This is a genomic window from Streptomyces roseoverticillatus (genome assembly GCF_000719265.1).
Classification (GTDB): domain Bacteria; phylum Actinomycetota; class Actinomycetes; order Streptomycetales; family Streptomycetaceae; genus Streptomyces; species Streptomyces roseoverticillatus.
The window spans coordinates 228,802-341,028 of the sequence record NZ_JOFL01000016.1 but is presented as its reverse complement, the minus strand read 5'-3'; the positions used below and the strand labels follow the sequence as shown (position 1 = coordinate 341,028).

At 72.4% G+C, this 112,227-nt stretch carries 109 protein-coding genes, 1 tRNA gene and 3 pseudogenes (2 of these 113 cut by a window edge); 70 read left to right on the top strand and 43 right to left on the bottom strand.

What is annotated here, in order from left to right; translation table 11 throughout:
- Positions 1–1,679, top strand: partial view of an NHLP bacteriocin export ABC transporter permease/ATPase subunit gene (locus IF61_RS0120640; protein ID WP_030367946.1) — the 3' portion only. The gene continues 1,195 nt to the left of window position 1, outside the view; 1,679 of the gene's 2,874 nt are visible here — the last part of the coding sequence; the start codon falls outside the window, past its left edge; it ends in the stop codon at positions 1,677–1,679.
- Here IF61_RS0120640 and IF61_RS0120635 read toward each other — a convergent pair.
- Both IF61_RS0120635 and IF61_RS0120630 read right to left on the bottom strand, forming a co-directional pair.
- Entirely contained in the window at positions 1,672–1,950 is a 279-nt protein-coding gene (locus IF61_RS0120635; RefSeq protein WP_052392870.1) for a DUF2180 family protein, read from the bottom strand. The genes IF61_RS0120640 and IF61_RS0120635 overlap by 8 nt on opposite strands.
- 83 nt (positions 1,951–2,033) lie before the next feature.
- Positions 2,034–2,999, bottom strand: coding sequence for a LysR family transcriptional regulator (locus tag IF61_RS0120630; RefSeq protein WP_169748833.1), 966 nt, complete (start codon positions 2,997–2,999; stop codon positions 2,034–2,036).
- Between the two features lie 427 nt (positions 3,000–3,426).
- Between IF61_RS0120630 and IF61_RS0120625 the strand changes: the two genes are divergently transcribed.
- The 9 genes from IF61_RS0120625 (at position 3,427) to IF61_RS0120585 (ending at position 10,867) form a co-directional block, all read left to right on the top strand.
- Entirely contained in the window at positions 3,427–4,347 is a 921-nt protein-coding gene (locus tag IF61_RS0120625; protein WP_030367943.1) for a diiron oxygenase, read from the top strand.
- Entirely contained in the window at positions 4,344–5,177 is an 834-nt protein-coding gene (locus tag IF61_RS0120620; RefSeq protein ID WP_030367942.1) for a class-II aminoacyl-tRNA synthetase family protein, read from the top strand. Before IF61_RS0120625 ends, IF61_RS0120620 begins: the two co-directional genes overlap by 4 nt.
- Complete coding sequence (locus IF61_RS0120615; protein WP_078660361.1) at positions 5,174–5,662, top strand: holo-ACP synthase; 489 nt, start codon at positions 5,174–5,176, stop codon at positions 5,660–5,662. Before IF61_RS0120620 ends, IF61_RS0120615 begins: the two co-directional genes overlap by 4 nt.
- Positions 5,634–5,873: a phosphopantetheine-binding protein gene (locus IF61_RS0120610; RefSeq protein WP_030367940.1), complete on the top strand. Its 240-nt coding sequence runs from the start codon at positions 5,634–5,636 to the stop codon at positions 5,871–5,873. The genes IF61_RS0120615 and IF61_RS0120610 overlap by 29 nt, the downstream gene beginning before the upstream one ends.
- A complete protein-coding gene (locus tag IF61_RS0120605) occupies positions 5,873–6,343 on the top strand; it encodes a MaoC family dehydratase (RefSeq protein WP_043189878.1) in 471 nt (156 codons plus the stop codon). Before IF61_RS0120610 ends, IF61_RS0120605 begins: the two co-directional genes overlap by 1 nt.
- A gap of 35 nt (positions 6,344–6,378) precedes the next feature.
- A complete protein-coding gene (locus IF61_RS0120600) occupies positions 6,379–7,197 on the top strand; it encodes a class I SAM-dependent methyltransferase (protein WP_030367938.1) in 819 nt (272 codons plus the stop codon).
- Positions 7,198–7,300: 103 nt separating this feature from the next.
- Positions 7,301–8,758, top strand: a complete 1,458-nt coding sequence (locus IF61_RS0120595; protein WP_030367937.1) for a catalase — start codon at positions 7,301–7,303, stop codon at positions 8,756–8,758.
- Between the two features lie 28 nt (positions 8,759–8,786).
- Positions 8,787–9,572 (top strand): MBL fold metallo-hydrolase, encoded by a 786-nt coding sequence (locus IF61_RS0120590; RefSeq protein WP_043189874.1) that lies wholly within the window; start codon positions 8,787–8,789, stop codon positions 9,570–9,572.
- Positions 9,573–9,613: 41 nt separating this feature from the next.
- Complete coding sequence (locus tag IF61_RS0120585) at positions 9,614–10,867, top strand: CynX/NimT family MFS transporter (protein WP_157848641.1); 1,254 nt, start codon at positions 9,614–9,616, stop codon at positions 10,865–10,867.
- Between the two features lie 36 nt (positions 10,868–10,903).
- Here IF61_RS0120585 and IF61_RS0120580 read toward each other — a convergent pair whose 3' ends face one another.
- Positions 10,904–12,082, bottom strand: coding sequence for a magnesium and cobalt transport protein CorA (locus tag IF61_RS0120580; RefSeq protein ID WP_030367934.1), 1,179 nt, complete (start codon positions 12,080–12,082; stop codon positions 10,904–10,906).
- Positions 12,083–12,197: 115 nt separating this feature from the next.
- Here IF61_RS0120580 and IF61_RS0120575 point away from each other — a divergent pair, with 115 nt between their 5' ends.
- Positions 12,198–13,310, top strand: a complete 1,113-nt coding sequence (locus IF61_RS0120575; RefSeq protein ID WP_043189872.1) for a winged helix DNA-binding domain-containing protein — start codon at positions 12,198–12,200, stop codon at positions 13,308–13,310.
- A gap of 9 nt (positions 13,311–13,319) precedes the next feature.
- On the opposite strand, the gene lysA is transcribed toward IF61_RS0120575, so the two are convergent.
- The 3 genes from lysA to IF61_RS0120560 form a co-directional block, all read right to left on the bottom strand.
- Positions 13,320–14,657 (bottom strand): diaminopimelate decarboxylase, encoded by a 1,338-nt coding sequence (lysA, locus tag IF61_RS0120570; protein WP_030367932.1) that lies wholly within the window; start codon positions 14,655–14,657, stop codon positions 13,320–13,322.
- A 659-nt stretch (positions 14,658–15,316) separates the two neighbouring features.
- Positions 15,317–15,718, bottom strand: a complete 402-nt coding sequence (locus IF61_RS32505; protein ID WP_342668007.1) for an SAV_915 family protein — start codon at positions 15,716–15,718, stop codon at positions 15,317–15,319.
- Positions 15,719–15,915: 197 nt separating this feature from the next.
- Positions 15,916–16,758 carry a helix-turn-helix transcriptional regulator gene (locus IF61_RS0120560; RefSeq protein WP_030367930.1) on the bottom strand — a complete coding sequence of 281 codons (843 nt, stop codon included), beginning with the start codon at positions 16,756–16,758 and terminating at the stop codon, positions 15,916–15,918.
- Between the two features lie 149 nt (positions 16,759–16,907).
- Between IF61_RS0120560 and IF61_RS0120555 the strand changes: the two genes are divergently transcribed.
- Positions 16,908–18,626, top strand: a complete 1,719-nt coding sequence (locus IF61_RS0120555; RefSeq protein ID WP_030367929.1) for an AMP-binding protein — start codon at positions 16,908–16,910, stop codon at positions 18,624–18,626.
- Positions 18,623–20,251: an AMP-binding protein gene (locus IF61_RS0120550; RefSeq protein WP_043189869.1), complete on the top strand. Its 1,629-nt coding sequence runs from the start codon at positions 18,623–18,625 to the stop codon at positions 20,249–20,251. The genes IF61_RS0120555 and IF61_RS0120550 overlap by 4 nt, the downstream gene beginning before the upstream one ends.
- 235 nt (positions 20,252–20,486) lie before the next feature.
- On the opposite strand, the gene IF61_RS0120545 is transcribed toward IF61_RS0120550, so the two are convergent.
- The 4 genes from IF61_RS0120545 to IF61_RS0120530 all read right to left on the bottom strand — a co-directional run bounded on the left by IF61_RS0120545 (position 20,487) and on the right by IF61_RS0120530 (position 25,068).
- The gene (locus IF61_RS0120545; protein WP_030367927.1) at positions 20,487–21,194 is read right to left on the bottom strand and encodes a hypothetical protein; all 708 of its coding nucleotides are present in this window, start codon (positions 21,192–21,194) and stop codon (positions 20,487–20,489) included.
- 153 nt (positions 21,195–21,347) lie between these two features.
- Positions 21,348–23,069, bottom strand: coding sequence for a glyoxylate carboligase (gcl, locus tag IF61_RS0120540; protein ID WP_030367926.1), 1,722 nt, complete (start codon positions 23,067–23,069; stop codon positions 21,348–21,350).
- A complete protein-coding gene (locus IF61_RS0120535; protein WP_030367925.1) occupies positions 23,066–23,986 on the bottom strand; it encodes a 2-hydroxy-3-oxopropionate reductase in 921 nt (306 codons plus the stop codon). The genes gcl and IF61_RS0120535 overlap by 4 nt, the downstream gene beginning before the upstream one ends.
- A gap of 248 nt (positions 23,987–24,234) precedes the next feature.
- Complete coding sequence (locus IF61_RS0120530; RefSeq protein WP_030367924.1) at positions 24,235–25,068, bottom strand: TIM barrel protein; 834 nt, start codon at positions 25,066–25,068, stop codon at positions 24,235–24,237.
- A gap of 97 nt (positions 25,069–25,165) precedes the next feature.
- On the opposite strand from IF61_RS0120530, the gene IF61_RS0120525 reads away from it, so the two are divergent.
- The 8 genes and pseudogenes from IF61_RS0120525 to IF61_RS0120490 all read left to right on the top strand — a co-directional run bounded on the left by IF61_RS0120525 (position 25,166) and on the right by IF61_RS0120490 (position 32,465).
- Positions 25,166–25,432, top strand: a complete 267-nt coding sequence (locus IF61_RS0120525) for a hypothetical protein (protein ID WP_078660375.1) — start codon at positions 25,166–25,168, stop codon at positions 25,430–25,432.
- Positions 25,429–25,809: a helix-turn-helix domain-containing protein gene (locus tag IF61_RS0120520; RefSeq protein ID WP_030367922.1), complete on the top strand. Its 381-nt coding sequence runs from the start codon at positions 25,429–25,431 to the stop codon at positions 25,807–25,809. Before IF61_RS0120525 ends, IF61_RS0120520 begins: the two co-directional genes overlap by 4 nt.
- Before the next feature lie 101 nt (positions 25,810–25,910).
- Positions 25,911–26,441: pseudogene (uraD, locus tag IF61_RS0120515) on the top strand (2-oxo-4-hydroxy-4-carboxy-5-ureidoimidazoline decarboxylase); the annotation flags it as partial.
- Between the two features lie 131 nt (positions 26,442–26,572).
- Positions 26,573–26,902: a hydroxyisourate hydrolase gene (uraH, locus tag IF61_RS0120510; RefSeq protein ID WP_030367920.1), complete on the top strand. Its 330-nt coding sequence runs from the start codon at positions 26,573–26,575 to the stop codon at positions 26,900–26,902.
- 8 nt (positions 26,903–26,910) lie between these two features.
- Positions 26,911–27,813 (top strand): factor-independent urate hydroxylase, encoded by a 903-nt coding sequence (gene pucL, locus IF61_RS0120505; protein ID WP_030367919.1) that lies wholly within the window; start codon positions 26,911–26,913, stop codon positions 27,811–27,813.
- Positions 27,814–27,833: 20 nt separating this feature from the next.
- Positions 27,834–29,243: an 8-oxoguanine deaminase gene (locus IF61_RS0120500; protein WP_052392868.1), complete on the top strand. Its 1,410-nt coding sequence runs from the start codon at positions 27,834–27,836 to the stop codon at positions 29,241–29,243.
- A 173-nt stretch (positions 29,244–29,416) separates the two neighbouring features.
- Complete coding sequence (locus tag IF61_RS0120495; RefSeq protein ID WP_157848640.1) at positions 29,417–30,802, top strand: nucleobase:cation symporter-2 family protein; 1,386 nt, start codon at positions 29,417–29,419, stop codon at positions 30,800–30,802.
- Positions 30,803–30,932: 130 nt separating this feature from the next.
- Entirely contained in the window at positions 30,933–32,465 is a 1,533-nt protein-coding gene (locus IF61_RS0120490) for a YfcC family protein (RefSeq protein WP_043189866.1), read from the top strand.
- A gap of 10 nt (positions 32,466–32,475) precedes the next feature.
- Here IF61_RS0120490 and aceB read toward each other — a convergent pair whose 3' ends face one another.
- Both aceB and IF61_RS0120480 read right to left on the bottom strand, forming a co-directional pair.
- Positions 32,476–34,095, bottom strand: coding sequence for a malate synthase A (gene aceB / locus IF61_RS0120485; RefSeq protein WP_030367915.1), 1,620 nt, complete (start codon positions 34,093–34,095; stop codon positions 32,476–32,478).
- A 108-nt stretch (positions 34,096–34,203) separates the two neighbouring features.
- Complete coding sequence (locus IF61_RS0120480; RefSeq protein WP_030367914.1) at positions 34,204–34,842, bottom strand: nucleotidyltransferase family protein; 639 nt, start codon at positions 34,840–34,842, stop codon at positions 34,204–34,206.
- Positions 34,843–34,996: 154 nt separating this feature from the next.
- On the opposite strand from IF61_RS0120480, the gene IF61_RS0120475 reads away from it, so the two are divergent.
- Positions 34,997–35,347, top strand: coding sequence for a DUF5955 family protein (locus IF61_RS0120475; protein WP_052392867.1), 351 nt, complete (start codon positions 34,997–34,999; stop codon positions 35,345–35,347).
- Positions 35,348–35,912: 565 nt separating this feature from the next.
- On the opposite strand, the gene IF61_RS0120470 is transcribed toward IF61_RS0120475, so the two are convergent.
- Entirely contained in the window at positions 35,913–36,704 is a 792-nt protein-coding gene (locus tag IF61_RS0120470) for an IclR family transcriptional regulator (protein WP_030367912.1), read from the bottom strand.
- A gap of 154 nt (positions 36,705–36,858) precedes the next feature.
- Between IF61_RS0120470 and allB the strand changes: the two genes are divergently transcribed.
- Positions 36,859–38,205, top strand: coding sequence for an allantoinase AllB (gene allB, locus IF61_RS0120465; protein ID WP_030367911.1), 1,347 nt, complete (start codon positions 36,859–36,861; stop codon positions 38,203–38,205).
- Positions 38,202–39,407: an allantoicase gene (alc, locus tag IF61_RS0120460; protein WP_052392866.1), complete on the top strand. Its 1,206-nt coding sequence runs from the start codon at positions 38,202–38,204 to the stop codon at positions 39,405–39,407. The genes allB and alc overlap by 4 nt, the downstream gene beginning before the upstream one ends.
- On the opposite strand, the gene IF61_RS0120455 is transcribed toward alc, so the two are convergent.
- The 4 genes from IF61_RS0120455 to IF61_RS0120440 all read right to left on the bottom strand — a co-directional run bounded on the left by IF61_RS0120455 (position 39,388) and on the right by IF61_RS0120440 (position 41,525).
- Positions 39,388–39,939 carry a GNAT family N-acetyltransferase gene (locus IF61_RS0120455; RefSeq protein ID WP_030367909.1) on the bottom strand — a complete coding sequence of 184 codons (552 nt, stop codon included), beginning with the start codon at positions 39,937–39,939 and terminating at the stop codon, positions 39,388–39,390. The genes alc and IF61_RS0120455 overlap by 20 nt on opposite strands.
- A 9-nt stretch (positions 39,940–39,948) precedes the next feature.
- Positions 39,949–40,620, bottom strand: a complete 672-nt coding sequence (locus IF61_RS0120450; RefSeq protein WP_030367908.1) for a thiaminase II/PqqC family protein — start codon at positions 40,618–40,620, stop codon at positions 39,949–39,951.
- Positions 40,621–40,728: 108 nt separating this feature from the next.
- Positions 40,729–40,902 (bottom strand): DUF6126 family protein, encoded by a 174-nt coding sequence (locus tag IF61_RS35945; protein WP_157848639.1) that lies wholly within the window; start codon positions 40,900–40,902, stop codon positions 40,729–40,731.
- Positions 40,899–41,525 carry a helix-turn-helix domain-containing protein gene (locus tag IF61_RS0120440; protein WP_030367907.1) on the bottom strand — a complete coding sequence of 209 codons (627 nt, stop codon included), beginning with the start codon at positions 41,523–41,525 and terminating at the stop codon, positions 40,899–40,901. Before IF61_RS0120440 ends, IF61_RS35945 begins: the two co-directional genes overlap by 4 nt.
- A gap of 173 nt (positions 41,526–41,698) precedes the next feature.
- On the opposite strand from IF61_RS0120440, the gene IF61_RS0120435 reads away from it, so the two are divergent.
- From IF61_RS0120435 to IF61_RS0120425, 3 genes are all read left to right on the top strand, one after another.
- Positions 41,699–42,145: a guanyl-specific ribonuclease gene (locus tag IF61_RS0120435; protein ID WP_030367906.1), complete on the top strand. Its 447-nt coding sequence runs from the start codon at positions 41,699–41,701 to the stop codon at positions 42,143–42,145.
- 116 nt (positions 42,146–42,261) lie between these two features.
- On the top strand, positions 42,262–44,058 hold the full coding sequence (locus IF61_RS0120430) for a coagulation factor 5/8 type domain-containing protein (RefSeq protein WP_078660359.1): 1,797 nt from the start codon (positions 42,262–42,264) through the stop codon (positions 44,056–44,058).
- A 194-nt stretch (positions 44,059–44,252) separates the two neighbouring features.
- Entirely contained in the window at positions 44,253–45,458 is a 1,206-nt protein-coding gene (locus tag IF61_RS0120425; RefSeq protein ID WP_030367904.1) for a cytochrome P450 family protein, read from the top strand.
- A gap of 55 nt (positions 45,459–45,513) precedes the next feature.
- Here IF61_RS0120425 and IF61_RS0120420 read toward each other — a convergent pair whose 3' ends face one another.
- Together IF61_RS0120420 and IF61_RS0120415 are read right to left on the bottom strand one after the other, a co-directional pair.
- Positions 45,514–46,191 carry a DUF6875 domain-containing protein gene (locus IF61_RS0120420; protein WP_052392864.1) on the bottom strand — a complete coding sequence of 226 codons (678 nt, stop codon included), beginning with the start codon at positions 46,189–46,191 and terminating at the stop codon, positions 45,514–45,516.
- Positions 46,192–46,316: 125 nt separating this feature from the next.
- On the bottom strand, positions 46,317–46,946 hold the full coding sequence (locus IF61_RS0120415; protein ID WP_157848638.1) for a LysE family translocator: 630 nt from the start codon (positions 46,944–46,946) through the stop codon (positions 46,317–46,319).
- Between the two features lie 256 nt (positions 46,947–47,202).
- On the opposite strand from IF61_RS0120415, the gene IF61_RS0120410 reads away from it, so the two are divergent.
- The 7 genes from IF61_RS0120410 (at position 47,203) to IF61_RS0120380 (ending at position 54,146) form a co-directional block, all read left to right on the top strand.
- Entirely contained in the window at positions 47,203–47,922 is a 720-nt protein-coding gene (locus tag IF61_RS0120410) for a GntR family transcriptional regulator (RefSeq protein ID WP_043189993.1), read from the top strand.
- Between the two features lie 240 nt (positions 47,923–48,162).
- Positions 48,163–49,173: a sugar ABC transporter substrate-binding protein gene (locus tag IF61_RS0120405; RefSeq protein ID WP_449657290.1), complete on the top strand. Its 1,011-nt coding sequence runs from the start codon at positions 48,163–48,165 to the stop codon at positions 49,171–49,173.
- Complete coding sequence (locus IF61_RS0120400) at positions 49,170–50,222, top strand: ABC transporter permease (RefSeq protein ID WP_030367899.1); 1,053 nt, start codon at positions 49,170–49,172, stop codon at positions 50,220–50,222. The genes IF61_RS0120405 and IF61_RS0120400 overlap by 4 nt, the downstream gene beginning before the upstream one ends.
- Complete coding sequence (locus IF61_RS0120395) at positions 50,219–51,082, top strand: ATP-binding cassette domain-containing protein (RefSeq protein ID WP_030367898.1); 864 nt, start codon at positions 50,219–50,221, stop codon at positions 51,080–51,082. Before IF61_RS0120400 ends, IF61_RS0120395 begins: the two co-directional genes overlap by 4 nt.
- A 202-nt stretch (positions 51,083–51,284) precedes the next feature.
- Positions 51,285–52,403 carry an ROK family glucokinase gene (locus tag IF61_RS0120390; RefSeq protein ID WP_030367897.1) on the top strand — a complete coding sequence of 373 codons (1,119 nt, stop codon included), beginning with the start codon at positions 51,285–51,287 and terminating at the stop codon, positions 52,401–52,403.
- Positions 52,403–52,975: a hypothetical protein gene (locus IF61_RS0120385; protein WP_052392863.1), complete on the top strand. Its 573-nt coding sequence runs from the start codon at positions 52,403–52,405 to the stop codon at positions 52,973–52,975. Before IF61_RS0120390 ends, IF61_RS0120385 begins: the two co-directional genes overlap by 1 nt.
- Positions 52,976–53,327: 352 nt before the next feature.
- On the top strand, positions 53,328–54,146 hold the full coding sequence (locus IF61_RS0120380; RefSeq protein WP_078660358.1) for an AfsR/SARP family transcriptional regulator: 819 nt from the start codon (positions 53,328–53,330) through the stop codon (positions 54,144–54,146).
- On the opposite strand, the gene IF61_RS32500 is transcribed toward IF61_RS0120380, so the two are convergent.
- Together IF61_RS32500 and IF61_RS0120370 are read right to left on the bottom strand one after the other, a co-directional pair.
- Entirely contained in the window at positions 54,128–54,814 is a 687-nt protein-coding gene (locus IF61_RS32500; RefSeq protein ID WP_052392862.1) for a DedA family protein, read from the bottom strand. The genes IF61_RS0120380 and IF61_RS32500 overlap by 19 nt on opposite strands.
- Positions 54,811–55,623, bottom strand: a complete 813-nt coding sequence (locus IF61_RS0120370) for a class I SAM-dependent methyltransferase (RefSeq protein ID WP_245684563.1) — start codon at positions 55,621–55,623, stop codon at positions 54,811–54,813. The genes IF61_RS32500 and IF61_RS0120370 overlap by 4 nt, the downstream gene beginning before the upstream one ends.
- A gap of 131 nt (positions 55,624–55,754) precedes the next feature.
- On the opposite strand from IF61_RS0120370, the gene IF61_RS0120365 reads away from it, so the two are divergent.
- The 9 genes from IF61_RS0120365 to IF61_RS0120325 all read left to right on the top strand — a co-directional run bounded on the left by IF61_RS0120365 (position 55,755) and on the right by IF61_RS0120325 (position 65,861).
- On the top strand, positions 55,755–56,915 hold the full coding sequence (locus IF61_RS0120365) for a sensor histidine kinase (RefSeq protein ID WP_245684562.1): 1,161 nt from the start codon (positions 55,755–55,757) through the stop codon (positions 56,913–56,915).
- Positions 56,912–57,562, top strand: a complete 651-nt coding sequence (locus IF61_RS0120360) for a response regulator transcription factor (RefSeq protein WP_030367891.1) — start codon at positions 56,912–56,914, stop codon at positions 57,560–57,562. Before IF61_RS0120365 ends, IF61_RS0120360 begins: the two co-directional genes overlap by 4 nt.
- Positions 57,563–57,761: 199 nt before the next feature.
- A complete protein-coding gene (locus IF61_RS0120355; protein WP_030367890.1) occupies positions 57,762–58,175 on the top strand; it encodes a DurN family substrate-assisted peptide maturase in 414 nt (137 codons plus the stop codon).
- 43 nt (positions 58,176–58,218) lie between these two features.
- Positions 58,219–58,455 (top strand): cinnamycin family lantibiotic, encoded by a 237-nt coding sequence (locus tag IF61_RS0120350; protein WP_030367889.1) that lies wholly within the window; start codon positions 58,219–58,221, stop codon positions 58,453–58,455.
- 144 nt (positions 58,456–58,599) lie between these two features.
- Positions 58,600–61,836 carry a type 2 lanthipeptide synthetase LanM family protein gene (locus tag IF61_RS0120345; protein WP_030367888.1) on the top strand — a complete coding sequence of 1,079 codons (3,237 nt, stop codon included), beginning with the start codon at positions 58,600–58,602 and terminating at the stop codon, positions 61,834–61,836.
- A gap of 52 nt (positions 61,837–61,888) precedes the next feature.
- Positions 61,889–62,794: a Nif11-like leader peptide family natural product precursor gene (locus tag IF61_RS0120340; protein ID WP_030367887.1), complete on the top strand. Its 906-nt coding sequence runs from the start codon at positions 61,889–61,891 to the stop codon at positions 62,792–62,794.
- A 51-nt stretch (positions 62,795–62,845) separates the two neighbouring features.
- Positions 62,846–63,823, top strand: a complete 978-nt coding sequence (locus IF61_RS0120335) for a daunorubicin resistance protein DrrA family ABC transporter ATP-binding protein (protein ID WP_030367886.1) — start codon at positions 62,846–62,848, stop codon at positions 63,821–63,823.
- On the top strand, positions 63,820–64,710 hold the full coding sequence (locus IF61_RS0120330) for an ABC transporter permease (RefSeq protein ID WP_078660357.1): 891 nt from the start codon (positions 63,820–63,822) through the stop codon (positions 64,708–64,710). The genes IF61_RS0120335 and IF61_RS0120330 overlap by 4 nt, the downstream gene beginning before the upstream one ends.
- Before the next feature lie 95 nt (positions 64,711–64,805).
- Positions 64,806–65,861 (top strand): hypothetical protein, encoded by a 1,056-nt coding sequence (locus IF61_RS0120325; RefSeq protein WP_030367884.1) that lies wholly within the window; start codon positions 64,806–64,808, stop codon positions 65,859–65,861.
- 453 nt (positions 65,862–66,314) lie between these two features.
- On the opposite strand, the gene IF61_RS0120320 is transcribed toward IF61_RS0120325, so the two are convergent.
- Positions 66,315–66,947, bottom strand: a complete 633-nt coding sequence (locus IF61_RS0120320) for a hypothetical protein (RefSeq protein WP_030367883.1) — start codon at positions 66,945–66,947, stop codon at positions 66,315–66,317.
- Between the two features lie 127 nt (positions 66,948–67,074).
- On the opposite strand from IF61_RS0120320, the gene IF61_RS0120315 reads away from it, so the two are divergent.
- The 3 genes from IF61_RS0120315 to IF61_RS0120305 all read left to right on the top strand — a co-directional run bounded on the left by IF61_RS0120315 (position 67,075) and on the right by IF61_RS0120305 (position 68,514).
- Positions 67,075–67,506: an Hsp20/alpha crystallin family protein gene (locus tag IF61_RS0120315; protein WP_030367882.1), complete on the top strand. Its 432-nt coding sequence runs from the start codon at positions 67,075–67,077 to the stop codon at positions 67,504–67,506.
- 99 nt (positions 67,507–67,605) lie between these two features.
- Complete coding sequence (locus IF61_RS0120310) at positions 67,606–68,001, top strand: DUF2267 domain-containing protein (protein ID WP_030367881.1); 396 nt, start codon at positions 67,606–67,608, stop codon at positions 67,999–68,001.
- Between the two features lie 69 nt (positions 68,002–68,070).
- Entirely contained in the window at positions 68,071–68,514 is a 444-nt protein-coding gene (locus tag IF61_RS0120305) for a DUF2267 domain-containing protein (protein ID WP_030367880.1), read from the top strand.
- Positions 68,515–68,759: 245 nt separating this feature from the next.
- Here IF61_RS0120305 and IF61_RS0120300 read toward each other — a convergent pair whose 3' ends face one another.
- The 3 genes from IF61_RS0120300 to IF61_RS32495 form a co-directional block, all read right to left on the bottom strand.
- Positions 68,760–69,302 carry a site-specific integrase gene (locus IF61_RS0120300; RefSeq protein WP_245684561.1) on the bottom strand — a complete coding sequence of 181 codons (543 nt, stop codon included), beginning with the start codon at positions 69,300–69,302 and terminating at the stop codon, positions 68,760–68,762.
- A 225-nt stretch (positions 69,303–69,527) separates the two neighbouring features.
- A tRNA-Met gene (locus IF61_RS0120290) sits at positions 69,528–69,601 on the bottom strand.
- A 90-nt stretch (positions 69,602–69,691) separates the two neighbouring features.
- Positions 69,692–69,940, bottom strand: a complete 249-nt coding sequence (locus tag IF61_RS32495; protein WP_052392860.1) for a hypothetical protein — start codon at positions 69,938–69,940, stop codon at positions 69,692–69,694.
- Positions 69,941–70,410: 470 nt separating this feature from the next.
- On the opposite strand from IF61_RS32495, the gene IF61_RS0120280 reads away from it, so the two are divergent.
- Complete coding sequence (locus IF61_RS0120280) at positions 70,411–70,626, top strand: DUF6243 family protein (protein ID WP_030367878.1); 216 nt, start codon at positions 70,411–70,413, stop codon at positions 70,624–70,626.
- A 122-nt stretch (positions 70,627–70,748) separates the two neighbouring features.
- Here the strand turns inward: IF61_RS0120280 and IF61_RS35940 are convergent, their stop codons facing one another.
- The 4 genes from IF61_RS35940 to IF61_RS35935 form a co-directional block, all read right to left on the bottom strand.
- The gene (locus tag IF61_RS35940; RefSeq protein WP_157848637.1) at positions 70,749–70,904 is read right to left on the bottom strand and encodes a hypothetical protein; all 156 of its coding nucleotides are present in this window, start codon (positions 70,902–70,904) and stop codon (positions 70,749–70,751) included.
- A gap of 484 nt (positions 70,905–71,388) precedes the next feature.
- Positions 71,389–72,102: an NADPH-dependent F420 reductase gene (locus tag IF61_RS0120270; protein ID WP_030367877.1), complete on the bottom strand. Its 714-nt coding sequence runs from the start codon at positions 72,100–72,102 to the stop codon at positions 71,389–71,391.
- Positions 72,103–72,160: 58 nt separating this feature from the next.
- Positions 72,161–72,541: a VOC family protein gene (locus IF61_RS0120265; RefSeq protein ID WP_030367876.1), complete on the bottom strand. Its 381-nt coding sequence runs from the start codon at positions 72,539–72,541 to the stop codon at positions 72,161–72,163.
- Positions 72,542–72,569: 28 nt separating this feature from the next.
- On the bottom strand, positions 72,570–72,983 hold the full coding sequence (locus IF61_RS35935) for a VOC family protein (RefSeq protein WP_052392859.1): 414 nt from the start codon (positions 72,981–72,983) through the stop codon (positions 72,570–72,572).
- A gap of 415 nt (positions 72,984–73,398) precedes the next feature.
- On the opposite strand from IF61_RS35935, the gene IF61_RS0120255 reads away from it, so the two are divergent.
- The 3 genes from IF61_RS0120255 (at position 73,399) to IF61_RS0120245 (ending at position 77,540) form a co-directional block, all read left to right on the top strand.
- The gene (locus IF61_RS0120255) at positions 73,399–74,019 is read left to right on the top strand and encodes a TetR/AcrR family transcriptional regulator (RefSeq protein WP_030367874.1); all 621 of its coding nucleotides are present in this window, start codon (positions 73,399–73,401) and stop codon (positions 74,017–74,019) included.
- Positions 74,016–75,200 carry a winged helix DNA-binding domain-containing protein gene (locus IF61_RS0120250; RefSeq protein ID WP_030367873.1) on the top strand — a complete coding sequence of 395 codons (1,185 nt, stop codon included), beginning with the start codon at positions 74,016–74,018 and terminating at the stop codon, positions 75,198–75,200. The genes IF61_RS0120255 and IF61_RS0120250 overlap by 4 nt, the downstream gene beginning before the upstream one ends.
- 1,074 nt (positions 75,201–76,274) lie before the next feature.
- The gene (locus IF61_RS0120245; protein WP_030367872.1) at positions 76,275–77,540 is read left to right on the top strand and encodes a cytochrome P450; all 1,266 of its coding nucleotides are present in this window, start codon (positions 76,275–76,277) and stop codon (positions 77,538–77,540) included.
- 29 nt (positions 77,541–77,569) lie between these two features.
- On the opposite strand, the gene IF61_RS33470 is transcribed toward IF61_RS0120245, so the two are convergent.
- Positions 77,570–78,058, bottom strand: coding sequence for a VOC family protein (locus IF61_RS33470; protein WP_052392858.1), 489 nt, complete (start codon positions 78,056–78,058; stop codon positions 77,570–77,572).
- Positions 78,059–78,231: 173 nt separating this feature from the next.
- Between IF61_RS33470 and IF61_RS0120235 the strand changes: the two genes are divergently transcribed.
- On the top strand, positions 78,232–79,272 hold the full coding sequence (locus IF61_RS0120235) for a helix-turn-helix transcriptional regulator (protein WP_052392857.1): 1,041 nt from the start codon (positions 78,232–78,234) through the stop codon (positions 79,270–79,272).
- On the opposite strand, the gene IF61_RS0120230 is transcribed toward IF61_RS0120235, so the two are convergent.
- From IF61_RS0120230 to IF61_RS0120210, 5 genes are all read right to left on the bottom strand, one after another.
- Positions 79,256–80,206 carry a Gfo/Idh/MocA family protein gene (locus tag IF61_RS0120230; protein ID WP_030367869.1) on the bottom strand — a complete coding sequence of 317 codons (951 nt, stop codon included), beginning with the start codon at positions 80,204–80,206 and terminating at the stop codon, positions 79,256–79,258. The two genes, IF61_RS0120235 and IF61_RS0120230, sit on opposite strands and share 17 nt — an antisense overlap.
- A complete protein-coding gene (locus IF61_RS0120225; protein WP_052392856.1) occupies positions 80,203–81,060 on the bottom strand; it encodes a VOC family protein in 858 nt (285 codons plus the stop codon). The genes IF61_RS0120230 and IF61_RS0120225 overlap by 4 nt, the downstream gene beginning before the upstream one ends.
- A gap of 10 nt (positions 81,061–81,070) precedes the next feature.
- Positions 81,071–83,329, bottom strand: a complete 2,259-nt coding sequence (locus IF61_RS0120220) for an ATP-binding cassette domain-containing protein (protein WP_052392855.1) — start codon at positions 83,327–83,329, stop codon at positions 81,071–81,073.
- An 81-nt stretch (positions 83,330–83,410) separates the two neighbouring features.
- Positions 83,411–84,208, bottom strand: coding sequence for an aldo/keto reductase (locus tag IF61_RS0120215; RefSeq protein ID WP_030367866.1), 798 nt, complete (start codon positions 84,206–84,208; stop codon positions 83,411–83,413).
- A gap of 422 nt (positions 84,209–84,630) precedes the next feature.
- Entirely contained in the window at positions 84,631–86,229 is a 1,599-nt protein-coding gene (locus tag IF61_RS0120210; protein WP_078660353.1) for an MFS transporter, read from the bottom strand.
- 63 nt (positions 86,230–86,292) lie between these two features.
- On the opposite strand from IF61_RS0120210, the gene IF61_RS32485 reads away from it, so the two are divergent.
- From IF61_RS32485 to IF61_RS0120180, 7 genes and pseudogenes are all read left to right on the top strand, one after another.
- The gene (locus IF61_RS32485) at positions 86,293–87,093 is read left to right on the top strand and encodes a helix-turn-helix transcriptional regulator (protein WP_157848636.1); all 801 of its coding nucleotides are present in this window, start codon (positions 86,293–86,295) and stop codon (positions 87,091–87,093) included.
- Between the two features lie 123 nt (positions 87,094–87,216).
- Entirely contained in the window at positions 87,217–88,056 is an 840-nt protein-coding gene (locus tag IF61_RS32480) for a radical SAM protein (protein WP_052392852.1), read from the top strand.
- Between the two features lie 74 nt (positions 88,057–88,130).
- Complete coding sequence (locus IF61_RS35380) at positions 88,131–88,487, top strand: hypothetical protein (RefSeq protein ID WP_107043075.1); 357 nt, start codon at positions 88,131–88,133, stop codon at positions 88,485–88,487.
- 32 nt (positions 88,488–88,519) lie between these two features.
- Positions 88,520–89,300: pseudogene (locus IF61_RS37595) on the top strand (alpha/beta fold hydrolase); the annotation flags it as partial.
- Between the two features lie 293 nt (positions 89,301–89,593).
- On the top strand, positions 89,594–90,718 hold the full coding sequence (locus tag IF61_RS37735; protein ID WP_397945310.1) for a carboxymuconolactone decarboxylase family protein: 1,125 nt from the start codon (positions 89,594–89,596) through the stop codon (positions 90,716–90,718).
- A gap of 24 nt (positions 90,719–90,742) precedes the next feature.
- Positions 90,743–91,378, top strand: coding sequence for an MBL fold metallo-hydrolase (locus tag IF61_RS0120185; RefSeq protein WP_030367861.1), 636 nt, complete (start codon positions 90,743–90,745; stop codon positions 91,376–91,378).
- A 38-nt stretch (positions 91,379–91,416) separates the two neighbouring features.
- A complete protein-coding gene (locus IF61_RS0120180; RefSeq protein ID WP_030367860.1) occupies positions 91,417–92,196 on the top strand; it encodes an exodeoxyribonuclease III in 780 nt (259 codons plus the stop codon).
- Between the two features lie 50 nt (positions 92,197–92,246).
- On the opposite strand, the gene IF61_RS0120175 is transcribed toward IF61_RS0120180, so the two are convergent.
- On the bottom strand, positions 92,247–94,124 hold the full coding sequence (locus IF61_RS0120175; RefSeq protein WP_030367859.1) for an SGNH/GDSL hydrolase family protein: 1,878 nt from the start codon (positions 94,122–94,124) through the stop codon (positions 92,247–92,249).
- 146 nt (positions 94,125–94,270) lie between these two features.
- On the opposite strand from IF61_RS0120175, the gene IF61_RS0120170 reads away from it, so the two are divergent.
- Positions 94,271–94,711, top strand: coding sequence for a DUF6278 family protein (locus tag IF61_RS0120170; RefSeq protein WP_030367858.1), 441 nt, complete (start codon positions 94,271–94,273; stop codon positions 94,709–94,711).
- A 12-nt stretch (positions 94,712–94,723) separates the two neighbouring features.
- Here IF61_RS0120170 and IF61_RS0120165 read toward each other — a convergent pair whose 3' ends face one another.
- The gene (locus tag IF61_RS0120165) at positions 94,724–95,539 is read right to left on the bottom strand and encodes a GntR family transcriptional regulator (protein WP_030367857.1); all 816 of its coding nucleotides are present in this window, start codon (positions 95,537–95,539) and stop codon (positions 94,724–94,726) included.
- Positions 95,540–95,761: 222 nt separating this feature from the next.
- On the opposite strand from IF61_RS0120165, the pseudogene IF61_RS32475 reads away from it, so the two are divergent.
- The 4 genes and pseudogenes from IF61_RS32475 to IF61_RS0120145 all read left to right on the top strand — a co-directional run bounded on the left by IF61_RS32475 (position 95,762) and on the right by IF61_RS0120145 (position 98,977).
- Positions 95,762–96,393, top strand: a pseudogene (locus IF61_RS32475) (amino acid ABC transporter ATP-binding protein).
- Between the two features lie 18 nt (positions 96,394–96,411).
- Positions 96,412–97,458, top strand: coding sequence for a glutamate ABC transporter substrate-binding protein (locus IF61_RS0120155; protein WP_078660352.1), 1,047 nt, complete (start codon positions 96,412–96,414; stop codon positions 97,456–97,458).
- An 11-nt stretch (positions 97,459–97,469) separates the two neighbouring features.
- Positions 97,470–98,114 carry an amino acid ABC transporter permease gene (locus IF61_RS0120150; protein WP_030367855.1) on the top strand — a complete coding sequence of 215 codons (645 nt, stop codon included), beginning with the start codon at positions 97,470–97,472 and terminating at the stop codon, positions 98,112–98,114.
- Positions 98,111–98,977 carry an amino acid ABC transporter permease gene (locus tag IF61_RS0120145; RefSeq protein WP_030367854.1) on the top strand — a complete coding sequence of 289 codons (867 nt, stop codon included), beginning with the start codon at positions 98,111–98,113 and terminating at the stop codon, positions 98,975–98,977. The genes IF61_RS0120150 and IF61_RS0120145 overlap by 4 nt, the downstream gene beginning before the upstream one ends.
- 12 nt (positions 98,978–98,989) lie before the next feature.
- On the opposite strand, the gene IF61_RS34375 is transcribed toward IF61_RS0120145, so the two are convergent.
- From IF61_RS34375 to IF61_RS0120130, 3 genes are all read right to left on the bottom strand, one after another.
- Entirely contained in the window at positions 98,990–99,358 is a 369-nt protein-coding gene (locus tag IF61_RS34375; RefSeq protein WP_030367853.1) for a cupredoxin domain-containing protein, read from the bottom strand.
- Between the two features lie 180 nt (positions 99,359–99,538).
- Positions 99,539–100,729, bottom strand: a complete 1,191-nt coding sequence (locus tag IF61_RS0120135) for a globin domain-containing protein (protein WP_030367852.1) — start codon at positions 100,727–100,729, stop codon at positions 99,539–99,541.
- A gap of 124 nt (positions 100,730–100,853) precedes the next feature.
- Entirely contained in the window at positions 100,854–101,294 is a 441-nt protein-coding gene (locus IF61_RS0120130) for an RrF2 family transcriptional regulator (protein WP_030367851.1), read from the bottom strand.
- 170 nt (positions 101,295–101,464) lie between these two features.
- Between IF61_RS0120130 and IF61_RS0120125 the strand changes: the two genes are divergently transcribed.
- From IF61_RS0120125 to IF61_RS0120115, 3 genes are all read left to right on the top strand, one after another.
- Positions 101,465–102,370 (top strand): SGNH/GDSL hydrolase family protein, encoded by a 906-nt coding sequence (locus IF61_RS0120125; RefSeq protein WP_030367850.1) that lies wholly within the window; start codon positions 101,465–101,467, stop codon positions 102,368–102,370.
- Positions 102,371–102,976: 606 nt separating this feature from the next.
- Entirely contained in the window at positions 102,977–104,827 is a 1,851-nt protein-coding gene (gene ggt, locus IF61_RS0120120) for a gamma-glutamyltransferase (protein ID WP_052392851.1), read from the top strand.
- A gap of 78 nt (positions 104,828–104,905) precedes the next feature.
- Positions 104,906–105,976 carry a ligand-gated ion channel gene (locus IF61_RS0120115; protein WP_030367848.1) on the top strand — a complete coding sequence of 357 codons (1,071 nt, stop codon included), beginning with the start codon at positions 104,906–104,908 and terminating at the stop codon, positions 105,974–105,976.
- Positions 105,977–106,004: 28 nt separating this feature from the next.
- Here IF61_RS0120115 and IF61_RS0120110 read toward each other — a convergent pair whose 3' ends face one another.
- The 3 genes from IF61_RS0120110 to IF61_RS0120100 all read right to left on the bottom strand — a co-directional run bounded on the left by IF61_RS0120110 (position 106,005) and on the right by IF61_RS0120100 (position 108,333).
- Positions 106,005–106,556 carry an isochorismatase family protein gene (locus IF61_RS0120110; RefSeq protein ID WP_030367847.1) on the bottom strand — a complete coding sequence of 184 codons (552 nt, stop codon included), beginning with the start codon at positions 106,554–106,556 and terminating at the stop codon, positions 106,005–106,007.
- Positions 106,514–107,764 carry an MFS transporter gene (locus tag IF61_RS0120105; RefSeq protein WP_078660350.1) on the bottom strand — a complete coding sequence of 417 codons (1,251 nt, stop codon included), beginning with the start codon at positions 107,762–107,764 and terminating at the stop codon, positions 106,514–106,516. Before IF61_RS0120105 ends, IF61_RS0120110 begins: the two co-directional genes overlap by 43 nt.
- An 83-nt stretch (positions 107,765–107,847) precedes the next feature.
- A complete protein-coding gene (locus tag IF61_RS0120100) occupies positions 107,848–108,333 on the bottom strand; it encodes a MarR family transcriptional regulator (RefSeq protein WP_030367845.1) in 486 nt (161 codons plus the stop codon).
- Positions 108,334–108,525: 192 nt separating this feature from the next.
- Here IF61_RS0120100 and IF61_RS0120095 point away from each other — a divergent pair, with 192 nt between their 5' ends.
- The 4 genes in view from IF61_RS0120095 to IF61_RS0120080 are tightly spaced (at most 52 nt apart) and all read left to right on the top strand, a layout consistent with a single transcriptional unit that may run on beyond the window.
- The gene (locus IF61_RS0120095; RefSeq protein ID WP_030367844.1) at positions 108,526–109,368 is read left to right on the top strand and encodes a nitrilase-related carbon-nitrogen hydrolase; all 843 of its coding nucleotides are present in this window, start codon (positions 108,526–108,528) and stop codon (positions 109,366–109,368) included.
- A complete protein-coding gene (locus tag IF61_RS0120090; RefSeq protein WP_030367843.1) occupies positions 109,365–110,705 on the top strand; it encodes an aspartate aminotransferase family protein in 1,341 nt (446 codons plus the stop codon). The genes IF61_RS0120095 and IF61_RS0120090 overlap by 4 nt, the downstream gene beginning before the upstream one ends.
- Positions 110,702–112,102, top strand: a complete 1,401-nt coding sequence (gene hydA, locus IF61_RS0120085; protein WP_030367842.1) for a dihydropyrimidinase — start codon at positions 110,702–110,704, stop codon at positions 112,100–112,102. Before IF61_RS0120090 ends, hydA begins: the two co-directional genes overlap by 4 nt.
- Before the next feature lie 52 nt (positions 112,103–112,154).
- On the top strand, positions 112,155–112,227 hold the 5' end (the start) of the coding sequence (locus tag IF61_RS0120080) for a TIGR03842 family LLM class F420-dependent oxidoreductase (protein WP_030367841.1). Its footprint extends 926 nt past the window's final position; 73 of the gene's 999 nt are visible here — the first part of the coding sequence; it begins with the start codon at positions 112,155–112,157; the stop codon falls past the right edge of the window.

Below are 112,227 nucleotides of genomic sequence, written 5' to 3'. Positions count from 1 at the left end.
TCACCCTGCGCGGCACCGGCCAGGAACTGCGCGGCCTCGCCCTGGGCGGGCTCGTCACGGTCGCCCTGGGCGCGCTCGTGCCCGTCGCCACCGGCAAGGTGCTCGGCCGGTACGTGCCCGAGGCCGAGAGCGGCCTCATCGTGCAGACGGCCGTGGCGCTCGTGGCCACGAGCATCGTCTCCGCCGTCTTCGTGCTGCTGCAGAACATCGCGATCCTGCGCATGGAGGGCCGCATCGAGGCCACCCTGCAGCCCGCGGTGTGGGACCGGCTGCTGCGGCTGCCGGCGAAGTTCTTCACCGGCCGCTCCACGGGCGAACTGGCGGGCGCGGCCATGGGCGTCAGCGCGATCCGCCGCGTCCTGTCCGGCACCGCGCCCGTCGTGCTGCAGGCGGGCACCGTCGGCACGGTGAACCTGGCCCTGCTGCTCGTCTACAGCGTGCCGCTCGCCATGGCCGCGCTCGCCCTGCTGCTCGGCATCGCCGCGGCCTTCCTGGGCCTCGGCCTGTGGCAGCTGCGCTACCAGCGGCAGCTCGTCAGGCTCGGCAACAAGCTCGACAACCAGGCCTTCCAGACCCTGCGCGGGCTGCCCAAGCTGCGCGTGGCGGCGGCCGAGAGCTTCGCCTACGCCGCCTGGGCCCGGGAGTTCGCCCGCACGCGCGAGCTGCAGCAGCGCATCGGCCGCATCAAGAACGTCGTCACCGTGCTCAACGCCGTCGCCCTGCCGCTGTGCACGCTCGTGATGTTCATGCTGCTGGCCGGGCCCGCCCGGGGCAGCATGTCCGCCGGGGACTTCCTCACCTTCAGCACCGCCGTGACGATGCTGCTGTCCTCCGTCACCCAGCTCACCGGCGCGCTCCTCTCGGCCGCCGCCGTGCAGCCGATGTTCGAACAGATCAAGCCGGTCCTGGAGGCCGCCCCGGAGGTGCGCGGCTCCGACGTCCAGCCGGGCGAACTCAGCGGCGCCGTCGAGGCCGTGGGCCTGTCCTACCGGTACGCCGACGACGGGCCGCTCGTCCTGGACGACGTGTCGTTCGCCGTGCGGCCGGGGGAGTTCGTCGCGGTCGTCGGGGCCAGCGGCTGCGGCAAGTCGACCCTGCTGCGCCTGCTCATCGGCTTCGACAAGCCGGCCTCCGGCAGCGTGCTCTACGACGGGCAGGACCTCGCGGCGCTCGACCAGGCGGCCGTCCGCCACCAGTGCGGCGTCGTCCTGCAGAACGCCCAGCCGTTCTCCGGCTCGATCCTCGACTGCATCTGCGGCGCCGGGACCTTCACCCTGGAGGAGGCGTGGGAGGCCGCCGCCATGGCGGGCCTCGCCGAGGACATCAAGGCCATGCCCATGGGCATGCACACCATGCTGTCGGACGGCGGAGGCACCGTCTCCGGCGGCCAGCGCCAGCGGCTGATGATCGCCCAGGCCCTCGTCCGCAAGCCGCGCGTCCTCTTCCTGGACGAGGCCACCAGCGCGCTGGACAACGAGGCCCAGCGCGTGGTCATCGAGTCCACCCGCGCCCTGCGCGCCACCCGCATCGTGATCGCCCACCGGCTGTCCACGGTCATGGACGCCGACCGGGTGATCGTCATGGCGGAGGGGCGGGTCGTCCAGCAGGGCCCGCCCGCCGCGTTGCTCGCCGGCACGGGCGGGCTCTTCCACGACCTGGTCCGCCGCCAGCTCAGGTGACGGGGCTGCGCTTCGCGGCCCGGTCCGCCCGGTCCGCTCGCTCCGCCGACGGGGCGGGCAGGGTGACGCCCTGGGCAGCGGCGTGGCAGGTGGCGCACAGCACTTGCCGGGCCGGGGCGGGGCTGTGGGAGACGCCCGTGCCGTTCACCCGGTGGACCACCGGGCGGGTGATGCGGAGGTGGCCGGGGCACAGGCCGGAGTTGCAGCCGTGGCACACGGCGACCGCGGCGGTGTCGGCGCCCTCCGAGGCGTAGCAGTCGTAGCAGTTCATACAAGTTCCCCTTCGAGTCGGGTTCCGGGCCGGGGTGTGGCGGGCTGCTGCACGGACGAGCGGGCTACTGCGTCAGAAGCGGGCTACTGCACCAGACAGCCGCATTCCGCTTCCGTGCCGCCGGGTTGGCCGACCCCGCAGCACGCCGCGACGAACCGTGACGCCAGGCCGGGGTCCTGGTCCTCGCGCCAGACCACGGCGACGTCCGTCCGCGGCCCGGGCGCACCCAGCGGGCGCATGCGCAGGTCCAGGCTGAGGCTCATCCATTCGGCGATGTCGCGGTCCATGTACGACATGCCCGCGCCGGAGGCCACGGCCGCCGCCACGTTGATGTAGTCGGGCTCCTCCCACGCGACGTACGGGGGCAGCCCCCGCGGAGACCGCTCCTGCCCGACGATGGTGAGGATCTTGTCGTGGAGCCCTGGGGCGAGCGAGCGCGGCCACATAATGAGCGGGAGGTCGCCGGCGGCCCGGTCCTCCTCCGTACGGCCGGACGCGCCCTCGCCCGGGAGGAGTTCGACCAGCTCCACCTCTCCCACGACGGCCATCCGCAAATCGTCCGCCTCGATGGGCGGTCTGACGAACGCGAAGTCGACCCGCCCGGCGCGCACTTGCTCGATGTTCCGTGCCGACCAGCCGGACTCCACGGAGACCGGGAGGGCGTCGCGCGCCCGGAACTCCGCGACCATCTCCCGCTGGCGCAGGGCGTGTCCGGAGCGGCTGAAGGCGACCCGCACCGGCCGGCCGGGCCCCGCGGCCGCCTCCCTGATCCGGGCCTTGATCGAGTACGTGCGCTGCAGTAGCTGCGGCGCCTCCTCCTGCAGGGCCCGGCCCGGCGGGGTCAGCGACATCCGGCGGCTGTCGCGGCTCAGCAGCTGGGCCCCCAGTTCCTTTTCCAGCACCTTCAGCTGATGCGAGAGGGTGGGCTGGCTCACCCCGCAGCGCTGTGCCGCTCTTCCCAGATGGAGTTCGTCGGCCACGACGACGAAGTACTCCAGGCGGCGCAATAGACCGGAGAGGCTGAGTAAAGGCTCCTGGTCTCCCCGCACGTGCGACCTCCCGCCAGGGTTATTCCCATTACGAAAGTTTACTTTCCGGGTGCTTCGCGAGTGTAGCAACGTAAGGCGAAGCCCGGTCAACGCCTCAGCAGGCACTTCGTCCGCCGACGGGCCGCTCGCCCGACGGGGCGTCAAATAAAAGGCGGGCCATCCGGTTTGTGATCCGCGCCACTTGAAAGGTGGTGCGGGGGCCGTTTGACCTGCGGTGTTAGCGAACGTCTATGCATCCATAGATCAACTTTATTGGACTGCCGGGGCGGTGCATGGAAACGTCGCTGTCGCAAACGGGCATCGAAAAACCGGCGGGCGAATGCCGGCCGAATTCGATGAGAGCAGTACTTCCTTTGTGTCCGGACTCTGAGCCGTCCTGTCCGTCCAGTCGCCCCCGGAGTGACCCCCCTCGGATGCAGGAGGTAGGATGATCAGCGAGCTGATCAGCAAGGACGATCGATTCCAGGAGATCCTGGAGCGCCTCAACCGCAAGTCGGTCGAGGACTACTACAACCCTTACCGGATGTTCGACTGGCCGGATTCCCTGCCGGAACACCGGTGGTGGATGAGCCCCGAGCTCACAACCACCTTTGGCACCGAGATCGCCTCCGAACTGAGCGAGGAACAGCTGCACCGGCTGTCCCGGTTCGAGAGCATCAACTTCTACAGCCTGAATGTGGACGGCATTCGCGAGCTCATTGTCGAAGTGACCAGGCGCATTCACACGCGGGGCTTCGAGATACCGTCCGAGTTCTTCCACCACTTCATCGGTGAGGAGAACGAGCACATGTGGTTCTTCGCCGAATTCTGCCTGCGGTACGGCAACAAGATCTACCGCCAGCTGGAGCCGGCCGGGGAAGGGGAGGCGTGGTCCGACGAGGCCGCCAGCTTCCTGGTGTTCCTCCGCATCCTCCTCTTCGAGGAACTGGTCGACCACTTCAACAGCACGATGGCGGCCGACGAACGGCTCCACGACACCATCCGGGCGGTCAACCGGATTCACCACCAGGACGAGTCCCGGCACATCGCCTTCGGCCGCGAACTGGTCTCCCTGCTCTTCAAGGACCTGACGGCGAACGCCTCGGAGGAGGAGCTCGACCGGGTCCGGGCGTACATCAGGCGCTACCTGAACTACAGCTTCGAGTCCCTGTTCAACCCGCACGTCTACCGGGACGCCGGCATTCCCGAACCGTTCGCCGTCCGGCGGCGCCTGCTGGCCTCCCCGCGCAGCGCGGAGTTCCAGCAGCAGGTCTTCCGCAAGCCGCTCAACTACCTCGTCAAGACCGGGATCCTGCCCGACCGGGACCTCGGCTTCGCCAAGACGCCCGTAGGACGGGGGCAGGCGTGACCGCGACGCTCTCGACGGCCCAGGACGGTGCGCTCACCATCCTCGGCCCCGACCAGACCGACCTGCTGCGCGACCTGGACCGCACCATCACCGGCTGGGCCGCCGGGGCCGGCGCGCGGGAGATCATGCCGCCGCCCGTCTACCCGCTGCGCGACCTGGAGAAGTTCGACGTCTACGCCAACTTCCCGCACCTGCAGTTCGTCGGCGGCCCGCTGGACGTCACCGGAGCCCCGCCGGCCCCGGTGGGAGGCGCCTTCGCCAGCCGCGACGTCGACCCCCCGTTCCTCGGGCTGCCGCACTCCAGCTGCTACGGCGCCTACCTCTACTTCGAGCAGCAGTCGGTGGCCCCCGACACCACCATCACCCTCATCAACCGGTGTTTCCGCAACGAGCAGAAGTACGAAGGGCTGAGGCGGCTGCTCAGCTTCCAGATGCGCGAGATCGTGGCCATCGGAAGTTTCGAGCACACCCAGGACGTCATCGCCCGCTTCACCGACCGGATCGAGCGGTTCGCCAAGGAACTCGGCCTGGAGCTGCAGAAGGAGCCGGCCTCCGACCCGTTCTTCGAACGGGACAGCGGCCGGGCCCTCCTCCAGCGGCTCAGCCCCGTCAAGTACGAGTTCCAGGCCGACGGACTGGCCATCGCCTCCGTCAACACCCACCGCAACTTCTTCGGCGAACGGTGCGCCATCACCGTCGACGGCACCGGCGAGCACGCCTTCACCGGGTGTGTCGCCTTCGGCCTCGAACGGTGGCTGGCGGTCCTGGGCGACCGGTTCGGCGGCGACCTGCAGGAGGCCCGCGCCGCCGTCAACGCCGCCGCCGCGTGAGCGGGACCGCGATCCGGGTCGGCGTGGACCTCGTCCCCCTGACCCGGGTGCAGGCCATGACGGACGCCGGCGACGACGCCCGGCTGCACCGCATGCTCACCCCCGCGGAGATCGCCCTGAGCCGGTTCCCCACCGGCTGGGACCTCCACGGAGTCGCCGGCCGCCTCGCGGCGAAGGAAGCGGTGTTCAAGCTGCTCCACGTCCCCGGCCGGCCGCTTCCCTGGCAGTCCATCGAGATCCTCAAGAGCCCCGGCGAGTGGCCCTGCGTCCGGCTCACCGGACCCGCGCACCGCTGGGCCGCCGACGCCGGCATCGAGGCCGTCGACGTCAGCATCTCCCACGAAGAACTGTTCGCCGTCGCCGTCGCAGCCACGGCGGCGGCACGCCCCGGGCACACGCACATGCCCACGCACACGCACACGTACCCGCACATGCACCCGCACAAGGAGGAAACCCATGCCCAGCACCACCTCGTCCAACCTTGACACCGTGCGGAACTGGCTGCTGGCCAAGCACCCCGAGCGCACCTCCATCGCCGCGGACGAGGACCTCATCAAGGCCCGTCTCGTCGACTCGCTCTCCTTCGTCGAGTTCGTCCTGACGGTCGAGGAGGCCAGCGGCGTGGAGATCGACCACGAGGCCATCGACCTCGAGGACTTCCGCACCCTGGAAGCCATCGAGCGGAAGTACTTCTGATGGGCCGTCTGGTCCACGCCGAGGACTACACGATCGGCAGCAGCTTCGACCTCGGGTCGCACAAGGTGACGGCCGAGGAGATCACCGCCTTCGGCCGCACCTACGACCCGCAGCCGTACCACCTCGACGAGGAGGCGGGGCGCGCCTCCGCCTTCGGCGGCCTCATCGCCAGCGGGTGGAACACCGCCGCGATCTGGATGCGCCTGTACGTGACGACGCTGCTGCCCGACGCCGCGGCCGAGGGCACGGTCGAGGGCTCGCCCGGCGTCGACGAGGTGCGCTTCCTGCAGCCGGTCCGCCCGGGCGACGTGCTCACCGGCACGTGCGAGATCGCCGCCGTCCTCCCCTCCCTCTCCGCGCCCGACTTCCGCATCGTCCGCAACCGCGGACGCCTGGTGAACGCGGACGGGGACGAGGTCCTGACGCTGATCCTCAACGCCCGCTTCCGGTGCCGGCCCAAGCACGCCTGACCAGACCCTTCCCGATCCCGAGAACGGAGCCCGTCATGGAGACCGTGTCCTACACGTCGCAGTGGACCGCGGCCGCCCGCGCCCTGGAGAGCGAGCGGAGCGACGCCCTCTTCGTCGACCCGCTGGCCCGCGCGCTCGCCGAGCCCAAGGGGTTCGAGCTGCTCGACCACTACGGCGGCGGCGGACTCGTCGAGTTCGTGGCCGTCCGCACCCGCTACCTCGACGACGCCATCGGCGACGCGGTGAAGAAGGGGATCCGGCAGGTCGTGCTGATCGCGGCCGGCATGGACACCCGCGCCTACCGGCTGTCCCTCCCCGACGACGTCCGGGTGTACGAGGTCGACCACCAGGCCCTGATCGACGAGAAGGAGAAGCGCCTGGCCCAGCTGGGCTCCCCGGCGCCGACCGTGAACCTGCAGCGGGTCGGGGCCGACCTGGCCGGGGACTGGTCCGCGGCGCTGCGCGCCACCGACTTCGACCCCGCGCAGCCCACCCTCTGGATCCCCGAGGCCCTGCTGTTCTTCCTGACCGAGGAGCAGTCCGCCACGCTGATGCGCACCTTCGCGGCCAACTCGGTCCCCGGCAGCCAGGTCGCGGTGGACATCCTCAGCAAGGCGCTCCTGCGCAGCCCGGCCACCCAGATCTTCCTGTCCTCCCTCAACGAGGACGGGATCCCCTGGCTCTTCGGGACCGACGAGCCCGAGGAGTTCATGGCCGGCACCGGCTGGACCGTACGCGAGCTCAAGGAGCCGGGCGAGCCCGGCGCCGGCGAGGGCCGCTGGCCGTACGCCGTCCAGCCCCGCGAGGTCAGGGGAGCGGCGCGCAACTGGCTGCTCCGCGCGGAACTCGCCTAGTCGCGACGAGCGGAGCGGCACGGCCCCCGCGGGCCGTGCCGCTCCGCGGCGTTGCGCTGGATCCCCGTCGTCCAGATCACCCGTCAAGCGAAGGGAACGTGCCATGACCGAGAGTCGTCCGCTGACGACCACGGACAGCGGTATCCCGGTACCGAGCGACGAGTTCTCCCAGTCCGTAGGGGCCGACGGCCCGCTGCTGCTGCAGGACCACTACCTCATCCAGAAGCTCGCGCACTTCGACCGCGAGCGCGTGCCCGAGCGGGTCGTGCACGCCAAGGGCGGCGGCGCCTACGGAACCCTGGAAATCACCGAGGACGTCAGCCAGTTCACCAAGGCCGACGTCTTCCGGCGCGGCAAGCGCACCGAGCTGTTCCTGCGCTTCTCCACGGTCGCCGGCGAGCTCGGCTTCGCGGACACCGCCCGCGACCCGCGCGGGTTCGCGGTCAAGCTCTACACCGAAGAGGGCAACTACGACATCGTCGGGAACAACACCCCGATCTTCTTCATCCGCGACCCGCAGAAGTTCCCCGACTTCATCCACTCGCAGAAGCGGCGCGCCGACAACCACCTGCACGACAACAACATGCAGTGGGACTTCTGGACGCTCTCGCCCGAGTCGGCGCACCAGGTCACGCTCCTGATGTCGGACCGCGGCACCCCGTACTCCTGGCGGCACATGAACGGCTACGGCAGCCACACGTTCCTGTGGTACAACGCCGCCCGCGAGAAGTTCTGGGTGAAGTACCACTTCAAGACCGACCAGGGCATCAGGAACTTCACCGGCACCGAGGCCGCGGCCGCAGGCGCCGAGGACCCTGACTTCCACATCCGCGACCTCCACGAGGCGATCAGGAAGGGCGACCACCCGACCTGGACCCTCCAGGTGCAGGTCATGCCCTTCGAGGACGCCGCGGACTACCGCTTCAACCCGTTCGACCTGACCAAGGTCTGGCCGCACGAGGACTACCCGCCCCTCGACATCGGCACCCTCACCCTCAGCCGCAACCCGGAGAACTACTTCGCCGAGGTCGAGCAGGCCGCCTTCGAGCCGTCGAACCTGGTCCCGGGGGTCGGGGCCTCCCCGGACAAGATGCTGCAGGGGCGGCTGTTCAGCTACCCCGACACCCACCGGTACCGCATCGGCGCCAACTACCTGCAGCTGCCGGTCAACCGGCCCAAGAACGCGGTCCACTCGTACAACCGCGACGGCTCCATGCGGTACGACAACCCCGGCGACCCCGTCTACGCGCCCAACAGCTTCGCCGGACCGGTCGCCGACCCGCTCCTGCTCGCCGGCGAGCACTACGAGGTCACCGGTGAGATCGTGCGCAGCGCCCACCGGCTGCACGCGGAGGACGACGACTTCGGCCAGGCCCGCGCCCTGTGGGAGAAGGTCATGACCGACACCGACCGCGACCACCTGGTGGCCAACATCGTCGCGCACGCCTCGGCGCCCGAGGTGCGCACGGAAACCAAGGAGCGCGTCGTCGACTACTGGCGCAGCGTCCACAAGGACCTGGGCGACCGGGTCTCCCGGGGCCTCGGCGTCACCGGCCAGTGATCACCGACAGCGGCACGAGGAGCACACCATGAGTTCGGCCGAGACCGTCACCCTGCGGCGTCTCGCCTGGGCCGGCGTCGAAGTGGCCTGCGGAGACGACCGGATCGTCATCGACGCCCTCAAGAACCCCGCGGACCTCGCGGGGTTCCAGGGCATGCCCCGGCGTCCCCTGCCCAGCATCGAGGCGCCCCCGGGCGTACGGACCCACGCCTTCGTCACCCACCTCCACCCCGACCACTGCGACCGGCTGCTGCTCACGGAGTTCGCCGCCACCGAGGGCTGCACCGTGGGCTGCCACACCCCGATCGTGGACGTCCTGGGGAAGATGGGGGTGACCGCCGTCGCGCAGGACATGGGCGAGCGGCGCCAGATCGGGCCCTTCACCACCATCCCCGTGCCCTCCCACGACTGGCGCGGCGACGACCAGGTCGCGTGGATCGTGGAGGCCCCCGGGCTGCGCGTCATCCACTTCGGCGACACCATCTGGCACGGCAAGTGGTGGGAGATCGCACGCGAGTACGGCCCCTTCGACGTAGCCTTCCTGCCCATCGCCGGGGTGATGGCCCGCCGCGAAGGCATCACCCCGACCAATCAGCCCGCCACGCTCACCCCGGAGCAGGCCGTCGAGGCGGCGGTCGTGCTGGAGGCGTCGACCGCCTGCGCGATCCACTACGACCTCTTCAACAACCCGCCCTACTACACCGAGCAGCACGACGTGCGCGGAAGGTTCCTGCGGGCCGCCCGGGCCCGGGGCATCCACGGCGTCGCACCCGGCGACGGCAAGCCCGTACCGCTCGCGGCCGCCGCTGCCTGACCGCGGACACCGCTGCCCGACCAGAACCGGAAGGATGGTTCGTGACCCCACCCCCTGAATCGGAAACCACGGTTTCACCGCCCCGCGGGACGGCGGACGAGCCAGGGCCCGGTCCCGCCCGCGGCACTCCGGGCAGCCGCCGCCTGCTCTGGTACGCGCTGGCGGTGCTGCTGGTCGGGATCAACATGCGGCCCGCCATCGTGGCCGTCTCGCCGCTGCTGGACGAGATCCGGCACGTCACCGGCCTGTCCAACGGCGGCGCCGGCGCGCTGTCGACGCTGCCGCTGATCTGCTTCGGCATCTTCGCCCCGCTCGCGCCCCGGCTGGCCCGCCGCTGGGGCATGGAGCGCACCCTCGTCGCGGTGCTGGCGGTGCTGCTCGCCGGCAGCGCGGTGCGGCTCGTCCCGGAGCTGTTCCCCCTGTTCGCCGGGACGTTCCTGGTCGGCACCGCGGTGGCGATCGCCAACGTGGTCATCACCGCGCTGATCAAACGGGACTTCCCGCAGCAGGTCGGGCTGATGTCCGGCCTGCACACCACCATGCTCGTCGGCGGCGGCGCCGTCACGGCCGCGGCGACCGTGCCGCTGCGCGACGCGCTGTCGCTGACCTGGGCCGGCGGCCTGGCCGTCTGGGGCGTCCTGGCCCTGGCGGCGCTGCTGGTGTGGGCACCGAAGCTGCGCCGGGACCGTGCGCAGCGGCCGGTGGGTGAGCAGGCGGGCGGCTCGATCTGGCGGAGCCGCCTGGCGTGGGCGGTCGCCCTCTTCTACGCCTTCCAGTCGCTGCTCTACTACACCGCGACCACCTGGCTGCCGTCGTTCTACATCGACCACGGCTGGAGCGAGGGCGGCGCCGGCGTGCTGCTGGCGGTCTGCATGGGCTCCGCCATGGTCACCTCGCTGCTGGTGCCGGTGTGGGCGCAGCGGTCCCGGCGGCAGAGCTACCTGGCGGTGATCGGCACCGTACTGTGCATGGCCGCCTTCGCCGGCCTGATCGCGGCCCCGACCGGGGCGGCGGTGCTGTGGGCCGTCGTCCTGGGCCTCGGCCTGGGGGCGGTGCTCTCGCTGGGCATCGCGTACATGTCCATGTGCGCCCGCACCACGCACGACGCGGGCCTGCTGTCCGCGATGTCCCAGTGCGTGGGCTACCTGCTGGCGGCCCTGGGCCCCACGGCCTTCGGCGCCGCCCGCGACCTGACCGGCGCCTGGACCACGGGGCTGATCGCCCTGGTGGTCCTGGCGGTCCCGATGGGCATCACGGGCGCCCTCGCCGGCCGCGGCGGCCAGGTCACCCGCTAGGAGCGGCGGGGTGCGGCGAAAGCCGCACCCCACGGCTCAGAGCCAGTCGCGCCGCTTGAACACGAAGTACAGGCTCACGCACACCACGGCCATCAGCAGGATCGCGAAGGGGTAGCCGAAGGCCCAGTGCAGCTCGGGCATGTTGTCGAAGTTCATGCCGTAGATGGTTCCCACCAGCGTAGGTGCGAACAGAATCGCCGCCCAGGAGGAAATCTTCTTGATCTCCTCGTTCTGCTCGAAGCCCGCCTCCGCCAGTGCGCGCATCTCCGCGTTCTGCTGCTGGGTGACGAGGGTGGCGTTGACCTGGAGGATGTCCGCGAGGGCCGAGCGGAAGCCGTCTACGCGCTCGCTGGTGTGGGTGACGTGGTCGGCGACGTCGCGCAGGTAGCGCTGGAGCTCGTCGTCGGTGCCGTACTTGGCGAAGCCGGCCATCAGGCCGTGCAGCATGCCGACCAGGGGGCGGGTCGCGCGCTGGAACTCCACCATCTCGCGGGCGAGTTCGTAGATGCGGCGGGAGACCGCGGGGTCGCCGCTGAAGACCTCGGTCTCGATCTCGTCGATGTCGTTCTGCACGCCCGCTACCACGGGGGCGTAGCCGTCGACCACGGCGTCGAGGATCGCGTACAGCACCGCCTCCGGGCCCAGGGACAGCAGCTCCGGGGCGGCCTCCAAGCGGGTGCGCACGGCCGACAGGTCGGGGGCGGCGCCGTGCCGGACGGTGATCACGAAGTCGGGGCCCACGAAGACGTGGAGCTCGCCGAAGTCGACCTCTTCCGGAGCGTCCAGGTAGCGGGCCGCTCGGAGAACCACGAACAGCGTCTCGCCGTAGCGCTCCAGCTTCGGGCGCTGATGGGCCTCCAGGGCGTCCTCCACCGCGAGCTGGTGCAGGCCGAACTCCTCGGCAAGGGAGAGGAGTTCGCTCTCGCTGGGGCGCTGGAGACCGATCCACGCCATGCCCTCTGGCTGCTCGCGCAGCCGGCGGTACGTGTCCGCCAGGGAGTCCGGGGTCGCTACGCGCAGGCCGTCGCGGTAGAGCGCGGCGTGCACGATGCTGCCCGCGCCGCCCGCGGGCCCGGCCGCCGGCGGCGTGGGCGGGGCGGCGGCGTCACCGTCCGTGCGGCCGTTCGCCGGGCGGAGCCAGGAGTGCTTCCGGGGGGTGCCGCCGGGGGTGTTCCTGGGCGTGGGGCGCTGGCGGCGCGGAGGGTTTTCAGACACGGGGAAACTCCCTCTCGCTCTTCGCTGGACCAGCGAACAGGATATACGCGCCAAATTCGGTCCCGAGGTGTAGTCGAGGACCGATCTTGTCCGCAAGGCCGCCTAGCGTGATCGCATGACAACCGGTGGTTCCCCTGTCCTGGCCGACCGTGTCCTGAATCGTGCACTTCTTGAGCGTCAGCTGCTGCTGCGCAGGAGCACCCTGCCGGTCCTCGACGCCGTGGAGCACCTGGTCGGCCTCCAGGCGCAATCGCCTAAGGATCCGTACTACGGGCTCGCCGCCCGCCTCGACGGCTTCGACCCCGAGGAGCTCTCCACCCTCCTCGCCTCGCGCGCGGCCGTCCGCATCCCCGTGATGCGCTCGACGATCCACCTGGTCAGCGCCCGCGACTGCCACGGCCTGCGCGCTCTGTGCCGGCCCGTGCTGGAGCGCTCGTTCCGCGGCAACCACGGCAAGCGCCTCGCCGGTGCCGATCTGGAGAGCGTGGCCGGGCTCGCCGAGCGCCTCGTCGCCGAGCGCCCGTACACCTTCCACCACCTCGGCCAGGCCCTCGCCGAGGAGTGGCCGGAACACGACCCGCAGGACCTCGCGATGGCCGCACGCACCCTGCTGCCCCTCGTCCAGGTGCCCCCGCGCGGGCTGTGGGACCGCAGCGGGCCCGCCGCGCACACCACCGCGGACCACTGGCTGGGCACCCGGCCGGGCCCCGCGCCCGACCCCGGCGCCATCCTCCTGCGCTACCTCGCCGCCTTCGGCCCCGCCTCCGTCAAGGACATGCAGAAGTGGTGCGGCCTGACCGGGCTGCGCACGGTCGCCGACGGCCTCCGCCCCGGCCTGCGCACCTTCCGCGACGAGCGCGGCACCGAGCTCCTCGACCTCCCGGACGCCCCGCTGCCCGACCCCGCCACCGACGCCCCGGTGCGGTTCCTGCCGGAGTTCGACAACATCGCCCTCTCCCACGCCGACCGCGCCCGCATCGTCGACCCCGCGCACCTGCGCCGCATCTGGCGCGTCAACCGGGCCGCACCCACCGTCCTCCTGGACGGCTTCCTCCGCGCCGTCTGGCGCCTCGACCGGGACCCCGGCACCACGACGCTCGTGGTCGAGCCGTTCGAGAAGATCCGCAAGGCCGACCGCGCCCCGCTGGAGGAGGAGGCCGCCCGCGTCCTGGCGATGGCCGCGCCGGGCGACCGGCACGACGTACGCGTCATGCCGGCCGGCGACTGACCCGCGCCCTCACTCCCCGACGTCCCGGCTGCGCAGGTCCGCCAGCGTCTCGCGGCGGACGAGCAGCCGCGCGCGGCCCCCGGACACCGCGGCCACGGGCGGCCGTCCCACCAGGTTGTAGGCCGAGGCCATCGACAGGTGGTACGCGCCCGACGCCGGCACCGCCAGTACGTCGCCCGGTCGCAGGTCGGCCGGCAGCTCCACGTCCTCGGCGAGCACGTCGCCCGCCTCGCAGTGCCGCCCCACCACCGTCACGGCGCGGCCGGGCGCGGCCCCGGAGCGGCCCGCGAGGCGGACCGTGTAGCGCACCCCGTACAGCGCCGGGCGCGGGTTGTCGCTCATGCCGCCGTCGACGGCCACGAACGTCCGGCCGCCGGTGGACTTCACCGACAGCACCCGGTACAGCGCGACGCCCGCCGGCCCGGCGATCCACCGCCCCGGCTCCACCGTCAGCCGGGGCAGCGGCAGCCCGAAGCGGCCGCACTCCAGGGTGAGTTCGCCCATGACCTGCCCGGCGTACGTGCGCGGGTCCACGGCCGGGTCGCCCGTGCGGTAGGCGATGGCGAAGCCGCCGCCCAGGTCCAGCTCGGGGAACGTCACCCCGTGCCGGTCGCGGATCCGGGCCAGCAGCGGGACGAGCCGGCGCACCGCGGTCACGTACGGGCCGAGGCCCGCGATCTGCGAACCGAGATGGCAGTGCAGGCCCACCAGCTCCAGCCGGGGCTGCCCGAGGAGCCGCGCTACCGCCTCCTCCGCCTCGCCGCCCGCGACCGACAGGCCGAACTTCTGGCCGTCCATCCCGGTCCGCACCGCCGCGTGCGCCCCCGCCGTCACCCCCGGCACGACCCGCAGCAGCACCCGCTGGCGGGCGCCCGGCGGCACGAGGGCGGCGAGCCGGGCGATCTCGCCCGTGCCGTCGATCACGATCCGGCCCACGCCCAGGCGTAGCGCGGCCCGCATGTCGCCGGGGCTCTTGGCGTTGCCGTGCAGCACGATCCGCTCCGCGGGGAAGCCGCTGTGCACGGCGAGTTCCAGCTCGCCCGCGGAGCAGACGTCCAGGGACAGGCCCTCCTCCTCGATCCAGCGGATCATCGCGCGGGAGAGGAACGCCTTGCCGGCGTAGGCGACGTCGGCGCCGGGCAGGGCGGCGCGCCAGGCGCGGGCGCGGGCCCGCACCTCGTCCTCGTCCAGGACGTAGACGGGCGTGCCGAACCGGTCGGCGACCTCGGCCAGCGGCACCCCGCCGACGGCGAGCCCGCCGCCCGGCACCTCCCGGGCGGACGCGGGCCACACGGGCGCCGCCGGTGCGTCCGGCCGGCGGGGTGGGGATACGGGGGCGGTCGGCATGGCCACGGGGTCTCCTTCGGAGGGATTGCGGTACGGGGTGGCTGCGCCGGGTCTCGGCACCGCCGGGCCGCGCCACGGGGGTTGTTTGCCGTTGCGGCGGGCTGCTCTTCTTGCCTGCGGCAAGGGGGCTTGCCGGCGATGCCGGGCCCGGGTTGGTTGCGGCACCGCCGGCTGCGCCGCGGGGTAGTTCGCTGTTGCGGCGGGCTCTTCCTGCCTGCGGCAAGGGGGCCGGTGCCGGGGTCGGCGGTGCCGGGGGCTGGGGCTGCTTCCGGCCCCGCCGGGTTGCGTTGTCGTGGCTGGTCGCCGTTGCGGCGGATTCTTCTGCCGGAGGCAGGTGAGCGGGGCGGCTCGGGCGAGTGTTCCTTCGCCGTTGCGGCGGTTCATCCTGCCTGTGGCGAGGAAGCCGGAGGCCGGGTGGCCAGGGCCGGTGGTTCTCGCCGCCGGGCAAGAACCCTCCGCCGCGACGGCGACCAGCCGGAGCGGTGCGGCCCGGCGGTGCCGAAGCCGGCCGGTCCGTCGCGGCACCCGGTCGGCCCGTCCGTCGCGGCACCCGGTCCGCCCGGCCGCCGCCGCACCCAGCCGCCCCGGCCGCCGCCGCACCCGATCCGTCCGGCCGCCCCGGCCGCCCCCGCACCCCGCCACCCCGGAAGGCAGCCCTCTCAGCCCGCCAAGGCCGTCAGCGGTGGGTCCGCGCGGTCGGGGTGGACCGCTGGAGCCGTCAGTCGGGGGTCTACGGAGACGAGGTCGACGCCTAGGGGCGCGGCCAGGGCCCGTACCGCGGGGAGGGCCAGGCGGATGGAGGGCTGGCCGGGGCCCAGAACGTCGAAAAGCCGCCGCTCCGTGGTGAAGGCGACGGCGGTCCGCTCGCCGAGCGGCGAGCGGAAGACCCGCAGGGCGAAGCCGCAGGCGCAGGGCCGCACGGGGACGTACAGCGGCAGGGCCTCGGCGCGCCCGGCGGGATGGACTGGTTCGGAGGGTTCCCCGTCGCCGGCCTGGGGGCCGTCGGCGGCTGTGACGGCTGCGACTGCGGCGGCTTCGGCGGGGGTACGGCTCAGGTGCATGACGGTCCTCAGGAAGCTCGGGAGGTGTCGGATGGGAGCGTCGCTGACGGCGCCGTGGCGCCGCCGTTCACGCTATGCCCGCACCGAACCCCGCCGAGCTCCTCCTTGACAGCCTGTTGACCCTCAGTGCCACTCCTTTGACGCCTCGTTGACGGGCCCGTGAACGGCCCGCGGTGGTCACCGCGCCGGCCCCGCCCTCACGGCAGCAGCCCCGCCCGCCGCGCCGCGACCACGGCCTCCAGGCGCGTGTGCACGCCCAGTTTCCGCATGCTCGACCGGAGGTAGCTCTTGACGGTTTCCGGGCGCAGGCCCAGCCGTTCCGCCGCGGTGGCGTTCGTCGCGCCGGAGGCCACGCACGCGAGGACGTCCACCTCGCGCGGGGACAGGCCGACGTCCGGGCCCGCGCGCCGGCCCGCGGGGTCCGCGGAGGACGCGGCGGCGAGGCGCCCGCACGCCGCGAGGAGATCCTGCCGGAGCAAGGGGTCGGTGACACGCTGTGCCAGGGCGCGCAGTTCGAAGTGCGCCTCGCGGACCTCCTCCCACATCGCCGGGTCGGCGGTGGTCGGCTGATGGGCCACCGACAGCAGCCGCTGGACCTCGTCCTGGACGGCGAGGGCCTGTTCGAGCTCGCGCGCCGCGTCGACGGCGGCGGTCAGGGAGCGGTCCCCGAGGGTGAGCGGGCGCCGCAGGGCGCCGTAGAGCACGCCGCGCACCCGGCCCCGTACGACGACGGGCACCGCGAGCACGGAGCGCAGGCCCTCGGCCGCCACCGCCGCGTCGTACTCGTGCGTGATGACGTGCGAGGACTGGTAGTCGGTCACGGACAGCGGCCTGGTCAGGGCGGCCGCCTTGCCGCCCAGCCCGCTGCCCGTGCGGATGGCCAGCCCGCGCAGGACCGGCGTCGTCGTTCCCGTCATGTCCGATATTCGGAACTGCCGGGCGCCCGTGAGCAGGCCGCCGAAGGCGACCGGCAGTCCGGCCCCCCTGCGCATCCGCATCAGAGCCGCCCGTACCTCGGCCGTTCCGTCCGGGTCTCCCATCGCTGCCTCCCCGTTCCGGATCCGGAGGTGGAATCTCCGTATCCCTGAAATGCGGCCACCCCCGTTCGGGGGTGGTGAGACTCAGATCACCGTCGCACGATGCTAACCATGCGGGCCGGCGACGTGCCCCGCAATCTGGAGGACAAGTGATGTCATCGAAGCCGCGAGCCGCCGAAGGCACAGGTGCAACGCCCGCCCCCGCCGCCGCATTCCGCGCGGCCCGGGACTTCCTCCTCGCGCACCGCGAGGACTGGCAGGCGGCCCGTGAGGGCTTCGTCTGGCCGCGCCCGGCGGAGTTCAACTGGGCGCTGGACTGGTTCGACACCATCGCGGAGGGCAATGACCGCACCGCCCTGCGGATCGCCGAGGAGGACGGCACCGAGGCCGCGTACTCCTTCGACGCCCTGCGCCGCCGCTCGAACCAGGTCGCCAACTGGCTGCGCGAGCGGGGCGTCCACGCCGGGGACCGCGTCATCGTCATGCTCGGCAACCAGGCCGAGCTGTGGGAGACCGCCCTCGCCGCGATGAAGCTGCGCGCCGTGGTCATCCCGGCCACCCCGCTGCTCGGCACGGCCGACCTGGCCGACCGCGTGGAGCGCGGCCGGGCCGCCCACGTTGTCGTACGGGCCGAGGACACCGGCAAGTTCGGCAGTGTGCCGGGCGACTACACGCGGATCGCGGTGGGGGAGCGCACCGACGGCTGGTACCACTACGCCGACTCCGCCCACGCCGGCGACACCTTCACCCCCGACGGCCCCACCCGCGCCGACGACCCCCTGCTGCTCTACTTCACCTCCGGCACCACCGCCCGGCCCAAGCTCGTCGAGCACACCCACACCTCGTACCCCGTCGGCCATTTGACGACCATGTACTGGATCGGGCTCCGGCCGGGCGACGTCCACCTCAACATCTCCTCGCCCGGCTGGGCCAAGCACGCCTGGTCCAGCCTCTTCGCCCCCTGGAACGCCGAGGCCACCGTCTTCGTGCACAACTACACCCGCTTCGACGCCACCCGCCTCATGGCCGGGATGGACCGGGCGGGCGTGACGAGCTTCTGCGCGCCGCCCACCGTGTGGCGCATGCTCATCCAGGCCGACCTGCGCGCGCTGCGCACCCCGCCCCGCGAGGCCGTCGCCGCGGGCGAGCCGCTCAACCCCGAGGTCATCGAGAGCGTCCGGCGGGCGTGGGGCGTGACGATCCGCGACGGCTTCGGGCAGACCGAGACCACCGTGCAGATCGCCAACCCGCCCGGCCAGCCCGTGAAGACCGGCTCCATGGGCCGCCCCGGCCCCGGCTACACCGTCGTCCTCCTCGACCCCGTCACGGGCGAGCCGGCCGACGAGGGAGAGATCGCCCTCGACCTCGCAGACCGTCCCGTCGGCGTGATGACGGGCTACGCGGGCGACCCCGAGCGCACGGCGGAGGCCATGGCCGGCGGCTACTACCGCACCGGCGACATCGCCTCCCGCGACGCCGACGGATACCTCACTTATGTGGGCAGAAGTGACGACGTCTTCAAATCCAGCGACTACAAGGTGAGCCCGTTCGAGCTGGAGAGCGCCCTGCTCGAACACGAGGCCGTGGCCGAGGCGGCCGTCGTCCCCGCCCCCGACCCGCTGCGGCTCTCCGTGCCCAAGGCGTACGTCGTCCTCGCCGAGGGCTGGGAGCCCGGCCCCGGCACCGCGAAGGCCCTCTTCGCCCACTCGCGGGCCGCCCTCGCGCCCTTCAAACGCATCCGGCGCCTGGAGTTCGCCGAGCTGCCCAAGACCGTGTCCGGCAAGATCCGCCGCATCGAGCTGCGCGAACGCACCGCGCGCGGCGAGCTGTCGGGCGGCGGAGACGAGTACCGAGAGGAAGACCACCGGTGACCACACCCTCGTACGAGGCCGGAAGCACCTCCGTCCCGCTGATCGACGACACCATCGGCGCCGATCTCGCGTTCACCGTGGAGCGCTTCGGCGACCGCGACGCCCTCGTCGACGTCCCCAGCGGCCGCCGCTGGACCTACGCCGAGTTCGGCCGGGCCGTCGAGGAGATCGCGCTCGGCCTGCTGGCCAAGGGGGTGGCCAAGGGCGACAGGGTGGGCATCTGGGCGGTCAACTGCCCCGAGTGGGTCATGGTCCAGTACGCCACCGCCCGCGTCGGCGCGATCATGGTCAACATCAACCCGGCCTACCGCGTCCACGAACTCCGCTACGTGCTGCGCCAGGCCGGCGTCGGCCTGCTCGTCGCCTCCGTCGCGCACAAGAGCAGCGACTACCGGGGCATGGTCGAACAGGTCCGCGCCGATTGCCCGGCGCTCCGCGACGTCGTCCACATCGACGACCCCACCTGGACCGCCCTCATCGGGGACGGCGAGGACGTGCCCCGCGAGCGGCTCGCCGACCGCGAGGCGCAGCTGAGCTGCCACGACCCGGTCAACATCCAGTACACGTCGGGGACCACGGGCTTCGCCAAGGGCGCCACCCTCTCCCACCACAACATCCTCAACAACGGCTACTTCGTGGGGGAGACGCTGGGCTACACCGAGGCCGACCGGGTCTGCCTGCCCGTGCCCTTCTACCACTGCTTCGGCATGGTCATGGGCAACCTCGCCGTCACCAGCCACGGCGCCTGCGCCGTCATCCCGGCACCGGCCTTCGACCCCACCGCCACGCTGCACGCCGTCGAGCGCGAGCGCTGCACCTCCCTCTACGGCGTGCCCACCATGTTCATCGCCGAGCTGGACCTGCCGGACTTCGCCACGTACGACCTCTCCTCGCTGCGGACGGGCATCATGGCGGGCTCGCCGTGCCCGACGGAGGTGATGAAGCGGGTCATGGGCGAGATGCACATGTCCGAGGTCTCCATCTGCTACGGGATGACCGAGACGTCGCCGGTCTCCACCCAGACCCGGCGCGACGACGACATCGCCCGCCGCACCGGCACCGTCGGCAGGGTGCTGCCGCACATCGAGGTGAAGGTCGTCGACTCCGGGACGGGGGAGACCGTCGGCCGCGGCGAGCCCGGCGAGCTGTGCACGCGCGGCTATTCGGTGATGCTCGGCTACTGGGACGAGCCGGAGCGCACCGCCGAAGCGGTCGACGGCGAGCGCTGGATGCACACCGGTGACCTCGCGGTGATGGACGAGGACGGCTACGTCCGCATCGTCGGCCGCATCAAGGACATGATCATCAGGGGTGGGGAGAACGTCTACCCGCGGGAGATCGAGGAGTTCCTCTACACCCACCCCAAGATCTCCGACGTGCAGGTCGTCGGGGTGCCCGACGAGAAGTACGGCGAGGAGATCATGGCCTGCGTGATCCTCCGCGACCCCGCCAGGCCGCTCGGCCTCGACGAGCTCGCCCGCTTCTGCCGCGGCCGCCTCGCGCACTACAAGATCCCGCGCTACCTGCGGATCCTCGACGCCTTCCCCATGACCGTCAGCGGCAAGGTGCGGAAGGTGGAGCTGCGCGAGCGCGCTTCGGAGGGCCTGGCGGCTGCGGAGTCCTGAGGGGGCGGTCGTCCCCAACGGCGGGAAGCCGTCCGCAATGGCGGAAGGCCGTCCGCAACGGCGGGAAGCCGTCCGCAACGGCGGGAGGCCCTCCGCGTCGGCGAAGAATGGAGGGGCCCGCGATCCCCCGTATGTGCTTCGCGGGCCCGGTACGAAGTCTCCGCCCGTCCGCACCCAACTCGCCAGCGTCCGGGCGGTGTTCAGAGGAAGAATTGAGCTTGGCGGTGCGGGCGGCTCACACGGGCCCCCGCTCGACGAGCTCGTCCGCCGGGGCGTTCAGCGGCTGCGGAGTGCCGGTGAGGTCCATCACGAACAGCGGAACCCGCAGGTCGTCCGCGCGGGAGCGGGCCTCGCGCGCGTACCCGGCGAGGGAGAAGAACGCCCCGCGCGCCCCGTCCGCCAGCCCGTGCAGCCACAGGCACTCCACGTCCCGCAGCGACGTCGGCACGGTGGACGGGTCCACCCGGGCGACGAGCCCGGCCGCACGCAGGTCGACGCCCTCCTCCTGCGGATCGCCGGGCCGGGTCACGCCCGCGTACCCCAGCCACGTCAGATAGCGCTCGGCGGCCGCCACCGCGTCGCCCGCGGTGCGGATGGCGGCCGGCCGGAAGGCGGGGCGCAGTGCCCGGGCGGGCTGGTCCCCGGCGCCGGTCCCGCCGTCCCCGGACCCGGACCCGGACTCGGGAGGCCGGACGGGCAGCCGCATCACCGTGCCGCACGAGCAGCCGAACTCCGGCCGCGGCCACTGGTCCTGCCGGTCGCAGGAGGGGCAGCGCACGGCCACCCACGCGTCGCGCCAGGTGCGGTGCCCCACGGGCTCGGGGGAGGCGTCCGCCTGGACCGGCAGCGTGAGCGGCCTGCCGCACGCGCAGGGGAAGGTGGGCGGGGTGAAGGAGTGCTCGCGACGGCACGTCGGGCAGTGAACCGGCACGCTCTTGGCCATATTCGGCTCCAGCAACGGGTCCGTGAGGTATGAGTACGGGCCCATCGTCCACGATGCGGGCGCGCCGGGGGAGCGAATGCCGAAGAGGGCGGGCGCGCCCCCCGCGCCTCCCGTGTCGCCGCCGAGCGCGAGGGCGCACGCGCCCGTCGCGCGCTAGCGCTCCGGCACGGGCTCGGTCTCGCGGACGGCGTCGATGTCCGGGCCGTGCGGGGTGTCCGCCTCGCGCTCGATCAGCACCTCCACCAGCACCGGACGCGAGGTCGCCACGGCCTCCTTGCGCGCCCACTCGATCGCGGTACGGATGTCCGAGGGCTCCGTCACCCGCCGCCCCGAACAGCCGTACGCCTCCATGAGCTTGACGTTGTCGGTTCCCGTCTCGTCGTAGTGGATGTCCACCTGATAGTTCATGCCGTAGCCGGCCGAGGCCTGCCGGATCAGCCCCAGGTATTCGTTGTTCAGCATGATCAGTACGAAGGGGACGTCGTACTGCGCGGCGACCGCGAGCTCCTCGGCCGTGAACTGGAAGCCGTAGTCGCCGACCACACCGACCACTTCCTCCGCGCCGCGCCCCATGCCCTGCAGCGCCTTCTTGACGCCGATCGCGGCCGGCACCTCCCAGCCGAGCGGCCCGGCCTGCCCGCAGACCTGGTAGTGACGCGGCTTGTGGGCCTTCTGGTGCTGGCCGCCCCAGATCTGGTAGAGGCCGATGGCCGTGACGAACCACGTGTCCGCCCCGAAGACCTCGTTGATCTCCCGGTAGACGCGGGGCGCCTTGACGGGGACGTCGTCGAAGTCGTCGCGGCGGGTGAGGGACCTCTTGAGGCCGCGGCAGCGGGCGGCCCACGCGCGGTGCCGGGGGCCGGCGGCCCGCGCCTTCGCCGCCGCCAGCAGCGCGGCCAGGAACAGCTTCGCGTCGGAGACGACGCCCAGGTCCGGCTCGAAGACCCGGCCCAGCTGCGACGGTTCGACGTCGACGTGCACGAAGGCCCGCCGCCCCCGGTAGACCGAGAGGTCCGCCCCCGTGTGCCGGTCGCCGAAGCGGGCGCCGACGGCGAGGACGAAGTCCGACTCCAGGAACGAGGCGTTGGCGTAGCGCTGCGACGTCTGGATTCCGGTGGTGCCCATGTGGAGCTCGTGGTCGTCCTCGACGGCCCCCTTGCCCATGAGCGTCACCTGGAACGGCACCTCCAGCAGCTCCACCAGCTCCCGCAGTTCGGCCTCCGCCCCGGAGAGGATCACCCCGCCGCCGGCCAGCACGAGCGGCCGCTCGGCAGCCAGGAGGAGATCCAGCGCGGCCTCCACGCGCGGCGGGTGCGGGGCGGCGACGGGCACCGGCAGGGGCGCGTCCAGGGCCGGGTCGTAGCGGATCTCGCGGCGCGCGATGTCGACGGGGATGTCGATCAGCACCGGCCCCGGGCGCCCCGACCGCGCGATCCGGAACGCCTCCCGGAACGCCCACGGTATCTGCGCCGCTTCCTTGATCTGCACCGCCCACTTGGTCACCGGCCGGACGATCTCCACGATGCCGACGGCCTGGAACGCCTCCTGGTGGAGCTTGGTGGAGACCGCCTGCCCGGTGACGCACAGCATCGGCACGGAGTCGGCGTACGCGGTGTAGAGGCCGGTGACGAAGTTGGTGCCGCCCGGGCCCGAGGTGGCGATGGCGACGCCGGTCCTGCCGTTCGTCCGGGCCCAGCCGTCGGCCATGTGCGCGGCCCCCGCCTCGTGACGGACGATCAGGTGCTCGATGCCGCCGACCGCTCGCAGCGCCTCGTAGAGCGGGAGGACGGCGGCGCCGGGGCAGCCGAAGGCGATGTCGACGCCCTCGTCCTTGAGGATGTGGACGGCGGCGTGCATGGCGGGCATCGTCGTCATCGCCGCGCCCTCCCGGCCCCGATGCCCGACAGCCGCTCCACGCCGCGCAGGAGGGCCGAGTGGTCGAGCCCGCCGTCGCCCTGGGCGCGGGCCGCGGCGACCAGGGTCGCGACGAGGGCACCGAGCGGGACGGCGGCGCCGACCTCGCGGGCGGCCTCCGTGACGATGCCCATGTCCTTGTGGTGCAGGTCGATGCGGAAACCCGGGGGGTAGTGCCGGGAGAGGAAGTTGTGCCGCTTGCGGCTGAGCACGGCGGAGCCCGCGAGCCCGCCGCCCAGCACGTCCAGGGCGGCCTCCAGGTCCACACCGGACTTGTCCAGGAAGACCACGGCCTCGGCGCACGCCTGGATGTTCGCGGCAACGATCAGCTGATTGGCGGCCTTCACGGTCTGGCCCGCCCCGTGCGGGCCGCAGTGCACGACCGTCGTGCCGAGCGCCCCGAGGAGCGGCCGGGCCCGCTCGAAGTCGGCCCGCTCCCCGCCCACCATGATCGACAGGACGCCTTCGACGGCGCCGGCCTCGCCGCCGGAGACGGGCGCGTCCAGGACGCGGATGCCCTTGCGTGCGGCGGCCCCGGCGAGATCGACGGACGTACGGGGGGTGATGGACGACATGTCGGCGAACAGCGTGCCGGGTGCGGCGTGCGCGAGGACGCCGTGCTCGCCGTACGCGACGGCCTCCACGTCGGGCGACGCGGGAACCATGGTGACGACGACGTCCGCCCCCCGGACGGCGTCGGCGACGGAGGCGGCGGGCGTGCCGCCCGCGGCGGCCAGCCGGTCGAGGCCGGCCTGTTCGAGGGTGTGACCGGTGACGTCGTACCCGGCCTTGAGCAGGTTCGAGGCCATGGGCAGCCCCATGATCCCGAGCCCGATCCAGGCGACGCGGGGGAGGGGAGGTGGAGGGACGGAGGACATGGGGGAGTCCTTTCGGAGAGGGGGTCGTGCGGCCCGCGAAGCGGCCGAGCCGAAGGAAGGTGCAGGCGCCGGGCACTCCTCTTCCGCCGCGGCGGCGGGAAGCCAACGCGGCGGCTTACGGCGGTGCCGGACGGCGTGGAGCGGTACTGGGGCGGTGCTCGCCTCGGCCGCGCCGGTGCCGGGCACCTTCCTCCCGCCGCGACGGCGAGCAACTCGGACGGCGGATTCCGGCGGTGCCGGACCGGCCGTCATCGCAACTCGTCCAACCAGCCGAAGGCATCCGCGCCGGGGGTCGCGCGATACTCCAGCCCCACCCACCCCGCATAGCCCGTCTCGTCGAGCCGCGACAGCAGGCCCGGGACGTCCAGGGCGCCGGAGCCCGGCGCGCCGCGCCCCGGCGCGTCCGCGAGCTGGACGTGGCCGCACGTCTTCCCGTACGCGGTGATCGCCGCGGCCACGTCCTCGCCCGCCGTCGCCAGGTGGTAAAGGTCCATCAGGAAGCGGGCGTTGCCGAGCCCGGTGGCCTCGTTGACCCGCTCCGCCAGCGCGACGGCCGCCGCCGACCCGGTCACCGGGTACGCGGGGGACTCGACGGGGTTGAGCGCCTCGATCAGCACCTGCGCGCCCACCCGGTCCGCCGCCTCCGCGGCCCGTACGAGGTTCTCCATCGCGAGCGCGTCCTGGGCCCGCGGATCCGCGCCCGCAACGCGGTTGCCGTACAGGGCGTTGAGCGCCGTGCACCCCAGCGAGGCCGCGAAGCCGGCCGCCACGCCGAGGTTGGCGCGGAAGCGGGCGGACTCCGCGCCGGGCACGGAGAGGGCGCCCCGGTCGGGACCGGGCAGCTGCCCGGCGTAGAAGTTCAGGCCCACCAGCCGCGTACCGGCGTCCTCCAACGCCCGGCGCAGGGCGTCGAGTTCACGTTCGGACGGGGTCGGCGTCGCGGGCCAGGGCCACCACATCTCGACGGCCTCGAAGCCCGCTGCGGCCGCGGCGGCGGGCCGTTCCAGGAGTGGCAGTCCGGTGAAGAGCATGGACAGGTTGACGGCGAAGCGGTGCCGGGGGAAGGGCGTCCTGTGAGGCATCCCGCATACCATCCTTCCGTATAACGGAAAATGTATTCTGCTGTACGGAAGCGTGCTGCCGTTCCCGCCGCCTGTCAAGGCGGGTAGGTTGACCGTCGTGCGATTGCGAGTGGAGTTCACGACCGAACCGTTCGACCTCGAACGGGTGCCGCCCCACGCCGAGGCCGCCCGGGACGCCCTGCAGGGCGCCGCCCTCGACGCCGTGGACGTCGGCCCCTTCGGGAATACCGCGGAGGGTGCCGGCGCCGCCGTGCTCGACGTCGTGCAGCAGGTGCTGAGCGCTTCGCTGGAGGCCGGTGCCACCCGGGTGTCGCTGCAGGTCAGCGTGGTCGGCGAGGACGGGCCGGCGGAGGGGGCGCCGTGACCGGGGAGGCGGCCGCCCACCCCTTCCGGGCGGCGGTGGCGCCCCTGGTCGACGCCATGGGCGGGGAGCTGATCGACCCGGAGCGCGCCGAGGACGGCGACGTGGTGCTGTCCTGGGAGGGCCGCGAGGTCGTCGCCGTCCGGCTGCCGCGCTTGTCGGCCTCGCTCGGCCACATGCTGGCCGATCTGGAACGCCGCCACGGCAGGCCCCTGGCCGAACTCGACCGCAGGACCAAGCAGTCGGTCGTGCGCGCGCTGGAGGAGCGCGGAGCCTTCTCCCTGCGGCACGGCGTGGAGACCGTGGCCGCGGCGCTCGGCGTCAGCCGCTTCACCATTTACAACTACCTGAACCGGGACGGCGGTTCCGGCAGCTCCTGAGCGACTTCGGCGACTTCTTCAACAAACTGTTGACGCGGCGTTCGCCGGGGCGTTAGCTATGCGCAGTCGTCAGCTTGCGCGGCCCGTCACCGCAGCCCGTCATGCAGCCCGTCACCGCCACGGAGGCGCCCGTGACTCCGAGCTCGCCGCCGGGACTCACCCGGTTCAACACCGCCGAGGAGGGCACGGCCCGCGCCGCCCTGCACGCGATCTGTGCCAGTCGTGCGTGGGCGGACGCGCTCCTCGCCCGGCGCCCCTACCTCGGCGCCGAAGCCCTCCTCACCGCGAGCGACGCCGCCACGGCCGCCCTCTCCGCGGCCGGCCTGGCCGAGGCCATGGCGGCGCACCCGCCCATCGGGCGCCCGGAACCCGGCGATCCGGCCTCCGCGCGCGAGCAGCGCGGCATGGCGCAGGCTCCGCCCGGGCTCCGGACCGAGATGCTCGGCCTCAACCTGGCCTACCAGCAGAAGTTCGGGCACGTCTTCCTGATCTGCGCCACCGGGCTCGACGCGGCACAGCTGCTCGACGCCGTCCGCGGACGGATCGGCAACACGCCGGAACGCGAACGAGAGATCGTGCGCACGGAACTCGGCAGGATCAACCGCATCAGACTGGCCCGGCTGATGGAGGATCCGGCGGACTCGTACGAGCCGGCTGATCCGTACGACGGGGTCGCCTCATACGACGGGGGCGGCCCGTACGACGGGGCCGTCACGAACAGCCCGTCCCACCCGCCCCGCCCCGGACAGGGAGGCCCCCGCCCGTGAACCCCAACGCCACCGTGTCCACGCACGTCCTGGACACCGCCGCCGGCCGCCCCGCCGAGGGCGTCGCCGTCGAACTCGCGGCGCGCAGCGGCGACGACGCGCCCTGGTCGGTGTGCGGCACCGCCGTGACGGACGCGGACGGGCGGTGCACCGGGCTCCCGGAGCCGCCGGAGGGGGCGGCGCACGTCCGGCTCCGGTTCGGCGTCGCGAAGCACACCGCGTTCTTCCCGGAGGTGGCCGTGGCCTTCGCGGTCGCCCCCGGCGAGCACCACCACGTACCGCTGCTGCTCAGTCCGTTCGGCTATTCCGTGTACCGAGGGAGCTAGCACTCACCATGCCCACCGTTCTCGGCCAGAACCAGTACGGCAAAGCCGAAACCCGCGTCGTCCGGGTCACCCGCGAAGGCCCCGTCCACCACATCAGGGACCTCAACGTCTCCATCGCCCTCTCCGGTGCCATGGACGACGTCCACACCCGGGGCTCCAACGCCGGCGTCCTGCCGACGGACACCACCAAGAACACCGTGTTCGCCTTCGCCAAGGAGCACGGCATAGCGTCCGCCGAGGAGTTCGCCGAGCGGCTGGCGCGCCACTTCGTCTCCCGGCAGGAGACGATCCACACCGCCCGGATCCGCGTCGAGGAGTACGGCTGGGACCGGATCCCGGCCGCCGGCGGCGCCGCGCACTCCTTCGTCCGCCGCGGTCAGGAGACCCGCACCGCGCAGGTCACCTACCACGGGGACGGCGAACGGTGGCAGGTCCTCTCCGGCCTCAAGGGCCTCGTCGTCATGAACACCACCGACTCCGAGTTCCACGGCTACGTCAAGGACCGCTACACCACCCTCCCCGAGACCCGCGACCGGATCCTCGCCACCGAGGTCAACGCCTGCTGGCGGCACGCCGCCCGGCCCGAGGGGGAGAAGCCGGGCTGGGACGCGTCCTACGAGCGGACGCGCGGCCACCTGCTGGCCGCCTTCGCAGGCACCTACTCCCTCTCCCTCCAGCAGACCCTCTACGCCATGGGCTCCCGCGTCGTCGACCAGGAGCCCGGCATCGACGAGATCCGCCTCTCGCTGCCCAACAAGCACCACTTCCTGGCCGATCTCCGCCCGTTCGGGCTCGACAACGACAACGAGGTGTACTTCGCGGCCGACCGCCCGTACGGCCTCATCGAGGCCACCGTCCTGCGCGACGGCGCCACGGCGGCCGTCCCGGTGGATCTGACGAACCTTCCCTGAACCGACAGCGAGGAATCACCGTGGCCGCACCCCCCGCAACGGCGTCCCGGAACGACGCCGGCACCGAACGCCTCGTCATCGAGAACTGCGCGATCGCCACCGTCGACGCCGACGACACCGAGTACGCCTCGGGCCACGTCGTCGTCGCCGGCAACCGCATCGAATCCGTCGGCCCCGGGCCCGCGCCCGCCGGGCTCGCCGGCGTCGTCCGGCGCGTCGACGGCACCGGCCACCTGGCCACGCCCGGCCTGGTCAACACCCACCACCACTTCTACCAGTGGATCACCCGCGGCCTCGCCCAGGACTGCAACCTCTTCGACTGGCTCGTCGCCCTCTACCCCGTCTGGGCCCGCATCGACGAACCCATGGTGTACGAGGCCGCGCGCGGCTCCCTCGCGATGATGGCCCGCGGCGGCGTCACCACCGCCATGGACCACCACTACGTCTTCCCCGAGGGCGCGGGCGACCTCCTCGGCGCCGAGATCCGCGCCGCCGGCGAGCTGGGCGTCCGCTTCCACCCCACGCGCGGCTCGATGGACCTCGGGGAGTCCGACGGCGGCCTGCCGCCGGACTTCGCGGTCGAGAGCACCGAGGCCGCGCTCGCCGCCACCGAGGAGGCCGTCGGCACCCACCACGACGCCGCGTTCGACTCCATGCTGCGGATCGGCGTCGCGCCCTGCTCCCCCTTCTCCGTCAGCACCGAGCTGCTGCGCGAGGCCGCCGGGCTGGCCCGCCGCAAGGGCGTGCGCCTGCACACGCACGGCGCCGAGACCGTCGAGGAGGAGCAGTACTGCAAGGAGAAGTTCGGCATGGGCCCCACGGACTACTTCGAGTCCACGGGCTGGCTCGGCGACGACGTGTGGATGGCCCACTGCATCCACATGGCCGACGCCGACATCGCCGCCTTCGCCCGTACGGGCACGGGCGTCGCCCACTGCCCCTCCTCCAACGCCCGGATCGCCGCCGGCACCGCCCGCGTGCCCGACCTGCTCCGGGCCGGCGTCCCCGTCGGCCTCGGCGTCGACGGCACCGCGTCCAACGAGTCCGGCGAACTCCACACTGAGCTGCGCAACGCGCTCCTCGTCCACCGGCTGGCCGGCGGCGAAAAGGCGCTGAACGTACGTCAGGCACTGCGGCTCGGCACGTACGGCGGCGCGCAGGTGCTCGGGCGGACGGACGGCATCGGCTCGCTGGAGCCCGGCAAACTCGCCGACCTGGTGCTGTGGAAGCTCGACGGCCTCGGCCACTCGACCATCGCCGACCCGGTCGCCGCGCTCGTCCTGGGCGCGCCCGCGCCCGTCACCCTCTCCCTGGTGAACGGCCGCCCGGTCGTCGAACACGGCCGGCTCCTCACCGCCGACGAGGACGACATCGCCCGTGGCGCCCGCGCGGAGGCGCGGCGCCTCGCCCGGATCGCCGGGGAGGACTGACGTCCCCCGGTCCACGCCCCCGGCCGAGGGGGACGGCCCTCGGCCGGGCCTGGTCCGCCCACCGGCGACTTGTCCGGCGGTGCCGAGCCCGCCCCAGGTGGTTCGGGTACCGCTGGGCTCCGCCGCGGGGGTTGGTCGCCGTCGCGGCGGTTTCAAAGCGAAGGAGGCACGCCGTGGCCGCAGACGACGTCCAAGCCACCCGCACCGCCCGTACCGCACGCACCGCCGCAGGCGCCCCGCACCCCGTCGACGAGGTGCTCCGGCCGGGCCGGCTGCTGGCCGGTGGGCTGCAGCACGTCGCCGCGAGCTACGCCGGCGTCGTCGCCCCGCCGCTGGTCCTCGCCGCGGCCGTCGGTCTGCCGCCGGCGGAGACGGCCTTCCTCGTCGGAGCGGCCCTCTTCACGGCGGGCATCGCGACCCTGCTCCAGACGATCGGGTTCTGGAAGGTGGGGGCGAGGATGCCGTTCGTCAACGGTGTGTCCTTCGCGGGGGTCGCGCCGATGACCGCGATCGTCGGCACGCAGGCCGACAAGAGGGACGCGCTCCCCGTCATCTTCGGCGCCGTGATGGTGGCCGGGGCACTGGGCTTCCTCCTCGCGCCCTGGTTCTGCAGGCTCGTCCGTTTCTTCCCGCCGCTGGTGAGCGGCACCGTCATCACCTTGATAGGCCTCACCCTGCTGCCGGTGGCGTTCGGCTGGATACAGGGCGGCACCCCGGACCGCCCGGCCTCGCCGACGGGCCTGGGCCTGGCCGCGGCCACGCTCGCGATCGTGCTCGTCCTGCGCCGCGTCCTGCGCGGCTTCCTGCGGCAGATCGCGATCCTGCTGGGCCTGGTCGCCGGCACCCTGATCGCGATACCGGCCGGGGCGGTCGACTTCGGCCCGGTCGAGCACGCCGGCCCCGTCGGCTTCCCGACCCCGTTCCATTTCGGCGCCCCGCACTTCACGCTGTCCGCGATCGTGTCGATGTGCGTGCTGATGCTGGTCTGCATGACGGAGAGCACCGCCGACATGCTCGCGCTCGGGCAGGTCGTCGGTCGCCCGGCGGACGAGCGGACCATCGCGGCGGGCCTGCGCGCCGACACGCTCGGCACGGCCGTCAGCCCGTTCTTCAACGGCTTCGCCAACAGCGCCTTCGCGCAGAACATCGGCCTGGTGGCGATCACCCGGGTGCGCAGCCGCTACGTGGTGGCCGCGTGCGGGGCGATGTTCGTCGTGCTCGGTCTGAGCCCCGCGTTCGCGTCCCTCATCGCGGTCGTGCCGCGGCCGGTGCTCGGCGGGGCGGGCATCGTGCTGTTCGGGACGGTGGCGGCCAGCGGCATCCAGGTGCTGCTGGGGGCGGGCCTGGACCGGGGCGACAACCTGCTGGTGGCGGCGGCCTCGCTGGGCGTCGGCATGATCCCGGTGGTCTCGCGGACGTTCTACGACGGCGCGGGCGTTCCCGAGACGCTGCGGACGCTCCTGGACTCGGGGGTGAGCGCGGGGTGCCTGACGGCGGTGCTGCTGAACCTCGCGTTCAACCACGTGGGCAGGCGCGGCGGCCGGCGGCGCGGCAGCTAGAGGCCCGCACCACCGGAGACGTGGCGGACAGCGGCACGGTGGTCAGAGGCGTGGCGGCTAGGGAGTGTCCCCGCATTTCGCAACAATAGGGGCAAAGTGACTCACCCTCAGTGCGGAGAGGGGCCCCGTCGTGGACGCCGAAGCCGAGAACGCAGCAGCCGGCGGCCCCGGAGCGCCGGACGGGCGCCGCCGCTTCGTCTTCCCCAGCGCGCTGACCGTCCTCGCGGCCGTCACCGTCGCCGTCTGGATCCTCACCTTCGTCATCCCCTCCGGCGCGTACGAGCGCAGCGCCGACGGCCGCCCCCTGCAGGGCACCTATCACCAGGAGCCGGCGCCCGGCGGCTTCGTGCACCGGCTCGGCGACCTGTTCCTCGCCCCCGTCAACGGCCTCTACGGAGTGCGCGACACGGCCACCGGCGAGGTGGCGCCCGACGCGACCGGCGCGCTCTACGGCGCTGCCGCCGTCTTCCTCTTCGTCCTCGCGATCGGCGCGTTCATCACGGTCGTCTTCGCCACCGGCGCCCTGGACCGCGGCATCGAGCGCCTCGCCCACCGGCTGCGCACCCGCGGCGCCCTGCTGATCGCGGGCGTCATGGCTGTCTTCTCGCTGCTCGGCACCGTCGAGGGCTTCGCCGAGGAGACCCTGGGCTTCTACGGGCTGATCGTGCCCCTGATGCTCGCCCTCGGCTACGACCGCATGGTCGCCACCGGCGCGATCATCCTCGGCGCGGGCGTCGGCGTGCTCGCCTCGACCGTGAACCCGTTCGCCACGGGCGTGGCCTCCGCGGCCGCCGGCATCTCACTGGGGGACGGCATCGCGCTGCGCTTCGCGATGTGGATCGTCCTCACGGCCGTCACCATCGGCTACGTCCTGCGGTACGCGCGCCGGGTGCGCACCGCCCCGGACCGCTCCCTGACCGGATTCCTGCCGGGGGACCGGGAGCTGGCGGCGGAGGCCGCCGCGGAGCCCCCGGAGCTGACGCGGCTGCAGAAGCTCGTGCTCGTGGCGGTGATCCTGGTCTTCGCCTTCATGATCTTCTCGGTCATCCCGTGGGCGAGCGCGCTCACCGGCAAGGCCGACGCCACGCCGTACGGCTGGGAGCTGGGCTGGTCCTTCGCCCAGCTCGCGGCGCTGTTCATCGTCGCCGCCGTGCTGATCGGGCTGCTGGCCCGGCTGGGGGAGCAGCGGCTGAGCGCCACTCTCGTGCAGGGCGCGGCGGACTTCATCGCCCCCGCACTGGTGATCGTCCTCGCCCGTGGCGTCACCGTCATCATGACCAACGCGAAGATCATCGACACGGTGCTGCACGCCGTGGAGAGCACGGTGTCGGGCACACCGGCCGCGGTCTTCGCGATCCTCGTCTACGTCGTCAACCTGCCGCTGGCCTTCCTGATCCCCTCGACCTCGGGTCACGCCACGCTCGCCATGCCCGTCCTGGCCCCGCTCGCGGACTTCGCCGGTGTCTCGCGCGCCGTGGTGGTCACGGCCTGGCAGTCCGCGAGCGGGGTGATGAACCTGTGGGTGCCGACGACCGCCGTCGTCATGGGCGGCGTGGCGCTGGCGAAGGTCGGCTACGACAAGTACTTGCGCTTCGTCTGGCCGCTGCTGGTGCTCCTGTCGGTGCTGATCTGCGGTTTCGTGGCGCTGGGCGCCCTGATGTGAGAGGCGGCAGTCAGCCGGTCAGCAGCTCGTAGGCGGGCAGGGTGAGGAACTCCGCGTAGTCCTCGTCCAGGGCCACCTTCAGCAGCAGGTCGTGGGCCTGCTGCCAGCGGCCCGCCGCGTAGGCCTCCTCGCCCAGCTCGGAGCGGATCGCGGCGAGTTCCTCGGCGGCGACCGCGCGCACGAGCCCGGCCGTGACCTTCTCGCCGTTGTCGAGGACGACGCCGGCGGCGGTCCACTGCCAGATCTGCGAGCGGGAGATCTCGGCGGTCGCCGCGTCCTCCATCAGGTTGAAGATGGCGACCGCGCCGAGGCCGCGCAGCCACGCCTCGATGTAACGGGTGCCGACGGCCACGGCGTTGCGCAGGCCCGCGAAGGTCGGGCGGGCCTCCAGCGAGTCCACGGCGATGAGCTGATCGGCCGTCACGTCGACGTCCTCGCGCAGCCGGTCCTTCTGGTGCGGGCGGTCGCCGAGGACCGCGTCGAAGGAGGCGCGGGCGACGGGCACGAGGTCGGGGTGGGCGACCCAGGAGCCGTCGAAGCCGTCGCGCGCCTCGCGGTCCTTGTCCGCCTTGACCTTCTCGAAGGCCGCCTCGTTGACCGCGGGGTCCTTGCGGGAGGGGATGAACGCGGCCATCCCGCCGATCGCGTGCGCACCGCGCTTGTGGCACGTGCGCACCAGCAGCTCGGTGTAGGCGCGCATGAACGGTGCCGTCATCGTCACGGCGTTGCGGTCGGGCAGGACGAAGCGGGGGCCGCCGTCGCGGAAGTTCTTGATGATCGAGAAGAGGTAGTCCCAGCGGCCGGCGTTGAGGCCCGAGGCGTGCTCGCGGAGCTCGTAGAGGATCTCCTCCATCTCGTACGCGGCGGTGATCGTCTCGATCAGCACGGTGGCGCGGACGGTGCCCCGGGGCAGGCCCGCGTACTCCTGCGCGAAGACGAAGACGTCGTTCCAGAGGCGGGCCTCCAGGTGCGACTCGGTCTTGGGGAGGTAGAAGTACGGGCCCTTGCCGAGGGCGAGCAGCCGGTGGGCGTTGTGGAAGAAGTACAGGCCGAAGTCGACCAGCGCGCCGGGCACGGCACGGCCGTCGACGGTCACGTGGCGCTCGTCCAGGTGCCAGCCGCGGGGGCGCACGACGACGGTCGCGAGCTCCTCGGCGGGCCGCAGGGCGTAGTGCTTGCCCCGGGCGTCGGTGAAGTCGATGCGCCGCTCGAACGCGTCGATCAGGTTCAGCTGGCCCAGGACGACGTTCTCCCAGGTGGGCGCCGAGGCGTCCTCGAAGTCCGCGAGCCAGACGCGGGCACCGGAGTTGAGGGCGTTGACGGTCATCTTGCGGTCCGTCGGCCCGGTGATCTCCACCCGGCGGTCCTCCAGGGCGGGCGGGGCGGGCGCGACGCGCCAGGACGGGTCCTCGCGGACGGCGGCCGTCCCGGGCAGGAAGTCCAGCCGGCCCGTACGGGCGATCCCGGCCCTGCGGTCGGCCCGGCGGGCGAGGAGCTCGTCGCGGCGGGGGGTGAACCGGCGGTGCAGCTCGGCGACGAACGCGAGCGCGGGCCGCGTGAGGACCTCCTCCTGCCGCTCCAGCGGCCGGGCGGCGACGGTGGCCGGCGAGGACGGAGCGGGTGCGGACATGGGCGGTCACTCCCTCGGTACGACGGCACGGGGTGCCGTGACGATGGTCTTTTTCGGAGAGTAGTTTCCTTATCGCGGAAGTTCAATGGGGCGGGTGGGCCCGCAGTGTCAGCGCGGCCGGCTCAGCAGGCCGAGATCCTCCGGCACGTCGACGTCCTGCGGATCGGCGACGTCCGCACACTCCACGAGCGTGACGGCGGAGGCGTGCGCCCGGAGGTACGCGCGGGCGCCGCGGTCACCGCCGGCCGCGCGGGCCACGCCCTCCCAGTGCTCGCGCGCGAACAGCACCGGATGGCCGCGCTCGCCCCCGTACGAGGCCGCGGCCAGTCCGGCGCCCGCGCGGTGGGCGGCCAGCAGGCGGGACGCCGCGGCGGCGCCCACGCCCGGCTGGTCGACGAGCGAGACGAGGACCGCCCCGGCGTCCGTCGCGGCGAGCGCCGCGAGGCCCGCGCGCAGGGACGAACCCATGCCGTCCGGCCAGCGGGGGTTGTCCACCAAGGTGCAGTGGGCGAGATCGGCGTGTACGCGCACCTCCGCGGCGGCCGCGCCCAGCACCACGTACACCGGCGCGCAGCCGCCGTCGGACAGGGCCCGCGCCGCGTGCTCCACGAGCGGGCGGCCGCGGAAGCCGAGCAGGGCCTTGGGGCGCCCGCCCAGGCGCCTTCCGCCGCCCGCGGCGAGCAGCAGGCCCGCGACGGGCCTGTGCGGAACCGGCGTGCCGGGCGCGCTGTTCGTGGTAGGTGTCATGGCCCCTGCATATCGCATCGTTGACGGCGGTGGGGCGGACGGCGGCCCATCACCCGTGCGTGCGACGCCCGGACCTGATTTCGCTGAGCGTATGGCGCTCTGTACGGAAAGTGGCGTTAACTGATCCGCGCGAGCGCGTGGGAGGGGGAGTGCCGTGGCGGAAGGCGCCGTAGTGGTGGACGAGCAGCGGGCGGGCCGCGTGGCCGAGGATCCGAGGGTGAGCGAGCTGCGGGAAGCGGTCTCCCGCCTCCGCCGGGCGCTCGCGGCCCACCCCGCGCCGTTACCCGACCGCGATGCGGCCGAGGAGGAGCTCGCGGCGCTCGACGCGATGGCCCGCGCGGGCGGCCCCGAGCTCTCGCGCCTGCGGCGGTCCTTGCTGCTGGTGGCCGGGGCGGTGGGATCGGTGAGCGCCCTGTCCCCGTCCCTGGCAGCCGTCCACCAGGCGGTCGACAACTTCGCGCCCCCGGCGGACGACGGTGTCCCGCCCCCGCGGGAGGGCGAGTAGAGGTACGGCGCCGGGCCGGCCCGTTCCCTCCGCCGCGGCCGTTTCGGCGGTGCCGTACTGCGGTGGGTTCGGCACCGCCGGGCTATGCCGCGGTGGTGGCGCGCCGCGGTGGCGGAGGAGGGGTGCGGTGCCGTACCGCCGTCCGGTCGGAACCGGTGCACGGGGACGTGCCGGGCTGGCATATTCCTTCCGCCGCGACGGCGATCAGCCGCCGTCGGCCGTTCCGGCGGTGCCGTACTTCCGTGGGCGCGCCACCGCCGGGCTACGCCGCGGTGGTGGCGCGCCGCGGCGGCGGAGGAGGGGTGCGGTGCCGTACCGCCGTCCGGTCGGAACCGGTGCACGGGGACGTGCCAGGCCGGCACATTCCTTCCGCCGCGCCAGCGATCAGGCACCGCCGGTGCCCGCCGCTGTGGCCGCGCGCCGCGGCGGCGGAAGAAGGGGGCGCGGTGCCGTCGGCACAGAAGCGTGCCGGTCCGGCACATTCCCCCCGCCGCTACGGCGATCAGCCGCCGTCAACCTGTCCGGCGGTGCCGGAACCACAGGGCTCCGGACGTCCGGGAAACCCTCAGGCGGAGCCGGCCGCCGCGCCGGCGAGGTCCGCCGAGAGGGCCGTGGCGACCTCCTTCAGGAGGGGGACGATCCGCTCCGTGGCCGCGTCGGTGACCCGGCCCGCGGGGCCGGAGATGGAGATGGCCGCCACCGTGGGGGAGTCCGGCACCGGCACCGCCAGGCACCGCACCCCGATCTCCTGCTCGTTGTCGTCCACCGCGTAGCCGTGCTCGCGCACGCGCCCCAGCGCCTCCAAGAAGCCCTCGGGCGTGGTGATGGTCTTCTCGGTCGCGGCCGGCATGCCCGTACGGGCGAGGATCGAGCGCACCTCGTCGTCGGGGCTCTGCGCCAGCAGCGCCTTGCCCACGCCGGTGGTGTGCGGCAGCACGCGCCGCCCCACCTCGGTGAACATCCGCACGGAGTGCCGCGAGGGCACCTGGGCGACGTAGACGACCTCGTCGCCGTCGAGCAGCGCCATGTTCGCCGTCTCGCCGGTCTCCTCGACCAGCCGCGCCAGGTGCGGCCGGGCCCACGTGCCCAGCAGCCGGGAGGCGCTCTCGCCGAGCCGGATCAGCCGCGGCCCGAGCGCGTACCGCCGGTTGGGCTGCTGGCGGACGTACCCGCAGGCGACGAGCGTGCGCATGAGCCGGTGGATCGTCGGCAGCGGCAGCCCGCTGCTCGTGGCGAGCTCGCTCAGCCCGACCTCGCCGCCCGCGTCGGCCATCCGCTCCAGCAGGTCGAAGGCGCGCTCCAGGGACTGGACGCCTCCACTGGGAGAGGGGGTGCGGGGCTCGGCGGACGGGGGCACGGCGGGTCCTTTCGGCTACGGGGTGGGAGCAGCCTACCGGGCTCCCACCGCGCCGCTCCGCCGCCGGAGGTCTTGACGGGTGAGGGGAGCGACAGAAGACTGCCCCCACGCTGTTCAACAGAACGTTGAATTTCCGGGAGGGGGCGTGTCCGGCATGTCCACGGGAACGCTGGTCCTGCGTTCGACACGCGTCGTCACCCCGGAGGGCACCCGCCCGGCCGCCGTCACCGTCACCGGCGGCACGATCACGGCCGTCCGCCCGTACGGGGCCGCCCCGCCGCCCGGCGCGGCCGTGACGGACTTAGGTGACGACGCCCTGCTCCCCGGTCTGGTCGACACTCACGTGCACGTGAACGACCCCGGCCGCACCGCCTGGGAGGGCTTCCGCACGGCGACGCGCGCCGCCGCGGCCGGCGGCGTCACCACGCTCCTCGACATGCCGCTCAACAGCATCCCGCCCACGACCACCGTCGCCCACCTGCGGGTGAAGCAGGGCGTGGCCCGCCCCGCGGCCCACGTCGACGTCGGCTTCTGGGGCGGCGCCCTGCCCTCGAACACGGCGGACCTGCGCCCCCTGCACGACGCGGGCGTCTTCGGTTTCAAGGCGTTCCTGTCGCCGTCGGGCGTCGACGAGTTCCCCGCCCTCGCCCCGGCCTGCCTGGAGACCGCTGCGGCCCGCATCGCCGCGCTGGGCGGCCTGCTGATCGTGCACGCCGAGGACCCCGCCCGCCTGGAGCGCGCCCCGCAGCGCGGCGGCCCCCGCTACGCCGACTTCCTCGCCTCCCGGCCCCGCGCCGCCGAGAACGAGGCCGTGGACCGGCTCGTCTCCGTGTCGCGGCGCCTGGGCACCCGCGTGCACATCCTGCACCTGTCGTCCTCGGACGCCCTCCCCGCGATCGCTGCGGCGAAGGCGGACGGCGTGCCCGTCACCGCGGAGACCTGCCCGCACTTCCTGACGCTGACCGCCGAGGAAGTCCCCGACGGGGCCACCGAGTTCAAGTGCTGCCCACCGATCCGGGAGGCCGCGAACCAGGACGCCCTGTGGGCGGCCCTGGCCGACGGGACGCTCGACTGCGTCGTCTCCGACCACTCGCCCTGCACCACCGACCTCAAGGTCCCCGACTTCGGCGCCGCCTGGGGCGGCATCTCGTCCCTCCAACTCGGTCTCCCAGCGATCTGGACCGCGGCCCGCCGCCGCGGGCACACCCTCGCCGACGTTGCCCGATGGATGTCCGCCGGCCCCGCCGCCCTCGCGGGCCTGCACCGCAAGGGCGCCGTCGAGCCCGGCCGCGACGCCGACTTCACCGTCCTCGACCCCGAGGCGGCCTTCACCGTCGACCCGGCCGCCCTCCACCACCGCAACCACGTCACCGCCTACGCCGGCCGCACCCTCCACGGCGTCGTACGGTCCACCTGGCTACGCGGCCGCAGGATCGCCCACGACGGCGCCCTCGCCGAGCCGCCCGCCGGCCTCCTCCTCGAAAGGCAGAGCAGCGCATGACCGGCACCCCGGACAACGGCTCCGGCGGCATACCCGCCTTCATAGGCGGCGCCGCACCGTACGCGGGCGGTGATCCGTATGCCGACTACCGCTCCGCAAACCTCCCCTTCACCCATCTCCCCGACCTCGCCGACCGCCGTCTCGGCGGCAGCGTCGTCGCCGCCAACGACGAGTTCTTCGCCGACCGCGAGAATCTCCTCACTCCCGCCCCCGCGCACTTCGACCCCCACCTGTTCGGCCACAAGGGCAAGATCATGGACGGCTGGGAGACGCGCCGCAGACGCGGTGCCGACGCCGCTCACCCGCATCCGGCCGACGGCGACCACGACTGGGCGCTCATCCGCCTCGGCGCCCCCGGGGTGATCCGCGGCGTCGTGGTCGACACCGCCCACTTCCGCGGCAACCACCCGCAGTCCGTGTCCGTCGAGGCCGCCTGCCTGCCGGGCACCCCCTCGCCCGGCGAACTGCTCGCCGACGGGGTGACGTGGACGGTCCTCGTGCCGCGCACCCCCGTCGGCGGCCACGCGGCCAACGGCTTCGCCGTGCACGCCCAGGAGCGCTTCACCCATCTGAGGCTGTGCCAGTACCCCGACGGGGGCATCGCCCGGCTCAGAGTGCACGGCGAGGTGCGCCCCGACCCGGCCTGGCTCGCCGCCGTCGGCACCTTCGACCTCGCCGCGCTGGAGAACGGCGGCCGCCCCGAGGACGCCTCGGACCGCTTCTACTCGCCCCCGCTCAACAGCGTCCTGCCGGGGCGGTCGCAGAAGATGGACGACGGCTGGGAGACGCGCCGCCGCCGCGACGAAGGGCACGACTGGGTCCGCTACCGCCTCACCGGGCAGGCCGTCCTGCGCGCCTTGGAGATCGACACCGGCTGCTACAAGGGCAACGCCGCGGGCTGGGCCGAGGTGTCCGTCCTGGACGCCGCCACCGGCGCCGACCCGGCCGGTCCCGCCGCCGGCTGGACGGTGGTCCTGCCCCGCACCCGCCTCCAGCCCGACACCGTGCACCGCTTCCCCCTGGAGGGCGCCCCGGTGGCGACGCACGTGCGCGTCGACATCCACCCGGACGGCGGCGTGGCCCGGCTGCGCGTGCACGGCTCGCTGACGGAGGCGGGAGCACGGAGCCTGGACGCGCCGGGCCCGGACATACGGAGCCTCGGGACGGACGGCGCGCGGGGCCTCAGAGCGGACGGCTCATGAACAAGGCGGTCTCGCCCTCCGACGCCGTCCCCCGGTAGAGGGACGTGTCCAGGCCGCACAGCGCGAAGCCCATGCGGCGGTAGACCCGTACGGCCGGTGCGTTGACGTTCGTGACCTCCAGCCAGGCGGTACGGGCGCCGAGCTTCCGGCCGTGGGCCAGGCCGCGCTCCATGAGGGCGGGGCCGATGCCGCGGCCGCGGTGCCCGGGCGCCACCCGGAGGTCGGCGATCACCAGCCGGTGGTTCCACTCCGAGAGGGTGAGGCTGATGGCGCCGCACAGGGCGTCACCGGCGCGGGCCACGATGACGTGGGCGTCCTCGCCGCCTTCCTCGACTCCCTCGTCCTCGGCCGGGTACACCTTGCGCAGGGGCGGGTCTACGGGCGTCTCCAGGAGCCGGAACCCCTCCTCCGACGCGGTCACGTCGAGGACGGTCGCCGTCGTGAAGGAGTTGTCGATCGCCTCGGCCCCGGTGCGCTCACCGGGGAGCGCGGGGCGGTACACGACGGCGGCGGCAGCTGCGGATCCGGGCATGCGTTCAACCTACATCGAGCGGTCTCCGCCGAGCGCGTCCCAGAACATCAACTCGTAGGCCTGGAGCAGCCGTCCGTAGCGACGGGCCAGCGGCTCGGACAGCCGGCCGCCCTCCAGGCCGGCGGTCACGGCCGCGACGGCCCGCTCCTCCAGCTCGGGCGCGGGGCCCGCGAAGAAGTCGAAGAAGCCGCACGCGGGGTTGTCGAAGCCGTAGTGCTCGCGCAGGGCCGCGCCGACCGCGGCGCAGTAGCCGCCCCACGCCGCGAAGTTGGCGGTCAGGGCGACGACGACGTCGACGGGCTCCGCGCCGAGCGCGAGCCACGCCGCGTACGAGGGGTAGGCCTGGCAGCCGGGGCGGGGCTCGTGGGCGCGGACCGCCTCCTCGTCCAGCCCGCACGCGGCCGTCAGCGGCCCGAGCAGGCTCAGGGCCAGGTCCTCGCCTTGGGTGAGGGACTCGAAGAAGCCCGCCACGGCCGGGTCCGAGGCGGCCGCGCGCCCGGCGAGGTGCGCGAAGCTGCGGCGGTCGCTCGTGATGACCTGGTGCTGCTCCAGCGCGAAGGCGGCGAACACCTCCCGCGGGGCCTCGCCGGCGGCGATCCGCGGGACGAGCCGGTTGGCGCCCTCGGCGGGCGCGAGACCCCGCACCGCGTCCGCCAGCACTTCCTGGGCCGTACGGGTCATCGCTCCGCCTTCCCGGCCCGGGACGGGCCCTGTGCCGACACCCACCGCGATCGTAGCGTCGGACAACGCCCGGATTCCGCAGGAATCGGCACATGGCGGGACGGAGGGTCAGCCTCCGGCGAGGAAGAAGAGGAGGAACAGGAAGGCCGCGAAGAAGTGGACGGCCACGAGGTAGATGACGACCCGGACGGTCATCCCCATGGGGGCCCGGTCCTCTTCGTCCATACGCTTTCCGGTGTGTGCGGATGCGTCCGTCACGGTGTGGTGCACGGCGTCGTTCACGGCATTCCCCTCCGGGTGGGTGCTGCGCCCCCGAGGCACAGCTCGGTCGCGCCGCTCTGCAGCAGCGTGTGCATGAACAGCAGGTCGGCCCCGCCGCGCGACGCGGCGGCGATGCGGTGCGGGGTGAGCGAGTCGAAGTGGGCGGCGTCGCCGGGGTCCAGGAGGTGGGTGCTCCCGCCCAGCGTGAGGCGCAGCCGCCCGCCGGTGACGTACAGCCACTCCTCGCCCGGGTGGACGCGGACCAGCTCGGCCTGGCCGCCCGCCTCCGGCGGCACGTGCAGCCGCAGGGCCTGCATGGCGCGGCCCGAGCCGCCGGCCCGCCAGTACGTCCAGCCCCCGGCGAGCTGCGGCTCCATGTGGCTCGCGCGCACGATGGGGTCGCGCTCCGGCGCCGCCTCGCCCAGCAGGTCGGATACCGTCGTTCCGTAGGTGCGGGCCAGGGCGAGCAGCATCGGCAGCGACGGCGTCCGCCGGCCGGTCTCCAGCCGGGACAGGTGGGCGGGGGACAGGCCGACGCGGGCGGCGGCGGCCTCCAGGGTCAGCCCGCTGCGCGTGCGCAGGTCACGCAGGCGGGGAGCCACCGTGGGCAGGTCGGCCGCGGGCTCGTCGGGCAGCGGTGTCATGCTTCCGGTATAGGACCGGCCCTGCCCTAAAGGCAAAAGTTTTGCCTATGAGGCAAAGGGGTCGCGTGGAGGCAAAGATTCCGCCGGGCCGGACGGCGCCTCCGGTTAACAGCTGGAAAACAGTGCGGATTGTCATTGACATGACATGCGCTACGCGCGTCATGCTGGGCGTCATGAAGTCAACCCCCCATCGCACGTCGCGTTTTGCCCGTACGGCCGTTCTCGCCGCACTGGCCTCGGCCCTGTTCGCCGGCGGCACGGCCGTCGCCGCGCCCCTCACCGCCCAGGCGGCCCCCACGGCCGCCACCGTCCAGGCCCCGGCCGTCATGAAGGCCACCGGCAGCGTCTGCAAGTCCGGTCTGCCCTCCCAGGCCGACGACACCCTGCGCCTGATCGACGCGGGCGGCCCCTTCCCGTACCCGAAGGACGGCACCGTCTTCTCCAACCGCGAGGGCGTCCTGCCCAAGCAGTCCTCGGGCTACTACCACGAGTACACGGTCAAGACCCCCGGCTCGCCCGACCGCGGCGCCCGCCGCATCGTCGCCGGCCAGAGGGACCACGAGGACTACTACACCGGCGACCACTACGCGACGTTCAACCTGATCGACTTCACCTGCTGATCAGGCGTCACCCAAGCGCCATCCGGGCGGAATCCGCCCGCACGGCGTCTCCTCACGCTCGGAAACGAGTTGACCCGGTCACCGGGCAGCCGACCGACGCGTGAGGAGACCGGCCCTTGTCCAGAACCCGGCCCTTGCCGAGAACCCGGCCCGCGGGGTGCCGAGCCCGCCTCGGCACCGCCGCCCTCGCCGCCGCGGTCACCGCCTGCCTCGCCCTCGGCTGCGCCCCGGAGCGACCGCCCGCACCGCTCGCCGCACCTGCCGCGCCCGGCGCCCCCGACCTCGGACCGGGGGTCCACGTCTTCGACCCGTCGATGCCCCGGCAGCGGATCCAGCGCACGCTGGACGAGGTCTTCCGGCGCCAGGAGGGCGCCCAGTTCGGCCGCGGCCGCGAGGCGCTGCTCTTCAAGCCGGGCACCTACGACGCGGACGTCAACGTCGGCTTCTACACCCAGGTCGCGGGCCTGGGCCTGCGCCCCGACGACGTCACCGTCAGGGGCGCGGTACACGCCGAGGCCGACTGGCTGCGGGGCAACGCGACGCAGAACTTCTGGCGCGCGGCCGAGAACCTCTCCGTGACCCCCGCCTCCGGCACCGACCGCTGGGCCGTCTCCCAGGCCGCCCCGTACCGCCGCGTGCACCTGCGCGGCGACCTCCGCCTGGACGACGGCGGCTGGTCCAGCGGCGGCTTCATCGCCGACTCGCTGATCGACGGGAAGGTGCTCTCCGGAACCCAGCAGCAGTGGCTCACGCGGAACAGCGAGCTTCGCGGCGGCTGGTCGGGCGCCACCTGGAACATGGTGTTCGCCGGGGTCCGCAACGCCCCGCCGACGACCTTCCCCGACCCGCCCCGCACCAGCGTCGGCCAGACCCCTGTCGTGCGCGAGAAGCCCTTCCTGTACGTCGACCGGTCGGGCGGCTACCGCGTCTTCGTCCCCGCCCTCCGCAGGGCCGCGCAGGGCACCACGTGGTCCGGCGGGGCCGTGCCGCCCGGCAGCTCCCGCCCGCTCGGCCGCTTCTTCGTCGTCCGCCCCGGCACCGCCGCCGCCCGCATCAACCACGCGCTCGCGGCCGGCAAGGACCTGCTGATCACGCCCGGGGTGCACCACCTGGACCGGCCGCTGCGCGTCACCCGCCCCGGCACCGTCGTCCTCGGCCTCGGGCTCGCCACGCTCGTCCCCGACCGCGGCACCGCCGCCCTGACCGTCGCCGACGTCGACGGCGTGCGCATCGCCGGCCTGCTGGCCGACGCGGGCCCGGCGGCCTCGCCCGCGCTGATGGAGATCGGCCCGCCCGGCGCCCGGCGGCGCCACGCCGCCGACCCCGTCTCGCTGCACGACGTCTCCTTCCGCGTGGGCGGCGCCGGCCCCGCACGGGCCGTAAGGAGCCTCGTGGTGCACAGCTCGGACGTCATCGGCGACAACCTGTGGCTGTGGCGGGCCGACCACGGCAGCGGCGTCGGATGGGCCGTCAACCCCGCGGCCGAGGGGCTCGTCGTCGACGGCCGGGACGTCACCATGTACGGGCTCTTCGTGGAGCACTACCAACGGGACCAGGTCCTCTGGAACGGCGACGGCGGCCGTACCTACTTCTTCCAGAACGAGCTGCCCTACGACCCGCCCGGCCGCGCCGCCTGGAGCGAGGGCGGCAGCGCGGGCAGGCCCGCCTACCGGGTCGCCCCGTCCGTGACCCGGCACGAGGCCTGGGGCCTGGGCAGCTACTGCCACTTCACCTCCGCGACCGGCCTCGCGACCGACCACGCCTTCGAGGCGCCGCGCCGCCCCGGCGTGCGGCTGCACAGCATGGTCGCCGTCTCGCTCGGCGGCGACTGCGCCTACCGCCACGTCGCCGGCGGCAGCGGGGGCCCGGCCGACGCCGGGACCAGGGTCGCCACGCTCCGCTCCTGGCCGTGAGGGACGGCTGGGGCGCGACGTCCGGGACAGCGACGCTTGGTGGGGCGCGACGTCCAGGACAGCGACGTCCAGGACAGCGATGCCCGGAACAGCGACGCCTGGGACATCCGTTCCGAACTGCTGTCCGGAAATCGCCCTTGAGTCGATCACTCTCCGTCAATCATCATGATCTTTCCGGAGCGAGGGGAAACATCATGGCAGTGGCCGGAGCAGGGGCAGTCGTCGATCTCGCGGCAATGGGGGAGGAGTTCGCCCGGCACCCGCACCGCGTCTACGCCGAACTGCGCGTGAGAGGCCCCGTGCACCGGGTGCGCATGCCCGAGGGGGCCGAGGCCTGGCTCGTCGTCGGCTACGACGAGGTGCGCGCCGCGCTCAACGACCCCCGGCTGACGAAGGAGTGGGCGAAGGCCTCCTCGGACATCAGCCTGATCCGGGCCTCCGCCGGGCCGAACATGCTGGTCCAGGACGCACCGGACCACACCCGGCTGCGCAAGCTCGTCGCCAAGGAGTTCACGCCGCGGCGCGTCGAGGAGATGGCGCCCCGCGTGCGGCAGATGACGGACGAGCTGCTCGACGCCATGCTGGCCGCGCCCGGCCGCCGCGCCGACCTGGTGGAGGCCCTGTCCTTCCCGCTGCCCATGGGCGTCATCTGCGACCTGCTCGGCGTGCCGTCCCTCGACCGCGAGGCCTTCCGCCACTGGTCGAACACCGCCCTCGGCGCGGGGCCGGCCGAGGAGAAGGCGGTCGTTTCCCGCGAGGTCACCGCCTACCTGAGCGCGCTCATCGCCGCCAAGCGGCAGGAGCCCGGTGACGATCTGATGAGCGCCTTGATCAGCGCCGCGGACGAGGAAGGCGACCGGCTCTCGCCCGAGGAGCTCCTCGGCACGGCGTGGCTGCTTCTCGTCGCCGGCCACGAGACGACCGTGAATCTGATCTCGAACGGCGTCCTCGCGCTCCTGCAGCACCCCGACCAGCTGGCTGCCCTGCGGGCCGACCCCGGCCTGCTGGACAACGCCGTCGAGGAGATGCTGCGCTACGACGGGCCGCTGGAGACCCCCACGTACCGCTTCACCACCGAGCCGATCGAGATCGGCGGCACGCTCATACCCGGCGGGGGCGAGCTCGTGCTGCCCGTGCTGGCCGACGCCGACCGGGATCCGGCCCGCTTCCCGGACGCCGGGCGGTTCGACATCCGGCGCGACGCCCGCGGCCACGTGGCCTTCGGGCACGGCATCCACTACTGCCTCGGCGCGCCGCTGGCCCGGCTGGAGGCCCGGATCGCCATCAGCTCCCTGCTGGAGCGCTGCCCGGAGCTCGCCCTGGACGCCCATCCGGACGCCCTCACCTGGCGCGACGGCCTCCTCATCCGGGGCCCGCACCGGCTGCCGGTCCGCTTCTGAGCCGGATCCGGACCCGGGCCGGTCCCGAAGGGGACCCCGCACCTTCCGGGCCGGCTCACTCCGGCGACGGGTGCCCCAGCTCGTCGCGGGCGTGTTCGAGCTCGGCGCGGGCCCGCTCCCTGGTGCCGGTGCTCGCGCCCGTCTGGTGCCGCAGGAAGGACTCGACGAAGCCCGCGCGCCGGGCGGGCGGGTAGCGTCGCTCGGTGAGGAACGGCAGGTCGTTGCCGACCATGCTGCGGGCGACGAGCAGCGGGACGTCGCTGTGCAGCGGGCGGAAGCCGGGGTTGTGCAGCCCCGGCCCCGGGTGCCCGGGGTAGAACTCCCCGAGCATCAGCCCGTCGGCCACGAATTCCGGCTTGAGGCGGTCGTGGATGCGGACGACGCTCGCCGCGGCCGTCCCCGGCAGGACGAGGACGACGGTCTTGTCGATGGTGTGCTGGCCGCTGCGCGGCTCCATGGCCAGCCAGTGCGCCTTGAGCGCGGCGACGGCGGCCACGAGCCCCTCCTCGTCGCGCACGGGCGGATCGGCGAGGGCGAAGCGGACCAGCCCGAGCCGCTGCGCGAGCGGGACGAACGGGCAGACCGCGCCGCGGCGGCCGAGGTCGGGGTGGGGCCGGGCGACGTGCCCGGATATCCAGTCGGCAACGGGCCCGAGCAGCTCGTGGGCGGTGGCCTCCTGCCGGTCGTGCAGCCGGATGCGGTCGAGGTCCGCCGCTGCCTTTCCGTGGTTCATGGGTGGTTCCCCCCGGTCACGGTGTCTGATGACCGGAAGAACCGCGGGAGCACGAGCGAGGTTGAGAAAAATAGGCGAAGTACCTTGATTGTGGCGTTACCGGACAGTCGTCGTGACCGGAACGACTACGCCATCAGTGCCGAGCCGAACTCCGCCAGGAGGAGGGCGGAGGCCGCCAGCAGCAGTACGCCGGCGCCGCCGAGCAGCATCCGGTAGCCGCGGGTGCTGATCCGGTGCCGGGCCCGGGAGACCACGACCGCCAGCGCGGCCTTGCTGCCGACCAGCAGCCCGTAGAAGCCGAAGAGGAAGCCGCCGGCGCCGGGCGGGCCGTCGCGCCAGGCGGCCACGAGCAGGGGCGCCCCCGTCGTCAGCCAGAACATCCACGGATGCGGGCTGAGCAGGTTGACCAGCGCGCCCTGCCACAGCGTCCGCCGTGCTCGGAGCCGGGCCTCCGTGCTGTCGTGCGCCTCGGGCACCTCGGCCGTCCGGGCCTCGCGCAGCGTCGTAACGGCCAGCCAGACGAGGAAGAGCCCGCCCAGCACGCCGCCCGCCGCGATCGCCCGCTCGGGCAGCACGGCGAGTACGGTCACCGACAGCACGATCACGGGCAGGTCGGTGAGCAGCGGGACGGCCGCCACCCGCAGCCCGACGCCGAGCCCCCCGCGCAGGGTCCCGGACAGCACCAGCGCGAGCAGCGGGCCCGGGCTGATCCCCGCGCTGAAGCCGAGCGCCACCCCCAGAGCCAGCTCTTCCACGGCGCCGCCCATCTCCCCTCACCCGCCTGCACACGAGGCATGGGTGAAAACAGTAGATATGTTGAGATTTCAGTCCTGCCACCTGTATTGCGCAAGACGCATGCTAGGAGCATCGGGTTGACGGTGCGGTCACTCGTATCGGTAACGCCGGATACACACCGTCGCATGTCCGGACAACCTGACCTACGAACTTCCCGTCATCCGGTCCCGGGGCTAGGCTCCCTGCGTGGCGAACCATCCACCCCTCCAGTTCAGCCTGGACCGCAGCAGCCCCGTTCCCCTCTACTACCAGCTGTCCCAGCAGCTCGAAGCGGCGATCGAACAGGGCGCGCTCGCCCCCGGCAGCCTCCTCGGCAACGAGATCGACCTCGCCGCGCGGCTCGGTCTGTCCCGGCCCACCGTCCGGCAGGCCATCCAGTCGCTGGTGGACAAGGGCCTGCTCATCCGCCGCCGCGGCGTCGGTACCCAGGTGCTGCACAGCCAGGTCAGGCGCCCCCTGGAGCTCAGCAGCCTCTACGACGACCTCGAAGCGGCCGGCCAGCACCCCGCCACCCGGGTGCTGCGCCACGAGACCGAGCCCGCCACGGCCCGTGTCGCCGCCGCCCTCGGCGTCCCCGAGGGCAGTGACGTGCTGCTCGTCGAGCGGCTGCGCCTCGCGCACGGCGAGCCCATGGCCCACCTGCGCAACCACCTCCCCGTCGGCCTCATCGACGCCGGCCCGGCACGGCTCGAGGAGACCGGCCTCTACCGGCTCATCCGCGCCGCGGGCATCACCCTGCACAGCGCCCGCCAGACGGTCGGCGCCCGCGCCGCCACCGCCGAGGAGGGCGCGCGGCTGGCCGAGCCCGAGGGCGCGCCGCTGCTGACGATGGAGCGGACGACGTACGACGACACGGGGCGCGCCGTCGAGTTCGGCTCGCACGTCTACCGGGCGTCGCGCTACTCCTTCGAGTTCCAGCTGCTGGTCCGCCCGTAGGGTCAGCCCGTAGGAATGGCGTACGGGCGAGCCCGTACGCCAGGCCGTCAGAATGTTCGGACAAAGTCTTGACGGGGTGGGGCGCCCGCCATTAGAACTCCACCCACATGCAGCAGCCCTCGGCAGGACCCCTGAAGCCCCCGCGGTCGGCGGTGACGGATGGTGACGGATACTTGGGCGGCTGGGCCCGTGGGACGGGTCCGGCCGCACCGTGACAGACAGTGAGAAGGGCAACTCCTCGTGGCAAGGGTTCGGACAGGCGTACGTGCGGTGAGCGCCGTGCTGGCAACGGTGCTCGGCGCCACCTTGGCGGGATGCAGCGCTACGGGCGGCAAGCGTGCGGAGGAGCGGGCCGCCAAGGCCGCCCAGGGCCGCGCCGCGGTCGACACGCCGCGCTGGACCTTCGCGATGGTCACCCACTCGGGCGATGGCGACAATTTCTGGGACATCGTCCAGAAGGGCGCCAAGCAGGCGGCCGTGAAGGACAACATCAATTTCCTCTACGCGCACGACGCCGAGGGCAACAAGCAGGCGCAGAGCGTCCAGGCCATGATCGACCAGAAGGTCGACGGCCTGATCGTCACGCTCGCCAAGCCCGACGCCATGAAGGACGTCGTGGCCAAGGCGGCGAAGGCCGGCATCCCGGTCATCACCGTGAACTCGGGCTCCGACAAGTCCAAGGAGTTCGGGGCACTGACCCACATCGGCCAGGACGAGGTCATCGCCGGCGAGGCCGTCGGCGAGCAGCTCAACGAGCGCGGGAAGAAGAAGGCCGTCTGTGTCCTGCACGAGCAGGGCAACGTCGGCCACGAGCAGCGCTGCGACGGCGTGAAGAAGTCCTTCAAGGGCGAGGTGCAGAACCTCTACGTCGAGGGCACCAACATGCCCGGCGTGCAGTCCTCGATCGAGGCGAAGCTGCAGTCCGACAAGGACATCGACGCCGTCGTCACTCTCGGTGCCCCCTTCGCGCCCACCGCGGTCAAGGCCGCCGAGCAGGCCGGCAGCAAGGCCGAGGTCGACACGTTCGACCTCAACGCCAAGGTCGCCGAGGACCTGCAGACGGGCAAGCTCGGCTTCGCCGTCGACCAGGACCCGTACCTGCAGGGCTACGAGGCCGTCGACCTGCTGTGGCTCTACCGCTACAACCGCGACATGCTCGGCGGCGGCCGCCCGGTCCTGACCGGCCCGCAGATCGTCACCAAGGACGACGCCAAGACGCTCGCCGAGTACGCCAAGCGGGGCACCCGATGAGCGCCCCCGCAACGGCCCCCGTCCAGGACGCGCCCGACGAACGGCTGGTGCACCGCTCCTACCTGCGCCGCCTCCTCGGCCGTCCCGAGCTGGGCGCGGTCGTCGGCGCCGCCGCCGTCTTCCTCTTCTTCTCGGTCGTCGCCGACAGCTTCCTGCAGGCCTCCAGCCTGTCCACGGTGCTCTACGCGTCCTCCACGATCGGCATCATGGCGGTGCCGGTGGCGCTGCTGATGATCGGCGGCGAGTTCGACCTGTCGGCCGGCGTCATGGTCACCACCTCGGCGCTGATCTCGTCGATGTTCAGCTACCAGATGACGGCGAACGTCTGGGTCGGCGTGGGGGTGTCGCTCCTGGCCACCCTGGCGGTCGGCTTCTTCAACGGCTTCGTCTTCACCCGGACCAAGCTCCCCAGCTTCATCATCACGCTCGCCACGTTCCTGATGCTCACCGGGCTCAACCTCGGCTTCACCAAGCTCATCAGCGGCACCGTCTCCACCAAGACGATCGGTGACATGGAGGGCTTCGAGTCGGCCCGGGCGGTCTTCGCCTCCCACTTCACCATCGGCGGCGTGGACGTCCAGGTCACCATCCTGTGGTGGCTCGGCCTCGTGGCCCTGGCGACCTGGGTCCTGCTCCGCACCCGCGTGGGCAACTGGATCTTCGCGGTCGGCGGCGGCGCGGACGCGGCCCGCGCCGTGGGCGTCCCCGTCCGGCGCACCAAGATCGGCCTGTACATGGCCGTGGCGTTCTGCGCCTGGATCTCGGGCCAGCACCTGCTGATGTCGTACGACGTGGTGCAGTCCGGAGAGGGCGTCGGCAACGAGCTCCTCTACATCATCGCGGCCGTCATCGGCGGCTGCCTGATGACCGGCGGCTACGGGTCGGCCATCGGCTCCGCGGTCGGCGCGTTCATCTTCGGCATGGCCAGCAAGGGCATCGTCTACGCGCAGTGGAACCCGGACTGGTTCAAGTTCTTCCTGGGCGCGATGCTGCTGCTCGCGACGCTGCTCAACGCCTGGGTCCGGAAGCGTGCGGAGGCCAGCAAGTGAGTGCGAGTGCAGAGGCCGGGCAGGACGCCGGCCAGGAGGCGGCCGCCCTGGTCCGGCTGACCGGCGTCAGCAAGTTCTACGGGAACATCCGCGCCCTCGAAGGAGTCTCCCTGGAGGTCCACGCGGGCGAGATCACCTGCGTCCTGGGCGACAACGGCGCCGGCAAGTCCACCCTCATCAAGATCATCGCCGGGCTGCACCAGCACGACGCCGGCAGCTTCGAGATCGAGGGCGAGGAGACGAAGCTGGCCTCCCCCCGTGAGGCCCTCGACCGCGGCATCGCCACGGTCTACCAGGACCTCGCGGTCGTCCCCCTGATGCCGGTCTGGCGGAACTTCTTCCTCGGCTCCGAGCCGACGAAGGGCGCCGGCCCCTTCAAGCGGCTCGACGTGGAGCAGATGCGCGAGACCACGCGCAGCGAGCTGCTGCGCATGGGCATCGACCTGCGCGACGTCGACCAGCCCATCGGCACGCTCTCCGGCGGCGAGCGCCAGTGCGTCGCCATCGCCCGGGCCGTCCACTTCGGCGCGAAGGTGCTCGTCCTCGACGAGCCGACCGCGGCGCTCGGCGTCAAGCAGTCCGGCGTCGTCCTGAAGTACGTGGCGGCCGCGCGCGACGCCGGCCTCGGCGTGGTGTTGATCACCCACAATCCGCACCATGCGTATCTGGTCGGTGACCGCTTCGTGCTGCTGAAGCGCGGCGCGATGGCCGGCAGCCACGCCAAGTCGGAGATCGCCCTGGACGAGCTCACCCGCCAGATGGCGGGCGGCAGCGAGCTCGACCAGCTCAGCCACGAGCTGGAGCGGGCCCCCGCCCCGGACGTGATCGGCGGCAGGCACGTCGGCTCCGGCGGGGAGTGACGGAGCTCTCAACAGGCGGGCCCGCCGGGGGCGGGCCCGCCCCCGGCGATGCGGTACGGAACGCTTCCTTGAGGCACAATCGGCCACGACCGTATCCACGAGGCAGCCGCCTCCCGAGACCACCGCAGGGACGACGACTCTTGCGAGCACGCAGCCGGAGCGACCGTACATCCGCCCAGCTCCACGCCGTGGCGGTGGCGTCATGAGCATGTACCGCGAGCTCCACCGGGGCGCCGCGAGAGCCACTGTGCTGCGCACCGTCGGCACGCGCGAGCGCCGCTCGCACCTGACCGCCCCGCGCGTCCCCACCGTCGGCATCGACATCGGCGGCACCAAGGTGATGGCGGGCGTCGTGGACGCCGACGGCAACATCCTGGAGAAGCTCCGCACGGAGACTCCGGACAAGTCCAAGAGCCCCAAGGTCGTCGAGGACACCATCGTCGAGCTGGTTCTCGACCTCTCCGACCGGCACGACGTGCACGCCGTGGGCATCGGCGCGGCCGGCTGGGTCGACGCCGACCGCAACCGCGTCCTGTTCGCCCCGCACCTGTCCTGGCGCAACGAGCCGCTGCGCGACCGCCTCGCCGGCCGCCTCGCCGTCCCCGTCATGGTCGACAACGACGCCAACACCGCCGCCTGGGCGGAGTGGCGCTTCGGCGCCGGCCGCGGCGAGGACCACCTCGTGATGATCACCCTCGGTACGGGCATCGGCGGCGCGATCCTGGAGGACGGCCAGGTCAAGCGCGGCAAGTTCGGCGTCGCCGGCGAGTTCGGCCACATGCAGGTCGTGCCCGGCGGCCACCGCTGCCCCTGCGGCAACCGCGGCTGCTGGGAGCAGTACAGCTCCGGCAACGCCCTCGTGCGCGAGGCCCGCGAGCTGGCCGCCGCCGAGTCCCCCGTCGCGTACGGGATCATCGACCGCGTCGGTGGCAACATCCACGAGATCACCGGCCCCCTCATCACCGAGCTGGCCCGCTCCGGCGACGCCATGTGCGTCGAGCTGTTGCAGGACATCGGCCAGTGGCTCGGCGTCGGCATCGCCAACCTCGCGGCCGCCCTCGACCCCTCCTGCTTCGTCATCGGCGGCGGCGTCAGCGCCGCCGACGACCTGCTGATCGCCCCCGCCCGGGACGCCTTCCGCCGCCACCTCACCGGCCGCGGCTACCGCCCCGAGGCCCGCATCGTCAAGGCCCAGCTCGGCCCCGAGGCCGGCATGGTCGGCGCCGCGGACCTGGCCCGGCTCGTCGCCCGCCGCTTCCGCCGCGCCAACCGGCGCCGCGTCGAGCGCTACGAGCGCTACGCGAGGGCGGGCCGCGCTTGATGACCACCACGGAGCACCCCGCAGAGCGCACGGCGCTGCCGCCCGGCCCCCCGCCCGGCGGCGGCTTCAGCCGCCGCTGCCTGAAGACCGTCATCATCTTCCTGCTCATCGCCATCCCCGCCGGCTACCTCTACATCTCCGCGATGCAGAGCCGCGGCGGCAGCGAGTCCAAGAAGGAGCAGGCCGCCGCCTCCGGCCTGGAGGAGGGCTGGCCGACCCGGCTCCAGCGCCGCCTCTACGAGGTGACCGTCCCGCCCTACGCGGAGGACGTCGCCTCCTACGAGACCAACGCGTGGAAGGCGAGCTCGCTCTTCCTGCAGTTCACCACCACGCGCGAGAAGTTCGACAAGTGGCTCTCCGACGTCGGCTCCAGCCCCGCCGAACTGGAGGCCGGCGAGGTCACCATCGACGAGGACGAGGCCGCCGAGGTCGGCTGGGACCTGGGCGAGGGCCACCACTGGGCGGGCACCACCGTCGAGCAGGACAAGCCCAAGCCCTCCCTGGAGATCACCGCCAACCTCGACGACCCGAAGTACCCCCGGGTCTTTATGGTGTCCACGACCACGCCCTGAGGGTGTGCCACGCAGCCGGACAGCGTGGCGCGCGTGAGCGAGAAGCAGCCCCCGTAGCCGTAGCCGTAGCCCCTCCAGCACCGGACCGACGGCCCCGAGGACGGCTCCGTCCTCGTCGTCGGCCCCGCCCTCGGCACCACCTGGCACAGGTCGTAGAGGCCGCACCGCACGGGGTATTTTCGGCCGCACTTTTCATGCATGTGTCATTGATCTATGCGCGCCGCTATACATGCATACACCAGACACACTCAGGAAATAGTCCATGGGCCGGTGTAGCATCCCTCATGTGACCCAACTATCCGCATTCTCCCCGTAGTTGAGTCACTGACAGGGGGCTGGGGAAAGGAGTCCTGTGGACGACAGCGAATGCTTCTGTGTGCTGGGCCCATTGCAAGTGTCGGCTGGAGGCCGGGCGATTTTCATTCCCGCGGGCAAGCAGCGAGCGTTGCTCGCCGCGCTGCTGGTGAACGCGAATGAGGTGGTCCCGGTCAGTGAGCTGGTCGACCGGCTGTGGGGCGACGGGCTGCCGTCCCGGCCCCGCCGTGCCCTGCACACCATGCTGACCCGGCTGCGCCAGAGCCTGGAGGCGGACGGCGCCGGGCTGGGCCGGCGCATCCGCACCGCCCCGGGCGGCTACACCATCGAGGTCGCTCCATGCTGCCTCGACCTCAGGCGCTTCGACTGGCTCACCCGACTCGCCCGCGCCGCCGGGGACCGCGGCGACCTGGCCGGGGAGGCCGATCTGCTGACCGAGGCGCTGGCGCTGTGGCGTGGTCAGCCGCTCGCGGACATCGAATCCGAATCGCTGCACCGCGAAGTTGCGCCCAGGCTCCGGGAGGGCTGGCTCACCACGAGCGAGCGCTACCACGACGTGTGCCTGGCCCTGGGCCGACACGACCAGATCGTGGGAGAGCTGCGCGCGCTCACGTTCAAGTACCCCTTTCACGAGCGCCGCTGGACCCAGCTGATGACCGCGCTGTACCGCTGCGGCCGCCGCGGTGAGGCCCTGGAGGCCTACGCGGCGATGCGCACGTCCTTCCGTGACGAGCTGGGTGTGGAGCCGGGGGAGGAAGCGCGGCGACTGCACCTGGCGATGCTGCACGCGGACGAGGAACTCCTGCCGGTGCGGGGGCCGCTCCCGCGGGAGCAGTATCAGCAACGCGCCTCATAGCCGCCCGGGCGGCCGGCTCGCACACGCAGGCGCCGGTTCCGCCGCCGCCTCGTCCGTACGACCCGTACCACCCGTACGGTCAGGACGACCAGCACCGCACCCGCGACGACCGCCACCACCAGCAGCACGCCCGCTCCCCCGTGCAGGTGCGCCGGGATCAGCCGGCGCAGGGAGGCCGCGCCCGCGTAGCCGGCCCCGGCCTCCGCGCCCGCCCACGCCGTGCCCGCCGCAGCGCTGTACGGGGCCAGACTGCGGTAGGGCAGCCCGGCCGCCCCCGCCGCGTGCGGGGCGAGTGTGCGGGCCAGCGGCAAGAAGCGGCAGATCAGGACAGCCGCCCGGCCTCTCCGGCGCACCACCGCGCAGGCACGGTCCCACGCCGGGGCCGGGACCCTGTGCCCCAGGCGTCCGGTGCGCAGCCCTCCGCCGAGCCTGCTTCCCATCCGGTGGGCCTGCAGGTCCCCCGCGACGGCGCCGGCCGCCGCGCAGACGATCACGGCGGGCAGGGCCAGTGTGCCGGCGTGCGCGAGGCCGCCCGCGACCAGCAGCAGGGTGAGCGTGGGAACGAAGGGGCCGAGCAGCAGCACTGATTCCAGGGCCACGACACCGGTGATCACTGGATAGGCGGCGGCGGGCGGTATGTCCGCCAGTAGTCCGGCGGGCAGGATCACCGGCGCAGCCAGGGGCGGTCCGGGGCGGCCGCGAGCGCGGCCGCGGTGCCGGCCGGGACAGCGCACCGCTCGGGCGCGCGCAGGTGGATGACGCGGGCGGGCGGGAGGTTGCGCCAGACGATGCCGCCGCTGCCGCCGCTGCCGTAGTGGGCGGAGAACTCGGTGAGCACGGCGCCGACCGAGCGGTGCCGGGCGGCCTCGGCCCGGCTGCTGATCAGGTTGCGGGCCGGTTGAGTGCCGAGGTAGCCGAAGTAGGTGAGGTGGCCGCCGGGCACGAGCGCGGTCAGAAAGCGCTCCAGGAGAGAACGGACGGTTTCCGGTGTGAAGTTGGTGAACGGCAGGCAGGAGACGATGACGTCGTAGGCGCGCTCGGCCAGTGGCAGCTCAGTGATCGACTCCGGGATGATGCGGATCTGTCCGGAGACGGCGGACAGCACCGCGTCCCGGCGCAGCGCGCGGGTGAGCAGCCGGACGAAGGCGGGGTTGAACTCGACGGCCTCCAGCCGGTCGCCCGGCCCGAGCCGGGAGGCGATCGCACGGGTGACGGTGCCGGTGCCGGCGCCCACTTCCAGGACCCGGACGGGTCCGCGGCTCCCGGGGGCGAGCAGCGGCGCGGCCAGTCCGTTGCCGAGGTGGATGCTGCTGGGCGCGATCGCGCCGGTCGTACGCATGCTGCGCCAGGCCTCGCGCAGGAACGCCATCATGCCCGGCTCCCGGCCGCCGGCGCCGGATGGTTCGAGGGAATCCGGAAGAGAGGCCTGAGAAGAAGCGGAGAAGGCAGCGGAAGACTTGGCCTGATTGCTCGTCATGGCGGCAACGCTAGGAAGCCGGCGACCGGCCGCCCTCGGCCTTCCTGCGACGGTGTACCCCTACGAAAGTAGGGGTCGGTGGCCGACAACTGTCGTGGATGGCAGGGCGATTGCCTGCCTAGGATGATCGGGTGAACAAGTCAGCGGGCCGGGTGTCGGGCAAGGCGGCGGGCCGTGCGTGGCCGTGGTGGGCGGAGGCGCTGCTGGTCGGCATGGTCACCTGGAGCGCCGTGCAGGAGGCCTACGTGGCGGCCGGCGGCACGCTGGCCAGCCCGCGCGTGGTGCCGGCGGCGGTGCTGGGCCTGTCGGTCGCGCTGCGCTACCGGTGGCCCGTGCCGGCCGCCGTCTGCGCGACGGCCGGAGCGGCAGGGCTCGGGTCGCTGTTCCCCTTGCTGATCGTGGTCTTCCACCTCGCCTCCCGTGGCCGGCTCGTTCTCGGGGCGGCGAGCGCGGCCGCCGCGATGGCGGCCGGCGCGTTCACCCACCCGCAGCAGAGCCTGTGGGCGACCCGCTCCTACGGGCCCCTGGCAGTGCTGCTGGTCGCCCTCGCCTTCGGACTGTGGGCCGACAGCCGCCGCAGACTGGTCTCCTCGCTCGCCGGCCAGGTGGACCACCTGCGCGTGGAGCGCGAACTGCGCGCGGAGGGAGCCCGGCTGGAAGAGCGCACCCGGATAGCCGCCGAGATGCACGACGTCCTCGCACACCGCCTGACAGTCATTGCCCTGCACACCGGCGCCCTCCAGCGGCGCGGCGCCGCCCTGCCCGGCCCGGTGGCCGACCGCATAAGCCTGCTGCGCACCGCCTCGACGGAAGCCTTGGACGACCTGCGGGACGTCCTCGGGGCACTGCGCCGCCACGGCCCCGCCGAGGCCACGGACGCGCGGGAGCCGGGCCTGCGGGCGCTGTCGACGCTGCTGGACGAGGCGCGGGCAGCCGGTCAGGAAGTCGACACGCTCGTCGAGGGCGACGCCGAGGCCGTGCCGGCCAGCCACCGCCTCGCCGTGCACCGCCTGGTTCAGGAGGCCCTGACCAACGCCCGTAAACATGCCGCAGGAGCGCGGGTCCGGGTAGAGGTGCACTACGGACCGCCGGAGTCCACCGTGGTGGTCCGTAACCCGGACGGCGAGCGGTCCGAGGTCGCGGCAGCGGGATCCGGCTACGGCCTGGTGGGGCTGGCCGAGCGGGTGGACGCGCTCGGTGGCCGCCTGGCATACGGACCCACGGGAGCGGGTGGCTGGGAAGTCACCGCCGGCATCCCGCAGGACAGCCGGCGAAGCGAGGGAGCGGCGTGATCCGCACGATGATCGTTGACGATGACAGCCTGGTGCGCCTGGCGCTCGTGGACATCCTCAGCGACGCACCCGGCATCACCGTCGCGGCGCAAGCGCCCGACGGCGCCGAGGCCGTGGCACGGGCCGGTACGCAGCACGTGGACGTCGTCCTGATGGACGTCCGCATGCCCCGCATGGACGGGATCGAGGCCACCGCGCGGCTGCTCGCCCTGCCCGATCCGCCCAAGGTCGTGATGCTGACGACCTTCGACCTCGACCAGTACGTGTACGACGCCCTCGCCGCCGGGGCGGTCGGCTTCCTGCTCAAGGACAGCGACCCCGCAGAGATCATCCGGGCCGTGGAAGTCGTCGCGGACGGCCAGGCCATGCTCCACCCCTCCGCCGCGCGGCGCCTCATCGAACACTGCCACCGCACCACCCGCGCCCGGACCTCCGCAGCCCGCTCACGCCTGGACCGGCTGACACCACGGGAGGCCGACGTGCTGAGGCTCCTCGCCGAAGGCGCCTCCAACGCCGAAATCGCCGCGGGGCTCGGTATGCGGGAAAGTACGGTGAAAGCCCATGTCAGCCGCATCCTGGCCGCCTTGGAAGTCGGCAACCGGGTCCAGGCCGCCCTCTACGCACGCGACGCCGGGCTCACCGGCTGAAGGCGCCGCGAAAGCACCGTGAAAGCGCATGGAGAGCGCGCTGAAAGCGTGACGAAAGCGCAATGAAAGTGCGCTGAATGCGTACTAAAAGTGTGTGGAGAGCAATGCGAAGGCACCGTGAATCCCCGGTGTGACCGATCGGCAAGTCCCCCCGTCTAACGTCGTTCTGCCGGGACGTCGAACGGAATTGGGGTGGTCCATGAAAAGCGCGAAGGAAGACACGATCTACCCGGGAGTCGACACCATCCGGCGTGTGCAGGAGCTCATGGTCCTGTGCATGCTGCTGCCGCCCGACGGGAAACTGCGGGAGGTCCTGGAGAAGGCGCTCGCCCTGCACGAGGAGCCCTTGCTCGCGCGGACCGCCCGGCCGGCCGGGCTGCATCCGTTCGAGGTCAAGGCCTGGCTCGAATCCCTGTGGATCCACGGTGACCTCTCCCCCGAGGGGAGGGAACTGGTCGCCTGGCAGAACGTCGGCGACAACATGAATGCGGCCCTGCACGAGCTCCAGGATGCCGAGGAGCGGACCGGCCTCGTGCTGATCGCCCAGGAGCTGCAGAAGGACCTGCACCACTTGAACGCCGGGCAGGGCCGGGTGGTCCAGCCGTCCGAGTGATCTCCACTCGCACACCGATCACTCACACACCAAGGAGAACAGCATGACTGCAACCATGCTCCGCCAGACCGTAGTGGACGCGGAGTTCCGCGCCGCCGTGCTCGCCGACCCGGCCGCGTTCGGCCTGTCGGCCACGTCCCTGCCGGCCGCGGTCGAGGACTTCGACCAGGAGTCGCTGGACTTCTGGACCGAGGGCGCCGTGGCCATGAACGCCGTCGAGTGCACCAGCTCCTGCAGCTCCGGCCGCTTCACCATCATCTGCGACGGCGGCACCAAGTAGTGACCCGTACGTCGCTCCGGTGAATGAACCGGGGCCCTGACCTTCCGGGGTCCCGGCGGTGCGGTGGGGCGGTCCGTCCGCCCCACCGCACCGCGCATCCTGCGTGCATCCGACCGACCCGCCGACTCCAGGAGTACGTGCCGCATGGCCACTGCCGCCTATCCCATGGACCTCGCCGCGAGGGCGAGCAACCTCGCCGAGCGCATACGGGTCGTGAACGCCTGCGACCCGCCGCCCGGCCCCTTGCCGCCGGGCGGCCCGGACGCCTTCGACACCTGGCGGACCGGGCGGCTCGCGGCAAAGCTGGCGGACAAGTTCGCGCAGGAGGCGGCGCACCGGTCGGTGCCGCCGCAGTACTCCAAGGACGAACTCGTCGTGGTGCTGTCCGCCTACCGGCGCATCGAACTCGGCCTCGGGGACGCCCCGGGCAGCGTGCGCGACACGCTCGCGGAGGTCCACGCTTCCTGGCTGCCCACCTACCGGGCGGCGCTCGACGCCGCCGGCGGCAGGCCGGACGGCGAGGCCGAGGCGTTCCGGCGCGACCCCGGGGTGTACTACGGCAAGCTGGCCATAGCCTGTGCACCGTTCCTGGCGGAGCTCGGCCGCAGGCTGCGCAGGACGCGCGCGAACCTGCCGGGGCGGCGGCGCGCCCTGCTGAGCGAGCGGCTGGTCGAGGACTTCCAGCGGCACCTGCTGCAGCGCTTCGAGATGGCGCTGGCGTGGGCCGTGGAAGCCGACGCCAAGGTCCACTGCGAACTGCAGGGCATCGACGCCGCCGGCGCCACGCGCGAGGAGTACATCGGCTATCTGGACCTGACGTTCGCCGATCCCGCCTCGTACCACGCGTTCTATCTCAAGTACCCGGTACTGGGACGCTGGCTGGCCCATGTGACGGCCCTGCTGGGAGCGTACGGCGAGGAGGTCTTCCACCACCTCGCCACGGATGCCGGCCGGATCGGCGAGGCCTTCTTCGGGCGGCGGACGATCAGTGCCTTCACCTCCTTCGAGCCGGGCGGCGGCGACTACCATGCGGGCGCCCGCAGCGTCGCGCGCGTGCGGGCCGAACTCGGCGACGGCTCCACGGAGACGTTCTGCTACAAGCCGCGCAGCGTCCGGGCCGAGGCCGGCCTGCAGGAACTGCTGCGCGCCCTGGCGGACGACGGGGTGCTCGGTTTCGCTCCCCGCGCCGTGCTCCCGATGGGCGGATACGGCTACGAGGCGCTGATCCCCTCGGGACGCAATGAGGTGGCGACGGTGGAGCAGGCGGCCGCCGTCTACCGCGAACTGGGCGGATACCTCGGCGTCTTCTACGTGCTGGGCGGCAGCGACCTCCACCACGAGAACATCATGGTCGCCGACGGGCACGCCTTCGTCTGCGACGCCGAGACCGTCCTCGGGATCACCCCGCGGGGGCAGGGGCAGCCCGACGGCACGCTGATCGACTCGGTGTTCAAGACCGGGCTGCTCGAACGCCCCCGCGACGCCGTCCTGCCCGCGGGCCCGGACACCATGAGGATCAGCGGCTACGCGGGCGGTGAGGACTACGAAGTGCCGATGCCGGTGCCCCGGATCGGCGGGGACCGGCTCAGCTTCCAGGCGTCCGTGGCCCATGTCACCGGCGCCCGGGTCCCGGTCGACCCGGCCAACCGGGTCGTCCTGGGCGGGGAGCTGGTGCGGCCCGAGGACCACGCCGACGCCGTCACCGAAGGCTTCGAGCGCGTCTACGCCTGGTTCCAGCGGAGCCCCGAGGAGGCGGCCCGGCGGGTGGCGGAGGCCCTTGGGGATATTCCGGTGCGTTTCGTGAACTGGAGCACCCAGATCTACCAGCAGCTGCTGGTGGCCGCCCGGCATCCGAAGTGCCTGGCCGAGCCGCTGGAGGTCGACCTGCTGGCCAACACCGTCCGGACCTTCCCCCGCACATGGGACCACACCAACGTCCTGGCGGAGCGGGAGAGCCGGTCCCTGTGGCAGCTGGACATCCCCCTGTTCTCCGCGCGGGCCCGGGGCACGCGCCTCGTGCACGACCACACCGACGAGCTGACCTCCCCCCTCGAACTCTCCCCGCTCGACGAGGCGATCGGGCGCATCGGCCGGCTCACCGACCACAACCGTGTGCAGCAGACGCACTACATCACCGCAAGCCTGGTCGCCGACGGGGTGGCCGACGAGTCGTTCGTCCGCGCGGCCACGGACTACGCGGCCAGGACCGGCGACCGGCTCCTCGGGGAGCTGCGCCCGCCCGGCGCCGCCTCGCCGTGGACCTCCTACGAACTCGCGGACGGGTCCGTGACCGTGGTCGACATCGAGGCCGACCTCTACCTCGGCACCGCGGGCATCGCCCTGTTCCTGGCCTACCTCGACGACGCGGTGCCCCGCGAGGAGTTCCGGGCGGCCGCCGAACGGGCAGCCGAGCACGCGGTCGTCCACTGCGACCGCAAGCGTCCGGGGGCGTTCGGCGGCATCGGCGGCACCATCTACCTCCTGACCCACCTGCACCACCTGTGGAAGGACGAGCGGCTGCTCGACCAGGCCGTGCGGCTGACCGGCGAACTGCCCGCGCTGATCGAGGCGGACCGCCACCTGGACGTCTTCCAGGGCGCGGCCGGGCTCATCCCCGTACTGCTCGGCCTCGCGGACGCGACCGGCGGACACGGCATCGAGCTGGCGCACCGCTGTGCCGACCATGTGCTGCGGCACGCCGAGGCCGACGGTGCCGGCCTGAGCTGGCCGCCCTTCCCCGCCGGGGTCGCGCACGCCAACCTCACCGGGTTCGCCCACGGCGCGGGCGGCATCGGCTGGGCACTGATCGCCCTGGGGCGGCGCACCGGCCGCGAGGACTGCGTCACGGCCGGGCTCAAGGCGTTCGCGTACGAGTCCCGGCACTTCGACGGCGTCGAACAGGACTGGTACGACCTGCGGACCAGCGCCGGAGGGGTGGCCAAGAACGGCCGCCACTACGCCAACGCCTGGTGCAACGGAGCGGCGGGCATCGGGCTGAGCCGGATCGCGAGCTGGGCGGCGCTCGGCTCCGCCGACGACACCATGCTGCGGGACGCCTACGCGGCGCTCAGAACCACGGTCCGCAACTTTCCCCGGCTGCGGAACCACACCTTGTGCCACGGCAGGTCGGGCAACGCCGAACTGCTCCTGCGAGTGGCCGCCCTCTGCGGCGACCCGACCTTCCGGATGGAGGCCAACATCCAGGCGCAGGCTCTCTGGCGCGACTTCGACGACCCGCGGGACGGCGCGGCGGAGGGCAGCGCCAACTTCTTCCCCGGACTGATGCTGGGGATCTCCGGGTTCGGCATGCACTGCCTGCGCCTCGCCGCACCGCAGCGGGTCCCCTCCGTCCTGCTCCTCGATCCCCCGGCCGCGCCCTGATTCCTCCCCCGCCCCCTTTCACCACCGGGGCAGACAGAAAGAGAGAGACCGCATGTCCGTCGAATCCTGTACGGAATTCCTCCTCTCGGCCCGGGACCCGGGGGACCTGGCGCAGCAGATGAAGGCGATGACCGGGCTGGAGGAGATCGTCCTGCTCGGCCGGCGCAGCGGATACTCCTTCAGCGCCGAGGAGCTGGTGGCGGCATCGGCATCGCTGCCCGGCGGCTCCCCCGACGCCGCGCGGCGCGCGAGCCCGCCTCCGGCGGACACCGCCTTCTACCACTACGAGTACGCGATCGACGACCTGCCGGGGTTCGAGCCGGTCGCCGCGGAGCTGCCCCGCCTGAAGATCCGGCCGCCCTCGGCGGACCTCGCGGAGCTCGCCGCGGGCTTCCGGGAGGAGGACATGCGGTCCACCTCGCTCTCCCCCGCCGATCCCCGCTTCCGCGCCTGGTACCGCAAGGCCGCGGCGGAGCCGCTCCGGCGGGGCGCCGCCGGCCTGCCCGCGACCCATGGCTTCCACCTCATCAACCTGGACGAGCACGTGACACACCCGGGTTACGGGGACTACCTCGCCGCCAAGAGCCGGGTCGTCACCGCCCTGGAAGGCCTCTTCGGCGGCGAGGTGCGCTTCTCCGGGGCGTTGTGGTACCCGCCGGCCGGCTACCGGCTGTGGCACACCAACGAGGACCAGCCCGGCTGGCGGATGTACGTCATCGACACGGACCGGCCGTTCGAGACCCCGGAGAAGTCCTCGTTCTTCCGCTACATGAACCCACGGACGCAGGAAATCGTCACGCTCCCCGAAAGCCCCCGCACCGTCCGCTTCTTCAAGATCGAGCAGGATCCGGAGAAGCTCTTCTGGCACTGCATCGTCAACCCCACGGACCGCCACCGCTGGAGCTTCGGCTTCGCCGTCCCCGAAGGCTGGATGGACCGCCTGCGACCGGCCGCCTGATGCGACCTGCCGACCAGAGAGACCTGTCCGCGAACGAGACGAGGAGAACAGGTGCCGGCAGGATCCGGACCGACCGCCATCCACGCGCGCGGGGTGACCAAGACCTACGGACACGTACGGGCCGTACGCGGTATCGACCTGACCGTGGCCCAGGGCGAGACCTTCGGCTTCCTCGGCCCGAACGGCGCGGGCAAGTCCACCACGATCGCCATGCTGTGCACCCTGGCCACGCCCACCGCCGGGCACATCGAGATCGCCGGTCACGACACCCGCAGGGAACCGCACGAGGTGCGCCGCGCCATCGGCCTGGTCTTCCAGGAGACCACGCTCGACGGCGATCTGACCGCGGCCGAGAACCTGCGGTTCCACGCCGACCTCTACGACATGCCCACGGCCTCGCTCCCGGCCCGCGTCGACGCCATGCTCGGCCTGGTCGGACTGACCGAGCGGCGCGGCAGCCTGGTGCGGACGTTCTCGGGCGGGATGCGGCGCAGGCTGGAGATCGCCCGGGGGCTGCTGCACCGTCCCCGGCTGCTGTTCCTGGACGAACCGACCATCGGGCTCGATCCGCAGACCCGGGCGCACCTGTGGACGTATCTCTCGGAGATCCGGGCGCGCGAGGACACCACGATCTTCCTCACCACCCACTATCTCGAAGAGGCCGAGACGTGTGACCGGATCGCCATCATCGACGGCGGGCGGATCGTGGCCCAGGGGACCCCTGCCGAGCTGAAGTCCGTGGTCGGCGCGGACCGCATCGAGCTGCGCACCGAGGACGACACCGCGGCGGCGCAGGCGCTGCGGACCCGCTTCGGTCTGGAGGCGACGGCGTTCCCGGGCGGTCTGCGGGTCCGGGCCGAGGACGGGGCGCGGGCCGTGCCGGCCCTGTGCGCAGGGCTCGGCGTCCTCGTCCAGGAGGTCACCGTCATCCGGCCCACCCTGGACGATGTGTTCCTCCACCACACCGGTCGCGGCCTCCGCGACGACGCGCCGCCCCGGGGCGGCGACGGAGCGGGAGATCCCCGATGAGCCATGCCACCACCGGCCGCGGCACGGACCGGAGCCCGTCGGTGCCCGCCGGCCCGGCGGGTCCGGGTCGGCGCTCCCGCCGTCTCACCGCCGAACTGCGCGCGGGCCGCATGGTCTGGCGCCGGGAGATGATGCACTTCTGGCGGGATCTGCCGAGGGTGGCGTCCGCCCTGGCCCAGCCGCTGCTGTTCCTCTACATCCTGGGCATCGGCCTGGGCCGGCTCGTCGCCGGCTCCCACACCTCGGACGATTACCTGCTGTTCCTCTTCCCCGGCGTCCTGGTGATGACCGTGCAGCAGCCCGCGATCGCGGTCGGCGCCTCGATCGTCTGGGACCGGGAGAGCGGCTTCCTGCGGGAGATGCTCGTGGCCCCGGTCGGGCGGATCACGCTGCTGCTCGGCAAGTGCCTCGGCGGCGCCACCGTCGCCACCTGCCAGGCCCTCGTGGTCCTGGCCAGTGCCGGGCTCGCCGGAGTGCCCTACCGCGTCGATCTGTTCGCGGCCCTGCTGGCCGAGCTGCTGCTGGTCTCTCTGTCCCTGACGGTCCTGGCCGCCGCGCTCGCGGTCAGCGTCAGGCGGGTGCAGACCTTCAACGTGGCGCTGAGCGTCCTGCTTCTCCCCCTGACCTTCCTGTCCGGGATGATGTTCCCCGTGAGCGCCATGCCGGACTGGATGGCGGCGCTCTCCCTGATCGACCCGCTGACGTACGCGGTCGACGGCATGCGGCAGACGGTCATGACCTTCCACCACGGGCCCCTCTCCGACTACTTCGACCGCGTCACATGGGGCGGATGGCAGGTGACGGCAGCAGCCGAGTTCACCCTCGTGGCCGTCGCCACGCTGGTGGGAGTGGTCGTGGCAGGCCGCCGCTTCTCCAGGGCGGAGTGACCGCAGTGCTCCGCCGCCATTCTCTTCCCTCATCCGGGAGTTCACCTATGCCAGGCACCTTCACCTCAGGCACCTCACGCACCACGCCGGGCACCTTGCACACGCGGAAACTCCGCGGGAGCGCTTCGCGCGGGGCCCGGCGGCCGGGCCGGCTGGTCGCGGCGCTGGGCATCACGGCCTCCGCGCTGCTGGCCGTCCCGGCCACGTCCGCCCACGCCTTCGGCACCTACGGCTCCCTGGGCCAGAACCACGAACACGAGCGGATCACCCGCGCAGCGCTGTCCTGCGACTCGGACCTCGCGGACAAGGGCAGCTGTTTCCAGCCCCGGTCGATGGACCAGGTCTCGGGGCACGACGCCCAGCTCCTCTCCGGCAAGGGCCTCGGTGCCGTCGGCGCCCCGGACCGCACCCAGCTCGCTCAGGCCAACGCGCACTGCGACAACGCGGACTACTTCGACGCCCCGTCGTACCCCGTCAGCCGTGCCGCCGCCACCAAGGCGCTTCAGAGCTGCATCGCGAACCTGCAGATGCGCTTCAAGGACGGCGCCGGCGCTGCCGGTCGCATACTCAACGGCTCTGGTGCGGTCGCCCCGGACCAGGTCGGTCTCGCCGACGACTGCAACGTCATCCAGAGCGCCGACGAGCGGCGCGCCAAGTGTAAGGCGTTCAAGGCCTTCGGCGAGTCCCTGCACGGCATCCAGGACTTCTACGCGCACAGCAACTGGACCGACAAGGCCGGCACCGGCAAGCCGCCGGGCATCCACAACCCTCCGGGCCTGAACCGCCCGGCGCCGTCCCCGCTGCTCGACCTGACGGCGTCCAGGCCGCCGGCGGACATCCCCGTGGACCTGTCGACCGGCTGCTTCTACCTGCCCGGCAGCGGCAGCTGCACAGGCCGCATCGCTCACAGCGACGACATGAACAAGGACAACGGCCTCATCGACCAGCGGACCGGGGCGGCCTCCGACCCCACGACCCCGCGCGGCAAGGCCGCCGGCAACTTCGACCGCGCGGTCCACGGCGCCATCACGGAGACCCGGCGGCAGTGGCACGACTTCCAGCAGCAGCTGAAGGGCGCCTACGGCGTAAAGGAGGGCAACCGGATCGTGTGCGCTCTCACCCACGACAACGCGGTCGCCGACTGCTCCTGACGTCACGGGCGAGGTGCCAGAGTCGGCTGGACGGCGCTGGGGCCTTGACCCTGCCGGCCACAGTCCGCCCGCAGGTGAGTGTCATGCTCGCGCAGCTGCACCGTCTGCCGAAGGCGCGCAGCGACTCGTAGCGTTCCAGGGCCTTGCCCACCTCGCGCGCGAAGACAGGGTGGGGCGTTCGTTGCCGATCCAGGCCCGCTGGTAGAGCCGGCGGGCGAGCGCGAACCACTGGTCGAACTCGAACTTGGTGTATCCGTAGCCCTCGCGATCTGCTCCTGGTGATCCCAGCGGGACTCCAACAGGAAGGACCCGGCGAGCTGTCCCTCGTCCGGGTCCTCGGTGAAGTGGCCGAAGGGCCTGCGCTGTTCCTCGCTTTGAAGATTTGAAGAAGCGCAGAGTTGTGTCACGTGACGGCAGGGGGATCTCGCGCATGCCTTGGGGCGACGGGTGGGTTCAGGGGGGTGTGAGGGTGTCGAGCCGGGCGGCGAGGTCGGGGTGGGCGGCGGCCAGGTAGGGGCGGGTGGCGGTCAGGGGGGCGATGAGGTCGGCGGGGTCGTCGTGGGCGAGGGCCGCGTGGAGCTTGTTGAGCGGGCGGCGGGCGGCGGCGGGCAGGTCGGTGAGGGCGGTGATCTGGCCCGCGATGCGGCGCAGGTCGGCGGCGTTGGCGCGGGCCCAGGCGGCGGTGGTGCGTTCGGCGGCCCGGGCCCGGCGGGTGGCCGTCACGCGCTGCTCGCCGGTGGTCCCGGCGGGGCCGGGGCGGCCGCGTAGATAGCGGCGTTCGGCTGCCTGGCGGCTGGCGACGCCGAGGGGATGGGCGAGGTCGGCCCAGCTGGCGCCCGCGTCACGGGCGGTTTCGATCAGGCCGGTCTCCCATCCGGCGAGCAGCTCGCGCACCTGCCGCAGCAGCATCAGGGAGGCCAGCGCCTGCTCCGGCCCGGGACCGGGACCGCCGGGCATGTCCGGAGAGTCCCGCTGGGCATCGCGCAGGGCGTCGTCTATGGCGTGCAGAGCCGCCGCGGCGGCGAGGAACGACGCCGGGCTGTGGGCGTTCGTGCTGGTCGTGGACGGCTGGTCGGCTGCGCTCACGGACACCTCCCTCGGGTTGTCATCATGTAGACGACATCATGTTTGTCATCCATTGGATGACATGTTACAACGGTGTCAGTGAGCGCATTGGCAGCAACTGCCTGAACCTGCTGGAGGTGTTTTCACGATGTTGATGCGCACTGACCCCTTCCGTGAGCTGGACCGGCTGACGCAGCAGCTGATGGGTCCGGGCACCTGGTCGAGGCCGTCGGCGATGCCGATGGACGCCTACCGCGAGGGCGACGAGTACGTGGTGGCCTTCGACCTTCCCGGTGTCACCGCGGACGCGATCGACATCGACGTCGAGCGGAACATGCTCACCGTCAAGGCCGAGCGCCGGCCGGTGACGAAGGCCGACGACGTGCAGATGGAGCTGTCCGAGCGGCCGCTGGGCGTCTTCTCCCGCCAGATCGTGCTCGCCGACACCCTCGACACCGAGCACATCCAGGCCGACTACGACGCGGGCGTGCTCACCCTGCGCATCCCGATCGCCGAGCGCGCCAAGCCCCGCAAGATCTCCATCGGCGTCGGCTCCGGCCGCAAGGAGATCTCCGGCTGACACCGGCCGGACCGGTGCGGAGGACGGGCACCTGGTCTCCCCCCTCACCCCGCCTCCGCACCCCCGTGGGCAGTCCGAAGAAGAAGGGGCGGCGGCGAGATGACTCTGCGACGCGAAGCGTTCCTCGACCACGTGAAGGAACGCGGCGAATACGGCACTGCGGAGGAAGCGGAGCGCGCGGCCCGCGTGGTGCTCGCCCTGCTCGGCGCGCACCTGGTCGGCGAGGTCCGGGCCCAGCTCGCGGCGCGCCTGCCGGAGGGCTTCGCCCTGATCCTGCTCAACCCGCTGCAGAGCGCCGAACCGCTGACCCCGGAGCGGTTCGTCCGGGCGACCGCCGCCTGGATCGAGGGCGCCACCGAGCAGACCGCGGCCTGGGACGTCAGCGCCGTGCTGTCCACCGTCGCCGACGCCGCCGGCGATGACCTGCTGGGGCAGATCCTGCTCCAGCTCCCCACCGGCTACGACCTCCTCTTCGGCCGCCCCCGGTCCACCTGACCATGACCGGTGGTGCCGCACCCCGGCACCACCCCACCCATCCCGGCTCCACGAAAGGCATGCACTGCAGTGATCTCCGACGCGCGCGTACCGCTTGAGCGCCAGCAGCCGTACGGGACGGCGTATGAGCAGATGCTGGAGAGGGTCCGCTACGAGGGCGCCTACCCCACCCGCGAGAAGGCCGACGAAGCCGTCCGCCTGGTCCTCGCGGGGCTCGGACGCCGGCTGACCGGCGACGAACGCGTCGATCTCGCCGCCTGTCTGCCCGTGGAGGCCGCACGCGTGCTGACTGCGCAGATCCCCGACACCCGGCCCCTGACCGGCTGGGCCTTCGTCAAGGACCTCGCCGCCCGCACCGGCGCCTCCCCGGCCACCACCCGCTGGGACACCGGATCCGTCTTCTCCGCCGTCGCCGCCCACGCCGGCCCCGACCTCATCACCCGCATCCTGGGCCGGCTCCCCACCGGCTACGCCCTGCTGTTCGGCCGCGCCGAACTCACCCGCGCCGCGTAGCCGGCGACGTGCGGGGCGGACGCGACCGCCGCGACGCTGTCCGCCCTGCGCCCAGGGGTCCGCGAGGTGACCACCGTCGCCCGCTCGTCGGCGCGCACCGACGAATCGTCACGCCCTGCCGAGTGCATCAGGTCCGGTAAGGACCCGGCGTCAGGGCCGCTCCCCAGCCGGGGGTTTCAGGTCGCGGGGCGGGAGGCGGGTTTCGCCGGGATAAGCGCCAAACCCGCCAATATTGATCTTGAACGTCAGCGCTGCCGCCGGGCGGCGGGGTCGCGTTCGGCGACGTGTCGGGCGACTGCGTCGACGCCGGGGCGGGCGTACCGCTCCAGGGAGCGGACGGAGGCGTGACGGGAGCGGGCCAGCAGCATCGGGGGAGGGGAGGAGGTGGTGCCGCCCTCGGCGTCGTGGGTCAGGGCGCTGTGGCGGAGCCGGCGCAGGGTCCAGCCGTCCAGGTCCTCGATGTCCTCGGGCGAGGTGAGTGGGTTGGCCGACAGCCGGGTGTTCTCCTCGAAGATCTCCTCAGCCCGCCGGTAGGAGAGCCGGGCCCGGCCCGTCTCCGGGCACACGTCCAGCGACAGCGTCCCGGCCGGGGCGTCCGGGCCGGAGCGTCTGGGCCGGAGCGTCCGGGCCGGGGCCTTCCGGCCGGTGAGAATCAGCGGGCCGCGGGTGCGGCGGCCGATCAGGCGGGGCAGAAGTTGGGCGGCGCCGGACTGCCGGTGAGTGCACTCCGTCGCCCCGCCCTTGGCGGTGCTCTTCCCGTGCTTGTCCTGCGGGTAGAGGTCTTCCACGTTCAGGCACAGCACCTCATCGGCCCGGGCCGCGGACTCGTAGAGCCGATACCCGCGAACGCATCCGTGCCGCCATCAGCCCATGACCGCGCCGGCGGCGTCCTCGACGGCGGCGAGACGGTCGAAGAGGGCAACCACGAGGATCTGGACCGGATCCGCTGACGAGGGCCCTGTCCAGGAAACAGTGAAGGCCCGGCAAATCAATGCCGGGCCTTCACCTGTGAGTAGCGGGGACAGGATTTGAACCTGCGACCTCTGGGTTATGAGCCCAGCGAGCTACCGAGCTGCTCCACCCCGCGTCGGTACGGTGAACACTACGGCATCGACAGGGCTGAGCCGAACCGACTACCAGGGACCGGAGGCCGGCGGCCCCGCCGAGGGGCTGGTGGTCAGCTTGCCCGCGGTAGGCGAACGGCTTCGATCCCTGTGTCATTGATCAAGGCCTTGACCAGGGTTGCGGGGCCGACGGCCTTGGTGCCCCACAGGTCGTAGTCGGTGCAGACGACCCAGGAGCGGTCCTCCGGCCAGAAGTTGGAGGGGCTGAAATCAAGATCGTCGAGGTCGGTGAGGGCTCGCGCATCCCCGAGCCGGCCGGTGAGCACGTGACGGGAGTCATACTCGATGGTGCGCATCGCCATCGGGTTGCAGTAGGACAGGCGCCGAGGTGTCCGGGCCGCCCGGGCTGTGCTCGATGAGGACGTCGATCAGGCGGTTCCAGGACTCCCGGTCCAGAGTGGTGTGTGAAGGCGCCCCGGTCCTGGTCCTGGGGCCCGCCCTGGTACCACCTGGCACAGGTGGGCGAAGGCGTCCTGCGTGGTCCAGGGAGTCCGGGTCAGCGGCGTACGTGCAGGTCAGGGCCTTGTGGTCCAGGAGTGTCGATGCTGAAACGACTGACCTCGGGTCCTCGCCGAAGGCCCGGCCGACGCCGGGACAGCGAAAAACTTGGTGTGCGGGGCCGACGGAACCGGGTAACGTCGTGGTCATGTTCTTCCAGACGCCGATTTACGAGTGAGCGCGTGATGGGCCCCTGCTGACGTCCTTCGATGTCGCCGCGCCCGTCCCCCACCGATGAATCCGTAGATTATTTCACCTCATTCCGGGAGAACCTGTGACCGTGAGCAAGAACATCAACAACCCCGTGGGCCAGGGCGGCGGCCAGCGCAAGAAGCTGTCCCGCGCCGAACGGCAGAACAACGGTCCGCACCGCAACCTCGACCGTCAGGGTGCCGCCGACCAGAAGGCGGAGCTGGTGCGCAAGATGCGCGAGAAGACAGGCGCAGCCGGGGGTGCCGGGCAGACGGGCGACGGCACCGCACAGAGCTGACGTACCGCCGCCGCAGGGCGGCACCGCACGGGGCAGGGCCCGGACCGCGACGCGCGGTCCGGGCCCTGCTGCCGTACCGGGCGCGGCCGATCCCGCTCAGCTCGAGGCCGCGCACCCGCGTCTCAGCCGACCACCTGGGGCACCGGCAGATTCAGCAGCCGCGTCACCACCACCCCGAGCTGCACCAGCAGCGTCACCACCATCGCGTTGCCCGTGCCCAGCCCGGGCGACACGGTCAGGAAGAGCGTGCCGGGCGTCGCCCCCCCACGGCCAGACAAGGCTGCTGTGCGGCCACGATCGTCCGCTGCCTCAAGCGCTACGCGGCCCGGGTGTCTTTCACCTGGTCAAACCACTGCAGCCATGAACGCGCTGATAGCGGTTGTGTCGGCAGGCTGTTCCCTTCCCGCGCGACGGGAAGAGCGCATTCCACAGCCGCCCGTGAGCGGGGCGCGCGCTCCCGCGCGCCCGAACCGCAGCGGAGGGAAGCCGCCTTCGCTGGGCAGAGTGCAGCCAGCCGAAACTGAACGCGTCGAAGGAGCGGACTGTGGATTCCCTCGTAGCACTTCTCAACGCTGGGCTGGAAATTCTCAGCAACTTGGCATCAGGGCTCGTCGGTAGTCTTCCCGTTCCTCTTCCTCCCCTTCCCATTCCCACGCCCCCGGTTCCCTAGAGGCCGCGCGGAAGGCATGACCTTCGGGATGCCGGGAGCGGTCGGGAGAGCCGGTTGCTCCCGGCACCGCCATGCTGCGGGGGGGGGGCGGGTCAGGGGCGGACAACCTTGACGCCGAAGGGGGTGCCCATGCCGAGGGCCATGCCGATGGCGGCGTGCATGTGGGCGTACATCTCCATGCCGCGGGCGGCGACGAGGGGGCCGAGGTCGAGGATGTCGCTCCAGCCGTAGGACTCCAGGAGCGCGGTGACGGCCTTCTTTGCCTCCGGGTCGTCGCCGGCGACGAACATGGTGTGATCGCCGCCGCCGGTGGCCCGGGGGTTGACGACGGTGTCCTGTTCCTGGGTGACGAAGGACTTGACGACCTTGGCCTGGGGCAGGGAGCGCTGGATCTGCTCGGCGAGGCTGTCGGTGTCGCAGGGGTCGAGCTTGGGCATGGTCCCGAAGGGCGTGGGCCAGGGGTGTTCCATCTCGGCGCCGTAGAGGTAGGGGACGGCGTAGTCGATGAGCGTCTTGCCGGCGAGCTGCTTGCCGATGGCGGTCAGGGCCTTGACGGCGCTGGCGCCGTCGATGCCGTTGATGACGAGGTCGGCTGCGGCCGCGGCGTCGGCGAAGGGCAGCAGGGTGATGCCGGGGTGGGCGGCGAGGAACTCCTTGTAGGGCGGGTTGCCCATCATGTCGGGCTCAGTGCGGGCCAGGGTGGCCTCGACGTCGCGAGTGCCGACGTAGACGTCGTGGCCGAGGTCGAGGAGCTTGGCGGCGTGGGCGCGGCCGCCACCACCGGTGCCGAGAACGGCGATCTTCATGATGTGACTCCTTGCGATGCGTGGGGGGTTGGTGTGGTTTCCGGGGGTGTCCCGGTGGTCAGTGCCGGGTTTTCTGGGTGACGCCGATGACGTAGCCGTTGAGGTCGCGGAAGTAGAGGGCCCGGTGACCGCCGGCGTCGACAGGGCCCTTGACAACGTCGACCTTGGATGCGTGCTGGGCGACCCAGGCGTCGAAGTCGTCGACGGCGAGGTAGTGCATGCCGCAGCAGCCGGTCGGGGTGTCCTTCAGGGGCGGCAGCCAGATGCCGAGCAGCTTCTGCTGCTGGAGCATGAAGGCGAATTCGCCGTCGTAGGTCAGGACGCGGATGCAGGCGTTCGCGGGGGCGGGCTGGGCGGTGAAGCCGAGCTTCTCGTAGTAGGCGACGGTGGCGTCGAGGTCGCCCACGCCGAGGCAGGCGGAAATGGCGGGGGTGTGCATGGGGGAGTGCGCTCTCAGGTGTTCCGGTTCAGGCTTCGGTCTGCCGCTGGAAGGCGCCGAAGTCGTCGGGGCCGAAGATGCCGAGGATGTAGCCGTCGGGGTCGCGGAAGAAGAACTCCTGCCCGGTGCGGTCGTGGTTGGGGACGGTGTCCTTGACGACATCGACGAGGGGGCGGATGCGCTCCACGGTGTCGTCGAAGTCGGCGACGGTGAAGTAGTGAATGCCCGAACAGCCGATGGCGGGCTGCATGGAAGGCAGCAGGGCCCGCAGGCTCTCCTGGCCCTGGATCATCAGGGCGGGTTTGCCGTCGTGGGTGATGATCAGCAGCGGGTGCCCGGGGTCGAGGGGACCGGTGTCCAGGACCCCGAAGCCGAGCCGCTTGTAGAAGTCCGCGGTGGCCAGGGGGTCGCTCACGGCGAGGCAGGGGGCGATGTTCATCATGACGGGCTTCCCTCCTGAAAGGGCGTGCTGGGTAATAGGGCGGGGCGGGGGCGGACCTGCGTCCTGAGGCCGCGGTGCCGTGCGCCGCCGGTGATGGCCGGTCGGTCGGCCGTAGCGCGCAAGCGGCTGGGAGGGCCTCGGTGTCCCCGGGCCGGCGGGAGCTTTCAGCCTCCGCCTCTCAATTAGTACATCCGTGCAGCATTCTTGTCGAGCCCTAGCAGCTAAACGGGGCATAGTGGGGCGCATGCCACCCTCGCCACCTGCTGCAACGACAGGAAGTAATCAAGCAAACACGAGCCTGTGGCCTTGGATGGTCGAGGATTCAGGCTCACGGCGCCCCACTTCTGAAAATTTGATACCTTCGTACAGAAGTCAACTTCTGGCAGTGTGCGAGACCCCTGGAAGGGATGCGGTCATGGCTGGGCAAGGTGCCGTGAAGCGGCGGTACGACCCCAAGCGGCGGGTCGAGGAGATCGCCACGGCCACCGAGCAGGTGATCGCCGAGCGCGGCATAGAGGGGCTGACCCACCGCGCCGTCGCCGAGAAGGCGGGTGTCCCGCTCGGCGCCACGACCTACCACTTCGCGACCAAGGACGACCTCATCCAGGCCGCCCTCCAGCGGTCCGTGGACCGCTATGCCGCCTACCTCTCCGACTGGGTCGCCCAGCGCCCCGAGCTCACCCCCGAACAGCTCACCGTGCTCCTCACCGACGCGATCATGGGCTGCTTCGGCCCCCAGCGCGACCAGCAGGTCATGGAGTTCGAGCTCTACCTCGCCGCCCTGCGCCGCCCCGCCCTGCGCCCGATCGCCGACCGGTTCACCGACCTGAGCGCGGAGGCCCTCCTGCCCTACGTCGACGAGCTCACCGCCCGCACCGCGGCCATGACCACCAACGGCCTGGCCCTGCGGGGACTGGCCGGCACCACACCCCCCACCCGCGCCGAGGTCGAGGCCATCCTGCGCCGCGTCCTCACCCCCAACCCCGCCCTGCCCGCCACCACGACAGGCCCGGGCGCCCGGCAGGCCCCCGCATGAGCCCCGCCGTCCCGCACATCACCCACGCACAGCGCCGCGCCCGGCTGGCCCGCCGCCACCTGCCCGGCCCCGGCCACCGAGCCGCCTCGGTGCGGGAGGCGGCCGAATCGGTCCTGGCCCTGCACGCCACCGACGCCGCCACCGTCCACCTCTCCGCCGCAGCCCGCCTGGCCGACCCCCGGCACGAGACGATCGAGCGGGAACTGTACGACCGGGGTGAGCTGTTGCGGATGACGGCGATGCGCTGCACCCTCTTCGTCGTCCCCACCAGTCGCGCGCCGGTGATGCTGGCGGCGTGCGGTCGCCCCAACGCAGCAGCCCGCACCAAGGGACTGCTGCGCCAGCTGGAGCAGAACGGCTACGGCGACGCCGCCTGGCTGGAGAAGGTCACCCACGCCACGCTGGCGGCGGCGCGGGAGCGCGGCGAGGCCACGACTGCGGAGCTCGCCGCCACAGTGCCGGGCCTGGACCGGCAACTGGTGATCTCCCCAGGAAGGCCGTACGAGTCGCGCCGCAGCATCGCCACCGACCTGCTCTTCGCCCTCGCCGCCGACGGCCACCTCACCCGCGGCACCCGCCGCGGCGGCTGGACCAGCAACCAGCACGCCTGGACCCCGGCACCGGAACTCCCCGATATCCCGGTTCCCCAGGCCCGCGCGGAGCTCGTCCGCCACTGGCTGACCGCCTTCGGCCCCGGCACCCTCGCCGACCTCAAATGGTGGACCGGCTGGACCCTCACCGAAACCCGAAAAGCCCTCGCCGCCACCGAAGCCGTCGAAGTCCGCCTCGACGACGGCCCCGGCTACGCCCTCCCCGAGGACATCGATCCGGTCGAGGCCCCCGAGCCCTCCGCCGCACTCCTGCCGGCCCTCGACCCCACCCCGATGGGCTGGCGCGACCGCGGCTTCTACCTCGACCCCGCCCACACCCCGGCCCTCTTCGACCGCATGGGCAACATCGGCCCCACCGTGTGGTGGAACGGCCGCATCGTGGGCGGCTGGGCACAGCGCGAGGACGGCACCATCGCCCATCGCCTATTCACCGCGCCCGGCCGGCAGCCGCGCACCGCGATTGCCGCAGAGGTGAACCGTCTGAGTGCCTATCTAGGGAACCGGCGCTTCACCCCCGCCTACCGCACGCCGCTGGAGCGCGAACTCGCTGTTGTCGACTACAGCCACTGAGCGACTCACCATCAGAGCCTTCGGTTGCCCTGTCGCACACGCGTCCCGCCTTCCCTTGAAAGACGGGGATACGGCCATCCGATCCGGGGGACGGTCATGCCAGATCCGTTGTGCTCATACATCGGGTCGGCAGCCCAGGGGGAGGATTCTCGTGTCGGTCTTCGGGCGAACCGCAGGTGGGGCGGTCGGGCTTTGTGCCGCCATCGCGTCGATGGTGGCCTTCGTTGCTCCGTCGGCTACCGCTACACCGCTACATCCCGCCAAGGGAGGAATACAGCCAGCCGGGAATCTACCTGCTCCCCGTCCCGGCCGGAGTGGACACAGCGTTCGTCAGGCTTATCGGCGCGGGTGGCGGTGGCGGAGGTCCCGCCACCGAAGGAAACACCAACGGCGGGGGCGGCAGAGGCGAGTGCCTGGGCGCGGTCCCGCAGCGGTCCAACGGCGCCAACGGTGGCAACGGGACCAGCACGTCCGGCGGACGAGGCGCCCGGGGCCATTCCCTCGCTCTGCTGAGCCCCCCACAGACCGGAGCCGGGGGTAACGGCGGCACCCGGGGTGGAGAACCCGGGACACCGGGCAGGGACGGAGCAGCTGTCGTTGTCTGGGGCAATAGCCTCGGGCTGAATCTGTCCCTCTGACCTGGGCGAAGCCGTCGGTGGTGGCTTCGGCGGCCAGCCCGGCGACGTTAAGGACGCCGCTGTCGGAGAACTGGAGCTTGGAGTGGACGACCATCTTGTCTGCGCCCGGGGTGTGTCCATGTCGGGTACTGGGAGAGCAGCATGGTGCGTTCGGTGAGCCCTCGACGCCGACTCGCGACTCCTCGACGAAAGCCGGTACGGCCATCGAGGCTGGCGGTGCAGGGTGCGGCGGCTGTCCTCGGGGAGCACGCTTCGCTCTCGCCTACCGCACCCCGCCGGAGTGTGAACTCGCCTCCTAAGGACGGAAGATGTGTGGCCGGGAAGAGGCTCGGTAGGTCTCTCGGTGTCCTATTCGGGGCATAGCGTCGGCGCCGTTCGTCCATTCCGGACCCACGTACCCCACGTACGCCACGTTCTTCGGCAGGGAGGCTGTGCCATGCCCGACGTCAGCGCGTTCCCCGAATTCCCTGCATTCCCCACATTCCCCGTGTTCCCGCAGGACCGTACGTGTCCCTACCGGCCGCCGGAGGGCTATGCCCGGCTGGGGGAGCAGGGGCCGTTGGCGCGGGTGGTCCTGTACGACGGGCGGGTGGTGTGGGCGGTGACGAGGCAGGTTGAGGCCCGCCGGCTGCTGGCGGACGCGCGTCTGTCGTCCGATTCCGCCCATCCTCGCTTCCCCGTTCTCGTCGCCCGCTTCGAGGAGCTGCAGGGGCTCGTTCTGCCGCTGTTGAGCGTCGATGGTCCCGAGCACCGGCGGCAACGGCGCGGGCTGATCCCGCACTTCGGCGTCCGGCGCATCGCCGCGCTGCGCCCGATGGTCCAGCGGGCGGTCGACCGCCACCTGGACGCCATGCTCGTACAGGGCCCGACGGCCGATCTGGTCGCCGCGTTCGCGCTGCCCGTGCCGTCCACGGTCATCTGCGAACTGCTGGGCGTGCCGTATGCCGACCATGCCTTCTTCGAGGAGCGGACGCGGCGGCTGATGCGCGGGGCGACGGCCCGGGAGACCCGGGAGGGGTACGCCGGGCTCATGTCGTATTTGCGGGAGTTGGTGGACCGCAAGGAGTCCGGCAACGAGCCCGGCAAGGGTTCCGGTGGGGAAGCGGGAGACGCGCATCGCGGGCTGCTGGACGAGCTGATGGAAGACAGCGGGCGGGAAGGCGGCTCGGACCGGGAGGAGCTGGCGGCGGTGGCAATGCTGCTGCTCATCGCCGGGCACGAGTCCACCGCCCACACCATCGCCACCGGCGTGCTGGCACTGCTGGACCACCCGCTGCAGCTCGCGGCGCTGCGCGCGGACCCGTCGTTGATCCCGTCCGCGGTGGAGGAACTGCTGCGCTACCTGTCCACACTGGACAGTCTGGTCCGGGTGGCCCTCGAGGATGTGGCGGTGGACGGGGGCGTCATCCGGGCCGGGGAGGGGGTGGTGTTCCCCACGGCGGTGCTCAACCGCGACCCCTCGGTCCACCCCCGCCCCGACGACTTGGACGTGCACCGCGCCGACCGCAGTCACCTGTCCTTCGGCTACGGCGTCCACCAGTGCCTGGGGCAGCATCTGGCCCGCCTGGAGCTGGAGGTCGCTCTGCGGACGCTGCTGGCCCGCGTCCCCGGCCTGCGGTTGGCCGATTCTGCGCAGTCGCCGGTGTGCACGCCGGGGGACGCCTCCTTCCAAGGGGTCACCGAGCTGCCGGTCACCTGGTAAAAGCGCGGACGGCACTGGGGGCGGGAGCCTCAGGCGGGCGCGGCGGCCTCGTCGCCGTCGCCCTGGGTGAGGTAGCAGTTGGATTCCCAGATGACGCCGTACTTGTCCTGGACGATGCCGTAGGCGACACCCCAGAACTTCGTCTCCAGCGTTTCCAGGACCTTCCCGCCCTCGGCGAGCTTGTCGAAGGCCGTCCGCTGCTCGCCGGGGTCGGTGTACTGGAGGCCGATGTGGATGTTGTTGCCGATGACATGGTCGCCGCTGCCCTGCGGTGTGCCGTACAGCTCGGCGACGGACAGCGCGCTGCCGTCGCCGAACTGGAGCTTGGAGTAGACGACCGTCCGGTCCGCGCCCGGGGTCTTGTCCATGCCGGGCACCTGGGACAGCAGCATGGTGCGCTCGCTGATCTCCTCGACGCCGAAGACATCGGTGTAGAAGGCAATGGCCTCCAGGCTGTCGCGCACGTACAGCATCGGCGTGAAGAGCTGGAGGGTTTCCTTGGTTCCCGTCGCGGTCATGGCGGGCTCCTCTCTTGGTGGGTTTGTGGGGCTGTGGGGTTCCCCGGGCGGGTGGGCCGGCAGCCTGCGACTCCGGGGCAATTCAGAAGAAACGGTGTGTTTCATCCGATGTCTTCGACGGTAGGCGTTCAATAGGTCATCGCACGTCCTATTGATCGGTGAGGGTGAGCGGTATGAGCGCCGATTCCGTGGTGACCCGGGGCGTACGAGACCCCGCGGCCCGTCTGCTCCAGCTGCTGTCGCTGCTCCAGGCCCCGCGCGACTGGACGGGTGCCGAGCTGGCCGAGCGGCTGGGCGTCACGCCCCGCACCATCCGCCGCGATATCGATCACCTGCGCGAGCTCGGTTACCCCGTCGAAGCCAGCCAGGGCAACATCGGCGGCTATCGCCTCGTCGCCGGTACCGCCATGCCGCCGCTCCTGCTGGACGACGACGAGGCCGTGGCCATCGCGATCGGCCTGCGCACCGCCGCCACCGCCGCCGTCAGCGGCATCGAGGAGACCTCGCTGCGGGCCCTGGCGAAGCTGGAGCAGGTGCTGCCCTCGCGTCTGCGGCACCGGGTGTCCCACTTCGCCGAGGCCGCCACCTACGTCTCCCAGCCCACCGGCGGCCCCGCCGCCGAGCTGCTGGCCGCCCTCGCCGCCGCCTGCGTGGCCCACGAGAAGATCCGCTTCAGCTACGCACCGGCCCACGGCGAGCCCTCGCGGCGGCTGGCCGAACCGGTGCGGCTGGTGGCCGCGGGGCGGCGCTGGTATCTGGTCGGGTACGACCTCGACCGGGCCGACTGGCGCACCTTCCGCGTCGACCGGATCGACGCACTGCACCGCACCGGCGCCCGCGTCCCCGAACGCGAGCTGCCCGACGGCCAGGACGCCGCCGCGTACGTGGCGGGCGTCCTGGGCGCCGGGCCGGGCAGCTGCCGCGCCGAACTGATCCTGCACGCTCCGATCGAGCGGGCGGCCCAGGGCGTACCGGCCTCACTCGGTGTCCTGGAACAGATCGACGGGCAGAGCTGCCGGCTGCGTACGGCCGTGGACTCCGCCGAATACCTCGCCTTCCGCATCGCCGCCCTGCGCGTGGACTACACCCTGATCGGGCCGCCCGAGCTCGTACCGCACCTGCGCAAGATCGCCGAACGGGCCCTGGGCGCCATCGAGGCGGCCCAGGGCCCTGAAGAGGTGAAGCGAGGAGGTGCTGCTACGCCTGCTCGTTGATCCGCCGGCGGACGTCGAGCGTGAGCTGGAGGCCGTCCAGCGCGCTCTCGGGCGTGATCCGGGAAGTCTCCTTCCCGGCCAGGCAGGCCAGTACGTGGTCGATGACGGCCGCGTAGGCGTCGCGCTCGGGCAGGTCGACGGGGCGCCGCCCGGCCTCGGTGTACTCCACGAGGCGGGTGCCTCCCTGCCCCTCGGCGCCTCCCGTGAACTCCGTCTCCAGGACGCCGTCGGCGAAGACGGCCCGTGATCCCCCGCCCATGCCGTAGGACTTGGGCTTGAGGGCGGAAGCGGCACAGCGCACCAGCACGCCGCCGGGGTAGGTCAGCAGAGCCTCACCCGCCGAGCCGTGCCACGCGCCCTCGCTGCCGAGGGCGGTGACGGACTCGGGGCGTCCCAGGGCGGTGGCGAAGAGGTCGAGCTCGCCGTGCATGGTGTCCATGACCAGGGAGTCCAGACGCAGGTCGTAGCCCTCCCACAACAGCGCGGTGCGGACCTCGGTCTCCCAGGTGCGCAGCGGCCCGTACGTGCTCTCGGCGATGGCCTTGAGGATGTACTCGTTGACGGGGCTGAAGCGGGCGAAGAGATCCACGAACGCCTGCCGCCCGGTGACGTGCTGGGCCTCGACGATGCGGCGCGCGTCCTGCATCGTGGCGGCCAGCGGCAGCTCGCACAGCACGTCCTTGCCCGCCTCCATCGCCCGTACCGCGTGGTCGGCGTGGAGAGGGGTGGGCAGGCAGACGTCGATGAGGCCGATGTCCGGGTCGGCGTAGACCGCGTCGAGGTCGGTGGTGGTGTCGAATCCGAACTGCTCTGCCAGCGGCCGGAGTCCGGCCGGGGTGCGGCCGAAGACGACGACCCTCTCGACATCGGGGCGGGCGGCGTAGACGGCTGCGTGCGCCCGCCCGAAGCCCGTACCCAGCAGGCCGATCTTCATCGTGAGCCCTCCCCGCTGTCGTGCCGGCCGCTGCCCTCGCTGTTGTTGTCGCTGTTGTTGTCGAACAGGCCGAAGCGGTTGCCGCGCGGGTCCAGCAGGCGGGCGAAGCGGCAGCCGTCGGCCGCGAGCTCGGGCCCCTGCTCGGCGTGGGCGCCTGCCGCGACGGCCTTGCCGGTCAGGGCCGTGACGTCCTCGGCGAGGAAGCACGGCATGGCGTAGTCGGCGCCGCCCTCGCGCCCGCTGTGGTCGTACAGACCGCCGACCGGGTACGGGCCGCCGGTGAGGATGGACTGGTAGGGGCCCTCGCCCTCGAACCGCCAGCCGAAGGCCCGCGAGTAGAAGTCACGGGTGGCCCGGGGGTTGGTGGTGCCGATCTCGAACCAGGCGAACGTGCCGGGCCGCGGTTCGAAGGCGACCTGTTCCATCTGTTCGTGGGTGGCCTCCATGCGGTCCTCGAAGCGGGCCGCGGTGCTCTGGGAGAAGAGCGAGAAGACATTGCCCTGCGGGTCGCGCAGCCGGGCGAAGACGGTGACATCGCTGACCTGGGTGGGCGGCAGCTCCACGCTCGCGCCCAGCGCGCGCAGCCGCTCGACGTCGGCGGGCACGTCCGTGGACAGCACCGTCAGGTTGCAGACCTCGCCCATGCCGGTCCCTCCTTCCCGGCTCAGGATGGCGCCCATGGGCCAGGCCATGCCGGGGGCGATGACACGGATGTAGAGGTTGCCGTCGATGGAGGAGTCCGGGTCCTTCTCGAAGGACCAGCCCAGCAGCGGGCCGTAGAAGTCCTGCACTGCCTGGGGTTCAGCGGTCTCGAACTCGAACCAGACGACGTTTCCGGGGGACATGATGCTCATGGCAGATCTCCTATCGGTTGGGTTGATGGGCCGTCGCCTGCACGCCCAGATCGCTGCGTAGCGCGCCGGCGGTGTGGGACGTGGGGTGCTGGAGGAGCTGGGCGGGGGCACCGGTGAAGAGGATTTCCCCGCCGTGGCGGCCGCCGTCGGGCCCCAGGTCGATGACCCAGTCGGCGTGCTCGATGACGTCGAGGTCGTGTTCGATGGCCAGGATGGTGTTGCCCGCGTCGACCATGCGGTCCAGGAGGGCCAGGAGGGTCCGGGTGTCGGACATGTGCAGGCCGGTGGTGGGCTCGTCCAGGACGTAGATGCCACCTGTCTTGTGGAGTTCGCCCGCGAGTTTGAGGCGTTGGCGTTCGCCGCCGGAGAGGGTGGACAGGGGCTGGCCGAGGGTGAGGTAGCCGAGCCCGACCTCGTTCAGCAGGCTGATCTTGCGCGTGACGGTGCGGTCGGTGAAGAAGCCGGCGGCTTCCTCTGCGGAGAGGCGGAGGACGTCGACAATGTTCTTGCCGCGCAGGGTGTGGGCAAGCACGTCGGGGTCGTAGCGGGTGCCGTCGCAGCGTTCACACAGGGTGGTGACCGGGTCCATGAAGGCCATGTCGGCGGTGATCTCGCCCTTGCCCTGGCAGACGGGGCAGGCGCCGCGCGAGTTGAAGCTGAAGTATCCGGCGTCGACACCGCCGGCCTTGGCGAACGCCTTGCGGATGGTGTCCATGATGCCGAGGTGGCTGAGCGGGGTGGAGCGCGAGGAGATGCCGATGCCGCTCTGGCTGACCATGACGACCTCGGGGTGCTGGGCGGTGAGCACCTTGGAGACCAGGGTGGACTTGCCCGATCCCGCGACGCCGGTGAACACGGTCAGCACGCCGGTGGGGATGTCCACGGTGATGTTCTTGAGGTTGTGCAGGCCGGCGCCTGCGACGGTCAGCCGGCCGGTCGGGGTGCGGGTCCGTTCCTTCAGCCCGGGGGTGCGGCGCAGGCAGCGGCCGGTGGGGGTGTCGGCGTCCCGGAGGCCGGCGGGGGTGCCCTGGTAGACGGCGCGGCCGCCGTGGACGCCTGCGCCGGGGCCCATGTCGATGATGTGGTCGGCGGCGGCGATGACGTCGCGGTCGTGCTCGACGACGAGGACGGTGTTGCCCCGGTCGCGCAGCTCGCGCAGCAGCGTGTTCATGCGGCCCACGTCGCGGGGGTGCAGGCCGGTGGACGGCTCGTCGAAGATGTACGTCATCCCGGTCAGCGACGAGCCGAGGAAGCGCACCATCTTCAGGCGCTGTGCCTCACCGCCGGAGAGGGTGGAGGTCTCGCGGCCCAGATTGAGGTAGCCGAGCCCGATGTCCTCCAGGCGCCGCAGCCCGGCGGTGGCCTGCTCGGCGAGCGGGGTGCCCAGCGGGTGGTCGATCTTCCCGAGGACGCCGATGAGCTCGGTGACCTCCATCGCCATGTGGTCGGTGATGCCGTGCCCGTTGACGCGGGTCTTGAGGGCCGCCTCGTTCAGCCGCGCCCCCTCGCAGGCCGGGCAGGTGCCCTGGACCGTGAACTCCTCGACCGCCTTGCGGGTGCGGGAGGCGAGGGTGGAGATGTCCCGGCCCAGGTAGAGCCGTTCGAAACGCGGGACGAGTCCCTCGTCGGAGGCCGCGGAGGAGCCGGGCTCGCCGTGCAGCAGGCGCTCCCACTCCCGTGGTGAGTAGTCCTTGAGGGGCTTGTCGAGGTCGAAGCGGCCGGTGCGGGTGAACAGGTTCCACTGCACACCACCGACGTTGAACATCGGGAAAAGCAGCGCCCCTTGGTTCAGCGACTTGGCGGTGTCGAAGAACATGTCCAGGTCGGGCTGGACGGTGCGGCCGAGCCCGGCACAGGTCGGGCAGGCGCCCTCGGGGGTGTTGAAGGAGTACGCCGTCGCCATGCCCGCCGACGGCTCCCCTGCCCGCGAGAACAGCAGCCGGATGATCGAGGCGATGTCGGTGGCGGTACCGACGGTGGAGCGGGCGTTGGCGCCGATCGGCTTCTGGTCCACGACCACCGCGGTGGACAGGTGGTCGATCCGGTCGGCGTCGGGCTTCTCGTAGCGCGGCAGCCGGTTGCGGACGAAGGTCGTGAAGGTCTCGTTCAGCTGGCGCTGTGCTTCGACCGCGAGGGTGGAGAACACCAGTGACGACTTGCCCGAGCCCGACACACCGGTGAACACCGTGATCTTGTTCTTGGGGATGCGCAGCGAGACGCCCCGGAGATTGTGCTCGCGGGCGCCCTCGATGAGGATTTCGTCATTCATGATCGTTCCAAAGTCCAAGTCCAAGGCCAAATTCAATTCCAAATTCCAAAGTCCAAAGTTCATAAGGGCGTTGCGGCACGGTCATGGCCTGGTCCGGGCCTTGCCCAGAGCGTCGATGCGGGCGATGTCCCCGGGTGTGAGGTCCAGGTCGGTGGCGTGGAAGTTCTCGAGGATGCGTTCGGGGTGTCCGGACCTGGGGATGGCCGGGATCCGGTGTGCCAGCTGCCAGGCGAGAACGACCTGCGCCGGCGTCGCGCCGTGCGCGGCGGCGATCTCGACGACGGCGGGGTGGGCCAGTCCGGGCTTGCGCGGGCGCAGCGGGCTGTGCCCTTCCAGCACCACCTGGCGGTCGTGGTGTCCCTCCACCACGGCCGGGTCGTACAGCGGGGGGTTGAGCCGGATCTGGTTGACGGCCGGGGTGCGACCGGTCGCGGCGGTCAGCGCGTCGAGCTGGTCCAGACTGTGGTTGCTCACCCCCACGTCGGTGGCCAGGCCCTCGTCGGCGGCGGCCAGGAACGCGTCCCACACCGCGGCGTTCTCACCGGGGTCCTTGAGCGGGTAGTGCAGCAGCCACAGATCGACCCGTTCCAGCCCGAGCCGGTCCAGCGACCGTGCCAGTGCCTCCGGCTCGCGGCCGGGGCTGCGCTGGGCGAACTTGGTAGTGACGAACACCTCGTCGCGCGGCAGCCCGCCGACGGCCAGCGCCTTGCCGACCGCGTCCTCGTTGCCGTACAGCGTGGCGGTGTCGAGGTGCCGGTACCCCGCCTCCAGGGCCAGTGAGACGGCCCGGTAGGCGTCGTCGCCCTTGAGCTGCCACGTCCCGAAGCCGAGCGGCGGCATCATCGGCCGACCGGCCACCACGGCGTTTCCCTGCGTCATCCGCAGTCTCCTTTCTGTGATCTCTCCCCGCACGCCGAGCGGTCTTGGGGAAGAGCGGTGCGCCGCACAGGGCGGGGAGCCGCGAGGTCAGCCGCCGACGGTGTCGTGCCGGCGGTACGGAAGACACGTGACACGGCCGGCAGAGGTGGCGCGGCCCGGGCTCCGGGCCGCCGCTCCGGCCCGTCGGGGCGGTTACCGTCCCCGTCCGCCCCGGAGCCCGCGACCGCGCTCAGTCCTTACGGTAGGACCCCAATAGGTCCTTCAATGTCCTCTTGGACCTCCGCTTGGATCTCCGCTTGGATCTCCGCTTGGGTCTCCGCCCGGCGAGGGGCGCTCCCGGCGCGGTGACGACAGGGGCTCGGGAGCCGGGAACGGGAGCGGCGCCGCGCGGGGTGGCGGCACCGCCCTCCGGCTCACCGGGCTCACCGGGTGAGCGCGGGGCCCGCGGCCTCAGCCGGCGTCCCGGTCTTGTCGCCCTCCGGGTTTCCGCCGGCGTCCCCGCTCTTGTGCCCGGCCCGCTTCGGGATCGCATACAGCAGCGCGAACGAGGTGAGGAAGGCGGCGGCGACGTACGGCAGGGTGTGGGCGAAGGCGTCCGGCATCTTCGCTCCCTGGGTGACGGGGTTGTCACCCAGCTGATTGAAGAAGATCAGCGAGGAGAGGGCGGTGCCGACGGCCTGGCCGAGCTGGACCGTGGTGTTGTTCAGGCCGGAGGCCGAGCCGGCGTGCTCGTGCGGCACCTCGGAGAGGATGATGTCCGTGAGCGGCGCGACGATCAGGCCCATGCCGATACCCATCGGCGCCAGCGGCAGCATCGTCTGCCACAGCGTGATGTCCGCGCCGTAGTGGCCGGTCAGCCACGCGAAGAGCACCATCCCGGCCGCGGCGGTCAGCGCGCCCGCCTGGAGCACCCGGCGGCCGAAGCGCGGCACCAGCACCTGCATCGAAACGCCGGCGCCCACCATGAGCAGCAGCGACAGCGGCAGCCCGGACAGGCCCGCCTTCAGGGGCGAGAAGCCCAGCCCCAGCTGGAGGTAGAGCGCCCAGGCCAGGAAGAACACCCCGGACGCCAGGCCGAACATCAGCTGGACGCCCAGGCCGCCCGAGAAGCTCTTGCGGGTGAACAGGGAGAGCACCACCAGCGGGGAGCCGCCGCGGGCGATCACCCTTCTCTCGTACGCGACGAACAGCGCGAGCACCGGCACAGAGGCCGCCATCATCACGTACGTCCACACCGGCCAGCCCAGCTCGCGGCCCTGGATCAGCGGCAGGACGAGGCAGAGCAGGCCGCCGGTGGACAGCACCATGCCACCCACGTCCAGCCGGGCCGCCCGCTCTGCCTTGGACTCGCGGATCAGCACCGCGCCCGCGATCAGACCGATCACGCCCAGCGGCAGGTTGACCAGGAAGATCGGCCGCCAGCCCATCCCGAACAGATCCCCCTCGACCAGCAGCGCGCCGACCAGTGGCCCGGCCAGCACACCCAGCGAGCTGACCGCTCCGAAAATGCCGAAGACCTTGCCGCGCTCCTCCTTCGGAAAGGAGACATGGATGATCGACAGCACCTGGGGCACCATCAGCGCGGCCGCCGCGCCCTGCGCGATCCGGCCGGCCAGCAGCATCTCGGGGGCGCCGGCGATGCCGCAGACCAGCGAGGTGAGGGTGAAACCGGCGACCCCGGCGAGAAAGACCTTCTTCCGCCCGTACAGGTCGCCCAGGCGCCCGCCGGTGATCAGGCCCAGCGCGAAGGCCAGGGCATAGCCGCCGACCACCCACTGGATCTGGGAGGTCGAGGCGCCCGTGTCCTCCTGGATGTGGGGGATGGCGATATTGACGACGGTCACGTCCACCGCGTCCATGAAGGTCGCGACGAGGAGGACGATCAGCGCCACCCACCGGCGGGGATCCACCGCCGCCGGTGAGGGAGCGACCTGCGCATCGGCAACCGATGCCTTCGCAGATGCTTCCGATGCCTTCGCGGATACTTTCGCATCGGTTTGAGGGGTTTCGTTCTCGGACATGCCTCCGACGGTAGAAGCCCAATAGGACACCCAACGACCTCGATGGCGGGCAGCCTGAACGGCATGACCACCGACCTGCCGCCCCTCTTCCCCGACGACGAAGCCGTCGCCCTCGCCGTCGCCCTGCGCGCCGCCGCAGCGGGCGTCACCGGCATCGAGGAGACCGCCACCCGAGCCCTGGACAAGCTCGCCCGGCTCCTGCCCGCCCGCCAGCGCGACCAGATCGCCGCCGTCCAACAGGCCACCACATCACTGCCGTTCAGCGGCGCACCAAAGGCGGACCTCGCCGCACTGGCCGCCCTCGCCACCGCCTGCCGCGACCACGGGACGGTCACCTTCGCCTACGAGTCCCGCGACGGCACCCCCAGCTCGCGCCACGTGGAACCGCACACCCTCCTCGCCTCCCACGGCCGCTGGTACCTGCTCGCCTACGACCTGGACCGCGACGCCTGGCGCACCTTCCGCGTCGACCGCCTCACCGGTCCCGCCCCGACCGGCCGCCGCGCCCCGTCCCGCCGGCTCCCCGCCCCCGACGCGTCCACGTACCTGACCGCATCCCTTACCGCCGCGCCCACCCGCTACCCCGCCCGGGCCACCGTCCCGTACGACGCCGCGACGGCCCGCACTCGCAGCGGGGCCTTCCCCTCCCGCGTCCACCCCCTCGACGACCACACCTGCACCATCGACCTCTCCGCCGACGACCCCCTGCACATCGCCGTACGACTCCTCGCCCTGGGCCCCGAAGCCACCCTCCACGGCGACCCCGAACTCGCCCCGCACCTCGCGCAGATGGGCCACCAGCTCCTGCAAGCGGCCCGCGCCCTCACCCCGCAGGCGAACGACACCGACGAGGCGGGCCGGTGAACGCCACCGACCCGCACCCCACCCTCTTTCCTGCCTCCGCCGTGACCCCCGAACCGCCCCCGGCCCCCGACTTCCCGCGGTGTCACCTTCCACGAGATCCAGGCCCGTACGATCCTCAACCGCATGCCCGGCGCCACACCCGGCCCCATGGGCTTCACCCTCAACCCCTACCGCGGCTGCACTCACGCCTGCACCTACTGCTTCGCCCGCGACGGCCACCACCACCTCGGCCACGACACCGGCGAGGACTTCCAGACCCACCTCTACGTCAAGACCAACGCCGCCACCGTCCTGCGCCGCGAACTGCGCACCGGCAAGACCGGCGACCAGTGGGTGATGGTCGGCACCTCCACTGACTGCTACCAACGCGCCGAAGGCCGCTACCAGCTCATGCCCGGCATCCTGCGCGCCCTCACCGACTACCGCGTCCCCTTCACCACGACCACCAAATCAGCCCTCCTGCGCCGCGACATCCCCCTCTACGCCGAAGCCGCCCAGGCGGCGAACATCCTGGTGATGACCTCCCTCGGCTCCCTCGACGACCGCGTCCGGCGCGCCTTCGAACCGGCCGCCTCCCCACCCCGCGCCCGCCTGGACACCATCGCGGCCCTGCGCGACGCCGGGGTCCCCGCCGGCGTCCTCATCGCCCCCGTCATCCCCCACGCCGCCGACCATCCCCGCGCTCTCGACGCACTCGTCGACGCCTGTGCCGAAGCAGGAGCCGTCACCGTCTTCCCCGACGTCATGCGCCTGAGCCCCGGCGCCCGCACCTGGTTCCTAGCCCAGGCCGCAGCACACCTCCCGCCCCGCCTCCACCAGCGCCTGGCCGCTTCCTACGCGGGCAGCCGCCGATCAATGCCCCCGCACTACGTCCAGCAGGTGACCGACCACATCCACGCCCGCGCGGCCCACCACGGCATCCCCCGCTGGCAGGACTACATCAACAGCCTGCGCACGCCCTGAGCCCGCCGCGCATCGCACACGAACGACAACTCGGCGCGCTCACACCGGAAGAAGCCGATCTCCACGAAAGCCTTGTGGAAGGCGAGTTCGGCCACAACGTGAGACTGGAGCAGGAATGCGTGCGCTATTCGGCCCCACTCGACGCCCAGAACGCGGCCCGGGCGCTGCTGAGCGGGCGGGCCCGCGCCCACGCCAAGTCAGGCGACGGACCGGTGCAGATCGCCCGGATGTACAAACTCGCCAAGGACGACGCCGCCCTGCACCGGAGCGTGCACACTCGCCTGCGCGTCGACCCACGCACCCAGGACAACTACGAACGCCGCACCAAGGAGGGCAAGACCCGACGCGAAATCGTCCGATGCCTCAAACGCTACGCTGCACGGGAGGCCTTCCACCTGGTCAGACCCGCACTGTTAGGGCCCCCGTCATAGGGGCAGCCGTGATACATGAGAGGGTCTGGCGGGTGAGTGAGACACCGGCGAACACCCTCCAATACCGCTCTGACGGGCCAGAAGACGCCCCGGTCCTGGTCCTGGGGCCCGCGCTGGGTACCACATGGCACATGTGGGACCGCCAGATCCCCGAGCTGACCCGGCACTGGCGGGTGGTCCGCTTCGACCTGCCCGGACACGGCGGCGCCCCCGCCGCGCCCGCCGCCGCCGTCGACGACCTCGGTGACCGGCTCGTCGCCACCCTCGACTCGCTCGGCGTCGACCGCTTCGGCTACGTCGGCTGCTCCCTCAGCGCCGCCGTCGGCATCGACATCGCCCTCCGCCACCCGCACCGGCTCGCCTCCCTCGCCCTCGTCGCCGCCTCTCCCCGCTACGGCACGCCCGACTCCTGGCGGCAGCGCGGCGAAACCGTCCGCCGGGAGGGCCTCGACCCGGTCGCCCGCTCCGCGCCCGAGCGCTGGTTCACCGCGAACTTCTCCGGCGCCCAGCCGGCCATCGTGGACTGGGCCGTCCAGATGGTCGGCACCACCGACACGTACGCGTACGTCGCCGCGTGCGACGCGCTCGCCGCGTTCGACGTCCGTGCCGAGCTGACCCGGATCAGCGTCCCGACGCTGGTCATCGTCGGCGCCGAGGACACGACCACGCCGCCCGCGGACGCACGGGTCCTCGTCGCGGGCATCCACGACGCGAAGCTGGCCGTCGTCCCGGGCGCGTCCCACCTGACCCCGGTCGAACAGCCGGCGGCGGTGACGGACCTGCTGGTCCGCCACTTCACGACGGCCTGGCAGCTGTCGACGCAGCAGGGGCTGTCGGTGCTCCCCGGAGCCTCTGCCTCCGGCCAGGGGAAGGGCGGGAGCCGGAGCGGTCCGGCGGCGCCGGGTGCGACGCCCCCTGCCGGGGCGGACGGCCCGGGCGCTGCCGGTGCGGGCTTCGGGGCCGACGGGCCCGGCGCGGCCGGCCCCGGAGCGACCTCCTCCGGAGCCGCTGCCGGGGCGGGCGGTGTCGCGCACCCGGCCGCCGCCGGTCCGGCCCGGGGCAGCTTCGGCGCGCCCGGCGCGGGCTTCGGGGCGCCGGGATCCGGCATGCCGGGACTGGATTTCAGTACCCCGCCGGGCGGCACCGGCGGGCCGGCCTCCGGACCGGCCCCGGGCGCCGGCTCCGTCTCCTCCACGACACCCGGCTCCGGCATACCCGGCCCGGTCGGCACCCCGGCCCCGGGCTCTGACAGCGCCGGCTTCGGCACCCCGGGCGCGGCGTCCGGCGGCGGCTTCGGGGCCCCGGGATCCGGCTCTGCCGGGACGGGCGGCCCCGCGGTCACCGGACCGGCAACCGGCCGTACCGGCGACGGCTTCGGTGTCTTCGCCCCGGGCTCCGGCGCGCCCGGCGCGCCCGGCCCCGCGGGGCCGCAGGCGTTCGGGGGCCCGGGCTACGGACCCGGCGCACCCGGCCCCGCGAGCCCGGGCCCGGCCCCATCGGACTCCGCTGCTCCGGGGTCCGGCACACCCGGCCCGGGCAGTGCCGGGGGCGCTGCCTTCGGAACCGCGCCCGGCGGTTCCGCCGGCACCACCGGTCCCGGCGCCGGAGGCTCGGACACCGTCCGGATCACCCCCGGTACAGGAACCCCGGACGCCGCGCGGATCCCCTCCGGCCCCGGCGTGCCGGACACGGTGCGGATCACTCCCGGGCCGCCGCCCGCCTCCGGAGCGCACGGCTTCGGAGCCGCCGGGCTGCCGGCGGCGGAACCGGCCGCGGCAGAGCCCGGCGCAGCCGGGTCGTTCGGCGGCTTCGGGCCGCCGCCCGCGGAAATGGGGGGCGGTCACGCCGGCTTCGACGCGCTCGACCGCGGCAAGCGCATCCGGCGCGACGTGCTCGGCGACGAGGCCGCGGACCGGGCCGAAGCGGACCGGGACGCGTTCACCGGCGACTTCCACGACCTCGTCGCCCGCTCCGCGTGGGGCGAGACCTGGGCCCGCCCCGGGCTGGACCGCCGCACGCGGGCCCTGCTCACCCTGACCGCCCTCACGGCCCGCGGCCATTACGACGACATCGCCCCGTATACCCGCGCGGCCCTCCGCAGCGGCGCCGGCCCGGACGAGATCAAGGAGACGCTGCTGCACGCGGCGGTCTACTGCGGCCTGCCCGCCGCGGGCGCCGCCTTCGCCGTCGCGCAGCGTGTCATCGCCGAGGAGGCGGGCCCGGGGGCGTAGCAGTATGGGGCCATGGAGCTGAACCTGAAGCTGACCAAGAAGAGCCACGCGTGCGTCCTCCTGGAGAAGGACGGCCGCACGCTCGCCATCGACCCGGGCGCCTTCAGCGAGGAGGACGCGGCCGTCGGCGCCGACGCGATCCTCGTGACCCACGAGCACCCGGACCACTTCGCGGAGGACCGTCTGCGGGCGGCCCTCGACGCGAACCCGGCCGCGGAGCTGTGGACGCTGCGCAGCGTGGCCGAGCAGATCGCCCCGGCCTTCCCGGGCCGGGTGCACATCGTGGGGGAGGGGGACACGTTCACGGCGGCGGGCTTCGACGTGCAGGTGCACGGGCAGTTGCACGCCGTGATCCACCCGGACATCCCGCGGATTACGAACGTGGGCTATCTCGTGGACGGTTCGGTCTTCCACCCGGGCGACGCGCTGACGCTGCCGGGCGTGCCGGTGGACACGCTGATGCTGCCGGTCATGGCGCCCTGGAACAAGATCTCGGAGGTCATCGACTACGTGCGGGAGCTCGCGCCGCGCCTGGCGATCGACGTCCACGACGCGCTGCTCACCGACCTCGCCCGTCCGGTCTACGACCGGATGCTGACGCCGGCCCGGGTCGGCGCGGAGCACGCCCGGCTGGCGCCCGGGGAGGCCGTCACCCTCTGAACGCCGGGATTGTCAGACCCGGCCGTTAGGGTTGCTGCATGCGCATCGCCACCTGGAACGTGAACTCGATCACCGCCCGTCTCCCGCGGCTGCTGGCCTGGCTGGAGAGCAGCGGCACGGACGTGCTCTGCATACAGGAGACGAAGTGCGCCGACGACGCCTTCCCGTACGCGGAGCTGCGCGAGCTGGGCTACGAGGCCGCGGTGAACGCCACCGGCAGGTGGAACGGCGTGGCGGTGATCTCCCGGGTGGGCCTGGCGGATGTGGTGAGCGGCCTGCCGGGCGGGCCGGACTACGACGGCGGGCAGGAGCCCCGCGCGATCTCGGCGACGTGCGGCGGCGTCCGCGTCTGGTCGGTCTACGTGCCCAACGGCCGGGAGGTCGGCCACGACCACTACGCGTACAAGCTCCGCTGGCTGGAGGCCCTGCGGGATGCCGTCGCGGCGGACGCGGAGGGCGAGCGCCCGTTCGCGGTCCTCGGTGACTACAACATCGCGCCGACCGACGACGACGTCTACGACCCGGCCGTCTTCGAGGGCGCGACGCACGTCACCCCGGCCGAGCGGGCGGCGCTCGGCGCCCTGCGCGACCTCGGCCTGTCCGACGTCGTGCCGCGCCCGCTGAAGTACGACCACCCGTACACGTACTGGGACTACCGCCAGCTGTGCTTCCCCAAGAACCGGGGCATGCGCATCGACCTCGTCTACGGCAACGCCCCGTTCGTGAAGGCGAAGCAGGACGCGTACGTGGACCGTGAGGAGCGCAAGGGCAAGGGCGCCTCGGACCACGCCCCGGTCGTCGTCGACCTGGACGTGTGAGCCCGGGGCGCCCCGGAGTGACGGACGCCCCGGAGCGACGGGCGGCGCGGTCAGACCAGCCGACGCAGGTCGATCGCGTCGCTGAAGGCCTTCATCCCCGCGTCGTTGGGGTGCAGGTGGTCGCCGCCGTCGTACGCCGGCAGCATCCGGTCCGGCTGCTGCGGGTCCCGGATCGCCGCGTCGAAGTCGAACACGGCGTCGTAGGCGCGCCCCGTGCTGCCGCCCATCCGGATGTGCCGGTTGATGGTGGCGCGCCGGGCCTCGGCGTCCGCCGTGCAGTCGTAGAAGCCGCCGCAGGGCGCGATGGTCGCGGCGATGACCCGCATCCCGCGCTCATGGGCGCGCTCGGCGATCGCCTCCAGGCCCGCGATGACCTGCGCGGCCGAGGTCCCGGCCCGGATGTCGTTGACGCCCTCGAAGACGATGACCGTACGGGCCGAGGTCTGCGCCAGCACGTCCCGCTCCAGGCGGTGCTGCGCGCTGACGCCGCTCATGATGGTGCTGGTGCCGTCGCCCGGATAGCGGTCGGTCACCACGCGGTTGCCGGAGATGCCGTGGTTGAGGATCCCGAACTGCGGCAGGGAGTGCTGGGCCTGCAGCCGCCGCGCCAGCAGGTCGGGCCAGCGGCCGTTGGCGCCGGGCGTCGACCGCTCGCCGTCGGTGATGGAGTCGCCCAGCGTCACCACGGACCCCGGGCCGCCTTCCACGTCCACGCCCGTCAGCAGCGGCCAGGTGGAGAGCGTGCCGGTGTACGCGCCCGCGCCGCGCTCGCCCGTCCGGTCGCCGCCGCCGTCGCCGGTCAGGTAGGAGACCTGGCTGGTGTAGCTGTGCACGGGCACGGCCGCCACCTTGCCGGGCAGGTGGATGCTCACGAGCAGATTGGTGCCCGCGGGCACCCGGAAGCCCAGCGGGTCGCTGAAGGCCTGCGCGCCGGCGGGGATCACCGTGCCCGGCTGCCCGCCGAAGGCCAGGGCCCGGGGTGCGCCGGCCGCGGCCGCGCCCTTGCCCTGCAGGGCGATCGTGGCGTGGCCGATGCGCACCGGGCGGGGCGCGAAGGTGTTCTCCAGCCGGATCCGCGTCGCGGGCCCGCCCGTGCTGCTGTGCACGACCAGCCGCAGCGTGCGGTCCGTCCACGGCCCGACGGCCGCGTAGCCGGAGGTGGGCGCGGCCCAGGTGCCGGTCCAGCCGCGGGAGCCGCCGCGCAGCGCGAGGGAGAACACGTGCAGGTCGCTGTCCGGCCCGGGGTCCTGCGGCAGCACCACGGAGCCGACCTCGCGGCCGGGCGCGACCGGCACGGACACCGCGTACAGCCGGGTGGTCTCGGCGCGCCGCCCGCCGGGCGTGTTGAGGTGGGGCAGGCCGACGGCCTTCGTCGTCAGGGGCCCGCGGCGCCAGTCCGGTGCCGTCAGCCGGTACGTGCTGCGCGAGCCGTCGCGGTAGCGCACCGTGCCCGTACCCGTGGCGTCGCCGCCGGGTGCGCCCTTCGCCGTCGCGGCGACGAGGAAGGTGAGGGCTTCGCCGCGGCCGCCGAGCCGGACGGCCTGCCCCGCGGCGCGGACGTTGTCGGGCCTGCCGGCGGCCGGGCGGGGCCAGTGCAGCCGGGCGCCGTCGAAGGCGAGGTCGCGGCCGGGCGCCCAGCCGGCGGCCGCGAGGTCCTGGGCGGAGAGGGAGTTGCCCGCTCCGTCGAAGTCGGCCGCGCCGGGGCGGGCGTCGTCGCTGACCGCCCTGCTGTCGAAGAGCCGCTCCAGGGGGAGCGGCTCTCTGCCGGACGGTGCGTCGGGTTGTCCGCCGGCGGCGAGCGCCGGGGTGTTTGCGGCAGCGACGGCGCACGCGGCGCCGGCGATCCCCACCGCGGCGGCCCGGGCCGCCGCCCGCGCCGCCGTCCACGGTCTGTGCCGTCTCCCGCCCGGTTTCTCTGTCCGGAGCATGTGTCTCATGCCTCCCTCGGTTCCCCGCTCGATACGTGGCTGCATGAAGATAAGAAGACGTATGCGTAACGTAAAGGAGGCTGTCCGGTCACGCGGGCGCCGCGTGCCTGTGGTGGGGCCATCCGTGCGAGTGCGATCCTGTTGGTATGAACATTCCCTTCTTGGACAGTTGGCGAAAGCGACACGCCCCGGGGCACGGGGCGGCGCCGTCGAGCGCGGTCGACCGGGACCCGGAAGGGCTTGCGGAGCTGCTGTCCGAGTGCGAACTGCTGCGCGCGCACGCGCAGTCCGCAGGAGTGGTGCTCGACGACTCGCCCGCCTCCCTGGAGGCCTTGGACCAGCTGCAGCCGCGCTGGCGCGACGACCCGGAACTGCTGCCCTGGCTCGGCAACGACGCGGGCCTCTACCTGGGCACGGTCGTCATCCGTACGGTCCGCGACGCGGGGTGGTGGATCCGCTCCGACGGTCAGCCGGTGGTGCGGCTCGCCAACGGCCGCGAGGTCGACGTGGTCGAGGCGGGGCAGGCCTGGGCGGCCGACGGCGCGCCGGAGCTGTCGCAGCTGTACGCGGAGCTCGCCGAGAGCTGACGCCCGGGCCGCTCAGCTGGTGAACGCGATGTCGTACTCCACCCGCCAGCGGTCGGCGCGGACGACGATGTCGGAGGTCTCCACGGCGCGGCCGTCGCCGTCGAAGTGCGTGCGCTCGATGACCGTGACGCAGCTGCCCGCGGCGCAGCCCAGCGCCTCGGCCTCCGGCGTGCTCGCGGGCCGGGAGCCGACCAGCTCCCGGGCCCGCACGACGCGGATCCCGATGGCCGCGAGCCGCCCGCGCACCCCGCGCCGGGCGTAGGGCCCGCGCTCGGGCAGGACGACGTCCGTGCCCTCGGTGATGGCGAGCGGCTCCCAGCTCGTGGCGAGCTGCACGGGGTGCCGGTTGGCCAGGTATTCGTACTGCGTGCAGAGCACGCGCGTGCCCGCGCCGATGTGCAGCCGCTGGGCGATCCGCTCCGGGGCGGCGGTTTCGGTGGACGAGGCTTCCCACGTAAGAGTGGTGTTGCGGCCCGTGCCGCCGTCGGGCCGGGGCTGCCGGCCGGACTGCTCGCCCTGGCGCGGGCAGGGCGGCCCGTATCCGCGGATCTGGGCGGCGAAGGGGGTGTCCACGGCTCCGGTGGACCGGAGCAGGCTGCCGAGCGGCGCCCGGTCGGTGACGAACACGCCGCGGCCGAACTGGCCTTCCGCGTAGCCGGCGGCCTTCAGTACGCGCACCGCCCGGTCCACGGTCTGGTCGCTGGCCGCGTAGGTGCGCTTGAGCTCGGAGCGGGAGGGGATGCGCTCGCCCACGGCGAGCCCGCCCTCGTCGATCCGCCGGCGCAGATCGTCCGCGATGCGCTGGTAGACGGGCCTGCTGTCGCCCACCCCCGGCTCCTTTCCCCCGAGATTTTCCCCCGAGTTCCCCCGGTCCGTGCCCCTCAGGCTAGGTACCCAGGCCCGGTCTGTGTACCTAGGGCAAATGGCGGGCAATGTGGCACGAATGCCCATATGAATGCGTGTCATGGCTGAAGTCCCCTATAGAGGGGAATAGTTTGCCCGGATGGCGAGCGAGGACCGGAAGAGCGCGGAGAGTGGGCGGGACTGGGTATGGCCGTCGATCCCCTGATCGAAATGCGTGATGTCAACAAGCATTACGGCAAGCTGCACGTCCTGAAGGACATCAACCTCACCGTCGGCCGCGGCGAGGTGGTCGTCGTCATCGGCCCCTCCGGCTCCGGGAAGTCCACCCTGTGCCGCGCCATCAACCGCCTGGAGCCCGTCGAGTCCGGCACGATCCTCCTCGACGGGCACCCGCTGCCCGACGAGGGGCGCGAGCTCGCCAAGCTGCGGGCCGAGGTCGGGATGGTCTTCCAGTCCTTCAACCTCTTCGCCCACAAGACCGTCCTCGCCAACGTCTCCCTGGCTCCGCTCAAGGTCCGCAAGCGGTCCAGGGAGGACGCGGACCGGCGCTCGCGCGAGCTGCTGGAGCGCGTCGGCCTGCTCGCGCACGCGACCCGGAGATGATCAACGAGGTGCTGGAGGTCATGCAGCAGCTCGCGCGGGACGGCATGACGATGGTCGTCGTCACCCACGAGATGGGCTTCGCCCGCTCCGCCGCGAACCGCGTCGTCTTCATGGCCGATGGCCGCATCGTCGAGGACCGAGCCCCCGAGGAGTTCTTCACCGCGCCGCGGAGCGAGCGCGCCAAGGACTTCCTCTCCAAGATCCTCAAGCACTGAGCGGAGAGTGCTGCGCACATGAACCGGCATGGGAACCGGCACCTGAACGGGCGCGGGGAACCGGACCGGCCCGGTCTCCGGCAGGGCCGCGCCGCCGCCCGCGCGGCGGATCGCGGGACGGATCGCGGGACGCGGCGTCCGCGGGCCCGCGCCAGGTGGCGTCACACCGCCGTCCCGGCCTGCCTGGCCCTCGCCGTGCTCGCCGCGCTGGCGGCCTGCGGCAAGTCCGGCAGCCCGCCCGTCAAGGGGCCCAAGCCCGAGGCGCTGCCCGTCTACCAGGTCGACAAGGGCTTCGAGCTGGCCGGCTCGCCCACCTGGCGGGCCGCGAAGGCCCGCGGCCACCTCGTCGTCGGTGCCAAGGAGGACCAGCCCTACATGGGCGAGAAGGACCCCGCCACCGGCGTCTACTCCGGCTACGACATCGAGATCGCCCGCATGATGTCCGCCTCCCTGGGCTTCGACCCCAAGACCATCCACTTCCGCACGATCGCCTCCGCGAACCGCGAAACCGCCCTCCAGAACGGCCAGATCGACTACTACGTCGGCACGTACACCATCAACGCCCTGCGCAAGAAGCAGGTCGGCTTCGCCGGGCCCTACTACATCGCCGGGCAGTCGCTGCTCGTCCGCACCGACGAGAAGGACATCAACGGCCCCCGGGACCTGGCCGGCAAACGGGTCTGCTCGGCCGCCGGCTCCACCCCGCTGCAGCGCATCGAGCGGGAGTACCCCAAGGCGATCCCGGTCGCCTACGACACCTACTCGGTCTGCGTGGACAACCTCCTCAGCCTCCAGGTCGACGCCGTGACCACCGACGACACCATCCTCATGGGCTTCGCCGCCAAGGCCCCCGACGAGCTGAAGATCGCCGGCAAGCCCTTCTCGAAGGAGCCCTACGGCATCGGCGTGCCCCGTGGCGACAACGCCCTCCGCTTCGCCCTGGACGACGCCGTCGAGGAGCACGAGAAGAACGGCGACTGGAAGAAGGCGTACGACGCGACGCTCGGCCTCTCCGGCGTGCCGGCCCCGAAGCCGCCCGCCGTCGACCGCTACCCGGCGAGCTGAGGAGCCCCGCGATGAACGTGCTCACCGACAACTGGGCCCTCTACGGCAAGGGGCTGCTCGGCACGGTCGAACTCACCGTCTACGCCTCGCTGCTCGCCCTCGCCCTGGGCTTCGTGATGGCTTCCTTCCGCGTCGCCCCCGTCGGCTCCCTGCGGGTCTTCGGCACGGTGTGGGTGACGGTGCTGCGCAACACCCCGCTCACGCTGCTGTTCTTCGCGGTGCTGCTCGGCCTGCCGCGGTTCGGCATCGTGCTGCCCTTCCAGCTGTTCGCCGTCCTCGCCCTGGGCTGCTACACCTCGGCGTTCATCTGCGAGGCCCTGCGCTCGGGCATCAACACCGTGCCGGCGGGGCAGGGCGAGGCGGCCCGCAGCCTGGGCATGACCTTCGGGCAGACCCTGAGCCTCGTCGTGCTGCCGCAGGCCTTCCGCTCCGTCATCCCGCCGGTCGGCTCCACCCTGATCGCGCTCGCCAAGAACTCCGCGATCGCCGGGTCCTTCAGCGTGACCGAGCTCCTCGGCACGTACAAGCCGCTGAACGAGCTCGGCTACAGCATCGTCTGGACCTTCGTCTGGATCGCCGTCGGCTATCTGATCGTGACCCTGTCCATCAGCGCGATCTTCAACGTGCTCGAAAAGCGCTGGGGAGTGCCCCGATGACCGACACCGCGCTCTACGACATCCCGGGGCCCCGGGCCCGGCGGCGCCACCTCGTCTACGGCCTCGCCGCCACCGTCGTCATCCTGGGGATCGTCGCCTGGGTGCTCTACCTGCTCTTCGACACCCACCAGTTCACCGCCGAGAAGTGGCGGCCGTTCGTGTACGAGGGCATCCAGGAGATGCTGCTGCGCGGCCTCGGTAACACGCTCAAGGCCTTCGCCTACGCCGCCGTGCTCTCCCTCGCCCTCGGCGGGCTGCTCGCCGCGGGCCGGCTCTCCGACCACCGGATCCTGCGCTGGACCGCCACGCTCTTCGTGGAGTTCTTCCGGGCGATGCCGGTCCTGGTCATGATCTTCTTCGTCTTCGTCGCCCTCAAGGTGCAGCCGCTGCCGGCCCTCGTCACCGGGCTCACCCTCTACAACGGCTCGGTGCTCGCGGAGGTCTTCCGCAGCGGGGTGAACTCCGTCGACCGCGGTCAGCGGGAAGCGGCGTACGCGCTCGGGATGCGCAAGACGCAGGCGATGAGCCACGTGCTCGTGCCGCAGGCGCTCCGCGCCATGCTGCCGGCGATCATCAGCCAGCTCGTGGTGGCGCTCAAGGACACCTCGCTCGGCTTCCTGATCACCTACGAGGAGTTCCTGCACGCCGGCAAGCTGATCGCCAGCAACCTGGACTACGGGCTGCCGTTCATCCCCGTCGTCATGATCATCTCCCCGATCTACATCGGGATGTGCATGCTCCTCTCCTGGCTGGCGACCTGGGTCGCGAAGCGGCAGCGGCGCAGCCTCAAGACGGAGGCGGTGGAGGTCGCCCCGGCGGAGCCCGGCACCCTGCTGCCGGGCGCCGGGCAGATCCATCCGTGACGGCCGCGGCGGCTACTCGACGATGACCTTGCCCGTCAGCGTCGAGTGGAGGTCGCAGTGGTAGGAGAAGGTCCCCGGGGTCGTGAAGACCTGGGTGAAGTCGCCGCCGGGGACGATGAGGCCCGAGTCCCAGCCCGGCTCGTCGGACGTCGTGGTGTGTTCGTCGTTGTCCTTGTTGACCCAGCGGACGGAGTCGCCGGCGTGGATGGTGACCGACGCCGGGACGAATTCGAAGCCCTCGATCACCACGGTGGTCTCGGTCGTGGTCCTGCCGGCCCCGGCGGCGGGCGCCGCCGGTCCGGCCAGGAGCGCGCCCAGTGCTAGTGCTGTCGGCAGGGCGATAAAGGGGCGGGAGAGTGCGCGGGCGGGTGAACGTCGCATGGGAGCCCTCCTCGGACGTGAGTGCGGGGAAGCTGCCCTCTTGCGGGTTCGACAACCGCCCATCACTCGAACGTGCGAACGATTCGGGATGCCGGTGCGGGGTGCGCACCGGTGTGTGACATGGTCGCCGCGCAAGCCGTCCTGCGCCAATCGGCGCAGTCCGTTCCACCCCGTCCCGTGTCAGCCCTCCTGCCCCAGCCACAGGTCCGGGCCGAAGACCTCGTAGTGGATGTCGGCCGCGGCGACCCCCGCGTCGAGGAGCTGCGTGCGGACCGAGCGGAGGAACGGCAGGGGTCCGCAGAGGTACGCCGTGGTGCCCGCGGGGATGTCGATGCGGGAGAGGTCGGCGTAGCCGGTGCGGTCGGCGGGCCAGGCGCCCTCCGGCTCCTCGTACCAGACGTGCGCGACCGCGTCCGGCAGCTTCTCCGTGAGCTGCAGCAGGTCGGTGCGGAAGGCGTGGGTGGCCTCGCTGCGGTCGGCGTGGACGGAGATGACGCGGCGCCGCGAGCCGGTCGCGGCCAGGTGGGAGAGCATCCCGGTCATGGGGGTGCAGCCGATGCCGGCCGAGGCCAGCAGGACGGGCGCATCACCGTCGGTGAGGGCGACGTCGCCGGCCGGCGCGCTGACCATCAGGGTGTCGCCGACGGCCACGCGGTCGTGCAGGTGGTGGGAGACCTCGCCGTCCGGTTCGCCGGTCACGCGCTTGACGGAGAACTGCAGGGCGTCGTCGGGCCGGCCGGAGAGGCTGTACTGGCGGATCTGCCGCGCCCCGTCGGGGAGTTGAACCTGCACGGAGACGTACTGGCCGGGCCGGGAGGCGGGCAGCGGGCTGCCGTCCAGCGGCTGGACGAGGTACGTGGTCACCTCCGCTGTCTCCGCGAGACGCCCGGTGACGCGGTACGGGCGGAAGGCGTCCCCGGCAGCGGTTCCGGCCTGCTCGTACAGGCGCGCCTCCAGGGCGATCAGGGCGTTGGCCATTAGCCAGTAGACCTCGTCCCAGGCCGCCGCGACCTCCTCGGTGACGGCATCGCCGAGCACCTCCGCGATGGCCTCGAAGAGGTGGTGGCGGACCACCGGGTACTGATCGGGGCCGATGCCCAGCGACACGTGCTTGTGGGCGATGCGCGCGAGCATCGCGTCGGGCCGGGTCTCCGGGTGCTCGACCAGGGCCGTCGCGAAGGCGGCTATGGCACCGGCGAGGGCCTGCTGCTGGGTGCCGCTCGCCTGGTTGCCGCGGTTGAACAGGTCGCGCAGGAGCCCGGGGTGGGCGGTGAAGAGCTTCTCGTAGAAGAGCGGGGCGATCTCGCCGATCGCGCCGCCGACGGCGGGGAGGGTGGCGCGGACGATCTCGGTCGACCTGGTGGACAGCATCGGCGCTCCTGGATCTCTTGAACGGATCTCTCGACCCTTAATTGGTATCTTGGATGCGTATTTTTGGTCGCGCGAAGACCTCGAAAGGACTTCAGGGCCTCAGGACCTCGGTGTTTCGGGGATTTCAGTCCTGTGTACGGGTGCCCAGGCTCAGCAGCACCGGGCCCGTCGGCGGGCCGGTCAGGTCCTCCACGGTGATCGGGTCCAGCGCGGCGAAGAATGCCTCCTGCGCGTCGCGCAGGGCTCCGCGCAGCCGGCACGCCGCGCGCAGCGGACATGGTGGATCGTCCTCGCAGCCGACGACGTCGCCCGCGCCTTCCAGCTCGCGCACCAGCCGGCCGACGGATCCCGTCCGTCCGGCGGTGGTGAGGGTGAGTCCGCCGCCGCGGCCCCGGCGGGCCTCGACGACGCCCATGTGCTGCAGTCTGCTGACCACCTTGGCGGCATGGGTGTACGGCACGCCGACCGCCTCGGCCACCTCGCGGGTGGTCGGGCTGTCGTCGCCGGTCACGGCCAGGCGCATGGCGATGCGCAGCGCGATGTCGGTGCTCTTGGTCAGTCGCACACTCGTACTCTACCTAATTGGACTTTTGTAATCCAATTAAACCTCCGGTCATTAGTTGACAGACGGTCACCACACGGCGAGTCTGACGTCCGCATCGGCGGCTCCGCGGTCCACCGGACGGCTCGCCGCACGACGCACCCAGGACAACAGCACACAGCACGGAGGCATCAGTGGCACACGCGCATGGACGTGGTGGGCGGTACGGCAAGGGACTGGCTGCGCTCGGCGCGGCCGCGGCCCTGGCGGCGGGGGCGGCCGGCACCGCGACGGCGGAGGGCGCGGAAGGAGCAGCCGCCACCCCCTCCGGCGGCGCGCGCTACGTCGCCCTCGGCGACTCCTACACCTCCGGCCCCGGCATCCCCGAGCAGACCGGCGGCGACTGCGCCCGCTCCAGCGTCAACTACCCGGCGCTCACCGCGAAGGCCCTGCACCACACGTCCTTCAAGGACGTCAGCTGCAGCGGCGCCACGACCGACGACATGTGGCGCGCCCAGGGCGACAACGCGCCCCAGCTCAACGCGCTCGGCAGCAACACCCGCCTCGTCACGCTCGGCATCGGCGGCAACGACATCGGCTTCGGCGACATCATCGGCACCTGCGCCCAGCTGTCCCCCACCGACCCGGCCGGCGCACCCTGCCGCGCGAAGTTCACCGAGGGCGGCGCCGACCAGCTCACCGCCCGCATCGCCGGCGCGGCGCCCAAGGTCGCCTTGGTGCTGAAGGACGTGCACAAGCGCGCGCCGCAGGCCCGCGTCGTCCTCGTCGGCTACCCGGCGATCATGCCGGAGGACGGCACCGGGTGCTTCCCGTCCGTGCCGATCGCCGCGGGCGACGTCCCCTACCTGCGGGACACCGAGAAGAAGCTCAACACGATGCTGCAGGGCGAGGCCCGCAAGGCCGGCGTCCGCTTCGCCGACACCTACAAGCCGACCGTCGGCCACGACGTGTGCAAGCCGGCGGCGGACCGCTGGATCGAGGGCGCCCAGCCGGAGAACCCGGCGGCCCCCTTCCACCCCAACGCGAAGGGCGAGGCGGCCATGTCCGTCCCGGTGACGTCGGCGGCCCGCGGCCGCTGACACCCGCTTCAGGCGGGTGAGCGTGGGGTGCCCCCTGCTTGTCCGCCACGGCGGCGGTATTCGGCGGTGCCGTACGGTCTGAGGCCGGTTCGGCGCCGCCGGTTGCGTTCGGTGGGGGCTGACCGCCGTCGCGTCGGGGGTAGTTCGGCGGCGGTGCCGCACCTGCCCTCCGCCGCGACGGTGGCCCGCTACGGCGGCGGTGTCCGGCGGTGCCGTACGAGGGAGTGCGGCGTGCGGGTTCGTTTCGGGCCGGGCCGGACACCAACCTCCGCCGCAACGGTGGCCCGCTACGGCGGCGGTGTCCGGCGGTGCCGTACGAGGGAGTGCGGCGTGCGGGTTCGCTTCGGGCCGGGCCGGACACCAACCTCCGCCGCAACGGTGGCCCGCTACGGCGGCGGTGTCCGGCGGTGCCGTACGGTCTGAGGCTGGTTCGGTGCCGCCGGTTGCGTTCGGTGGGGAGTGAGCGCCGTGGCAGCGGAGGGAAACCGGCGTGCGGTTTCCGTGTCGGTACGGGCGGCGCCCGTGCCTCCGGTTGCGTCCCGTGGGGTTGCGCGCCGTCTCGGCGGGGGTAGGCTCCGGGGCCCGTTCGTCCCCTTGGAGGCAGTGATGGCCCGTCCGAGAACGAAACCCCCGCGCCGGCGGCTGCCCGTGCTCGCCGCGACGGCCTCCCTGGTCGTAGGGCTCGGCGCCCTCCCGGCCACCGCCGCCCCGGCCGGCGGGCCGGCCGCGGGGGTGGGCCGCACGCCCGCCAAGACCCCCGTCGCCGCCGGCTACGGCGGCGCCGTGGCCAGCGTCGATGCCGACGCCTCGGCCGCCGGCATCGAAGTGCTCCGCAAGGGCGGCAACGCCGTCGACGCCGCCGTGGCCACCGCCGCCGCCCTCGGTGTCACCGAGCCGTACTCCGCGGGCATCGGCGGGGGCGGCTACTTCGTCCACTACGACGCGAAGCGGCACCAGGTCTCCACCATCGACGGCCGCGAACGCGCCCCTCTGAGCGCGGACAAGAACCTCTTCCTGGAGAACGGCAAGCCCGTCCCCTTCGCCGACGCCGTCACCAGCGGCCTGAGCGTCGGCACGCCGGGCACCCCGGCCACCTGGGACACCGCCCTGCGCACATGGGGCAGCCGCTCCCTCGCCCAGGTGCTGAAGCCCGCTGAGCGCATCGCCCGCTCCGGCTTCACCGTCGACGCCACGTTCCGTCAGCAGACCGCCGACAACCAGTCCCGCTTCAAGGACTTCCCGGCCACGGCGAAGCTGTTCCTGCCCGGCGGCGCCCCGCCCGCCGTCGGCAGCACGCTCAAGAACCCCGACCTCGCCCGGACCTACGCCCTGCTCGGCGAGCGCGGTGTGGGCGCCCTCTACCGGGGCGAGCTCGGCCGCGACATCGTCCGGACCGTGCGCAAGCCCCCTGTCGACCCCGCCTCCGGGCGCGTCGCCCGCCCCGGCGACCTGACCGAGCGGGACCTGCGCGCGTACGGGGCGAAGCGCCAGGCACCGACGCGTACGTCGTACCGAGGACTCGACGTCTACGGCATCGGGCCCTCGTCCTCCGGCGGCACCACGGTCGCCGAGGCCCTCAACATCCTGGAGAGGGGCGACCTTTCGAAGGCCGACGAGAAGACGTACCTGCACCGTTACATCGAGGCGAGCCGGATCGCCTTCGCCGACCGCAACCGCTGGGTCGGCGACCCGGCCTTCGAGGACGTACCGGCCGGGGCGCTCACCTCCCAGCGGTTCGCCGACGCCCGCGCCTGCCTCGTCAAGGACGACGCCGTGCTGAAGAGCCCGCTCGCGCCGGGCGACCCGCGCCGCCCGGTGCCCTGCGGCGCGCACGGCAAGGCCGCGCCCACCCCGTACGAGGGCGAGCACACCAGCCATCTGACGGTCGCCGACAAGTGGGGCAACGTCGTCGCGTACACGCTCACCATCGAGCAGACCGGCGGCAGCGGCATCACGGTCCCGGGCCGCGGCTTCCTGCTCAACAACGAGCTGACGGACTTCTCCTTCGTCCCCGTCACGCCGGGCGTCCACGATCCCAACCTGCCGGGCCCGGGCAAGCGCCCGCGCTCGTCGCTGTCGCCCACGATCGTCCTCGACCACGGGCGGCCGGCGTTCGCCCTCGGTTCGCCCGGCGGCGCGACGATCATCACCACGGCGCTGCAGACCCTCCTCAACCACGTCGACCGCGGGATGCCCCTCGTCGACGCGATCGCCGCGCCGCGCGCGAGCCAGCGCAACGCGGCGGCCACGGAGCTGGAACCGGCCTTGTGGGACAGCCCGTTGCGCGGCCGGCTGGAGCGCATCGGGCACGTCTTCAAGCCCAACCCCGAGATCGGCGCGGCGACCGGCGTGCAGCGGCTGCCGGACGGCCGCTGGGTGGCCGCCGCCGAGCGGATCCGGCGCGGCGGAGGCTCGGCGATGGTGGTGCGGCCGAGCGGGCGCGCTCCCACCCGCTGAGGGCGTGCGCCTCACTCACACGGGTGTATCGGTCCGGGCCGCCGGTTGGGTCGCCGGGGCCCGGGCCACGACTGACATATGGCTGCGGGGGAGTGCGGGGGACGGTCCGGCCCCGGGAGGGCCCTGCCGGCCGTCCTGGCCCTCCTGACGGTGCTGGCGGGCGCGGTGTGGTGGCTGCTGACGGCACCGGCGGCGCGTGCGTCCCAGGCCGCCGGCGTGCCCACGTGCACGCTGGGCGCCTATCTCAGCGACCTGTACGACATCGAGCCCGCGAAGCACACCTTCGCCGCGCGGTTCCGTCTGTGGTCCGTGTGCCCGGAGCGCGACCTGGACCCGCTGCCCAAGGCCTCGTTCAGCAATGTCAGCGACCCGGAGAAGGGAGACCCGGTGGTGACCGTCCATCCGGGCGGCTTCCGGGACGTCATGCTCCTCCAGGGAACGTTCCGGCAGAACTGGGACGCGCGGGCCTTTCCCTTCGACCGGCAGCGGATCGAGGTGGTGGTCAGCGCCGGCCGGCCGCTGGAGGAGTTCCGGTTCGTGCCCGACAACGCCAACTCCGCCGTCAGCGAGGGCGTCGCCCCGTCCGGCTGGCGCATCACCGGCTTCCGGCTGATCGCCACGGAGCACCGCTTTCCCACGAACTTCGGCGACCCTTCCCTCCGGCCGGGAACGGGCGTCACGCACAGCCAGGTGCGCATCCGGATCGGCCTGGAGCGCGACGACCCCACCGCCTTCCTGAAGCTGACCGGCCCGCTGTACCTCATGGTGCTCGTCGCCACCGCCACTTTCCTGCTGCCCTCGCACAGCGAGGAAATCGCCATGGGCGAGCGGCTGGACTCCCTGCAAAGCAGGCTGGGGCTGCTCGGGGGCGGGCTCTTCGTCGTCATGCTGAACATGCAGCAGGTCAGTGCCGTGGTGACCAGCAGCGTGGGGCTCACGCTCCTCGACTGGCTCCACCTGCTCACCCTGGCCTACGTGCTGCTGGCGGTGATGGGCACAGTGGCCTCCTGGCGCTGGACGGTGCGGGGCGGCGACCCGGTGCGGGCGGAGCACTACCACCACCGGGGCGCCCTCTACGGGCTCCTGGGATACTCCCTGACCGCCGCCGCGGTCGTGGGGTGGTTCGCGGCGGCGGACTGGGTGTGGTGAGGTCCCGGCGGCGGGGAGTGAAGGGCGGTCAGCCCAGCAGCTTGACGACCTCGTCCGTCGTGCCGGTCTCCGCGAGGCGCGGGAAGATCTTCTCGACGGCGATGCGGTGCACCTCCGGGTCGGGGTCGGTGACCGCGTCGGTCACGACCGTGACGTGGTAGCCGTGCTCGTGGGCGGCGCGGGCGGTGGACTCCACGCCCGCGCCGGTCGCGATGCCCGCGAGAACGATCTGGGTGACGCCGCGGCGGCGCAGCTGGAGGTCGAGGTCGGTGGCGTGGAAGGCGCCCCAGGTGTGCTTGGTGACCACGATGTCGCTCTCCGCGCGGCCGAGTTCGGGCACCAGTTCGGCGAAGTCGGCCGGGAGCTCCCCGCTGCGCAGGGGTGCCTCGGAGCGGCCGGGCGCGGCGCCGACGACCCGGACGAGGACGACCGGCAGGCCGCGGTCGCGGAAGGCGGCGGCCAGGCGGGCGCCGCGTTCGACGACCTCCTCGGAGGGGTGGGCGGTGGGGAGGGCGACGATGCCCTTCTGGAGGTCGATCAGGACGAGGGCGGTGGTGTCGTCGAGCGTGGTGAGGGGCATGGCTGTGGGCTCCGTTTCCGGGGGCTGTTGCGGGTGGGTGCGCGCAGGGCGCGGTCGGTGGCGGTGAGGGCGAGCAGCAGCAGGCTCAGCACGCCGGTGACGGCGGCGAGCCGGTGGAGTCCGGCGTCGCCGGCCTGCTGTCCGAAGCAGAGCGCGAGCAGGCCGGTGGCGGCCATCGCGCTCGCGTACTGGGCGGTGCGCTGCAGCCCGGCCGCGGACCCGACGCGGTCGGGCCGGGCCTGGGCGTAGACGGCGGCCTGGTTGCCGGTGGAGAACAGGCCCTGGGGGACGCCGAAGAGCGCGGAGGCGATGAGCAGCGCGGCGAGCGGGGTGCCGCCGGTGGCGGCGACCAGGACGCCGCTGCCCGCGGCGAGCAGCGCGGCGGCCGTGGTGAGCGGGGCGCGGAGGCCCTTCGTACGGGTGCTGAGCAGCGAGCAGGCCGCGGCCGCGAGGGACATCGGCAGCATGACCAGGCCGGTCTGGAAGGAGGTGTAGCCGTGGGCCTCCTCCAGCCATTGGGAGTATCCGTAGAGGGCGGAGTAGATGGACAGGTAGGCGAGCCCGTGGCGCAGGTAGGTGCGCAGGAGGGCGGGCCGGGACGGTGCCGGGCCGCTTGGGTCCTGCGCCTGCCGTACGGGGCGGGGCCCGCCGCCGGCCGGGCGCTGCCGGTCGTGCGGGAGCCACGGCAGGGCGGCCGCGAGCGCGAGGAGGGCCAGGGGGACGTTGACGGCGAAGATGCCCCGCCAGCCCGTGGTCGCGGTGAGGAGCCCGCCCAGGGTGGGGCCGAGGGCCGCGCTGCCGAGGGCGGCGAGCGAGAGGCGGCCCATCACGGGGCGGGGCGCGGGACGGCCGGTGCGCAGGGACTCGGCCCGCAGCATCGCCATCGCGGCCGGGTACGCGGCCGACGTGCCGAGGCCCAGCAGGACGCGGGCGGCGATCAGCCATCCGAAGCCGGGTGCGAGCGTGCCGAGCAGGCCGGCGGCGCAGACGAGGACGAGGCCCGCGAGGAAGACGCGGCGGGGGCCGAGGGAGTCGGCGAGGCGGCCCATCACGGGCTGGCCGACGGCGCTGGCGAGGTAGAGGGAGGACAGCAGCCATCCGGTGCCGGAAGGCCCGGCGCCGAAGTCGCGGCCGATCGCCACCAGGCCTGTGGCGATCATGGTGCTGTTGAGGGGGTTGAGGACGGCGCCGAGGAGCAGCGGCGTCATCAGGCGGGCGCCGAAGCCCTCGTCGGTGCCGGTGTCCCGGGTGCGGTGGGGTGCCCTTAAGGCAGCCCGTGCCCTTGAGGCTTTCACTCCTCCACCAGGCGCTGGAGCAGGCGGGTGGCGTCGGCGAGGGCCCGCTGCTCCTCCGGGGAGAGCCGGTGGGCGATGGCATCGGCGAGCCAGGCGTGCTTGGAGTGGCGCACGGAGGCGACGGCCTCCACGCCGTACTCCGTGAGGGAGAACAGCACCTGGCGCCCGTCCGTGGGGTGCGGGGTGCGGGTGACCAGCTCCAGCTCCTCCAGCTTGGCGACGATGACGCGCATGGACTGCGGGCGGACGAGCTCCGCGCGGGCCAGCTCCGCGGTGGTGGCGGGCCCGCCGTTGGCGAGACGGCCGAGGACGGTGCGCTGGGAGGGGGTGAGCGCGCCCTGCGGCGATGCCACGCGCAGGCGGCGCATGAGCTGCGAGACCGTCGCGGCCAGGTCGGCAGCGGTGCGTTCCTGGTCCGTGCGTTCCTGGTCCGTGCGTCCCTGATCTTTGCCGGACGGCTGGCCGGCTTCGTTGTCGGGCATGCCTCCACCGTAAATATGAACAGGCAAACTTGCAAGTTTTTCTGTGTGGTTTTGAGCGGGGCGAGTTATCCACAGGACGATCGATGGTCTTGCCGCGCGGCGTGCCGCGCCCTACGGTCGCAACCACACGTGGATCTACGCGTGTCAGCCAGGCCGATCAGCCTGGCCGGCGCCCCCGTGAAGGAGCAGATCATGGCCAATGTCGTCCGCGCCGCTCTGGTCCAGGCCACCTGGACCGGCGACACCGAATCCATGCTCGCCAAGCACGAGGAGCACGCCCGCGCGGCCGCCGCCCGGGGTGCCAAGGTGATCGGCTTCCAAGAGGTCTTCAACGCCCCCTACTTCTGCCAGGTCCAGGAGAGCGAGCACTACCGCTGGGCCGAGCCCGTCCCCGACGGGCCCACGGTCCGCCGCATGCAGGACCTGGCCCGCGAGACGGGCATGGTGATCGTCGTGCCCGTCTTCGAGACCGAGGGCCCCGGCTTCTACTACAACACCGCGGCCGTCATCGACGCCGACGGCAGCTATCTCGGCAAGTACCGCAAGCACCACATCCCCCAGGTCAAGGGCTTCTGGGAGAAGTACTACTTCGCGCCGGGCAACCTCGGCTGGCCCGTCTTCGACACGGCCGTCGGCAAGGTCGGCGTCTACATCTGCTACGACCGCCACTTCCCCGAGGGCTGGCGCCAGCTCGGCCTCAACGGCGCCCAGCTCGTCTACAACCCCTCCGCCACCTCTCGCGGCCTCTCGGCCCACCTCTGGAAGCTGGAGCAGCCCGCAGCCGCCGTCGCCAACGCGTACTACATCGCGGCCATCAACCGCGTCGGCCAGGAGGAGTACGGCGACAACGACTTCTACGGCACGTCCTACTTCGTCGACCCCCGCGGCCAGTTCGTCGGCGACGTGGCCAGCGACACCAAGGAGGAACTGGTCGTCCGCGACCTGGACCTCGGCCTCATCGACGAGGTGCGGCAGCAGTGGGCCTTCTACCGCGACCGCCGGCCCGACGCGTACGACGGGCTGGTCCGGCCATGACCCCCGCGAGCGGCCCCGGCGGCTCGCCGGCCACCCGCCTGCACGCCCGGCACCGCGCCGTGATGCCCGAGTGGCTCACCCTCTACTACCGCGAGCCGCTGGAGCTCACCCACGGCGAGGGTCGCCACGTCTGGGACGCCCAGGGCCGGCGCTACCTCGACTTCTTCGGCGGCATCCTCACCACGATGACCGCCCACGCCCTGCCCGAGGTCACCAAAGCCGTCGCCGACCAGGCCGGCCGCATCCTGCACACCTCCACCCTCTACCTCGACCGGCACATGGTCGAGCTCGCCGAGCGCATCGCCGCCCTCTCCGGCATCCCCGACGCCCGCGTCTTCTTCACCACCTCCGGCACCGAGGCCAACGACACCGCCCTCCTGCTCGCCACCTCGTACCGCCGCTCCAACCAGATCCTGGCGATGCGCAACAGCTACCACGGCCGCTCCTTCTCCGCCGTGGGCATCACCGGCAACTCCTCCTGGTCGCCCACCAGCCTCTCCCCGCTCCAGACGCTCTACGTCCACGGCGGGATCCGCGGCTCCGGCCCCTACGCCCACCTGTCCGACTCCGGCTTCGTCTCCGCCTGCGTCGCCGACCTGAGGGACATGCTCGGCCAGACCCACGGCCGGGTGGCGGCGCTGATCGCCGAACCCGTCCAGGGCGTCGGCGGGTTCACCGCCCCGCCCGACGGCCTCTACGCCGCCTTCCGCGAGGTCCTCGCCGAGCACGGCATCCTCTGGATCACCGACGAGGTGCAGACCGGCTGGGGCCGCACCGGCGACCACTTCTGGGGCTGGCAGGCGCACGCCGAGCACGGCCCGCCCGACCTCCTCACCTTCGCCAAGGGCATCGGCAACGGCATGTCGATCGGCGGCGTCGTCGCCCGCGCCGAGGTCATGAACTGCCTCGACGCCAACTCCATCTCCACCTTCGGCGGCAGCCCCGTCACCATGGCCGCCGGCCTCGCCAACCTCACCCACCTCCTCGAACACGACCTCCAGGGCAACGCCCGCCGGGTCGGCGGCCTGCTCATCGAGCGGCTCCGCGCCATCACCGCCGGCTTCCCCGTCGTCCGCGAGGTGCGCGGCCGCGGCCTGATGACCGGCATCGAGCTCGTCGAGCACGACGGATCACCCTCACCCGAAGCAGCCTCCCTCGCCCTCGAACTGGCCAGGGAGGAAGGCCTGCTGATCGGCAAGGGCGGCCGCGAGGCCAACGTCCTGCGCATCGCCCCGCCGCTCTCCCTCACCGTCGCCGAAGCGGAGGAGGGCGCGGCCGTCATCGAATCCGTGCTGCGCCAGGTGCAGTTCACCATCGCGGGAAAGGAACGGCCATGACCACCACGGCCATCCGCGGCGGCCTCGTCATCACCGCCGCCGAGGAGACCCACGCCGACGTCCTCGTCGAGGACGGCAAGGTCGCGGCCCTCGCCGCGCCCGGCAGCGCCTTCGCCCAGGGCTGGCACGCCGACCGCACCCTGGACGCCACCGGGAAGTACGTCATCCCCGGCGGCGTCGACGCCCACACGCACCTCGACCTCCCCTTCGGCGGCACCGCCTCCTCCGACGACTTCGAGACCGGCACCCGCGCCGCCGCCTGGGGCGGCACCACCACCATCGTCGACTTCGCCGTCCAGAGCCGCGGCCAGGCCCTGCGCGAAGGCCTCGACCGCTGGCACGCCAAGGCCGACGGCCGCTGCGCCGTCGACTACGCCTTCCACATGATCCTCTCCGACGTGAACGAGAGCACTCTGAAGGAGATGGACCTCCTCGTCTCCGAAGGAGTCACCTCCTTCAAGCTCTTCATGGCCTACCCCGGCGTCTTCTACAGCGACGACGGGCAGATCCTGCGCGCCATGCAGCGCGCCGCCGGCAACGGCGGACTGATCATGATGCACGCCGAGAACGGCATCGCCATCGACGTCCTCGTCGAACAGGCCCTCGCCGCGGGCCGCACCGACCCCCGCTATCACGGCGAGGTCCGCAAGGCCCTGCTGGAGGCCGAGGCCACCCACCGGGCGATCCAGCTCGCCCGCGTCGCCGGCAGCCCCCTGTACGTCGTGCACGTCTCCGCCGAGGAAGCCGTCGCCGAGCTCGTCCAGGCCCGCGACAAGGGCCTGCCCGTCTTCGGCGAAACCTGCCCGCAGTACCTTTTCCTGTCCACCGACAACCTCGCCGAGCCGGACTTCGAGGGCGCGAAGTACGTCTGCTCCACCCCGCTGCGTCCCCGCGAGCACCAGGCCGCCCTCTGGCGCGGCCTGCGCACCGACGACCTCCAGGTCGTCTCCACCGACCACTGCCCCTTCTGCTTCTCGGGCCAGAAGGAGCTCGGCCGCGGCGACTTCTCGAAGATCCCCAACGGCCTGCCCGGCATCGAGAACCGGATGGACCTCCTCCATCAGGCCGTGGTCGACGGTCACATCACCCGCCGTCGCTGGATCGAGATCGCCTGCGCCGCCCCCGCCCGCATGTTCGGCCTCGCCCCGCACAAGGGCTCCATCGTCCCCGGCGGCGACGCCGACATCGTCGTCTACGACCCGCACGCCGAGCAGACCCTCTCGGCCGCCACCCATCACATGAACGTCGACTACTCCGCCTACGAGGGCAAGCGCGTCACGGGCCGGGTCGAGACGGTCCTCTCCCGCGGCGAGGTGGTCATCGACCAGTACACGTTCACCGGGCGGGCCGGGCACGGCCGCTACGTCCCCCGCACCACCTGCCAGTACCTGGCGTAATCACGCACGCACCTGCGCAACGACGCACACGCATGAAGTGAGGAGCACCGCCGTGGACTTCGGCCTCGTCCTGCAAGCAGACCCGCCCGCCACCGCCGTCGTCGACCTGATGCGCCGGGCCGAGC

Excerpts from the sequence above, each read along its gene's own strand:
- IF61_RS0120225 (WP_052392856.1), bottom strand. The coding sequence starts at position 81,060 with ATGAGCATCATGTCCCCCGGAAACGTCGTCTGGTTCGAGTTCGAGACC.
- IF61_RS0120530 (WP_030367924.1), bottom strand. The coding sequence starts at position 25,068 with ATGCCTCACAGGACGCCCTTCCCCCGGCACCGCTTCGCCGTCAACCTG.
- IF61_RS0120265 (WP_030367876.1), bottom strand. The coding sequence starts at position 72,541 with ATGCACACCCCCGCCATTTCCGCCTGCCTCGGCGTGGGCGACCTCGAC.
- IF61_RS0120535 (WP_030367925.1), bottom strand. The coding sequence starts at position 23,986 with ATGTCCTCCGTCCCTCCACCTCCCCTCCCCCGCGTCGCCTGGATCGGG.
- IF61_RS0120150 (WP_030367855.1), top strand. The coding sequence starts at position 97,470 with ATGAACGTGCTCACCGACAACTGGGCCCTCTACGGCAAGGGGCTGCTC.
- alc (WP_052392866.1), top strand. The coding sequence starts at position 38,202 with ATGACCGGCACCCCGGACAACGGCTCCGGCGGCATACCCGCCTTCATA.
- IF61_RS0120250 (WP_030367873.1), top strand. The coding sequence starts at position 74,016 with ATGAGCCCCGCCGTCCCGCACATCACCCACGCACAGCGCCGCGCCCGG.
- IF61_RS0120560 (WP_030367930.1), bottom strand. The coding sequence starts at position 16,758 with ATGGGAGACCCGGACGGAACGGCCGAGGTACGGGCGGCTCTGATGCGG.
- IF61_RS0120575 (WP_043189872.1), top strand. The coding sequence starts at position 12,198 with ATGACAACCGGTGGTTCCCCTGTCCTGGCCGACCGTGTCCTGAATCGT.
- IF61_RS33470 (WP_052392858.1), bottom strand. The coding sequence starts at position 78,058 with ATGACCGCGACGGGAACCAAGGAAACCCTCCAGCTCTTCACGCCGATG.
- pucL (WP_030367919.1), top strand. The coding sequence starts at position 26,911 with ATGCCCACCGTTCTCGGCCAGAACCAGTACGGCAAAGCCGAAACCCGC.
- IF61_RS0120625 (WP_030367943.1), top strand. The coding sequence starts at position 3,427 with ATGATCAGCGAGCTGATCAGCAAGGACGATCGATTCCAGGAGATCCTG.
- IF61_RS0120370 (WP_245684563.1), bottom strand. The coding sequence starts at position 55,623 with ATGACGAGCAATCAGGCCAAGTCTTCCGCTGCCTTCTCCGCTTCTTCT.
- IF61_RS0120425 (WP_030367904.1), top strand. The coding sequence starts at position 44,253 with ATGGCAGTGGCCGGAGCAGGGGCAGTCGTCGATCTCGCGGCAATGGGG.
- allB (WP_030367911.1), top strand. The coding sequence starts at position 36,859 with ATGTCCACGGGAACGCTGGTCCTGCGTTCGACACGCGTCGTCACCCCG.
- IF61_RS0120235 (WP_052392857.1), top strand. The coding sequence starts at position 78,232 with ATGAGCGCCGATTCCGTGGTGACCCGGGGCGTACGAGACCCCGCGGCC.
- IF61_RS0120400 (WP_030367899.1), top strand. The coding sequence starts at position 49,170 with ATGAGCGCCCCCGCAACGGCCCCCGTCCAGGACGCGCCCGACGAACGG.
- IF61_RS0120180 (WP_030367860.1), top strand. The coding sequence starts at position 91,417 with ATGCGCATCGCCACCTGGAACGTGAACTCGATCACCGCCCGTCTCCCG.
- IF61_RS0120555 (WP_030367929.1), top strand. The coding sequence starts at position 16,908 with ATGTCATCGAAGCCGCGAGCCGCCGAAGGCACAGGTGCAACGCCCGCC.
- IF61_RS0120480 (WP_030367914.1), bottom strand. The coding sequence starts at position 34,842 with ATGACACCTACCACGAACAGCGCGCCCGGCACGCCGGTTCCGCACAGG.
- IF61_RS0120590 (WP_043189874.1), top strand. The coding sequence starts at position 8,787 with ATGAGTTCGGCCGAGACCGTCACCCTGCGGCGTCTCGCCTGGGCCGGC.
- IF61_RS35935 (WP_052392859.1), bottom strand. The coding sequence starts at position 72,983 with ATGATGAACATCGCCCCCTGCCTCGCCGTGAGCGACCCCCTGGCCACC.
- IF61_RS0120440 (WP_030367907.1), bottom strand. The coding sequence starts at position 41,525 with ATGACACCGCTGCCCGACGAGCCCGCGGCCGACCTGCCCACGGTGGCT.
- IF61_RS0120350 (WP_030367889.1), top strand. The coding sequence starts at position 58,219 with ATGACTGCAACCATGCTCCGCCAGACCGTAGTGGACGCGGAGTTCCGC.
- IF61_RS32495 (WP_052392860.1), bottom strand. The coding sequence starts at position 69,940 with ATGGCGATGCGCACCATCGAGTATGACTCCCGTCACGTGCTCACCGGC.
- IF61_RS32505 (WP_342668007.1), bottom strand. The coding sequence starts at position 15,718 with ATGCACCTGAGCCGTACCCCCGCCGAAGCCGCCGCAGTCGCAGCCGTC.
- IF61_RS0120255 (WP_030367874.1), top strand. The coding sequence starts at position 73,399 with ATGGCTGGGCAAGGTGCCGTGAAGCGGCGGTACGACCCCAAGCGGCGG.
- IF61_RS0120310 (WP_030367881.1), top strand. The coding sequence starts at position 67,606 with ATGACTCTGCGACGCGAAGCGTTCCTCGACCACGTGAAGGAACGCGGC.
- IF61_RS0120100 (WP_030367845.1), bottom strand. The coding sequence starts at position 108,333 with ATGCCCGACAACGAAGCCGGCCAGCCGTCCGGCAAAGATCAGGGACGC.
- gcl (WP_030367926.1), bottom strand. The coding sequence starts at position 23,069 with ATGACGACGATGCCCGCCATGCACGCCGCCGTCCACATCCTCAAGGAC.
- IF61_RS32485 (WP_157848636.1), top strand. The coding sequence starts at position 86,293 with ATGACCACCGACCTGCCGCCCCTCTTCCCCGACGACGAAGCCGTCGCC.
- ggt (WP_052392851.1), top strand. The coding sequence starts at position 102,977 with ATGGCCCGTCCGAGAACGAAACCCCCGCGCCGGCGGCTGCCCGTGCTC.
- IF61_RS0120220 (WP_052392855.1), bottom strand. The coding sequence starts at position 83,329 with ATGAATGACGAAATCCTCATCGAGGGCGCCCGCGAGCACAATCTCCGG.
- IF61_RS0120610 (WP_030367940.1), top strand. The coding sequence starts at position 5,634 with ATGCCCAGCACCACCTCGTCCAACCTTGACACCGTGCGGAACTGGCTG.
- aceB (WP_030367915.1), bottom strand. The coding sequence starts at position 34,095 with ATGTCCGCACCCGCTCCGTCCTCGCCGGCCACCGTCGCCGCCCGGCCG.
- IF61_RS0120390 (WP_030367897.1), top strand. The coding sequence starts at position 51,285 with ATGAGCATGTACCGCGAGCTCCACCGGGGCGCCGCGAGAGCCACTGTG.
- IF61_RS0120145 (WP_030367854.1), top strand. The coding sequence starts at position 98,111 with ATGACCGACACCGCGCTCTACGACATCCCGGGGCCCCGGGCCCGGCGG.
- lysA (WP_030367932.1), bottom strand. The coding sequence starts at position 14,657 with ATGCCGACCGCCCCCGTATCCCCACCCCGCCGGCCGGACGCACCGGCG.
- IF61_RS0120635 (WP_052392870.1), bottom strand. The coding sequence starts at position 1,950 with ATGAACTGCTACGACTGCTACGCCTCGGAGGGCGCCGACACCGCCGCG.
- IF61_RS0120215 (WP_030367866.1), bottom strand. The coding sequence starts at position 84,208 with ATGACGCAGGGAAACGCCGTGGTGGCCGGTCGGCCGATGATGCCGCCG.
- IF61_RS0120455 (WP_030367909.1), bottom strand. The coding sequence starts at position 39,939 with ATGCCCGGATCCGCAGCTGCCGCCGCCGTCGTGTACCGCCCCGCGCTC.
- IF61_RS0120135 (WP_030367852.1), bottom strand. The coding sequence starts at position 100,729 with ATGCTGTCCACCAGGTCGACCGAGATCGTCCGCGCCACCCTCCCCGCC.
- IF61_RS0120330 (WP_078660357.1), top strand. The coding sequence starts at position 63,820 with ATGAGCCATGCCACCACCGGCCGCGGCACGGACCGGAGCCCGTCGGTG.
- IF61_RS0120315 (WP_030367882.1), top strand. The coding sequence starts at position 67,075 with ATGTTGATGCGCACTGACCCCTTCCGTGAGCTGGACCGGCTGACGCAG.
- IF61_RS0120595 (WP_030367937.1), top strand. The coding sequence starts at position 7,301 with ATGACCGAGAGTCGTCCGCTGACGACCACGGACAGCGGTATCCCGGTA.
- IF61_RS0120095 (WP_030367844.1), top strand. The coding sequence starts at position 108,526 with ATGGCCAATGTCGTCCGCGCCGCTCTGGTCCAGGCCACCTGGACCGGC.
- IF61_RS34375 (WP_030367853.1), bottom strand. The coding sequence starts at position 99,358 with ATGCGACGTTCACCCGCCCGCGCACTCTCCCGCCCCTTTATCGCCCTG.
- IF61_RS0120545 (WP_030367927.1), bottom strand. The coding sequence starts at position 21,194 with ATGGCCAAGAGCGTGCCGGTTCACTGCCCGACGTGCCGTCGCGAGCAC.
- hydA (WP_030367842.1), top strand. The coding sequence starts at position 110,702 with ATGACCACCACGGCCATCCGCGGCGGCCTCGTCATCACCGCCGCCGAG.
- IF61_RS0120420 (WP_052392864.1), bottom strand. The coding sequence starts at position 46,191 with ATGAACCACGGAAAGGCAGCGGCGGACCTCGACCGCATCCGGCTGCAC.
- IF61_RS37735 (WP_397945310.1), top strand. The coding sequence starts at position 89,594 with ATGCCGGGACTGGATTTCAGTACCCCGCCGGGCGGCACCGGCGGGCCG.
- IF61_RS0120385 (WP_052392863.1), top strand. The coding sequence starts at position 52,403 with ATGACCACCACGGAGCACCCCGCAGAGCGCACGGCGCTGCCGCCCGGC.
- IF61_RS0120170 (WP_030367858.1), top strand. The coding sequence starts at position 94,271 with ATGAACATTCCCTTCTTGGACAGTTGGCGAAAGCGACACGCCCCGGGG.
- IF61_RS0120270 (WP_030367877.1), bottom strand. The coding sequence starts at position 72,102 with ATGAAGATCGCCGTTCTCGGCACCGGTGGTGGCGGCCGCGCCCACGCC.
- IF61_RS0120450 (WP_030367908.1), bottom strand. The coding sequence starts at position 40,620 with ATGACCCGTACGGCCCAGGAAGTGCTGGCGGACGCGGTGCGGGGTCTC.
- IF61_RS0120600 (WP_030367938.1), top strand. The coding sequence starts at position 6,379 with ATGGAGACCGTGTCCTACACGTCGCAGTGGACCGCGGCCGCCCGCGCC.
- IF61_RS0120110 (WP_030367847.1), bottom strand. The coding sequence starts at position 106,556 with ATGCCCCTCACCACGCTCGACGACACCACCGCCCTCGTCCTGATCGAC.
- IF61_RS0120345 (WP_030367888.1), top strand. The coding sequence starts at position 58,600 with ATGGCCACTGCCGCCTATCCCATGGACCTCGCCGCGAGGGCGAGCAAC.
- IF61_RS0120175 (WP_030367859.1), bottom strand. The coding sequence starts at position 94,124 with ATGCTCCGGACAGAGAAACCGGGCGGGAGACGGCACAGACCGTGGACG.
- IF61_RS0120435 (WP_030367906.1), top strand. The coding sequence starts at position 41,699 with ATGAAGTCAACCCCCCATCGCACGTCGCGTTTTGCCCGTACGGCCGTT.
- IF61_RS0120605 (WP_043189878.1), top strand. The coding sequence starts at position 5,873 with ATGGGCCGTCTGGTCCACGCCGAGGACTACACGATCGGCAGCAGCTTC.
- IF61_RS0120245 (WP_030367872.1), top strand. The coding sequence starts at position 76,275 with ATGCCCGACGTCAGCGCGTTCCCCGAATTCCCTGCATTCCCCACATTC.
- IF61_RS0120090 (WP_030367843.1), top strand. The coding sequence starts at position 109,365 with ATGACCCCCGCGAGCGGCCCCGGCGGCTCGCCGGCCACCCGCCTGCAC.
- IF61_RS32480 (WP_052392852.1), top strand. The coding sequence starts at position 87,217 with ATGCCCGGCGCCACACCCGGCCCCATGGGCTTCACCCTCAACCCCTAC.
- IF61_RS0120355 (WP_030367890.1), top strand. The coding sequence starts at position 57,762 with ATGAAAAGCGCGAAGGAAGACACGATCTACCCGGGAGTCGACACCATC.
- IF61_RS0120105 (WP_078660350.1), bottom strand. The coding sequence starts at position 107,764 with ATGACGCCGCTGCTCCTCGGCGCCGTCCTCAACCCCCTCAACAGCACC.
- IF61_RS0120115 (WP_030367848.1), top strand. The coding sequence starts at position 104,906 with ATGGCTGCGGGGGAGTGCGGGGGACGGTCCGGCCCCGGGAGGGCCCTG.
- IF61_RS0120155 (WP_078660352.1), top strand. The coding sequence starts at position 96,412 with ATGAACCGGCATGGGAACCGGCACCTGAACGGGCGCGGGGAACCGGAC.
- IF61_RS0120210 (WP_078660353.1), bottom strand. The coding sequence starts at position 86,229 with ATGTCCGAGAACGAAACCCCTCAAACCGATGCGAAAGTATCCGCGAAG.
- IF61_RS0120230 (WP_030367869.1), bottom strand. The coding sequence starts at position 80,206 with ATGAAGATCGGCCTGCTGGGTACGGGCTTCGGGCGGGCGCACGCAGCC.
- IF61_RS0120340 (WP_030367887.1), top strand. The coding sequence starts at position 61,889 with ATGTCCGTCGAATCCTGTACGGAATTCCTCCTCTCGGCCCGGGACCCG.